Below are 110381 nucleotides of genomic sequence, written 5' to 3'. Positions count from 1 at the left end.
CGAGGTCGGCATCGATCCCCCGAGCGGCGTGCTCCTGTACGGCCCGCCGGGCACCGGCAAAACGATGCTCGCGAAAGCCGTCGCCCACGAGACCGACGCCACCTTCATCAAGATGGCCGGCTCGGAACTCGTCCGCAAGTTCATCGGCGAGGGTTCGAGGCTCGTCCGTGACCTCTTCGAGATGGCCCGCGAGCGCGAACCAGCCATCATCTTCATCGACGAGATCGACGCCATCGCGACCCGTCGGACCGAGTCCAAAACCTCCGGCGACGCCGAGGTCCAGCGAACGATGATGCAACTGCTCTCCGAGATGGACGGGTTCGAGGCCCGTGGCGAGATCCGCATCATCGCCGCGACCAACCGCTTCGACATGCTCGATCGGGCCATCCTCCGCCCCGGTCGGTTCGACCGCCTCATCGAAGTGCCCGAACCCGACGAGTCCGGGCGCGAACAGATCCTCGAGATCCACACACGCGACATGAACGTCGCCGACGATGTCGACTTCGCCGAATTGGCCGCCGACACCGACGGCTACTCCGGCGCCGAAATCGAGAGCCTCGCCACCGAAGCTGGCATGTTTGCCATCCGTAACGACCGCGACGAGGTCATTCATCAGGACTTCGTCGATGCCTTAGAGAAGATCGAAGAGGACGACTCGAGCGACGTGGTTTCGTCGGCAGGCTACTTCTACCAGTAACACCGCCGACGGCTGGCGGGGGTTCGATTTCGATAGGCGTTCGAAGTGGCGTTATCGAGACTGCGTTCGGTGGATCGGGTCGAACGCTGCCGATTTCATACAACTCGACGGTTCAGAGAGACCGTGTCGCAATCTGGCACTGACTCTCTCACAGCGCGACAGGGCTGCGCTGGCGAGTCGTGCGGGTGTCTGAAACCGGTTACAACCTCGAATCAGGCGAACTCGTCGGCGAAGATGAAGTTCTCAGACCCGTCATAAATGACGTGGAGACCGCCACCACTGTCGGGCGTCCAGGTCGCCTCTTCGGTGTACACGTTATCCAAGGACACTGACACCGTGTATTCCGAACCAAACCGCGTTTTGTTGTTGACTGTGTGCGTCTGTGCGGACTCGAGTGTTACCGTTTCGGCGATCGGAACCTCGTCTTCCTGATTCCTATTCTCTTCGATGTTCTCGGCGTGAATCGAGATCGTGACCGGCTCATCGTGGAGGTTATGGACGGAGACATCCGCAGCACCTGCACCTTGGCCACTTGCCTGCACTGAGTCAGGGTCGGTGCCCTGTTTTCCTTGGAAACGAACACACCCCGAGAGGGCTGGGATCGAGAGCGCAACGGCACTCCCAAGCAGGGATCGGCGGTCAAAGACCATAGTTTCCTAACACTTCGATCGTCTCGGTGATAACAATTGGTATTACTGTCGCTCGAATGAATCGCAACGCCTTACGCTGCCCGGCCCCGAGAACGAGTATGAGCACGATTCGAGTCGTCTGGGGAACCGCATCGGGCCCCACGGCGATGTCGTCCTACGACGCCGCGCTCGCCGACGCCGGCGTCGAGAACTACAACCTCGTTTCGGTGTCCTCGGTGATCCCCGCCGAGACCCACGTCGAAGCTGTCGGTACTGCCCCCGATCTCGGCCCTGCCGGCGAGCGCTTGACTGTCGTCGAAGCCCGGGCGACAACCGCTGGTCCCGGTCGCGCGAGCGCCGCGCTCGCGTGGTCTCAGTCAGTCGACGACGGTCCTGGACTATTCTACGAGACGTCCGGCGAGATGGACCGTGAGGACGTCGAGCGCCGGGTCCGCGAAGGGCTCGCCGCGGGCCAGAACCTGCGCGACTGGGTGTTTACCGAGCCACGCATCGCCGTCGAGAGCCACCAGGCCGATTCGGGCCGATACACGACCGCCGTCGTCCTCGCGGTGTACGGCGAAAGCGAGCCGATCCTGTAGACTGCTTGAAGGCGAACCCTTTTCACCCGGCAGTTCGTTGCTACGGGTACACACTTCTCATGAACGGAAATACGCCGTACGCAGGGCTACCGGGCGAGACTGGGGCTGGGCAGCGTGCCGCGGCGGACGTTCCGGACCTCTCGAGTGCGCAGAAACGACTGCTTCACCGCGACGTCTCGCGGATCGCTGCGCGCACACGCGAGTTCCTCCCCAACGAATACGTCGTCGACGCCGACGTCTCGAGTGGCATGACCGGCCCGCAGGTCACTGTCGCCGTTCGGCCGCCGGTCGGCCACCCCGTCAGCGCCGGCTTCACGCCTGACCTCGAGGACGCCGTGGCTGCCGAGGAGGTCATCACCGACGACGAACGCGACGAAGTCGCCCGCGGGCTGGCAGCCAGTGCCGCCCTGCAGGTGAAACAGGCCGTCAGCAATAGCGTGCGGCCGACGGGCAAGTAACTGCTAACAGGTACCTGGACTGCGCTCACTCTCGCGTCCCGTATCAGCGAGCGTCAGCGTCTCACGCTGGCGGTCTCTGTGTTGTTCGTACACGTCAGTTTAGTCCAGCAGCGCACAGCCGATACCGTCAGTAGAGCAGTTGCTCGAGCTGGTGGCGTCGCCGCTCGAGATCGATCGCCGGGTCGACCGATGGATCGGCGACCAGCCGGTCGAGCACCAGCAACGGATCAGTGCCGGCTCGTTCGACTTCTCTCAGCAACAGCTCGATTGCAGTGCGGTTCGTCGCGAGTGACGAACAGAGGCCGATTGCGAGCGCAAGCGGGACCGCACGTGCGGGCTGAGTCGGAAACCCATCGCTGACCCGGGTAAACTCGGGGTCTCCCTCGCTCGTCTGAGTTGCCTCACCGGTGGCTGGCTCGAGGGTCAGACAGTGCGGGCAGAACGAAACGACGCTGGCTGCCGACGGCGCGTCCGTACGGTACTCTTCCGGAACGGCAAACGAAATCGTGGCCGTACCGCAGTTGGAACAGGCCATCGGAATCAAATCGATCTGACGGCTCGACGTGACTTACTGGTTGGCTGCTGGGGATTGCGCGGCGGTATCCGGCTGGACGTCCTCGAGTTCGTCTGCCGTCTCGTCCGTCTCCGCCTCGGCTTCCTCGGCTTCTTCCTCGCGGGCCTCCTTCTCTTCTTGCTCCTTTTTCTCCTTGATCTTCTTCAGGCGGAACGTCTCCTCGCGCTCTTGCTCTTCGAGCTTCTGTTCGATGTACTCCTGATTCTCGTAGAGTTCCGGCAGGAGCTTGAACTCGAGGGCGTTGACGCGGCGCTTGGTGGTTTCGATCTCCCGGAGCATTTTCTTCATCGCCGTCTCGACCTCGGCGGCGAGAATAATGCTCTCTAAGAGATCTTCGTAGGCCTCGGCGGCCTCGTCGATGCGGGCAGAGGTGCCCATGATCCCGTAGCCACGCTGATCGAGACTCTTCGAAACCCGAGAGGACTCGATCTGTGGGACGACGACGCCCATGATGTTTTTGGACTCGGTCGTGATCTCGGGGTGTTCCTGCAGTGCCGCTGCGGCACCGCGGACGGCGACGTCACCCTCCATCGCACGAGCCATGTTGATCTTTTGCTGGGCTGCCTCGTAGTCGTCGGCGAGGTCGCCGCGGACGTCCTGGGCTTTGTCCAGAATGTCCATGAACTCCATGATGAGCCCGTCGCGTTTCTTCTCGAGCGTGCCGTGTCCCCGCTCGGAGAGCTCGATGCGATCCTCGATCGCCATCAAGTTCTTGCGGGTGGGCTTGACATCGTTGGCCATCTTGTGGGGGGATAGCAGTCCCAGTCGGATAACTGTTTACAGTTTCCGCGCGTGCTCGCGCCCGTGTACGGGATCGTGTGGTGATCGATGTCGGTCGGCTGGCCCCGACGGCGGTGGGAGTCGAACCGAGACGACCGCGTTACCCCTGTCCAACCATCCGTTCTTCGTCCTCCCACTCTTCCTGCCGGAGTTCGTACTTCTGGACTTTGCCCGTCGCCGTCGTCGGCAGTTGCTTGACGAACTCGACCCGGTGGATGGTCTTGTAGCCCGCGAGGTTCTCCCGGGTGAAGTCCTCGAGTTCCGCTTCGGTCACGCCTGGCTCGTTCGGATCGCCGCTTGCGGGAACGACGAACGCCTTCGGCGTTTCCCCCCACTCGTCGCTGGGTGCCGGGATCACCGCCACGTCAGACACTTCGGGGTGGTCGAACAGCGTGTCCTCGAGTTCGATACTCGAGATGTTCTCGCCACCGGAGATGATGATGTCTTTCTTGCGGTCCTGGATCGAGAGCATGCCGTTCTCGTCGATGGTGGCGAGATCGCCCATGTGGTAGTACCCCTCGATCCGGTCGCTGAAGGCCTCCTCAGTCGCCTCGGGCTTGCCCCAGTATTTCTCCATGATCTGGTTGCCGCGGACGACGACCTCGCCGATCGTCTCGTCGTCGCGGGGGACGTCGTTGCCGTCCTCGTCGACGACCCGGATTTCGGTACCGAGATAGGCCAGTCCTTGCCGTTTCTTGATCCGGAACCGGTCGTCACTGTCGTCGTCGAAGTGCCGACGAGCGTCGGAGGTGGTGATCAGCGGTCCGGTCTCGGTCGCGCCGTAGACGTGTTTCAGGTACCAGCCGAACTCGTCTTCGACGGTCCGGATGGTCGCCTCCGGCGGTGCGCTGCCGGCGGTTGCGAGCCGCACGTCTGCGCCGCCGGTCGTCTCGGGCTCGTTCTGTTCGTAGTAGTCGATGAGCATGTTCAGCACCGTCGGCGCACCACACATGTAGGAGACGTCCTCCGAGCGGACGGTCTCGAAGATCTCCCCGGCGTCGATCCCGCGCGTACAGACGTGCTTCGCGCCGATCCCTGTCACCGCGAAGATGTGCCCCCACCCGTTCGCGTGGAACATCGGCAGCGTCCACAGATAGATGTCGTCGTCGGTCAGGCTTTGATGGCCAACCGTCAGGTACGCGTGAATCGTCTCACAGCGATGGGTGCGACAGACGCCCTTTGGATCACCCGTCGTCCCCGAGGTGTAGTTGATCGTGATTATCTCGTCTTCGGCCATCTCGGGTCGATCGTAGTCGGTGCCCGCCTCGTCGAGTACGTCGTCGAAGCTTTCCCACTCTCCGCCCTCGACCGCGTCGACATCGTTCGTGATGAACGTCTCCGTCGGCACCTCGTCGCGGATTTCCTCGATCCTGTCGGCGTAGTCGTAATCGGCGTAGATCGCGTCGACGCCCGCATCCGACAGGATATATGCGAAGTCATCCGGTGTCAGCCGATAGTTCAGCGGCGTGTGGATCGCCCCCGTTTGCATGATCCCGTAGGCCGCCTCGAGGTGATAGTGGGTGTTCGGGTCCAGTACCGCGACGCGGTCGCCTTTCTCGATGCCTCGTTCCTGAAGCGCTGCAGAGAACCGATCGGCGCGCTCGCCGAGTTCGTTGTACGTAAACCGCTCCCCCGTGGTGGCGACGACTGCTTCGTCGTCACCGTAGTGCGTTCGTGCCCGGTCTAGGAACTCCGGGACAAGCAGTGGTTTGTGCATGCGTACCACGGATTGTCGGCGGCACATACGATAGTTTCGATTAGACACATTACTGATAATAACTGTCACCACCCGGTGGGGAGCCAGCCACTACTGGCGCTGTTGTGAGATGCGATCTGTAGACGAGAGACGTGACTTGGCGACGACGCCTGAAAGAAGGAAACGAAGCGAGCGGTCGCTTAGTCGGCCTGGACGGCTTCGGCCGTCTCGTCTTCGCGGTAGTGCTCGTCGATGAGCTCCTCGTCGATCCGGTTGAGTTCCGTCTTCGGCAGGTCCGAGAGCAGATCCCAGCCGAGCTCGAGCGTTTCGTCGATCGAGCGGTTGGTGTCGTACCCCTGCTGGACGAACTCTTCCTCGAAGCGGTCGGCGAAGTCGAGGAACTTGTTGTCACGCTCGGACAGCGCCTCGCGACCGACAATGTTCACGAGGTCGCGCAGGTCCTCACCTTCCGCGTACGCGGCGTACATCTGGTCGGAGACGTCGCCGTGATCCTCGCGCGTGAGGCCCTCGCCGATCCCGTCGTCCATCAGCCGCGAGAGGCTTGGCAGGACGTTGACCGGCGGTTCGATCCCCTGGCTGTTCAGGTCCCGGTCCATCATGATCTGGCCTTCGGTAATGTAGCCAGTCAGGTCCGGAATCGGGTGCGTGTCGTCGTCGCCGGGCATCGTCAGGATCGGGATCTGCGTGACCGATCCTTCCTTGCCCTCGATTCGACCGGCACGCTCGTAGAGCTGTGCCAGGTCGGTGTACATGTAGCCGGGGTAGCCACGTCGACCCGGAACCTCCTCACGTGCGGCACCGATCTCTCGCAGTGCCTCACAGTAGTTGGTCATGTCCGTCAGGATGACCAGCACGTGGTAGTCCTTCTCGAAGGCCAGGTACTCGGCTGTCGTCAAGGCGAGTCGCGGCGTGACCTGGCGCTCGACTGCCGGGTCGTCCGCGAGGTTCATGAAGACGACGGAGCGCTCGAGCGCACCGGTGCGCTCGAAGTCGTCCATGAACTCGTTTGCCTCTTCGGCGGTGATCCCCATCGCACCGAAGATGACTGCGAATTCGGAGCCGTCGCCGTCCTCGCCTTCTTCCTCTTCTGGCACGGTCGCCTGTCGGGCGATCTGGAGTGCGAGTTCGTTGTGGGGCAGCCCCGAGCCGGAGAAGATCGGCAGCTTCTGGCCACGGACCAGCGTGTTCATGCCGTCGATGGCCGACACACCGGTCTGGATGAACTCCTCGGGGTACTCCCGGGAGAAGGGGTTGATCGCTTCGCCGACGATGTCCTGTCGCTTGTCGGGGACGATCTCCGGGCCGCCGTCGATCGGGTTCCCGGAGCCGTCTAACACCCGCCCGAGCAGATCCTCGGTGACGGGCATCTTCATCGTCTCGCCCAGGAAGCGAACGGAGGCGTTGCGGTCGATCCCGCCCGTGCCTTCGAACACCTGGATCGAGACGATACCCTCGCTCGATTCCAGTACCTGTCCGCGAAGGGTGTCGCCCTGTGGGGTCTCGATTTCGACGATTTCGTCGTACCCGACCGGCTCGTCGACCTCGGCGAACACCAGCGGACCGCTGATTTCCGTGATTGTCTGGTACTCTTTCATTGTTAGTACAGTGCGCGGAGTTGTTCTTGGAGGTCGTTCTCGATCTCGTCGATGAACTCGTTCCACTCTTCGGCCGTGCCCATCCGGTTGAGCCGCGGCGCAGCGTCGACGTCCTGGATCTCCTCGACCGGGACGCCAGCCTCGAGCGCCTCGAAGGCCTCGTCGCTGAACGTGTTGATCGCCTGGAGCATCCGGTAGGTCTTCTCGGGTTCGCAGTAAGTGTCGACGTCGTGGAGCGCGTTCTGCTGGAGCCACGCCTCACGCAGGTAGCGTGCGACCTCGAGGGTCAGCTGCTGGTCTTCCGGCAGCGCGTCCTTACCGACGAGCTGGACGATCTCTTGAAGTTCGTCCTCCTCGTCTAACACGTCGACGGCCCACTGGCGAACCTCGGGCCAGTCGCTCTCGACGTTCGATTCCCACCACGGGTCGAGCTGGTCCTTGTACAGCGAGTAGGACTCGTTCCAGTTAATCGCCGGGAAGTGCCGACGCTCTGCGAGGTCGGCGTCAAGCGCCCAGAACGTCTTGACGATACGCAGGGTGTTCTGGGTAACTGGCTCGGAGAAGTCGCCGCCGGGCGGGGAGACCGCACCGACGACCGAAATCGAGCCTTCGCCGCCGTTGATCAGCTGGAACTTGCCGGCGCGCTCGTAGAACTCGGAAAGTGCAGCCGCCAGATATGCGGGGTAGCCCTCTTCGCCGGGCATCTCCTCGAGTCGGCTCGAGATCTCCCGCATGGCCTCTGCCCACCGCGAGGTGGAGTCGGCCATCAGCGCGACGTCGTAGCCCATGTCACGGTAGTACTCTGCGATCGTGATCCCAGTGTAGATACAGGACTCACGGGCTGCGACGGGCATATTCGACGTATTGGCGATGAGACAGGTCCGAGCCATCAGCGGGTTCCCGGTCTGCGGGTCCGGCAGTTCCGGGAAGTCCTCGATGACCTCGGTCATCTCGTTGCCACGCTCGCCACAGCCGATGTAGACGACGATGTCCGCGTCGGACCACTTGGCGAGTTGCTGCTGGGTGACGGTCTTCCCGGAGCCGAAGGGCCCGGGAATCGCCGCCGTCCCACCCTTCGCGAGCGGGAATAGGCCGTCCTGAATGCGCTGCCCGGTCACGAGGGGCTCGGTCGGCGTCTCTTTTTCACCGGCGGGCCGGGCTTCACGGACCGGCCACTCCTGGTGCATCTGGATCTCTTCGCCGCTGTCGAGTTCGACGACGGTCTCCTCGACCGTGAACTCGCCGGCCTCGATCGACGTGACCTCGCCGCCCTCGTAGTCCGGTGGCACCATGACCTTGTGGTCGATGGTAACGGTCTCTTCGACGATCCCGACGACGTCGCCGGGTTCGACCGTGTCGCCTTCCTCGACTTCGGGGTTGAAGTCCCACTTCTTCTCAAGGTCGATTCCGGGGGCGTCGACCCCACGGTCGAGGAACGCGGTCCCCATCTTCTCCTCGAGGACGTCGAGTGGCCGCTGGACGCCGTCGTAGATGGAGTCCAGCATGCCGGGTCCGAGGTCGACGGAAAGGGGCTCGCCCGTGTTCTGGACGGGTTCGCCCGGGCCGACGCCGGAGGTTTCCTCGTAGACCTGAATCGTGGTCAGGTTCCCTTCGATCTCGATGACCTCGCCCATCAGTCCTTCGTCGCCGACGTAGACGACGTCGTTCATCCGGGCGTCGAGGTCCGTGGCGGTCACGACGGGACCGCTCACGCTTTCGATTACACCGTCTTCGTCGACGGATTCGATGTCTTCTGCCTGGCTCATAGTTTAGCTGTCTTCGTCCTCTTCCATCAGGTCGATACCGATCGCGCGTTTGATCTGCTCGCGCAGGCCGCCGCCACCGGTGCCGCTCCCGATCGTGACGACGACTGGCTCGACGCTCGTCTCGACCTCCTGGCGAACGTTACGCGACAGGTGCTCGAGGTCGTCGTCGTGCATGACGACGATCCCGACGCCCTCGTCTTCGAGAGCGGCTGTCGCGGCGTCGTCTAGCTGTTCGTCTTTCTCGTCGTCTGGCACGTTCTCGAACCGGCTGACCCCCGCGAGGCGGAAGCCGGTCGTAAACTCCGGGCTGCCGACGACTGCGATTACCTGGCTCATAGCACCACCAGTTCCTCTTCGATCTTGTTTTCGTCGAGTCCGACCTCACGGCCCCGTGCGATGGCACGGATGTTCTCGACCTCGCGCTCTTTCGCGAGGATGTACGACAACACGGCCGAAATCGAGGTCGGGTAGATGCTCGAGAGCGTATCCGAGTACTCGAGCAACGCAGCGTCTAGTGCGTGCTCGAACTGGATAAGGCTGTCAGCACCGCGCAACTGATCGAGCGCCTCCGAGAGGCGGTCGCCGTAGTGGCGGTTCTCGGCGATGTGATCGACGAGCGCGTCGTAGTCGCCGACGAGCCGATTGAGGTCGGACTCGTCGAACAGGACGCCGCCGTCGATGTAGTAGGCTGCGGGATCGAGGTCGGCCCCGCTGCGGGCGAGGCGCAACGCGTTCCGGGCGTTCCGGAAGTCGATCTCGGCCTGTAGGAACTCGATGTAGTTCGCTATCGGGCCTTCCTGTGGCTCGTCACCCGGGCCACGGGAGACGTCTGCGAGCAAGTTCTCGTAGAACTCTCGATCTAGGGCGTTCTCGAGGGGGACGAGCGCGCCGGTCTCTTCGTATTCCTCGAAGGCCTCGGTCAGCGCCTCGTAGTACATCGTGCCGTAGAGCACTTCGATTGCGTCCTCGATCGTGTCGGCCTCGAGGAGGCGATCGACAGTCCGGTCTTCGAGTTCGCCGGCACGGATGAGATCCGTCCGGATGTCCTCGGGATCACTGTCGGTGTAGATCCCGCGGAAGATCGTCTTCAGGTTCCAGACGTCGAACTTCCGGAGGTACCGAGCGATGAGGTCGTAGAGTCGCCCCTGCGACCAGTCGATCAGATCGTCGAAGTGCTTTGCGAGATTGCGGTTGAGCGCGTACTCGATCAGGTCGACACCCGAAAAGCGCGTTCCGAGCTCGTTGATCTCGCGTTCGTACTCGGTCTCCTCCATGAACCGCGCGATCTCGCTCGGCCCCATCCGGATCAGCTTGCGATAGTCTTCGTCCGAGAACAGCGAGGCTCGGCGCGACCGAACGCGAGCGTTCACGTATTCCGGATTCGAGGCTCCTGCGCTCATTGCTCGAAGAGTCGGTTGCTGATCTCCTGGAGGTTGTCCTCCCACACGTCCTCGAGAACCGAGTCGAACGTGTTGTTGACCCGGACGCGGGACTGCTCGCTCTCGACGACGACGCCGCCGAGACAGTCGACGTCTCCGGCGTACTCGTAGCCGTCGTACTCGTCGACGATCGACTCGAGCAGTGCCTGGTCGTCGCTGCGACCATAGACGCTGACGTCGTCACCTGCGTCGAACTCGTCGCTTGCGGCCTCGAGCAGCTCGCGGGTCAGTTCCTCGCGAGTGTCGCCCTCGAGGGCGGCGAGTTCGGCCTCGACTGCTTCCCGGACCTCTCCGAGGACGTCACGGCGGGCCTCCAGACGCTTCTGTTTCGCCTCCAGCTTCGCACTGGAGAGACGCTGTTCGCGGAGTTGGTCGATTTCGCGGTCGACCGCAGCTTCCGCGTCGGCGAGGATATCCTCGGCGTCGGACTCGGCGGCCGATTCGATCTCCTCGGCGCGCGTTTCGCCCTCCGCGCGGATGTCCTCCGCACGCGCGTTGGCCTCGTCTCGAATGTCTTTGACGACTGTGTCCAAACTCATTGGTGAAGAAGGGGGGTTGCTTTTACACGATGAAGACGACGACCAGGGCCAGGATCACGAGCGTCTCTGGGAGGACGGTCATGATCAGGCCTGGAACGAACATGTCGTCGTCTTCAGCGATGGCGCCGACTGCAGCTGCGCCGATACCACGCTCGGCATAGCCCGCTGCGAGCGCCGCGAGGCCGACGGCGATCGCCGCCGCGCCAGCGTTTTCGAGAGTTGGTCCAGCCGCCTGTCCTGCCTGCAGTACAACGTCCGCGAGTTCAATTTCACTCATTGTTAGTAGTCCTCAGTGTGGTTTCGATCGGTTCCGAACGGTTCGTAGTTCTCCCCACCGCCTTCATAAAACTTGTTAAAGAATTCGACGTACTCGAGACGAACGGCCTGTAAGCCGGCGCTTGTCACGCCAAGTGCTAGCACGACCACGTGTCCGAGTACGAGAATCACAAGTCCGCCGAGTAGGGCAGCAGTGCCCGAGTGCATGAGGCCGTTGAAGACGACCTCGGCACCCTCGCCGTAGTGTTCGGCGACGTAGCTCGGCTCGTGCGTTCGAAGGAAGTGGAACTCCCCGTTGGGGTCCTCGTAGGCGCCGAAGAACAGCAGGTTGACCACGAACGCCATACCGGCCTTCGCGAGCAACACTGCGCCCATCCGGGTGTACGAGAAGACGTTCACGACGACGTCGAGCGCTTCGACGGCCTCGACGGGTTCGCTGACGATCAGCATCACGAGCCCGATCAAGAAGGCCAGCAGCGGGGCCGTCAACAGGAAATCGAGTCCTGGGATCGTGACGAGTCCCCACTCCGGGAACCCGGTGAAGCCGATCGGGAACGGCCCGTCGCTTGCGAACGTCGTGAACAGGAAGTTCGGCTTCGCACTCTCGCCCTGCGTCGAGAAGATCCAGACCCAGATGCCGTTGAGCATCAGGATCCAGGATCCACTGTGGAAGAGGGCGTCTTTGAAGCCGTGGCTGAGGTTCTCGTAGAAGTCCAGGATGTATCCAATGTTGAGGTGGAGAATCCCGGCCAGCACGCTAATGACCATCCAGCCAAGCGCGAAGTCGGCCGCTGCCGGCTCAAGTCCCTTGTTCAGCGGGAGCAGCTCGACGTTCAGCATGTCGTGCCAGACGACCTCTCCGAGGATGTGCAGTCCGAAGATCTCGCCGTAGATGAACCCGAAGATGGTCGTGAACAGACCAGCCCAGACGGCGACGCCGCCGAGACTGGATATCGCTTCGCTGTCGACCTGCGTTGCCATGTAGCCTCCGAGGGCCATGTAGATGATGCCGTAGCCGGCGTCACCGATCATGAACCCGAAGAACGCCGGGAACGTCAGGAACAGGAAGACCGTCGGATCCAGTTCGCTGTATTTCGGCCGGTTGACTGCCTGCACGAGCAGTTCGAACGGCTTCGCTGGACCCGGATTGTTCTGGATCGTCGGCGGCTCGTCGCCCATCGTGACCGTCGAGCCACCGTCGGTAACCGCTTTCTGCTGTTGGTCGTCCGCTTCGGCGGGCGATTCGTCCTCTTCGTCGGCTGCCGACGGCGCGCCCTCCTGTACGTCTTCAGTGTGGGCGTGTGCGCCGTGGCGGTCGTAATCGGCCCGCTCGAGTTCTTCGATCTCGACGCTGTCGCCGACTGCGTCGTTCAACGTAGCGACGAGTCGGTCGTAGTCGTCGGTCGGGATCCAGCCCTCCGCGATGAACGCGCGATCGGTCGTCGCGAACTGCAGCGGCGCTTCCGCCTGCTGGACCTCGATCGTCAGCCGCTCTTCGACGCGCAGGAGGAAGTCGGCTTCCGCCTGTTTGATCTCCTCGAGTTCCGCGTCGATCTCGTCACGTCGGGACTCGAGGGATTGCTTTTCGTCCTCGAGCTCTGCGACGTACGCGTCGGGACTCTGCTCGGTCTCGGGCACCTCGTGTCGGGTGACGTCGACACCGACCAGTGCGTCGTCGATCGGCGCCTCGTCGGTGTCCTCGGTAGGTGCGGCGACGATCGCCACGACATCGCCACCGGTGAACGTCTCGAAGGCCCGAATCTCGTCGGTCGCGGCGACGGCGTCCTCGATCGCGTCGACGTCACCTTCGACGACGACCACGTCGACCGTCTCGTACCCCGACAGCAGGTCGAGGTCGATGCCCAGTTCCGCAAAGGGCGCGACGCGGTTGATCTTCTCGTCGATCTGTCGCAGCTCGTTGGTGATTTCTCCGCGGCGATCGTCGAGTTCGTTGACCCGCGTGCGGATCTCCTCGAGTCGCGCTTCCCACTCCTCGTCGATGCTCCCCGGTTCGGCCTCGTCGGTCGACAGCTCCAGGGTGCTCTGGAGGGCGCGGACGGTCACCAACTTCTCGGATGCCTGATCGGCGCCGGCGATGGGATTGCCGTTGTCGAAGCCCTCCCACGAGCCGTCGTAGTCCGAGAGATGTACCAGGTTCAGTCCGTGGATCGTCTCGATGACCGTGGGCATAACGCCCCGGGAACCGGTCACCGAGACCTTGCTCATCCGTTCAGGTCTGAGCATGGACGTCCTCCTGGAACAGTTCGACGACGTGGTCGGTCACTTCGTCGACCCGGTCACGGGCGCGCTCGGCGAGTGCCTCGCGCTCCTGTTCTCCTTCTTCGAGGACCTGCTCGCATTCCGCATCGATCTCTTCGCGAGCTTCCTCCAGACGGCGCTCTTTTACCTCCTGCGCCTCCTGTTCCGCTTCTGTGCGAATTTCCTCGGCACGTTTCCGGGCCTCGGCTATTCGCTCGTCGCGGTCGTTTTCTGCCAATGCGACGATCTCGTCGGCCTCGTCTTCGACCGACTTAATTCGTTCGAGAACCTCTGGCCTCGGCATACTCTAAGCAATCAGACGTTTGCCAGAGCGTGTATATGGTAGTTGCGAAAGTGACTCAGTGTGTGTCCATCTCGAACAGCCAGTAATTTCGTGTTAGTTGCATCTCATAGCGCCGGGAACAGCAGACATATGTCGATCGGATCGAAATCAATCACTAATGGGACTTCTCGAGAACAAGGCCCGTGCCCGACTGTTTTATAAGTACCTCTCGCGGGTCTACGATCAGGTGAACCCCTTCATCTGGACCGAGGAGATGCGCAACGATGCGCTCTCCCTGCTCGATATCGAGGAGGAGATGACCGTCCTCGACGTCGGCTGTGGGACCGGCTTCGCGACCGAAGGCTTGCTCGAGCACGTCGACGAGGTTTATGCGCTCGACCAGAGTGAACACCAGCTCGAACAGGCCTACGAGAAGTTCGGCAAACGCGCACCGCCGGTTCACTTCCATCGGGGTGACGCCGAACGACTGCCGTTCGCGACGGATACGTTCGACGTCGTCTGGTCATCGGGTTCGATCGAGTACTGGCCGAATCCGATCCTCGCGCTTCGGGAGTTCCGCCGCGTCCTCAAACCCGGCGGACAGGTCCTCGTCGTCGGGCCGAACTATCCCGATAACGTCGTCAGCCAACTGCTGGCCGACTCGATCATGCTCTTTTACGACGAATACGAGGCCGATCAGATGTTCAAGACCGCCGGCTTCGAGGAGGTCAAACACGCCTTCATGGGCCCGTCGTACGACCCCGACGTCGCGATCACGACGATCGGTCGCGCGCCGAAATAACCGATCAGGACTCAGCTTGCCGTCGCCTCGAGGGTAGCCACTTCTCGCCCGTCGACGGCGAGCGTGACGCTGACCGAGTCGCCCGCTGCAAGCGTTGGACTGTTCGTCCCGGCGATCGACACGCCGGCACGCTCTCCTGCCGTCCACGTCGTGTCGCTTTTCGCGTTGAACGGGCCCTCAGGCGTCCCGTCGAACCCACTCGCACCGACAAACGGAACCGGTGGTTGTGCAGCCAGCGTCGTGCCGTTGATCGCGATCGTGACTGACAGCGTCTCGACATCGATGGGATCTCCCGTGACGTGCGTGATCACGATTGCAGAGTTGTTCCCATCGGCTGACAGTTCGAATGTCGTGGTTGGACTGGCCGGCTCGAGTGACCACGCCCCGACGCTGACTGCGATGACAGCTGCCAGGCAGACGGTGAGTGCAATCACCATGAGTACCCCGACGATCGGGCTCGTGGCACGCGTGTCGGTAGCCGTAGCGAAGTCCGTCTCCTCGGTCACAACACCTCTTGGCCGCGTGTTGTGATATAAAGACTCGGCCACACATCGGCGATCGTTCAGCCGACCATCGAGTAATAGCAGTCGATTTCTGGGCTTGTGTTTCCCCTTCGATTAGGAACTCGAGAGGGTGACGGTAGCGGTCGTCCCGGCTTCCGTTTCTGCCTGCAGTTCGTACTCGTCTCCGGGCGGCACGTACCAGAGACTGCCGTCGTCGGCTGTCGTTCCAACCGTGAACCCGTCGATCGTGATCGTTGCCGATTGGGGCTCTCCTGTCTCTTCGTCGGTTACCGTTACGGTAGCTAGCCCGTTCGCTTTTGTTTCCCTGATCGACAGCTCGAGTCCGCTCGTGACCGCAGTGTTGCCGTTTTCGCTTTCGGGTAGCGACTTGTAATCGAGAACCTGCATCTCTCGATAAATATCACCCGTTCCGCCGTCGAGATACGCCATGAGATGGCCCTGATCGTGGTTGTTGTCGATCCGGTACAGTTGTACCGTGGTGTATTCGTTGAACGACGGTGACTGAACCGTTTCGTATGCCCAGGGATACAGCTGGCGGCTGTGCTCGTACGCATCCAAGATGTCGTCGAATTGGGTCGGTCGCGACGTGTCTCGATTGTCAAACCGGACTGCTTCCCGGATGTAGCTCTCGCCGAGAGAAGCGATGACGTACCCATTCTCCGACGTTTCAATAGCAAGATAGTCCTTGCTGTCGTTCTCACCGTATGCAGCCGACTTCAATCGCGACCGAATCGTAGTGCGGTACAGCTCGAGTTGATCCTGCTGGTCTTCGACCGACAGTGAACTACCAGGAACGCGATCCGAACGCTCTTCGAGTTCACCGAACGCTTCGGAGAGGGCGGCTGCTTCCTGCTGGTTTCGAAGCAGTGTCTGCAAGAGCTGTGTGCTCGAGATCTCTCCGGCAGCATGTGCTCTTACAGCCTGCTCTTCACGCGTCCTGAGAGTGTCCGAGCGGTTTTTCAACTGATCGTATGCGGTTTGGAGTAACGCACGTCGTTCCTCCGCGGTCGCATCGTCAAACTGCCGATCGATAGTCGCATACTGGGCGTGATCGATCCGAAGCTCGTCGTCTGTACTTGCGAGTGCTACGCCAAGGTCGGGGCCGTATTCGGCGTACTCGCTTCTCGACTCTTCCTCGAGCGAGAGACGATTCGTCGTGTTCGACACCGTTAGCAGCTCGCTGTTGGTCGAGTCGGCCGTGGCGACCTGATTTTGAACCGACATCGATGCGGGCGCGCCTGCTGAGACTCCAGGTGTCGCCATCCCAGGGACGACAGTCAGGGATGAGACGAGCAGCAGTGCGAGGAGGGGCGTGATCGCGCGGTTCATCGTCCAGCCGTAAACACCCCTGATACAAAAACTGGTCGCACTGCTATCTGATCACGGTACTGATAAATAAAACGCTGCTAATACGGTCTTGACACCGAAAGCAGAACCGCTCTCCACCGTCGAGACGTTTCACTTCCGCCGGTAAGATTTTATTTTTCGATGGAAAGGGTTTTTTCCCCCGGGAAACCACCCGTTGGTACGAATGCGGGTATCCACCGCCATCACAGTTGCCCTCTCAGCCCTCCTGGCGGCGTCTTTCCTGGGAGCGGTGGTCGCTTTACCTGCTGCAGCCGCTTTACCCTCACCCGAACAGCCGGCTGCAGTCGCCGATCAGTCCCCGACATCGCTGGAGCGAATATCGTCCCCGATATCGAGTGACTCCCACGCACGATCGGTCGATCGGTCAGTGTCACCTCTCACTGCAGTGCAGTCGAGTAATCCCACAGCAGAAGCCGATCCAAAGCAGGTAATCCGGCTCACCGTTCGCGATAACGGTGACGTTCGCTGGACGATCGAAAGTCGGTTTCTCCTCACGAATGAGAGCGAGACTGCTGTCTTTCGAGAGTACGCCGATCAGGTCGAGGCCGGCGAGCGACCTATCAAATCCGACCCCGAACAGTTCGAGCACTTCCGCCGCATCGCTCAACAAGAAACCGGTCGTGAGATGTCGATCGAAGACGTTCAGTGGAACGAACCACGCATCATCGATTCGTCGACTGATGGTGACGACAGCAATGAAGTAGCGACCACAAACGAGGACGTCCAGATCGGTGTGGTCTCATATTCGTTCACCTGGACGAACTTCGCAACCGTCGACAGTGATCGAATCCACGTCGGTGACGCGTTCCAGTCGGAACACGGAACGTGGATGGGGTTGACTGCGGGGCAGCGTCTCGTCATCGAAGCGCCGTCCAAGTATGCCCTCGAGACACCGACGCAACTCTCCTGGGACGGTCCCTATGACTTTACTACCGACGAACTCGAGATCGTGTTCGTTCGGACCGGGACCGTTCCGCTGTCGATGTCGGGGTGGCTGATCGGGGGCGCCCTCGTAATCGTCGCTGCCATCGGGACCGGCGGCTACCTGTTGGCTCAACGTGACGGCAAGATCGAATCGCAGATACCGACCGATCGACTGCCATCGCTGAAGTGGATCGGGTTCGGCGACCGCGATCCCAACGACCATGCCACGCCGGCCACGGATACCGCCAACCGGTCCGAGCCCGCAACCGGTGTGAACTCGTCGTCTGGTTCGACGACAACTGGCAAGTCTGTCGCTGAGGATAGCGATGGTGAACGTGGGCACGGAACGAGCCTCGAGTTCGAAGAATCCGACCACCACGACATCGATCCCGAACTGTTGAGTGACGAGGAGCGCGTCCTCCGCCTGCTCAAACAAAACGGCGGTCGGATGAAACAGGCGTCTATCGTCTCTGAAACCGGCTGGTCGAACGCCAAGGTTTCGCAGTTGCTGTCGAAGATGGACGACGACGGCGAGATCGAGAAACTCCGCATCGGGCGGGAGAATCTCATCACGTTGCCGGGCGTCGACCTGACCAATTTCGACTGATCGATCGGACCGTCACCGCCCGGGGCCGACGCTTAGCTCTCAGTCGACTCCGAATCGGTGGTGGTCGAATTCGAGCTGTCAGTGCTCGTGTCCGGAGTGTACTGAATCTCCGTGCCAACCGAGGCGTAGATGTCGTCCCAGTCTTTGTCTTCGTCCATCAGGAAGACTTCGACGGTCAGTGAGCCCGCGCCGAATTCTTCGATCCCGGCTGGCCGAACGTCGATTGTGAACGTGCCGTTTTCCGTCATCCGGACTTCTTCTGTGCGCTCGATGATCTTCTGCTCGTCTTCGTTGATCTTGACGAAGAAGTACGGCTCGCCCTCCACGTCGCCGTGTTCCGGCGGATCGACGTTCTCCATACTGGTATTGGCGACGACCTCGAGGTTGAAGTTCGAGTATCCCTCACCGCTTTCCGCGGGCACTTTGTCGACGAATGTGACGGACTTGATCCGGTCCTCACGGTTATCCTCCATCGGTCGGTTCGGTTCTTCGGGTGGAGACCACGCTGCAGTTGCGGTGGCGTCACCACCATCCGTGCTCGTGTCTTCCTCGGTCGGTTCGACATCACTCGACGTGTTATCCGAGTCGTCGGATCCGTTCGCGTTCGACTCAGTCACTGACTTCGTGTCGGTCTCGTTTGTCGGCTCACCGGCTTGAGTGCCTCCGAGGGCACTACACCCGGAAAGAGCCACAAGCAGTGCAACGGCGATTACTGCGGCGTTTCGGAATTGCATCGTAGCCACGTCTTCCGAGACGGTCGCCATTACTACAGCCTCGATAAACGGCTACAACTCGATCGACGGCGAACGGATCGGAAACGAACTGGAACGACCGTTTTTGGGTGTTGTACGCTGCGGGACGATCGTTATACAGTGCAAAAGACGGCTCGCTCACACTGTTTGTTCGCGATCAGGCCGGCAGCGTCCGTTCGACAACTTGCCACGTGCATCGTTTTCCGCTCGGGTTCGTTCGACTCTCCCTCGCGCAAAAACCTGCACCAAAACAGCCCACGGTACCTACGCTAACGGCGTCCGCTCGACGACCTGGCCATCGTAGGTCGGATACTGCTCGACGATCTCGCCGTCTTCGAGATCGCCTTCCTCGATCATCTCTTCGAGGAGCCACCAGGCGACTTCGACGTGGTTCGTCTTGACGGTGTAGAATTCCTCGGGGACACCGAGGGCCTCGAGTCGTTCGGGGTCGGCGTAGGTCTTCCCGTAGACGAGGGTACCGTCGTCGGTGACGTCGTCGAATTCGCGGCGGACGTTGCGGGCCATGCGCTTCAGGCGGCGGCGGTGCTGGGCCGCGTCCTTGAACACGGAGGTACAGAAGTAGACTCGTTCGTGGTCGCCCATGGCCTCGAGGATGTCCTCGCGGGAGCCGTCGACGGCGCTCATGTGGTCTTCTTTGAGTTCGAACCCCTGTTCCTGCATCCGACGGTAGTTCCCGTCGCTCATCTCGAACTCGTTGACGTTACAGAACTCCGCTGCGCCTTCATCTAAGAACTCGAGGAACTCCTCTTCGGCGCGGATGCCGGGAATCTCGAAGGCGGGCGTGAGGCCTTCTTCGCGGGCGATATAGAGGATCTCCTCCCACTCGGAACCGTGGAGGTTACCCCACTGCTCGAGTGGTGGGTGGAAGCGAATCTCGTCCAAGCCCGCTTCGGAGAGCCGTCGCATGTTCTCGCGACCACCCGTAATTCCGGTGTAGAGGTGAGTATGGTGGTCCTCGCCGAACTCGTCTTTGAGCAACTCGAGGTAGTGACAGGTCCGTCCCAGTGCCTCCTGAGGTTCGCCGCCGGTGATCGACGTGCCGAGCGCGTCCATCCGGTGGGCTTCGGTGAGGACGTCCTCGTCGTCTTCGACGAGTCGCTCGTTGGCGTAGACGTCGGTGACGTTCTTGCGATTCTCGCCGAGCGGGCAGTAAAAGCAGTCGCGCTGGTCGCAGTAGCCGTAGACGAACAGCACCATCTTCCCACCTTTCGCGCACTGCTCACAGCCCTTCGAGATCATTCGAACAACCGTAGCCGTCCGAGCCTCAAAAGGGGTGCGGATTACGGCGTCGCTGTGCTTCGTTGATCCGTCCCGTGGGACGGATCGCTCGAACGGTGCATTCGACCGTCTCGAGACGATCCGATACTCGTCGGACGCGTGATGAGATAGGCTGTCCCAGAAGACGGAAATAGCGCGGCGTGCAACCACAACCCGATGCTGCTGGTCCTCTGTGTCGACCTCGACGACGATCTCGGCCGCAAGACCGGCTTCTCGACGCCGGTCATCGGTCGCGACCCGGTCGAGGAGGCAGCCGTCGCCCTCGCGACCGCGGATCCGGAGGACTCGGACGTCAACGTTATCTTCCAGGGGTTGCACATCTACGACGATCTCGCCGAGCGCGACGAGAGCGTCGAGGTCGCCGTCGTCACCGGTAACGATCAGGGCGACGTCAGCGCCAACCGCGAGGTCGGCGACGAGGTCGACACCGTCCTCGCGAGCCTCTCGACCGGCGAAGACGTCACCGCACTCGTGATCACCGACGGCGCACAGGACGAATCCGTCATCCCGATCATCCGCTCGCGGGTGCCCATCGACGGCGTTCGCCGGGTCGTCGTTCGGCAGGCTCAGAACTTAGAGTCGATGTACTACACGATCAAACAGGTGTTAGACGACCCCGAGACGCGCGGGACAGTCCTCATCCCGCTTGGCATTCTCCTGTTGATCTACCCGCTCGCACTGGTCGGAGCCGTCCTGAACCTCCCCGGGCTCGTGTTGGGAACGACGTCGACGCTGCTCGGCCTGTATCTCATCTCGCGCGGGCTCGGCCTCGGCGATCGACTCGACACAGCGGTCGAACGCGCTCGCCGATCGCTGTATGCCGGTCGGACGACCCTGTTTGCGTACGTCGTCGCCGCCGCTCTGTTCGTTCTCGGAGGCGTCAGCGGACACGACAGCCTCGAGGCCGTCCGGACATCGACCGGTGGCGACCTCGAGGCTCCCGTCATGCTCGCCGCGCTCGTCTACGGCTCGATTCACTGGTTTGCCGCTGCCGGACTGACGACCAGTCTCGGCCAGATTACCGACGAGTACATCGCTGGCTCGCTCGAGTGGCGCTATCTCAATGCGCCCTTTTACGTACTCTCGATCGCGGTCGTCCTCCACGCGGTGAGCGCGTTCTTCCTCGGCAAGGTCGAGATCGCTTATCTGGCGGCAGCGCTGACGGCAGGGACGGTACTCGGAATCGCAAGTACGCTTACGTTTGCCGTCGCGGAATCACGACTGTCCGACGCGGGGCGTGAGGAGGGAACGCGACAGGCCGATCGGGTCTGACGAGTTGCGTTACCGTTCGCGCTGAACGACGAACTCCGCGAGCTCGAGGAGATACTGTCGGGCGTCGGAATCAGCGACCTCAACGCGATCCAGGGCGTCGATCGCGCGGTCGGCTTCCCGCCGGGCAGCGGCGTTGGCCTCGTCCGGCGTGAGATCGGTCACTTGAACGACCGACGGTCGCTCGAGAGCAGCGTCGTGACCGGTCGGTTTGCCGAGCGCTTCGGGATCGGCGACGGCGTCTAACACGTCGTCTCTGATCTGGAAGGCAACGCCGACCCGTTCTGCGTATTCGCCCAGCGCATCGACCGTGACGGGATCGGAGTCGGCGGCGATGGCTCCCAGTTCGGCAGCAGCCCGGAACAGCGCGCCGGTCTTCCGGCGAGCGAGTGTCATGTACTCGTCTTCGTTGGCTGGCTGGGCTGCCAGTTCGGTCGCCTCGCCGACACCGAGTTCGACCATCGCGTCGGCGACGACGCGGGTCGCGTCCGGATCGGGCGAAAAGAGCGCGAACGCCTCGCCCAGTAAGCCGTCGCTGGTGATGATCGCCGGGCCGTGACCGAATTCAGCCCAGGCGCTGGTCGTCCCGCGTCGGAGTTCGGAGCGATCGATGATGTCGTCGATAACGAGCGACGCCGTATGGACGAGTTCGATTCCGACGCCGAACTCGACGGCGTCCTCTGCCCGTCCACCCACCGTTTCGCAGGCCAACAGCGTCACCATCGGTCGGACACGCTTCCCCCCGGAGAGCGCGATATGGCGAACTTCGTTGGAGAGCGTCTCGGGCTCGACCCCTTCGACCACCTCGACGAGGCGCTTTTCGATCAGTGCCCGTCGGCGCTCCAGCAGTTCCATCAACCGCGCTTAGGAGTGGGTAGAAAAGTAGCTGACGGATCCGAAACGAAATTTTTGCACGATTAGAGACTCCTACGAAAGATATCGACCAAAAACACCGGAAGGGCGCAGCTCTGCCGAGCCCTCGTTCACTGCGTTCACGAGGAAAGCCGCTCGCTCACGTCGTTCGCGGTGTGGTTACTGGAACTCGTCGATGAGTTCGGGGACGACGTGCGACCACCTTTTTTCGCTCGGGTCGCTCACGGGTTCGCGACCACTCGCGAAAAAATCTGGACCAAAAAGCCGCTCACTCGCGATGCTCGTTCGCGGTGTGGTTACTGGAACTCGTCGATGAGTTCGGGGACGACATCGAAGAGGTCGTCGACGATGGCGTAGTCGGCGATGTCCATGATCGGCGCGTTGGGGTCGGTGTTGATCGCGACGATCGTATCGGAGCCTTTCATGCCGGCGACGTGCTGGACCGCCCCGGAGATACCGATCGCGATGTAAACGTCGGGCGTGACGACCTTCCCGGACTGGCCGACCTGACGGTTCTTGGGCAGCCAGCCGTTGTCGACGATCGGGCGCGAGGACGACAGCGTCGCGTCCAAAGCGTCGGCCAGGTCGCGGATCATCTCGAGGTTCTCCTCTTCTTCGATCCCGCGACCGACCGAGACCAGCAACTCGGCCTCGCTGATATCGACGTCGCCACCGCCGACTTCCTCGAAGCCGGTGACGGTCGAGCCGATCGCGTCCTCGTCGATGTCGGCGTCGAAGGCCTCGATCGCGGCGTCGCCGGTGCCTTCGGCAGCGGGCCACTCGGCACCGCGGATCGTGACGACGGCGTCACCCTCGAGTTGGGTGGTCGTCTCGACCTTGCCGCCGTACATCTCGCGAGTAGCAATCAGGGTCTCGCCGTCGGCCTCGAGGTCGACGGTGTCGGTGACGATCGGCAGGTCGAGTTCGTTCGCGACGGCGGGCGCGTAATCGAGCCCGTTGACGCTGTTGGGTGTCACGATGAACTGGGGTGCGAGCTCGTCGTAGAGCTGCGTGACCGCCTGCGCGTAGACGTCGTGGTTGAACTCTTCGCCGTGGTCGACGGTGTGGATGGCGTCGACGCCCTCGCGGTTGAGCTTGTCGGCGAAGTCGTCGACGGTGCCGCTGATGACAGCCAGATGGAGGTCGCCACCGGTTTCGTCGGCGAGTTCGCGACCGGCGGTGATGATCTCGTAGCTGACGTCGCGGAGGTCACCGCGGCGGTGGTCCGCGACTGCGAGGACGTCCGTCATTGTGCCACCCCCTTGTCGCGAAGCAGCTCACCGAGCTCTCCAGCCGTCTCGTCGGCGCTGCCTTCCCAGACGGTCGCGTCACTTTCGCTTTCGGGCTCGTACATCTCCGTCAGCTCGAGTTCGGTTTCGATCGTGCTCTCGTCGACGCCGATATCATCGAGCGTCTGGACGTTGAGTTCCTTGCGCTGGGCCTGGCGAATGCCACGCAGGCTTGCATAGCGGGGCTCGTTAATCCCCGTCTGGATCGTCAACACGGCGGGCAGTTCGATGTCGGTCAGCTCCTCGACGCCACCCTCGAGTTCGCGGCGGACCGACGCGACGCCGTCCTCGAGATCGTGTTCTAAGTGGTTGACGACGGCACCCCACTGGAAGCCGATCTCTTCGGCGACCGAGACGCCGGTCGCGCCGAAGCTGTCGTCGCCGGCTTGCACACCCGAGAGCACGAGATCGGGCTCTTCGGCCTCGATAACGGCGCTGAGGATCTCCGTCTTGGCGTTGACGTCGAGCAGGTCGACGTCTTCGAGGGCGTCGTCCCAGACGCGGACGGCGCGGTCGGCCCCCTTCGCGAGCGCCTGGCGGATGGTCTGTTCACAGTCTTCCGGGCCGATGGTGACCGCGACGACCTCGTCGGCGATCCCGTCTTCCTGGAGCTGGACGGCCTCTTCGATCGCGTAGTCGTCCCATTCGTTCAAGTCGGCACCGAGGTACTGGCCTGCGATTTCGGTTCCCTCGATTTCGAACTCGTCTTCGACGGTCGCCACCTCTTTGACCGTAACGAGAATTTTCATCATGGGATACTGCAACGCCCACCCCGTAAACCTTTTCGAAATCGGAAGTAATTCACCCCCTGTTCAGCTACCATATTTTAATAATTATTCGAGCTAGGTTAGATCTGCTTTCAATATTTCTGTTGCTTGCTACCAGCGTTTCTTTCAGTGGTGTTCGCCATCTCGAAGACGGAAACGGTTTAACACCGCCGCTAGTAGTACTGTGCATGGCAGACTGTCCACTCGCTGACGACTGCCCGGAGTTCTCCGAACGGATCTCGGGGATGGGGTGCCAGCACTACGGCGACCGGGGTGGCAAGGAGTGGTGTAATCACTACAACCAGCCGATCGAGGATCTCAAAACCCAGCCAGTCAAGGCAGGCGAGGAGGTCGTCATCGACGTCGTCGACATGCACGAAAGCGGTGCCGGTGTCGGTCGAACCGAGGACGGGTTCATCGTGATGGTCGATGGTGTCCTGCCGGAAGCGCGCGCTCGCGTCGAGATTACGCGAGTCCACAGCAATCACGCGCGGGCGGAGGAACTCGAGCTCCTTCCCATGGAGGCCGACGAGGCCGACGAGGACGGCGACGGTGAGGACGACGAATCCGCAACGGCAGACGACATCGATGACGAACCCGATGACGGTCGCTCGCCCGATCGTGAGCGACTCGGTAGCCGCGAGAACTTCTGGGGCTCCTAGCGTCTCGAGTGGACAGTCGACGCGGGCCGTGGCGAGCCCGGACAGGCCCGAGAACACGATACAGCCGCCGAGACAACCGACGGCGTCGATATTTTGATTGCAGTCGTCCCCGATCCGATCGACTGCACGTTGACGGTTGTTTTCGTCTCGACCGCCGTGCTTGGCGTCAGAAAAATAGTTCTTTGCGCGCGAGAAGCCGACTGTTTGCAACAGTCAGTTTGATGCGGGCGCCTGCCAGTGGGTGCCGGCGGGTCCGCGACTCGCGATAGGTGTGTCGGGACCACGTGACAGCAGTCGGCCTGTGACTACGGGCCCGGTTCTCCCGTGCCGCTTCAGACAACGTTTTCTCAATGAGCGTGATATATGTGGTTCATGCAACGGCTCTCGCTGGCGAATGCTGCGTTCGAAGGTGATAACAACGCGTATCTGTTCGCCGATGGCTCGGAAGTGACGTTGATCGATACCGGCGACTGGATGGCGACGACTCGCCGGCAACTCGAGGCGGCACTTTCCGAACACGGTCTCGGACTGGCGGATATCGACCGAATCCTTCTGACCCACTGGCACCACGACCACTGCGGGCTAGCCGGCGAGATTCAGGCCGAAAGCGGTGCTGACGTGTACGTCCACGCCGCCGATGCGGCCCTGGTCGCAGACGATACAGACGCCTGGAACGCAATGTACGACCGTCAGCAGCGCTACTTCGACGAGTGGGGGATGCCCGAGGACAAGCAGGCGGTGCTCGTCGACCGGATGACCGACGACGAGACGACCGTCGAAACGCCGACCGTAACGTCCTTCGAGGACGGTGAGACGTTCACCGTCAACGAAATCGATCTCGAGGTCGTCCACACCTCCGGCCACGCGGCTGGGCTTTGTATGTTCGAGGCGACGATCGATGGCAAACGGCACGTCTTCTCCGGGGACGCGCTGTTGCCGGTCTACACACCCAATGTTGGCGGTGCGGACATCCGTGTCGAGCGCCCGCTCGAGACGTACCTCCGTGCGCTACAGGGAATCGTCGACGCCGACTACGACCGCGCGTGGCCGGGCCACCGCGCGCCGATCGACGACCCCACCGCTCGTGCCCAGTACATCATCGATCACCACGAAGAACGCTCCTGGCGGGTGCTCGACGCGCTGAATCGGCTCGGTCCCTGTGATACCTGGACCGTCAGCGCCGACCTATTCGGAGAGCTCGAGGACATTCACATCCTCCACGGGCCCGGCGAATCCTATGCCCACCTGGAACACCTAGAACGCGACGGAACCGTCGTTCGAGAGGGAACCGAGTATCGGCTGGCAGACGGTGTCGCTGAGACGCTCGCCGATCTCGACGAGGAGCGCTGGGAACTCGAGTACTGATCGGACTACTGTCAGTCAGTTTCGGTGCACCTGCGACCCGAGCTGCGGTTGCGCCGGTACATCGGTACAACAGACCGTATGTGCCAGTGTCGGTGTCCCGAGCGCAGCCCACGTCGTGTCTCCGGGTCCCCGTGACTCTCGATCGGTGTGTCGACCCCGTTTGATACCGAGAAGTATTTACTCACTACCGAGTTAGTGGTGGGTATGATGTGGCAAGATCTCGTCTTCCTGGCTGGCAGCGTCCTTTCGATCGCCTTTCTCGCCCCGACAGTGCGTGATGCGACGGCGAACGTGCCGCTTGGCTCGAGCGTGCCGTCGATGACGATCGGGGCGATCTACGCGGGAACGTACGCGACGATGGGGATGTCGTTTTCCGCGCTGGGGTCGCTCGGCGTCGCGACGATGTGGTCGCTGATCGTCTCCTATCGTTCGCCCAGCCCGCACGACGGTCCTGGGAACGTCGTCCGATTTGGCCGCTCGCTGGTCCGGCGCGCACGCCAGTCGCTGACCGGGACGCCGACCGAACACGACCAGTCCGTGTCCAGCCACTCCGCCGACTGACGACGATCGGTTTCGTTCTCGACACGCTGGTCCGACTTCTGTGTCGCCATCGCGGTCGTCCGATGCCGGGACCGTGGAAGCTTTGATGCCGCCGACGGCTAGAGGCTACTATGGCCACGCGAGCCTGCAGCGTCGGCGGAGGCGGGTCGCCGTGATCGACGATATCGAGGAACTCCTAGCGGAGATCGGCTTCGATCCCGAGACCAGCGTGCTGACCTATCGACAGGCACAGGTGCTCGCGTTACGCGAACGCGACGTCTCGCAGGCTGATATCGCCGATGCGCTTGGTACCTCGCGAGCGAACGTCTCTTCGATCGAGTCAAGCGCCCGCGAGAACGTCGCGAAAGCCCGCGAGACGGTCGCGTTCGCGGAGGCGCTTCGCGCGCCGGTCCGAGTTCGCGTTCCCGCCGGAACCGACCTCTACGACGTGCCCGAGCTGGTCTACGACGCCTGCGACGAGGCCGGCGTCAAGGTCGATTACACCGCCCCAGATCTGATGAAAGTCGTCAGCGACGCCGCCGGCAACGCGGTTACGGGCCGGCAGGTGTCGACACCGCTGATCGTTGGCGTCACGTCGGAAGGGATGGTTCGGGTTCGCCATCAGGACTGAGCAGCCCACATTTACCGCGGTCAGTGCCCGCTCGAGACGACGTTGAGACCGACGACCCCGACGACGATACAGAAGATGAACGCGAGCCGAACGAGCGTTGCTGGTTCGTCGAACAGCATGATGCCGAGCGTTGCCGTCCCGACCGCGCCGATCCCCGTCCAGACCGCGTACGCGGTGCCGATCGGGAGGTTCTGCACCGCTTGCGCGAGCAATACCATGCTTACAACGAGCGCGACCGCTGTTCCAACCGTCGGCACCGGTTTCGAGAGCCCGTCGGAGTAGTGGAGCCCGATCGCCCATGCGATTTCGAACAGTCCCGCAACGAACAGCAGCGGCCATGACATCGGTGATATCCAGTCCGTTCTCGTCGACCGATAGTGTCGCGGTTCTCGACGGCCACGGCGGGACCACCTGCCGGCTCCCCGAGTGATTTGTACACCGCTCCCGTCGGTTCGGACATGGATCTCGAACTCGACGGCAATTCGGCGTTGGTGACCGCCGCCTCGAGCGGCCTCGGCTTTGCGAGCGCACAGGCACTCGCCGAAGACGGTGCGAACGTTGCGATCTGTGGCCGCGACGAGGAACGGCTCAAAGGCGCCCGCGATGAACTTGACGCGATGGGGACGGGCGACGTGCTCGCGGTGCAGGCCGATCTGACCGATCCCGACGACGTCTCCCACCTCGTCCGCGAGACCGTCGACGCCTTCGGCGGCCTCGACCACCTCGTCACGTCCTCGGGTGGACCGCCGAGTACGACCTTCCTCGAGACCGACGAACAGGACTGGTACCAGGCCTACGACCTGCTGGTGATGAGCGTCGTCTGGACGATCGAGGAGAGCTACGAGCACCTGCTCGAGTCCGACCACGGGACGATCACCTGTATCACCTCCAGAACCGTCCGGGAAGTCGTCGACGGCCTGCTGCTGTCGAACTCGGTGCGCCGCGGCGTGATCGGCCTCGTCAAGACTATTTCCCGGGAGTTCGCCCCCGAGATCCGGGCCAACGCAGTGCTGCCAGGGACGATCGAGACGGCCCGAATCGAGGAACTCATCGATGCCAGGGTCGAACGGGGCACCTACGACGACTACGAGGAGGGGCTGGCGGCGATGGCCAGCGACATCCCGATGAATCGCATCGGCGAGCCCCGCGAGCTCGGTGACGTGGTCGCCTTCCTCTCGAGTCCCCGTGCGAGTTTCGTCAACGGGGCAGAGATCCCGATCGACGGCGGCCTGCTGCGGAGCTAGACCAGCAGGCGTCCGTAGCGCTGTCGCGCACGATCGCGGTTCCGATCCGAACGTCGGGGTTCGATTTCAGAATCGTAACCAATTCGGATCTCCTCGCTCGAGAAGCGGCGTGTGTACGGTCCGGTTCGACTCGTTGGCTACGTCGCGTTGCTCGTCACGCCTGCGGTGTTACTCCTCGGTGCCGTTCGCGCGCCGCCTGACCTCTCGATCGGGCTCCTGAGCGTTCCGTTCGGCGTCGCGCTCACGGGCACCGTCGTCGCCGAGACGGAACGTCAGCGTCTCTCGAGCGCCGACGCGATCGGTCTCGATCGAACGGATACCGTCGACGCGCTCGCGGTTGCCACGGCGGCAGTCCTGACGTACGGGCTGAACGTTCACGCCGGTCTCGGGCCGGTTCGTGCCTCTGCGCTCGTCGGACTGGCCGTCGGCCTTGTCCTGCCGCAGGTCGGCGGCGCGGCCTACTGTGGGTCGTTCGTCGGGATGGTCTCCTCGACCGTCCTCCCATCGCTCGAGGGGGTCGCGATCGCGGGAACGGTCGCCGGGCTCGCGTTCGTCGCGACGGCGGACGTCTTCGGCGGCTTCGGTGGCAAATACGGCACGCTCGCACTCTTTGGTTGTCTCACGAGCGTGACCCTGCTCGGTGCCGACTACGCCGCCGGTAGCACACTCGTCTGGGGCGTCGTGCCTGCGATCGTCGTCGTCGCCGTCGTCACAGCAGTCGCAACTGTCATCTTGCGCACGCACGCCGGCGCGAGTGCGGTCGTCGCGTCCGCAGCGGTCGGGTTGGCTGCCGGCCTCGCGTTCCCGATCGTCCTGCCCGCGCTGGGGTCGACGCTGGCTTCCGTCGCCTTCTGTGCCTCGTTCGTCGGCATGTCGAGTGCCGACCGGCTCGAGACCCTCGGCCAGGTCGCGGGGGCCGGCCTCGTCTGTGGGCTCGTCTACGTCGTGGTCGCGCCCGCCCTCGCCGGTGCGGGTGGCAAACTTGGAACGACCGCATTCGTCTCCTGTCTCGCCGTCGCCGGCGGGTTGGAGTTGCCGACCCTCGTGCGCTCGCGCGTCGGTCAGTCCCCGCTGGGTCGGTAACGGTCTTGAGACACGGCTTGCCGGTCAGTCCGCCGAAATCTCGCAGGTTCCCTCGTAGGCGACGTCCTCGACGGACTCGATCTCGGGGTCGTCTCCACAGACCGGACACGCCGGGTTCGACTGTACCGGCACTTCCTCGAAGGTCATGCCCATCGCGTCGTACATCAGGAGGCGGCCCTCGAGTAGGTCGCCCTTCCCGATGAGATACTTGACGACCTCGGTGGCCTGGATACAGCCGACGGTGCCGGGGAGAACGCCGAGAACGCCCGTGGTCGCACAGTCGGGGACGGTCCCTGGCTCGGGTGCTTCGGGGAAGATACACCGGTAACACGGCGGGTCGTCGTCCCCGCCGCGGTCGTTGGTAAACGACGTGAGTTGGCCTTCGAAGCGGTAGATCGCGCCGTGGAACAGCGGCGTCTCGGTGAGCACACAGTGGTCGTTGAGCAGGTACCGGGTGGCGAAGTTGTCGCTGGCATCGAGGACGACATCGTAGTCGGCGACCAGTTCGTCGACGTTCGCCGCGGTGATGCGGGTTTCGTGGGTCTCGACGTCGATGTCGGGATTCAGCGTCGCGACGTAGTCGGCCGCGCTTTCGACTTTCGGTCGGTCGACGTCGTCGTCGCCGTGGACGATCTGGCGTTGTAAGTTCGAGCGTTCGACGACATCGTCGTCGACGATCCCCAGTCGACCGACGCCGGCTGCCGCGAGGTACTGGATCGCCGGCGAGCCGAGCCCGCCTGCGCCGACGATCAGGACGGACCCCTCGAGCAGCCGCTGCTGGCCTTCGGGGCCGATCTCGTCCATGATGACGTGTCTCGAGTAGCGGTCGAGTTGGGTCGCATTGAGGCGCAGATCGCTCATATCGTAGTGTTCGGACGAGAGCGAGAAAAGGACGTGGGTCGTTCGACCCGCCGGTCTGCGGTGGGTCGGGACGATCTGCTGACACTGTGTCTCGACCAGCTACAACCCGCCAGACGGGTGCGCTGGCACCCATTGATAGGGGTCGTGATGTTTCGACGACGTGTGTGGGTTTGTGGAGGGGGCAGCATCTTCACCGACCCAACGATTTATTATTGTGCTGTGCGTTCACACACCTATGGCAACCTCACCCAGTGATGCCGGTGACGACGTCATCGATCAATTCCTCGCCGATCGCGGTCACTCGGTCGAACCAGTAGGGTGGGAACAAGAGTATAACAAAAAGCAGTGCCCGGAGTGTGGCGGCCTTCACGATCCGTCCGCCAGCGCCTGTACCGTTTGCGGCTGGGAACCAGCGTCGTAAGCCGCCTTTTGCACCGGGGACACGGCACACGTTGCTGTCGTGATCCGTCCCCGACCATTGCGTTGCACTCGGTGTAAACGATCGTAGCCACCGATAGGTGTCTGCCACACCGTCACTGCATACCCGATCGCACAGGGGACTGTGCGACTGATTTGTTAACTGTTACCGTTGATTCTATAGTGTGCTCGCCGCCGTTTCTATCATGTAGTATTCAATACAGTTATAGTTCAGCACTCGTGACGATCAATTGAAGTAAATATGCCGGAATGCCAGAACTGTGGTGCGTTCGTTACTAAACGATACGCACGAGTGTTCACCCCACGTGGTGTCGACGAACCACGCGTGTGCCCAGACTGTCAGGACAAGATCCGTGATGGCGCTGACGTCCGCGAGGCCCGCTCTTCGCGCGATCCGTGAGCGCTCGTTTCTGTCGACGAAAACCCACGTCACTTATGCGTGTCGCGCTCTTGTACAGCTACAATGGCTACGACGGACACGACGGTTACCCGCCTGTTCGGCGGTCCGGGAAGCGGGAAGACGACCGCGCTTCTCGACCACGTCGAAGATATTCTCGATCAGGACGGCGTTACCTTCCGAGACATTCTCGTTGTCTCGTACACGCGAGCGGCAGCGCAAGAGGTCCGAGAACGACTCGCCGAACGCCTCGGCGAGAGCCCACGTGCGCTGCAGGGCAACGTCTGTACGATGCACGCGAAGGCCTACGAGCTCCTTGATCTCTCTCGAAGCGACGTCATCGGCGAATCCGACAAAGAGGACTTCTGTGACGAGTACGGTATCGAGTACGAAGACGAGTACTCGGGTGCTGGCCGCCGAACCGCCCGGTCGACGACGATCGGCAACAAAGTCATCGCGACCAGTCAGTGGCTCCAGCGAACCAGCCGCGACGTCTCCGACTGGTACGACGTCCCCTTCCAGTGGGACGAAGAGGAAGTCCGACTCCCACCGGAGATCGACCCCAACGCCCAGGAGGGGAACAAATACACCCCGACCTGGCCCAGCGACGACGACCGGATCGACGTCCCCGAAGCGATCCGTGCCTGGCGCTCCTACAAGGGCGAACAGGGCAAGATCGGCTTCGCCGATATGTTAGAGCGCGTCGAACAGCGCTCGCTGCTGCCCAACGTCGACTACCTCGTGATCGACGAGTTCCAGGACATCACGACCCTGCAGTACGACGTCTACGAGGAGTGGAAACCCCACATGAAGCAGGTGCTGATCGCCGGCGACGACGACCAGGTCGTCTACTCCTGGCAGGGTGCCGATCCCGCGCTCTTGCTCGAGGAAGAGGTTGACGACGACATTATTCTCCCGAACTCCTACCGGCTGCCCTCGAACGTCCTCAACGCGGTCAACAAGGAAATCCGCCACATCGACCAGCGCCAGGACAAAGACCTCAAGCCCCGAAAGGAAGGCGGAGCCGTCGAGGCACGCACCAATGCGTCGATGCTCGACGTCGTCCGGATGGTGCGGCGCACGCTCGTCGAGGGCGACGGCACCATCATGGTGTTGTTCCGCGCCCGCTACCAGATGTTCCAGTTCATCGACGAGTTCATCACCGAAGGGGTGCCGTTCACCTCGCTGACCGATCAGCGGATGTGGACCGACCGGCTCACCCAGTACGTCCGCGCGGTCGAAGCGATCGACGCCGGCGAGGACGTCACCGGCCTGCAGGCCCGCCGACTCGCCGACATGCTCCAGGAGTCGGCCTTTGGCACCAACGACCGCGACGACCTCTTCGACGAGATCGACGAGCGCCAGGAGGACGCCGGCATCGACGACCTCGAGAACCTCATGATTCCGACCGAGGTCATCTCCGACCACGTGCCGTTCATGCCCGGCCCAGCCTCTGCCTCGGATATGCTCCGGAAGGTCACCAACTTCCAGAAAAAGAGCGTCCGCGCCTACTTCGCGATCGGCGAGTACCAGGGGATGGACACCGACCGGGTCCGCGTCGGCACGATCCACTCCGCGAAGGGTCGTGAGGCCGACCACGTCCTCGTCGGCACCGACCTCACCGAGAAGGTCGTCGAGCAGATGGTCGCCACCGTCGACGACCCCGAAGCCATTCCGGGCTGCGAGGAATTCACCAAGACGACCTCGCCAGTGCCCGTCCTGACGGACAACGAACGGCGCGTCTTCTACGTCGGCATGTCTCGAGCCCGCGAGCGGCTCGTCCTCCTCGAGAACCTCGTCGACGGCGCGCCCACGCTGCCGGTCGACGTCCTGCTGAAAAACGAACTGACGGAGCTGACCCTCGAGGAACTCGTCGAGGAGGCCCAGCAGCCGGTCGACGACGGGGACGCCGACGGGCTCGAGGCCGAAGCCGAAGCGCCGTGACCGGAGCGGACGATCGCGGGATCGAGCACGGTCTGCCAGCCGATGGTCCGTCACCGTCGGCGCTCGCCCGCGAGCGGCGTGAGAATGCAGCCGACGTGCTGGCTTCCACACTCGAGACCCGAGACGCGACCGCATTCGTCCACGCCGGTCGCGGACGCGAGCCGTCGATCCGCTATTGCTGCGAGTCGATGCCACACGGACGTACTGCCGTCGCGTACGACGGCACCACCGACGAGTGGCTCGTCCGCTCGGCTGACGCAAGCGACGGCCATCCCGCTGCTGACCTCGCGGCGACGCTTGCGGATCGCGGTCCCGAGGGGACGATCCTGACCCCACCACACGTCCCACACGATGCGGCGCTCTACCTCGAGAACGCGGGCTTCGAGGTGGCCTCGACGGAGGCCATCGCACGGGCGCGGGCGACGAAAACCACCGGCGAGTGCGACCGGATTGCGGTCGCACAACGCGCAGCGAGCGCTGGGATTCGACGGGCCGCGTCGGTCCTGGCCGACGCGGCGATCGTCGACGGTCGGCTCGCGGTTGAAGATGGGAACGGCGACACCGTCCCGCTGACGCCCGCCCGCTTGCGGATCGCCATCGACGAGGCGATCGTCGGCGCGGGTGCGTTCCCAGCTGGCAACACCGCCGTCAATCCCGAGACTGTCTCTCATCCAGACACCGACGCCGACAGAGAGGCACTCCGACCCGACGAGTCGATCGTACTCGCAGCCACACCCCGCGGGCCGTCCGGCTACTACGGCGGACTCGTCCGTACACTCGTCGTCGACAGCGACGGCGGTCGGGAACGGCGCGTCCACGTCGCCGTCACCCAGTCGTTTCGCTCCGCGCGGTCGCTGCTGACGGCCGGCTCGGCGTCCGTCCACACCGTCGCAGCCGATCTCGAGGCAGAAGTGCGCTCGTTCGGACTCGACGACAGCGACGAGGTCGAGGCCACCGTCTCCGGCGTCGGCCTCGAGTCCTGCGAAGGGCCGATCGACGGCAGCGACGAAATCGAACCCGGGGCCGTGGTCCGACTCGATGTGGCCGCCCGCGTCGACGAGACGAGTCGGCTCCGGATCGCCGACGTGGTAGTCGTCACTGACGAGGGCGAACGACCCGACCGACTCGCGGCCCCTGCACATTCGCTGTCGCCGGCGGCGCTGCTCGAGCGGTAGCGTGATAGCAGTCCGGCTCGCCAGGGACGCCGTCGCGTTAGCGTTCGTCCTCGGAGTCGGGGTCAGGGTCTTTCGTGATGGCGCCGACGAACCGTTTTGCGAGCAGTTCCGGGATGTCAGTCGGAAGCGTCAGCCAGTGTTGGATAGCGACGAGTCCGACCGCGAGCCCGATGAGGGCGACGCCGAACGTCGTCTGCCCGCGAATCAACACGAGCTCGAGCCCGGCGATCGCAGCGGGAAGGGCAAGAACGAGCGTGCCTGCGAGTTTGATCGTGTCGATGATGCCGGCCATTGGCGGTACATCGCGTCTGAACTGTAAAAACGCGACGGCAGCGGTTTCGGTCGCTCGCGGTGGCGCTGTCGCTGTCCGGCTTGGTGGATTTGATTTCGTTATATGGGATTGACTATTCACTAAAACTTTGAAATAGATGGCGCCCGGGGTATCAGTATCGGCTCCGAGCCCGACGAGCGTCATGTCACACCAATCGAGACAGCGATACGAAGCGATCTGTGAAGCCTCTCCCGATGCTATCCTCCTCGTCGATACCGATGGCCGGATTACCTACGCGAATGCACGTGTGACTGACCTGTTCGGGTACGAGCCGCCCGAACTCGTCGGTGAGCCGATCGAAATTCTCGTTCCGGAGGCTGTCCGAGACGAGCACGTCGCCCAACGCGACGCGTACATCACTGCCCCCGAAACTCGTCCGATGGGCGTCAATCTCGAGCTCTCAGGCCGACAAAAGGACGGTTCGAAGCTTCCAGTCGACATCAGCCTGAGTCCGATCGAGACGAACGGGCGACGCGAATTCATGGCCGTCGTCCGGGACATCAGCGAGCAGAAAGCGCTGCGGACGAAATATCAGACTATCCTCGAGGCAGTGCCGGATGCGGTCTTTGTCGCGGACGCGGAAACGGGCGAAATCATCGAGGTGAACCAGCAGGTGACAGAACTCACCGGATACGAGCCGAATGAGCTCGTCGGCGAGCCGCAATCGGCCCTCCATCCGTCGGGTGAGGAAGCGTCCTACCGTGAGCTCTTCGAAACGCACGTCGGTTCCGGCCAGTCGATCTTCACACAGTTTCCGGACGGCTCCGACATCTACGTCGAAACGAAAGACGGCAACCGGGTCTCGGTTGAGATCAACGCTCACGTCTTCGAACTGCAGGAGCGACAGCACGTCGTGGGTGTCTTCCGGAACGTGACGGCCCGCAAGGAGTACGAGCGACAGCTCCAGGCACTTCACACGGCGACGCGCTGGCTGATGGAGGCAGACGACCGAACGGAGATCGCACAACTCATCGCCGATGCTGCGAGTAAGATTCTCGGCTACAAGCACAACGTCGTTCGACTCGTCGTCGACGACGCGTATCTGCATCCGGTCGCCGTCACCGAGCAAGCGGAATCGGAGATGGGTGACCGGCCCGATTATCCGCTCGATGGAGATGCTCCCGTCAGCCGCGCGTTCCAACGTGGCGAGCCGATTCGATACGAGAACCTCCAGTCGCTCGAGGACGATCACGACCGCGGCGAGGCACACTCCGCGATGTATCTCCCGCTCGGCGACCATGGCGTTATCAGTATCGTCGATTCCGACATCGACGCGTTCGACCAGTCGGACGTAGAACTCGCGTTCGTGTTGTCGCTGAACGCCGAAATTGCGCTCAACCGACTCGCGTACGAACAGGAACTCGAGCGTCAGAACGACCGCTTAGACGAGTTCGCACGCGTCGTCGCCCACGACCTTCGCAACCCCCTCAACGTCGCCCAGGGGCTTGTCGCGACCGCACAAACGGACGCCGACCTCGAACAGCCCGACGACCTCGAAACCGTCCTCGATCGGATGGCGGGAATCATCGACGACGTGTTGACGATGGTTCGGTGTGGGTACGACCTCGAGTCGGTCGACGCACTCTCGTTCGGTGACGTCGTTACGACCTGCTGGGACACTGTGGCGACAGCCGACGCCTCGCTGCAGATCGACTCCGATGGGCAGTTTTTCGCCGACGAGAGTCGTATCCGGAACCTGTTCGAGAACCTGTTTCGAAACTCCGTCGAGCACGGCTCGACGAGCCCTGCCTCGAACACTCGGCAGGACGCCACCGAGCACGATGGCGACGGCGTCACCGTCACCGTCGGACTCGGCGACGACGGGTTTTACGTCGCGGACGACGGCCCGGGTATCCCGCCGGACGAGCGCGACCGCGTCCTCGAGCCCGGCTGGACCACGAACCCCGACGGAACCGGGCTCGGCCTGAATATCGTCCGCGAAATCGCACAGGCCCACGAGTGGGACGTCACCGTCACCGAAAGCGCAGCCGGCGGCGCGCGATTCGAGTTCTCCGGCGTGCGCACCGCCGTCGGTGACGAGTCGGTCACACCACAATCCTGAGGCTGCCCCGACCGTAGGCATGCCGGACGCGACGCCGCTGTGAGTTGGACCCGGAACGGCTTTCCCCCACCGCCTGCCAGTTGTGAATATGTTTACGGGGATCGTCGAAGAGACCGGCGAGATCGTCGCCCGAGAGCGAACCGACGACGGCCTCCGACTGCGGATCGGGGCCGACGAGGTCGCGACGGAACTCGAGCACGGCCAGAGCATCAGCGTCAGCGGCGCGTGTCTCACCGTCGAGCGATACGAGGAGGGAACGTGGTTCGAGGTCTTCCTGGCGACCGAGACCATCGAGCGGACGTATCTGGGCGACCTCGAGACGGGCGACACGGTCAACCTCGAGCGGGCGATGCCGGCCGACGGTCGGTTCGACGGCCACGTCGTGCAGGGTCACGTCGACGCGGTCGCGACAGTACGGAACGTTGAATCGGTCGAGGAAGACTGGTTCTTCGAGTTCGAGCTGCCGGAGGGGTACGACCGCTACGTCGTCGAGAAGGGGTCGATCACGCTCGATGGGATCAGCCTGACCGTCGCCGACCTCGACGCGGAGGCCGGACGTGTCACCGTCGCGATCATCCCGACGACCTACGAGCTGACGACACTCTCCGAGAAGGAGCCCGGCGATCCGGTTCACCTCGAGGTCGACGTGCTCGCGAAGTACGTCGAACGGCTGCTCGAGGCACGATTTGAAGACCGCTGATACGGTCTGCTGTCCCAAGTGACCGGTGCACCCGCAGTGCGGGTCGTGGGTGCATCGGAACTGACTGACAGGTGTCCGTATGAGTCACGATTCGGTCGGGAAGACCGGCGAGTCAGCGCTGTGGCGGCTCGAATTCCGTCAGCTCCGGACGCGGCGTGTCGGCGCCGTCGTCACTGAGCGTCAGATAGGCGTCTCGATAGCGGGCGAGTTTTCGATAGAGGTAGTATCCGACGGTGACGTCGTAGCCGATCACGTAGCCCACGAATGCGACGCCGTAGCCGACGGGCAGGAGACCCGCGAGGAACTGTGGAACGATGCCGACCGTGACGTTGTACGTGCCGTGGACGAACGCGGCGACGAGGAGTCCTTTGAGAACGATCGGGCCGGCGTACTCCCGGTTGAACTTCGCTAAGCCAAGGTAGTAGCCCGCGATCGCCGAGTAGATGACGTGGCCGGGTCCGGCTAGCGCACGGACCGTCGCGATCCCGCTTGCGGTGACGAAGAGGTTTACTTCGGGACTCGCTTCACCGATAACCCGGCTGATGTAGATGGCGTTTTCGATGGCTGCAAAGCCAAGCCCGGCGACGGCCCCGTAGACCGCCCCGTCGATGACGGCGGTGAAGCTACTGCTCCGATAGGCAAACACGTAGACGGCGAGGAGTTTGACCGTCTCTTCGACGGGGCCGACGATCAGGTAGAAAAAGAGTACACCGCTGCCGAAGCCGAGGGCAACCTGACTGAGCGAGTTGATGAGGGCCGCGAACGTCGCGAACAGGACCGCAAGGAGAAAGGTCACGACGAGCAATCCAAGCGGTTCGCTCGTCGTGATATCTGCATACCAAATATATGTTGCGAGCAACCCCGCGGGCACGACCGAGAGCCCGAAGAAGATTGCGACGAACGGATCCTCGAGGACGATCGCGGCCGGCGAGATCAGCAACGAGACGGTGATCGCGATGGCGGTCAGCAAGACGAGCGCACGGAGTCCGTAGCGAACCGTACTGTAGAGTGTGTACGCGAGCAAATCGACGGCTGACCGTGGCTCCCACGTCGAGATGTCGTAGAGATCGACCGTTCCGTCGCCGCGTCGATCCTCGGCCTGCTCGACCGGATCGCGACTGCGCTGCATGACCGGACATACTGTCGCCGGCCCGGTATAGGTTCGGCAACCGGCGACGCAAGCGTTGCATTGCCAGTCCCCACACAGTAGGTCGCGAGCGACGCTACCTGAGTGAACGGTCTACTCGCTGTCGAGGAGTCGCTGGATCGCGACGGCAGCGTCCTCGAACGCGTTGACGTCCATGCTGTCGATCGTCAGCAGGATGCCGACCTCTCGCTGGAGCACCCTGACGACGAACCCGTTTTCGTGGAAGCGGACGGTAAACTCGTAGTCGCCGATGTCCGAGTCGCTCTCTCTGCGGGCGATCGCCGTCCGGACAGGGACCTCGGAGAAGCCGGCCTGTTCGAACTCGACCAGTTGGGATTTGGCGTCACGGGCGTCGGCCCGCGAGCCGTAGAGGTCCTGCCGGAGATACAGGATATCGAACGCTGACGGCGTGAAGTAGATCACGCTTCGAAGCGTGTCGCCGAGACTGGTCCGTGCTGCGCTGATGATACCGGTTGCCTGTTCGTCGTTGAGGTTTGTTCTGTGTAGTTCGCCACTCATGTGCATCGTCGGCAACCACCAGTATCAAACGTTTCGCCTACAGTAATAGCGAACGGAACGACAGGCGGACTGACGCGTGCCGGCGGACACGGTGGGCTGAGTCACCGCACCGTAGCGACCGACGCGAACTCGGAATGATCAAAGGTCTCCCGGCCCAACCGGCGGCTATGCATTTCGACCAGCGAACCCAGCAGGCGCTTCGCGATGTCGGCCTCGAGACCGATGACCTCCGGGCCGCCTCCGAGGCCGTCGTCGACGCCGTCGCCGAGGACGCGGCGGCGCTGGAGGACTTCTTCGACGAGCACGACGCCGTCTACTCCGATATGGATATGGCACACTCGAGTGCCGACTATCCGGAACACGCCGTTGAGTACGCCGACATCACGACTCACGCCGACGAAATGCGCGGCTGGTTGCGGTTCGACACCTGGGGCGTCTCCATCGAGAACGGTCGGTTGCTCGATGACGGGTCCGTCGAACTCACCCTCGGGCCGACGATCGACGACCGGGTGCGGTTCGCGCCCGACCGCGAGATCTTGCGGTGATCACCGTGTTCGAGGCAACGATTGGATCGCGCTCGAGCGATCCACGACGGACGACGGAGGAAAACCGATGACGACGGCTCGCGTCCGCGGGATCTATACGACCGCGGTCACGCAATTATTGAGCGAGGCCGGCTACGAGGTCGTCCAGGCCTCCGACCCGATTCAGGAGCGGTTCGACCAGTCGTTCGACACCGTCCCGGCAGATGTTTCGATCGAAACCACCCGCGACCGGCAGGGTGTCGAGGTGTCGGGCGACGTCGATGCGGTCACGACAGCCGCAGGCAAACTCGAGAGCCTCGCCATCGATACCTTCCGCTGGGACGACGAGGTTGCTCGTGGCGCGGTCTTCGACGCCGAGGTGCTCGAGGCCGATGGCGGCAGCGGTGCCGTCGTCGATCTCGGCGACGGTCGGCGCGGCTATCTCAGCTACGACGACGTCGACGGCTACGTCGACGCCGGCAACCGCTACCGGGTGCAAGTCACCGAGCCCACGCCGCCGTGGGACGACGATCGGCCGCGAGTACAGCCGATCCTCGAGGTGCAGGGTGGGCTCTGTGCCCTTTCGCGTGACCGAACCGGCGTCTCGGCGGCGATGCGCGGCGAGCGTGCGGACGAACTCGTCGGCATGACCGATCTGCTCTCGGTCGAGATTCCTGACGGGTGGGGAGTCCGCTGGCAACACGCCGCGGTCGATGCGGACCTCGAGGCAATGGGGACCGCCCTTGAGGACGCGGCCGGTCGCGCACGTCTGCTCGAGGATGCCCTCGCCGACGCGTCCGACCAGCCGGGCGAGCCGGCGCTTCTCGCTGCCCCCCAGCGAACCGCGTGGGTCCGGTTTGGCCGCCAGTCCCGGTTCGCGCTCGATGGGGTGCGCCGGCGCGTGGAGACGACGATGCCCGGCCATCACCGGACGAAGGCAGCCGACCAGGCTGCGAGCGCAGCGGTGGATTTCGCAGAGGCGGTCTGTGAGCCGACCGACGATGCCGCAGATGGCGATGACTTCCCGTTTGCAGCCGTCACGCGCCAGTTCGGCCCTACAACTGGCGATCGCCTCGAGATCGGTCACGGCAAACCCGACGGGCGACGTATCTCGCTCGGCCGCGGCGAGGTCACCCACTGGGATCCCGAGGGCAAGATCACCCTCGAGCGCTCGATGCGCGGCGGCGGCAGCTACGACGCGCTCGGGACTCCCAAGGACGACGGCGATGTGGCAGTGACGAAGTTCCGCGAAGGACGGTGGTGGTATCCGACGACCTACAAGGCCGCCGACGGCACGTCGAAGGGAACCTACGTCAACGTCTGTACCCCGGTCGAACTCTTCCCGGATTGTGTGCGGTACGTCGACCTCTACGTCGACGTGATCCGCCGGCCCGACGGGGCGGTCGAAATCGTCGACGCGGACGAACTCGAGGCCGCCGTCGCAGACGGGTTAGTGTCCGACGAGCTGGCCGAAAAAGCGATGGACGTCGCGAACGCCGTCGAGCGTGCACTCTCGTAGGACGGTAACTCTCATACGGTCTGCTGTCACTGGTTACCGGCGCACCCGCATGGCGGGTCGTGGGTGCGTCGGCACTGACTGACAGCCGTCTGTATCAGTCCGATGCACTCGAGACCTCGTCGGTTCGGGACACGGTCGGCAGCAGGTCGACGTACGCGTCGAGCTCGAGCGCGAACGGCTGGGCGGTCGTCGGTCGGACCCAGCGGAACGAAAACATCGCGCCGTGTTCGGCCCCGCCGTCGCTGACAGTGTGGGTCCACCGGTCGCGAGGCTCGTACACCGTCGCATGGAAGAAGTGGCGGACGTACCGTCTGCCCGCGCGCCGTGTCCAGACGTCGGTCGTCAGATGGCGGGTGTCACTCAGCGTGCCGAGTCCGCTCTCCTCGCGGACCTCTCTGAACAGCGCCTCCCGGGGTGACTCGCCGGGCTCGAGGGTTCCTTTCGGAATCTGCAGGCCGTCGTGGCCCGGCCCTTCGAAGACCAGGAGTTCGCCCGGTCTGCGGGTGATGTAGGCACACGCCTTCTGGACGTACGTGGCGTCAGTCATGCTACCAACTACCACGATAGTCCGTCGTAAAAACCTATCATGAGGGATGTTAAAGGAAGGTAAGGGTCCTATGTTCTGTGTCGTGGGTTCCGAAATGGACGTCCGTCGAACCGCTGATACGGTATGCTGTACCGATTGACCGGTGCACCCGCAGGGCGGTCGCGGTTGCGCCGACAGTGACTGACAGTAGTCCGTATGAGAGGTCGATCCTGTGGTTTGCCGCGCGAATCCTCAGAGTGCGAAATTGCTTTCTGTCACTGATCGGCCACAGACCGGGCAGCCGTTGGCCAGCGTCGCCGCTCGCATCGGGTCGGTCACCGTAATCGACCGTTGGCAGTCCGGGCAGGTAAACTCGTATGCTGTCATAAGTCTGGTGTGCCGGTAGCTAGAATGACGGTACCGTTCGGATTAGGCGGGGTGCCCAGATATGGAGGGGCATATATAAGTCATCGAACGTGACGCTCACCGTTCGAAGGGTGAGATCGGGCCCGGCAGTCGCATCGATCCCGTCGTGGTCGAGCCTTCACTGTCTGCTGTCGGAGGCGTGCTTACAGGAGATTCGCCGCGACGAACAGGACTTGGACGACCACGAGCGTCAACAGCGTCACCAGCGCACACAGTTCGTAGACGGATCGGACGAGGTCGTCGGTTGCGTCGAACGCACCGGTGCGCTCGAGGCCGACACGCACCGCCCAGAAGCCGACGTAGATCACCGCGATGATGGCCGGAAACGCGGCCAGCGCGAGCGGCGTCGGGGCGTATTCGGGCCCGTAGTAGGTGCCGATACTCCAGCGGATCCGGACGCTGTCACCGAGTGCGGGAGCGGCGGCGAGGCTCACCGCGACGCTTGCGAGCACGACGAGCAGTCCGCCACCCGCAGTCGGTCGAAGCCGGTCGCCAGCGGGACCGGCCACCGAGGCTGCGAGCCGCGTCGCGACGCGGCGAGTCAGTTCGACGAGTCGCTCGAGCGCTCCCGACGAGCGGGTCGATGGCGTCATATCTCGACCAACGAGGCGAGACGGGAAAACTCGGCTCGCACGACTGCAGCGGCTGCAGTGGCGATAACCCCTTTATATCTCTTCTCTGTACACTCTCCAACCGTGAGTGAGGAGGTCGACGTCGAGACGATCGGGACCTTGCTCGAGGACCCGACAGTGCGTACGATCCTCACCAAGACAAGCCAGGAACCCATGTCAGCGACCACGTTGAGCGAGCACTGTGAGGCGTCGAAACCCACGGTGTACCGGCGGTTAGAGGACCTCCGCGAGTGTGGTCTCCTCGTCGAACGGACCAAACCAGATCCCGACCGGGGCCACCACCGAACCGTCTACGCGACGAATCTCGAGCGGATCACGGTCGAACTCGAGGGCGGCGGACTGACGCTGCACATCGACCGCCGCGAAGACATCGCCGACCGCTTTACGAGACTCATCGAGGGGATGTAACGTGCAGGGACCGATACAGCTCTGGGACCCCGCGCTGCCGCCGGAGTGGGTCACAACGTTCGTGCAGGCGACCGACGTGCTGAGCGCGCTCATCGGGCTGTTCATCGCCTATCAGGCCTATCGGGGCTATCGGCGAAACGACAGTCGACCGATGTTGTTCATCGCCGTCGGGTTCGCGCTGGCGCTCGCGGTGCCGTTCGTCCTGTTGTTGCTCTACGTGGCGCTGCCGTTTCTGTCGGAGTCACTCGCCGCCGTCCTCAGCCAGTGCAGCCAGCTCTGTGGACTGGTCGCGATCCTGTATGCGCTGCGTATGCCGGCGTGAACGCACCGGACCGGCTCGCGAGGTTCGTTGCGAAACCGCCCGAGCAGGCTAAACCGTTACGGGTTGGTAGCACTTATCACTATCTATGGGATCGCTCAACGATGAGATGGCCGACGTCCGGTCGGACATCGACGACGTCAGAACACAACTCCGAGCGGACATCCCGGAGCTCTTCGAGTTCGACGTGACGGTCGGCAACATCTCGTACAACGCCAACAGCAACAGCGTCTCCGTCACCGTCGAGCCGAGCGCTCGAGCCCGAGATCAGCTCTCAGAGCAGTTCGGTGGCGTCGACGTGCGGACGGACGGCCAACTCGAACTCGAGTTCCGGCTCACAGAGTCGTCGACCAACGAAGCATAGGTACACCGAGGGATATGGCCGCTCGAGCCAGTCGTGGCTGATCAGTCAGCCGCGAGCTTGTCCAGTCCGGCGGACTCGATGTCCTCGCCGTCGACCGACGAGCGCAGCGCGTCCATCCCGTCGTCGCGGTCGATGCCGAAGTCGTTCTCGTAGAGCTCCGCGACGCGATCCATTTCTTCGTCGGAGAGCTTTGGCACGTCGCTCGCGGCCGCCCACTCGTCGATGTCCGCTTTCGTGCGGAACGTCGGGGTCACGCTCGCGACGGGGTCGTGGGAGAGCAGCCACGCGATCGAGGCCTGTCCCATCGTGCGTTCGCCGTCACGTTCGAGGAAGCGCAGTTTCTCGATCTTCTCCCAGCCGGTCTCGTACCACTCGTCGGGACGGAAGCCGCGGTGGTCGCCCTCGCCGAGTTCGGTATCGGGCGTGACCTGCTCGTTCAGGATGCCCGAAGAGTGGGGCACGCGGGGGATCAGGCTGGTCGACGAGCCGGTTCGCTCGATCGTCTCGAGGAAGTGGTTGCCGACCTCCTGCTCTAAGACGTTCCAGACGAGTTGCACGGAGTCGAACTCCTCTTCGATCGCGAGGTCGCCCTCGGCGAGCCAGCCGATCGAGGGACCCAGCGCGAGGCCGGTAGCGTCGATCTTGCCCTCTTCTTCGAGTTCGTCGAACACCTCGAGGACGTCGGGCGTGATCTCGTCCGTGTCGGCGTTGTGCAGTTGGAGCACGTCGACGGAGTCCATCTCGAGGCGCTCGAGGCTCTTCTCGACGGCCTCTCGGAGATACTCGGGGCCCATCTCCTTGGGGAGTTCGCCGTGGCCGGCCTGTGGGTTGTTGTAGAAGTCGTAGCCGACCTTGGTTGCGACGGTGACCTCGTCGCGGACCTCCGCGAGGGCCTGCCCGAGCAGTTCCTCGCTGCGACCGTGACCGTAGACGTCACCCGTGTCGAAGTAGGTAATGCCCTGATCGACGGCGTACTGAACCATCTCGATGGCGTCGTCTTCCGAACGGTCGCCCCACCAGTCAGTACCGACGACCCACGCGCCGAAGCCAACCTCGCTGACCTCGACTCCGGACTCACCGAGTTCGCTGTGTTGCATACTCGCCTCTTTGGAGTGGGAGAACTTAGGGTGACCGGAACGCTCGAATGACTCCTCTTTTGGGAGTCGAATCGCTCTTGGGTGTCGGCTGACACGCATTCGTATGCCCAGTTCCCGCCGCGGCTCGCGCGATCCCAGACGACAACTGCTTGCCGTCCTTGTCGTCAGCGTGTCGCTTGCTGTCCTCGCTGTGAGCCGACTCGAGATTCCGAGAGACCGCATCTCGGTTGGCGCTGTCGTCGTTGGGACGTTGCTGGTCGTCGGGGCGCTTGCAGTGCCCGCGTTACTCTTTGCCGGGTGGCAGTCCGAGCAGGAGTGAGTCCTGTCGGAACGGCCCGGTAACACGCGCGTCAGTTGGTCCGGCAACCCTGAACGCACAACCGAACCCCTATGAACTCGGCGGGCAATACGTCGGGGTATGACAAAGCGGTACGTGTCGCTCCCCGAGGAGGCAGAAACGGGGATGCGCGAGTTCATCGATGAGGTCGATCGACGGCTCTCGAGCGACGAAGACACCTGCTCGGTCGTCGAGGACGTCCTGATCGACCTCTCGGGCGACCGCGAGGCCTACGAGCGCTGGCAGGACGGCGAGTCGGTGCCGCCTGCCGAGCGCATTCGCCTGCAAAGCTACGATCCCTGTAACACGACCTTAGAGAGCGAGTACTACGCCGAGAAAGACGAGGAGGCGTTCCGGGAGTCGAAACACCTCCAGTGGCTCTGGCGGCAGTTCGACAGCCTCCCGATCGCGGACAACGTCGAGTTCGCGCTCCGATTCCGGCGGATGCTCGCGGACCACCTCTTCGAGGAGTGTGGCGAGAACTGCCGCTTTTTCAAGGGCATTACGTTCACATACGGGCACAATATCACGATCGGCGACAACACCGTCGTTCACGACGATGTCCACCTGGATGACCGCGGGAAACTCACCATCGGCGACCGCGTTTCGATCTCCGATGGCGTACACATCTACAGTCACGACCACGACGTCGTCGACCAGACCGAGGTCCGCAACTACCACACCACTATCGAGGACGACGTTCGGCTGACCTACGACGCAATGGTTCGTGCGGGCTGTAAGGTCGGCGAGAACGCCGTCGTCGGCGCACGCGGCATCGTCCAGAACGATATCCCTGCCCACCACATCGCCATCGGAATGCCCGCCAAAAGCGTCAAAATCAAACCCGGCTGGGAAGACGTCGCGACGCCCATTGACGACGCCGGCGTCAATCGCCAAGAAGAACGCCACCTCGAGTACGACCTGCCCGACGACCTCGAGGTCTTCGATGAGTTTGGTCGTGACTTACAGCCACCCCAGTAGTTCTCGTCGGCCTGACTGTCGTCAGCCCCGACAGCGGGGAATAGCCAAGTGCCTCGAGACCGTATCACACACCGATGGCGCTCTGGGGCTGGCTCATCGGTTACATCGCGCTGTTTGCCCTGCTTCACTTGTTACTGTACTACCTGTACGTCCGGCGGAGCGACGACGAGAACGAACGAACACCGTCGTTTGCCGATCCCAACCACGCAAGTCTTCGATCGTCGCCCGGCCCTGACCGCTATCCGCGGGCCACAGACGAGGTGCACGATGCCAACCGAGACGATGACCGCGATCGCGAGTTCGATGGGGAGACGATGCGCTGTCCCCACTGTGGTGCGACCAACGAGGCCGATCAGACGTTTACGTACTGCTGGAACTGCACGTCGGGCTTGCGCCGGTGAGCGCAGGTGATGCCGCGACTGCTGCGTGGTGCCTGTTATTCCGTCAGCGCCGCTGCAATTCGATCGAGGTGATCGACACCGACGACCGCGACGGCATCGCCCGGCTCCGAGCGAAGCTCCTCGAGTCGCTCGATCATACAGCGCTCGCGCGTCTCGTCTCGGTACGCCAGGGTGGTTCCGTCCGTATCGACGCTACCAAGCAACGCTTGGATGCTGGCGACGTGGGCGCGCTCGTGGGCGGCCTGTCGGGCCGGCTGATCTTCGTGATCAACGTCGTACTCGACTGTGTCGCCGGGCACGACGGTCATCGACGTCGCGTGGGTCAGCGTCGCGGCGATCCGATAGGTGAGTGCGTCGCGGGTCGCGTTGCCGACACTCGAGAGGACACGTCGTGCCCTCGCGGGCGAGACGCGGTCGGCGACCAGCCGCGTGACCAGCCGCCGGAGGAACGACCAGTTCGGAGCGTCGATGCCGACGGCTTCGGCGTCGGGTGCGGCACGGATCGCCGCGCTCATCTCGCCGCCGAACCGCGGCGGCGTCGGATCGTCCTTCTTACCTTTGCGGCCGTAGACGCGATATAGCGGCAGCGCGATCGGTGGCAACTCGAGAGCGAGCGTCACCGGCTCGACGCGTTCCAGGACGCGTTCGACGCGTGCGACGCTGGCGGGGTGGTCGTGGACGACGCCGATCAATACGAGGTCACCACTCGAGTCTGGCAGTCGGCGGTAAAACTGAGGGGTGATTCGGGGGTCGTCGAACGAGTCGGCCAACGGGGAAGGCTCGGCCATTGCTCGTAGAGTAATACGTGACTACCGGTATAACGCTTCCGCCATGTTAACTCAATTTCGAGTTGTGGTTGCAGACTGTGGTGGAACCGACAGCGTCGTGGCCAGTGCTCGAGCGACCTAATAAAAACACCTTGTCACTGACTGATTGAGAACGAGTAACGATCGACTTCAGCAGAGAGAAACCGTCGACATCGTCCCGCACTGCCACGGTTTTCCTCGATCCGCGATTGCACGGACTGCGATCGAAGCGCGAGACGATAGGGAAATGCTTATATAGAATCACAATCAATCACTCGACCGACTATGAGTCAGCGAATGCAGCAGGGTCAGCCGATGATCGTAATGAGCGAGGACTCCCAGCGCGTCAAGGACAAGGACGCGCAGGACTACAACATCAGCGCCGCCCGTGCGGTCGCTGAAGCAGTCCGTTCGACACTCGGCCCGAAAGGGATGGACAAGATGCTCGTCGACTCCATGGGATCGGTGACGATCACCAACGACGGCGTCACTATCCTCAAGGAGATGGACATCGACAACCCGACGGCCGAGATGATCATCGAAGTCGCCGAAACGCAGGAAGACGAGGCCGGCGACGGCACCACGACGGCCGTCGCGATCGCCGGTGAACTCCTCAAGAACGCTGAGGACCTGCTCGAGCAGGACATCCACCCGACGGCGATCATCAAGGGCTTCCACCTCGCCAGCGAGCAGGCCCGCGAGGAGATCGACGACATCGCGACCGACATCGACACCAGCGACGAGGAAGTCCTCCGCAAGACCGCCGAAACCTCGATGACCGGCAAGGGCACCGAGGTCAACAAGGAGTATCTCGCCGAGCTTATCGTCGAGGCCGTCCGGCAGGTCACCGTCGAGAACGAAGACGGCGAGAACGTCGTCGACCTCGAGTTCTTAAACATCGAGACCCAGACCGGTCGTAGCGCCGGCGAGTCCGATCTGCTCGAGGGCGGCATCGTCGACAAGGACCCCGTCCACGACAACATGCCCACGTCGGCCGAGGACGCCGACATCCTGCTGCTCAACGAGGCCATCGAGGTCGAGGAAACCGACATCGATACCGAGGTCTCCGTCACCGACCCCGACCAGCTCCAGCAGTTCCTCGACCGCGAGGAGAAACAGCTTCAGGCAAAAGTCGACCACATCGCCGACCTCGGTGCTGACGTCGTCTTCTGCCAGAAGGGCATCGACGACCTCGCCCAGCACTACCTCGCCAAGGAAGGCATCCTCGCCGTCCGCCGCGCGAAGAAGTCCGACCTCGAGTTCCTCAAGGAAGTCGTCGAGGCAAACATCGTCTCCGACCTCGAGAGCGCCGAGGAAGCCGACCTCGGCTTCGGTGACGTGACCCGCGACGACGAGGACGAACTGTTCTACGTCGAGGGCGAGGACGCCCACGGCGTTACCCTCCTGCTGCGTGGTTCGACCGACCACGTCGTCGACGAACTCGAGCGTGGCGTCAACGACGCGCTCGACGTCGTCGCCCAGACCGTCTCCGACGGTCGCGTCCTCGCCGGCGGCGGTGCCATCGAGGTCGAACTCGCCTCGCGACTCCGTGACTACGCTGACTCGGTCTCCGGTCGCGAGCAGCTCGCCGTCGAAGCCTTCGCCGACTCGCTCGAGCTCGTCCCACGCGTGCTCGCCGAGAACGCGGGTCTCGACTCGATCGACACGCTGGTCGACCTGCGCTCGGCCCACGACGACGGCGACGTCGAAGCCGGCCTGAACGTCTTCACGGGCGACGTCGAGGACACCTTCGAGGCTGGCGTCGTCGAACCGGCCCACGCCAAGGAACAGGCTGTCACCTCCGCTGCCGAAGCGGCCAACCTCGTGCTCAAAATCGACGACATCATCTCCGCCGGTGACCTGTCGACCGACAAGGGCGACGACGAGGAAGGCGCACCCGGTGCCGGCGGCATGGGCGGCATGGGTGGCGGCATGGGCGGCATGATGTAAGAGAGGTCAAGCGAAGCGAAGACCTCTGAAAAGCGAGCGGGGAGCGAACGCGCCCCGCGAGCCAAAACTAAATTTTGATCTGCGGGCCGCCTTCGGCGGCCCTCGGCAAAATTTAGTATAAAAGCACTCCTCCTTCCGTTCCGACCCACTACGCGGGTCTCCACATCAGTCGTCGGCCCGCTCGCTCACCCTTCGGGTTCGCTCGCGGTGAACTGATTAACGACGCCGCTGTTCGGCGATGGGTTCTGCTGAAAAGGACTGTCCGATTACGCTTCCTCGTCGACCTCGAGTTCGAACTGTTCGTTCTCGCTCACGGCGTTCAACACGACGCTGGTGTTCGAGGCTTTGATGTCGGGGTCGGTCAGCAGCTCTTTGATCTGATCGTTCATGCCGTCGGTGTCTTCGAACTTGCCGATGGCGATCACGTCGTAGTCGCCGGTGACCTCGTAGACGCTGGTCATCTGGCGGTGGTCGCGCAGCGTGTCGGTGACGTCGGGCAGCGCGTTCCCCTCGACTTGGAGTTGAATGACGGCGGTTACGTCGTAGCCAACCGCATCGTAATCGACGCGGGGCGTGTAGCCCTCGATGACACCGTCGTCCTCGAGATCGGAGAGGTGATTCGAGACGGTCGTCACGGAGACGTCGAGCTCCTCGGCGAGGCTGCGCAGGCTCGCCCGACCGTCGCCGAGAAGTGCATTCACTAGTTTTGCATCGAGATTTTCGTACGTCATCACATCGACCCACTCATTGTAGCCTTTAGAACTTTACGAATATGCAGTTTGGAGCGGGAGAGAGAAGATTTGCTCGGAACAGTAGTGTTTTAGTAAGCGGGTTACGAGAATACGACGACGAGAAAGATGACAAGCGGAAACCTCACAGACACAGAACAGGCGGTGCTGGACGAGATCGAGGAGAAAGACGTTGACTTCCTCCGACTACAGTTTACCGACATTCTCGGAACGGTCAAGAACGTCTCCGTGCCAGCCCGTCAGGCCGAGAAGGCCTTTGAGGAGGGAATCTATTTCGACGGTTCTTCTATCGAAGGCTTCGTGCGCATTCAGGAGTCGGACATGCGGCTCAAGCCCGACCCGGAGACCTTCGCGATTCTCCCGTGGCGCCAGAAGGAGGGCAGCGCTGCCGCCCGGATGATCTGTGACGTCTACGACACCTATACCGGCGAACCCTTCGAGGGCGACCCGCGTCGTGTTCTCAAGAACGCCCTCGACCGCGCCAACGAGATGGGCTATACGGTCAACGCCGCGCCCGAACCGGAGTTCTTCCTCTTCGAAGAAGACGAAGAGGGCCGTGCGACGACCAAGACCAACGACGCTGGCGGCTACTTCGACCTCGCGCCGAAGGACCTCGCCTCCGACGTTCGCCGTGACATCATCTACGGCCTCGAGAGCATGGGCTTCGAGGTCGAGGCCAGCCACCACGAGGTCGCCGAGGGCCAACACGAGATCAACTTCACCTACGACGACGCCCTGACGACCGCGGACAACGTCGGCACCTTCCGCACGGTCGTCCGTGCGATCGCCGCCCAGCACGACCTGCACGCGACGTTCATGCCCAAGCCGATCCCGCGCATCAACGGCTCGGGGATGCACACCCACATCTCGCTGTTCACCGAGGACGGCGAGAACGCGTTCCACGACGACGACGACGAGTTCAACCTGAGCGAGGAGGCCCACGCCTTCACCGCCGGTGTTCTCGAGCACGCACCGGCGATCACGGCGATCGCGAACCCCACCGTCAACAGCTACAAGCGTCTGGTGCCCGGCTACGAGGCGCCCGTCTACGTCGCGTGGTCCGACCGCAACCGCTCGGCGCTGATCCGCCGGCCCGCCGCACGCACCCCAGCGGCGTCGCGCATCGAACTGCGGTCGCCCGACCCGTCGTGTAACCCCTACCTCGCGCTCGCGGTCATGATCCACGCCGGTCTCGACGGCATCGAGCAGGGCCTCGAGTGTCCCGACCCGGTCCGCGAGAACATCTACGACTTCGACGAGGAGAAACGCGAGGAGTACGGCATTGACACGCTACCGGCCAACCTCGGCGAAGCCGTCGACGCCCTCGAGGAAGACGAAGCGATGTACAGCGCACTCGGCGACCACGTCGCCTCCAAGTTCGTCGAAGCCAAGCGCCAGGAGTTCGAGGAGTACCTCGTCGACGTCTCCGAGTGGGAACTCGACCGCTACCTCGAGACGTTCTAAGTCGGACCTGCTGTCCCCTTACTCGGTTCATTTCTTTTCTGATCGAAGGAGAGTAGCTGATCGCTCGTGATCGTGTGCCTCGAGCGCCAGCGTCCTGACGAGGCACATTCAAGCCCGGCCCTTAGACACAGTGGCACCGGACCATCGGATATGGCCGACAGCCCTGACATCAACACCGTCGAGACGGAAGACAACTACACCCACGTCCGGTTCCGCGATCCCGATCGGTACGACGAGATACGGACTCCAGATTGGGCGGAGCAACCGGCACGGTCGGTTTCGGAGGGCAGCGAGGTCCGTACCGGGAAACTCGAGGGTGAAGACGACTGGGAGATAACGAGCGTCTTGCTCGACAAACACGTCGGCGAGGAGACGGCGAAAAACCAGGCCCGCGAGATCGTCGACAAGATCGAGTCCTGAGACTGTCGACACCGGTTTCGCGACCACTTGCTCGTGTTTTGAGAGCGGTCGATGATCCAACCGGTGGTCCGCCGGTCTGTGCTCGGTGGACCTCACCCGACTCGAGAAGTGGTATTGCTACGCACGGTCGAACTCGCTGTATCGACCCTCACGAGTACAACCGACGTAAGACTGTCATGTCTTCCAGACTGCAGAATTATACGTCCGATCGTTGATGGTGTGGATATGGTCGACAGGCGAACCTACGCGTTCGAGGGGACCCAACCGACGATCGACGAGACGGCACGAGTAAGCCGAGAAGCGACGCTCGTGGGCGACGTCGACATCGGCGCCGACGCGAGCGTCTGGCCCGGCGTCGTGTTGCGCGGTGACGTCGGCCCCGTCCGCATCGGGCAGGCAACGCACGTCGGGGACAACGCGACGATTCACGCCTCACAGCTCGGGGACGAAGTCATGGTAGGCCACGGGGCTATCCTTAACGAGACGACCGTCGAGGACCGGGCGCTGGTCGGGTTCAACGCGACGACTAACTCCGACGTCACGATCGGCAGCGGCAGCATCGTCGCCGCGGGCACCGTCGTTCCCGACGGCTACGACATTCCGCCGGAGTCGTTCGTCCGCGGCGTGCCAGCAGAGATTACGCCACTCGAGAAAACGGGGATCGACGCCGAAGTAATTCTCGAGGAGTACTCGTCGGGCGAGTACACCGATCTGGCCAAGCGCCACGAGGAACTGTTCGAGTAATCCGCTTCAGGCCTGCTGGGTCGCCGAGCCGAGCTCGAAGATCTCTCGGTAGAGGCTCTCGGCGAGGCGATCGATGTTCGCTTCGGCCTCGTTGGCGTCCATCGTGTCGCCGATGCCCTGCCACTCGACGGACAGTCGGGTGATCGGAACCAGTGCGACCCCACCGATGACGATCTCGCCGTCGGGCGTGTGGACGTGCCACGCTGTCTCCATCCCGGTCGACGAGCGAGTGACGCCATCGATCTCGCCGCCCGCAGCAACCCACCGCTCGACGAGCTCGTCAGTGAGCCTGCGGAGCTTCCGTTCACCGAGCAGGTGGAGGGCGCCGCCGCCACTCGCCAACAGCGCGAACGCGACGGCTGCCATCGGCAGGCCGCCGTAGGGGACGTTGATCGACGCTGCAAGGCCGGCCGTCACGACGACCAGGCCGAGCACCCGCGCGTCGACTGCGCTCGGCACTGTGCCGCTCCAGGCCGCGCTCGGTTCCCCGGACGGCTGCTCGAGTTGCATATCGACCGCATCTCGATGCGACGATCGGATAGCCGTTTGCCTGTCCCATTGCGGGCTTTATCCGACCGTCAGATGACTTACTCGTCTTCGAGTAGTGCGTCGTCTCCGTGGGTCTCTCGCAGGTCCGCGAGGTACTCACGCTGTGCCTCGAGGCGTGGCGTCGGCTCCGCGTAGGCGTACTCGAACATCTCGCTGGGATCCCCGTCGACGCCCTCGGCGCGGTCGACCAGCGTCGCCAGCGTCTCCTCGATCTCGGACTCGATCGCGTCGATCCGGTCGTCGTCTATGACACCCTCGCCCCGCAGGTACGCCTCGAATCGATCGATCGGGTCCCGCTCGCGCCATCGTTGGACCTCCTCGTCGTCCCGGTAGACGCTGGGGTCGTCCGCCGTCGTATGGGCACCGTATCGGTACTGAACCGCCTCGATCAGCGTCGGGCGCAACCGGTCGCCGTCGGGCTCGAGGGCCTTTTCCCGTGCGGCCGCCGTCACGACGTAGGTCGCGAGCGGGTCCATGCCGTCGACCTGCACGCCAGCAAAGCCGTAGGCGTGGGCCTTCTGTGCGATGGTTGCGCTCGCGGTTTGCGCTTCGCGCGGGATCGAAATGGCCCACTGGTTGTTGTTACAGATGAAGACCGTCGGCGTATCGAACACGCCTGCAAAATTCATCGCCTCGTGGAAGTCCCCCTCCGATGTCGATCCGTCGCCGAAGTGGGCGACGCCGACGCGCTCGTCACCGTCTAGCTTCGCCGCCCACGACCAGCCCACTATGTGTGGCAGGTGGCCGGCGATCGAGATATTCAGCGGAAAGACGTCGATCTCCGCCAGCGCGGCGTTGCCGTCCTCGTGACCCATCCAGTAGAGCAGATACTCCCACGGCATCCCCCGCGCCGCAAGCGCGCCGTGTTCCCGGTACTGAAAGGAGAGGGTGTCGTCGTCCGCGAGCGCGTACGTCGAGCCGATCTGGGACCCCTCCTGGCCGGCCAGCGAAGAGTACGTTCCCAGCCGCCCCTGTCGCTGGAGGCTGATCATCCGCTCGTCGAACCGTCTGGAAAACCGCATATCCCGGTACATTGACCGCAACGTCTCCGCCTCGAGATCCGGCTCCAGTTCGGGTGCGACGACGGTCCCATCGGCGTCAAGCACCTGAATCCGATCGTCCGGTGCCCGCTCGAGGAGGTCGCGCTCGCGGACGTCTCCTGCCATGGATTGTCACTCGATTTCGGCCTATATAACAGTGGTTCCGAACGCGGATGGTGCGGTTCCGATTCCGATTACTCGTACGTTGGGAGTCGATCCGACTGATCGGACCCCTCGACGAACGGCAGTTCCGTCCGGCTCGCGGCCACCTCGTCACCTTCGACCCGGACCGTCAGCTCGTCGCTCTCGAGGCCGTAGTCGACGACCGCGAGCGCGATGACCTCCTCGAGCAGCGGGCTCTCGCCCGCGCGGGTAATTTCGCCGACTGACGCGTCACCGTCGAAAACGGCCGCGCCGGACTCGGGAACGGTCTCACCCTCGAGTGTCAGGCCGACGAGTTGGCGGCTCGGCTGGCCACGGTTCTCGACGCGGGAGACGACCTCCTGGCCGACGTAACAGCCCTTCTCGAAGTCCAAGGCGTTGTGGAGGCCGAGGACGTTCGGGAGCGTCCCTTCGAGTTCGGTGTGAAACAGTGGCGAGCCGGCCTCGAGTGCGAGACTCTCGAAGGTCCGGTAGCCGAAGGGGGCGGCGTTCAATCCCTGATTGAGCAGCGTGTCGTAGACGGCCTCGGCGTCATCGGCAGCACAGATCACCTCGTAGCTCTCCTCGCCGGTGAGTGCATCGGTCCGGATGACGGAGACGCCTTCGTCGCCCATCGTGCCGCGGACGAACGAGTAGCGCCGCTCGGGCGAGCCGGCCCCGTTGAGGACGCTGGCGATTTTTTCGGTGGCCTGCGGGCCGTGGATCCCGAAAACCGCGTACTCGTCGCTTGCGACGCGGATCTCGACGTCCTGAATGAACACCTTCTCGGACCACTCTTCGGCCAGCGGCTCGGCGGTCTCGGGCTGGGTAAAGAGCAGCAGCCGTTCGCCCGCGTTGTAGATATAGAGTTCGACCTCGATCCCGCCCTGTGGATCGAGCACGAGCGCGTAACAGCCCTGTCCGTCTTCTGCTGGGACGCGGTTCGACACCACGTTGTCGACGTACTCGAGGCGGTCGTCGCCCTCGACGACGAGCACGCCGTAGGCTAGCTCGAGTAAGCCGACGCCGTTGCGGACCGCCAGATGTGTGCGCTCCGGTCGCCCGTAGTGTTCGACGATCCGCTGGTCTGCGCGCTCGCCGAACGTGGCCCCGTGATCCGCGTGGATGGACTCGATGACGCTCATGGGTACCCTCTGGGCGCTGCGCGTATCAGGCGTTTCGATTCAAAAAGGCATCCGATCGCGTAGCCACTCGCCGATCGATTGCTCGTCGTCCTCGTTGGCCGGCCCGTCGGGAACGACGCGGTCAGCGGGCTTGATCACCGTCTCCGAGTTCGACTCGACGACGATCAGATCGTCTGCTTTGAGCATTGACAGGGCTTCCTCGAGTTCGTCAATGTCGACCTCGACGGCCGCCCGGAGTTCGAAGACCGTCATCCCGTCATCGGCGCGATCGACCAGGGCATCGAGTATCGCCACCTCCGTCCCCTCCCGGTTCCGGTACTCCCGCTTTGCTCTCATCCATGTTCCCATTCGACGACCCGGGATTTGACGTTTGTCGTTCTGACGATGTGGCGATCGACTCGGTTCACGCTGCTCGGCCACAGTTCAGGACCGGACCACGAACTGACACTCTTTCTTTTTTCGACAGGATGGAAGTACTATACAGTTCGAATTACTTTCACGAATAGCAGACATACAGGCAGTACGTTTTTTATGGACTGGATCGGTACGATTGGACAATGGTCCTGCGATGTTCGCTGCTCGGACACGACTTCGGCGACGCCGAGGTCGAACGCGAGCGCGAAGAACGGGGCAGTGAGGTCGTCGTCACCCTCCAAGAGTTCGAAGAGTGTTCCCGCTGTGGCGAGCGCAACGTCATCAGCGAGAACACCGAGGTGACCAGCCTCGCCGCCGGAACGGGTGCCGACTCACTCCCCGACGATCACGACCCCGAGCCGACTGCACCGCCTCTCGAGCCAGACGCAACTGACGAGTTCACATCCGAAACGGACGCCGCGTTCATCGACACTGACGAACCTGCCACCGAGACGGATGCCGAGTTCATCGACGCCGATGAACCCGATTCCGGAACGGACGCTGCGTTCGTTGACGCTGACGAGCCTGCCACTGAGTCGGATGCCGAGTTCATCGACGCCGACGAATCCGGTTCCGAGACTGACGCCGAAGATATCGACGACACCACTGAGTCGACCCCTAAAAGCACATCCACTGACTCGGACGCTGTGACCGCCTCCGCGGAGACCGCAGCTACCGACGACATCGACCTCCCGACCGACGAAAACGGCGATCCCGTCGTCGATGACGGCGAGATCCTCGAGGACGACGACCCTGCTCTCGACCGGGACCGCGAACACGGCGAGTGGCCGGACTCGAGTGACGTCGGGCCGCCAGTCGATGCCGACTCCACCCCGGCGGCGTGGCCCGACGATGACGACGATGCAGACACCGAGGCCGACACCGACACCGGCGACGCGGCGTCCGACCCGACTTCGACCGACGACGCGGTCGTGCTTGAAAACGACGTGCCAGCAGATACCACGAACGACGCTCGGTCGGTGACCGCAACGCCCCCGACCGATGTCACTGACGACGCGACCGACGAGACCTCGTCGGAGCCGGCAAGCGGCATCGAGTGGGCTGATTCGGTTCCGACGCCGACCGAACGCGAGGGCGGTCCTGCAGACGACGTTCCGACCGAGTTCTACTGTCCACGATGTGAGTACGTCGCCGCTGGCGACCGCGGCTCGTTGCGTGCCGGCGACATCTGCCCCGACTGTCGCAAAGGCTATCTCAGCGAACGCGAGCGTCGGTAGCCGTCATTTTCGACAGTGGTCGTCCGCACACCCACACCGCTGTTCGGCGGTCGATCGGTCGACGAACCATCCGGACAGTGGTCGAACACTCACTCCCCGTCGCCAGACGAGTGCGTTCAGTAACGGTGACCGATCAGGAGACCGAAACGTCGGCTATGAAAAGAGGTAAACGCTCCGCCGTGTTTCTCCCAATCCATGAAGGAGTACAAGATGCGCCGCGGTGAATATCTCGAGGAGCGAATTCCGGATCTGGAGTCGACCGTCGAGGACTACTTCGGTCCGATCACGGGCACCCAGGAGTACAAGGGCAGCGACCTCTTTTGCATCGAGGAGCCTGACAACCCCGTCTTCGAGAAGATCGTCGTCGGTGCCGTCGAGTACTCCGGCAAGAAGGACAAACTCGGCGTCGAGTTCCACGAACGCGACCCCACCGAACTCGGCCCCGACGAACTCGAGGCCGCCGGTGAGGCCGTCGACGCCAAAAACGACTTCCTGCTCGAGGCGACCGGCCGCGACGCCAAGTCCCGTCGCGAGTCGATGAAGCGGAAAGTCGAAGACGACCCGGATCACGACTTCTAACAACCTTTTACACTGCGGTCTGTCGCGAGCGAGGCACACAGCGCCTCGCTCGCGCCGTCCCTCGGTAAAATCTCGAGAGAGCGAAGCTCTCTCGGACCTCGCGGGAGCTTCGCTCCCGCTTAGGGTTGATCAAAAGCACTCCTCCCTCCGTTTCGGCCCCTTTGGGGCCTTCACATCGGTCGTCGGTATCGGGTAACTGCCTGCCCTCCCCCGGGTCACGGGCTCCTCGCAGTGCTCGGAGCCCGTTCCCGGCCACAGTCCACTGTATTCGTTGTGGCCCCAATCACCTTCGTAACGGCTTTCATCGCCGCGTCGAACCCTCGAGTCATGGACCCACAGGCGTTTGTCGTTGCAACGCTCGTCGCCCACCTCGGGCTCGCGATGTTCGTGACCGGCCACGCGCGCCTGACTGAGACCGAGGCTGGCAAGTGGCCGTTCGTGACGCTCGCGTTCGGGTTAGCCGGAGTCGCCGCTTACTTCTTCTACGACGAGTCGTCGGACGCAGGCGGAATCTAAGGTCGAGTCTTGGCCTCGAGCCGGCAGAAAAAAGCGCCCAGTTCTCAGGCGAGGAAGACGTGCCGCGGTCGGTCGGCGAGCACGTCGCGACCGAACTCGACGGCCTCGGAGAAGGCGTCGCTGCGGAAGAACGCCATGGCGTCCTCGCGGGAGTCCCAGCGGCTGGCGATGAACATGTCGTTTTCGTCCTCGCGGTTGACAAGTAGGTCGGTCTTGCGGTGGCCGCCCATGTCCGCGAGCATGTCAGCGGCGTCCGCGAAGACGCCGGTGAAGTCGCTGCGATGCTCGGGCTTGACCGTATAGAACATCCCCATCGTGCCCCACGAGTCGTCGTCATCGTCGCCCGCCTGTCGGACGATTTCGGGGAGCTCTGCGAGGAACCCGGCGGCTGTGTTCGCGGCGCGGTCGGTGTCCCAGAGGCTGACGACCGCGGTCTCCGCGTCGTCGTCTCGCGGCTCGTAGACTGCCGTCTTCACGTGCGTATCGTAGTGGTCGAAGTTCTGGCGTAGCCCGTCGACCTCTTCGAAGAGTTCGTCGGCGTCAGCCTCGGAGTAGAGCACGACTGCGTGGACGTCCTCGCCGTGTGGTTGGCCCGCATAGACGCCCTGCTCCTCGAGTTCGCTTCGGACGTCCTCGTCGTCGCCGTGTGGGCCGCTGGAGCCACCGTGATGGCCGCCCGATTCCGAACCACCGTGGTGGTGACCCTCGGCGTCGCCGCCTGCGTGGGGATGGCCGTCCTCTTCCTGTGGCACCGGTTCGCCGGCGAGGTACGCGCCGAGATCGGTGGGCTCCATCCGGCGGGCCGAGAAGAACTGTCCGAACTCGGCGAAGCGCGAACTCGAGGGGTCGAATCGCATCTCGTAGAGCAGTTCCTTGACGTCGGTCGGATCGTCGCCAAAGAGCGTGATGCCCCATTCGAAGTCGTCGAGACCGACACTACCGGCGATGATCTGCGTGACCCGACCGGCGTAGTCCTTGCCAATCTCGCCGTGATTCGAGAGATAGTCGGCGCGCTCGTCGAAGGGCAGCTCGTACCAGTTGTGGTCGGGCCCGCGGCGCTTGCTCATCGGGTAGAAACTCAGGAAGTCACTGTCGGGAAGCTCGGGCTTGAGTCGGGACTCGATGTAGTTTGCGATTCCGGGGTCGGCGGTTTCGCCCTCTTCGAAGTAGTCCTGGGACATGTAGCCCGAGACCTCCGTCACCGAGAGATAGGAGTCGGCCCGCTCGGTGAACTCGGCGAGTGCCGTGTGTTCGAACCGTCGCTCGAGCGCGTCGATGTCGGCGAGCGTCGGTCGCAGGTGCAAGACGAGCAAGTCGGCCTTGTGGCCGAGCACTGCGAACGTCGCCGACTCGCCCTCGTCGGCGTCGTCGACGCGCTCACTGGACGTGAGGTACTCCATGCCTTCTTCGATCGCTTGTTCGCGCCGTCGCTCGGGCGCGTCTCGCCAGGCGTCCCAGTTGATCGACCGGAAGTCGTGCAGGACGTACCAGCCCTCTTCGGTCTGTGGTGGTTGCCGTCGTTCCATAGACGCGGGTTAGGACGGCGACGCTAAGAAGGGCCGGGTTTCTCCCCACTATCGTGTGATGATACCCCTGCATGTGACTGGTCGCGTCCACTGTGCGGTATCTGGCTCGTCGATCGAACGGCCCCTCCCCGGTGTCAGCCCGCGATTAGTTGGGGACCGAACAGCAACATGAGGAAGCTGACGAGCATCGTCACGCCGATCGTGGTCGTCACCACGCGGACCATGCCGCGGGTGGCGTTGATGGGAAGCCGCGAGACGATCGCTTCGGTGCTCGTCCGGAGGATGTGTCCCCCGTCGAGCGGGAACGCCGGGATGCAGTTGAAAAAGCCGAGTTGGACGTTGATCCAGCCGGTCCAGAACAACAGGTTCGCCAGCAGGAAGACCCCCCCGTCGCCGAACGCGCCGAGTGCGCCCTGGACCTCGTAGAAGTTCTGAATCCCGCCGGTGAAGCCGGCGAAATTGAAGGGAAGCACGCCGCTGACGCCGATAACCGGCAACAGAAGCGCCACGCCGATCTTGCCGAGGAAGGTGTCGGCGATCGGTCCGAACTGCGTCTCGCCGTTGCCACCGAGCAGGCCGAGATACTCGCCTGCGGGATAGAGCTGGACGCCGATGTCGCTCATCGAGACGCCGGACGTTCCTGGCTGGGGCTGAATGCCGAGGAAGCCACTGTCGGCGCGCGGATGCTCGTCGAGGGTGACGGTGTAGGTCTCACGCACATCGCCGAAATAGCCCTCGACGGTGACTTCCTGGCCGGGCTCGGTGTCCTCGAGCAGCCCGGCGAGATCGCCGTAGTTGTACACGCGCTCGCCGTCGAAGCCGGTGATGACGAACGTCTCGTCGGTCGGTCCGGTCTGGGACTCGAGTGGCTCGTCTTCGACGATCGAGACCGCAGCGCCGATCGTCACCTCGCGCTCGACCCGGTCCCCATCGTTTTCGGGTTCGATCGTCAGATTGACGCGCTCGTTGTCGCCGACGGCGTCGGTGAAGCCGCGTTCAGTTGCCACCGACTGCCCGTCGACCGCGCGGATCTTGTCGCCAGCAGACAGCTCTGTCGGAGTGTCGTCGGTCGCTGCGGTCACGAGCAGCGCGCGATCGACCGGCACCGTCTCCTCGCCGTTGAGTTCGACAGTCACCTGATCACCGTCGGTTGCCTCGAGTCGGTTCGCGAGGTCGTCGTTGCCATCGACCGCAGTGCCGTTGATCGACGTGATGCGGTCGTTGGGTTCGATTCCCGCGTCGGCGGCGGGGGAACTGTCCGCGACACCACCGACGGAAGCACCCGGTGCGACGGCGATCGAGCCGGCGACGGGGCCAAAGAGGAGAGCAAAGGCGAGGATCGTCACTGCGAAGTTGTTCGTGACACCGGCGGCGAACATCCGCGTCTGGCCGCCACGGGAGGCTGCTTTGCTGCTCTCCTGGTCGGGTTCGACGAACGCACCGACGGGGAGGACGGCGAGCATCGCGACTCCCATCGAGTCGATGTCGATGTCCTCGACGCGACAGAGCAGGCCGTGGCCGCCCTCGTGGACGACGAGCCCGACGAGCAGGCCGAAGACGATGCCCGGTGTGGCCGCAAGCGGCAGGAAGTCGTTGACGCCGGGGATGACGAGGACGTTGCGTGGCTGTCGAACCGCCGAGGACGACACCTGTGGCGACGAGAGCGTGACCATCGCCGCGCGAATGAGGAACACGAACATGCTCACCATCACGACGATCGCGATGCCGACGCCGAGGTTCGACCACGCGCGCCAGAACCGCTTGGGCTGTGCGAGCCGGTCGAGCAGGGCGCGACCACGCTTTGTGTGGAACGTGAGAATCGGCCCCTGTGTGCCGATGTAGTCGGGCAGATAGCCGCTGTTTCGCAGGCCGAGGACAGCGACCCAGTAGAGGAGGAGGCCGACAAGAACCCACGTCAGAACCTCCGACCCGTAGATCTCGGGGGGTGAGACGACAGCGAGGGAACCGTGATCCATTAGTAGTGGTTCGGGCCGGCAGTCTCAAATGGCTTTTGTCTATCCCATCGATCGGAAACGAGACTGGTAGCTACCTCGAATTACGTCTCGAGCGCAGACGACTGCCCGTTGCGTCCGGACCCTGCGAGCGGATCGGGCTGTCGCTGATTGCTGTCCGTCAGTCTCGAACGGACCGTCGTCGGGACCGGCTCAGCGTTCACGCCGGAGCCGGTCGATGACGAACTCCTGGTCGACTTTCGCGAGGAAGGGACCGAGTTTCGGGCCCTGATCTTCGTCGAAGAACAGCCGGTAGCCAGCCCCGAAGAAGTCGCCGACGTCGACGTCGTTTCGCTTCGCGGCTTCGTAGATCTCGCCCTGAATCTCGTCGGGCTCGTGGCCTTCCTCGATGAAGTCGGCCAGTTCTGCGAGCGCGGCTTCGGTGTCCGCATCGAAGTCGTGGGCCGGAATCTCGCTGCGCTTGAGTTCGTAATCGAACTCGTTGCCGGTCCGTCGCGCCCAGTTGCGGGCCTGCTCGACGCGCTCGAGCGCCTTGTCGACGGCCCACTCGGGTGCGTCGTCGGGAATGTGGCCCTCGCGGCGGGCGATCTCCTCGCGCAGGTCGGGATCGTCGGTCATTCCGAGCACCGCAGCGAAGGTGTAGGGCAGCCGGATTCGCGCTTTGCGTGGCTCCTCGACCACGAAGGGATAGACACGCTCTGCGAAGGCCTGCTCGTCCTCGTCGGCGTCGATCTCGCCGAAGTAAATCGCCTCGAGCCGGTCGAACTCGTCGACGAGCTGATCTAAGCGTTCAATGCTGAAGTCCCGGGCTTTCGAGGGGTCTTTCGCGAAGAAATAACGCAGCACTTCGGGCTCTAGAAGTTCGAGCACGTCCGAGACGAGGATGACGTTGCCAGCCGACGAGGAGAAGGGCTCGCCCTCGAGGGTGAACCACTCGTAGACCATCGGCACCGGCGGCTCGATCTCGAGGACGTTGCGGGCAACGTCCTGTCCGCTGGGCCAGGAGCCTTCGGCGTGGTCCTTCCCGAAGGGCTCGAAGTCGACGCCGAGCAGTTGCCACTGGGCGGGCCATTCGAAGCGCCACGGGAGTTTGCCCTCGCGCAACGTGGCCGTCCCCTCGTGGCCACAGCCGTCGATCGTCTGATCGCCGGCGTCCATGTCGGTACAGCGGTAGTCGACGGTTCCGGCGTCGGCGTCGACGCTCGTGACCGTCTCCGTTATCTTGCCACACTCCTCGCAGATCGGGTTGAAGGGAACGTAGTCCTCGTCGACCTTGTCCTGATACTGCGAGAGGACTTCGCGGGCTCGATCTTGGTGCTCGAGGACGAAGCGGGTGATGTCCTCTAAGTCGCCGGACTCATACAGTTCGGTGTTCGAGACCAGCTCGATCGGCACGTCAACGGCGTCGGCGCTGTCCTGAATGATCGTCGCGAAGTGGTCGCCGTAGGAGTCACAGCAGCCGAAGGGGTCCGGAATGTCGGTGTAGGGTGCTCCGAGGTTCCGGCCGAGTGCACCGGCATCAACCTCGCCGAGATCGACGAGGTTCCCCTCTAAGTCACAGAGGGTCCGGGGTAGCCCCCGGAGCGGGTCACGGTCGTCGGCGGTGAAGACCTGCCGAACCTCGTAGCCGCGGTCGCGCAGGACTTCGGCGACGTAGTAGCCGCGCATAATCTCGTTGACGTTTCCGAGGTGGGGGACGCCAGACGGCGAGATGCCGCCTTTGATGACGATCGGTTCCTCCGGATCTCGAGCCTCGACACGGTCAGCGACCGTATCGGCCCAGAACGCATGACGCGTCTCGCTTGCCTCCTTACGCTGGAGGGTGTAGGGGCTGATCGCCTCCGATTCCGGCGTGTCGCTCGCAGTTTCGTCCGTGTCGCCGTCGGTACTCATTGCTCGTCGCTCGCCCAGTAGGTCGGTTCCGCACCGACGCCCTCGGGGACGATGTCGGTGCCGCCGTGTTCGCCGTGTCGGACCGCACGGGCGATTCGGTCGGGGTCGGTGCCGTCGAGGACGATCGTCCGCATCCCCGAGCGCTCGATGATCTTCGCTGCCAGCAGGTCGACGGGTGCGGAGGCTCCGGCGTTCATCTCGAGGCCGGCGATGACGTCGACCAGGTCCGTCGCGGAGAGTTCGTCGTACTTGGTTGCGTCCGCGTCCTCGTTCGGGTCGGCGCTGTAGACGCCGGGAACGCTCGTCGCGTAGACGAGCAGGTCGGCATCGATGTATTCTGCCAGCGCGGCCCCGACGGCGTCGGTGGTCTGTGCCGGTGCGACGCCGCCCATGATGCAGATATCGTCCCGGCGGAGCGCCTCGCTGGCCTCCTCGTAATCGAGCGCGGGCGCGGTCACGGACTCCTCGCTCAGTGCAGCGATGAGCAGCCGCGCGTTGAGCCGCGTGACGTCGATCCCCAATTGATCGAGTTCGATTTCGTTTGCGTCGAGATTCCGTGCAGCCGAGATGTATTCCCGGGCGACACCGCCACCTCCGACGACGGCACCAATCCGACAGCCCTCGTCGATGAGGTCTTCGATGACGGCTGCGTGCTCGGCCACCCGATCAGCGCCGGGTTCGGGCACGAGGACGCTGCCACCGATAGAGACGACCACTTTCATACTATCGCGGTGTAGCGGAGTTGCTATCTTAAGGGTTGCCAACTGCCCGGACGATACGGTGACACACCGCTCGAGCGTCGAATCGAGATCGTGGTTCGCGGACTGTACGGTTACCTGTCAGTTTTCGAGCGACAGGACGAGCGCGTCGCCGTCCCGATCGAATTCGGTCCCGAACGAGGACGAGAGATTTCGCATCCGCTTGCGAGCCCACTCGGCTGCCTCCGGACTCGCCTCGCCGACCGCACAGTCCTCGACCTCCGTCGGGTGCAATCGGAACTCGAGCGGGTCGCCGTCGGGCGTCACCGAGAGGACGAACAGGAAACTCCGGTCGTTTCGTAACTCGGGATCGACCCGGTAGTCATCGACGAAATCCCCGGCGTCGTAGATGATCGGACGGCCCTCGTGGACCTCGATCGCCTGAAAGACGTGGGCGCTGTGGCCGTGCACGACGTCGACGCCTTCTTCGATCAGCCAGTGGCCGAACTCTTGGAACGACTTGGGTGGCTCCGTGACCATGTTCGGTCCCCAGTGCAGCGAGGCGACCAGCAGGTCTGGATTCGTCTCGCGTGCGCGCTCGAGCGCTTCCCGAACGCGCCGTCGCGTCTCTGCATCGCTGGCGTCAATCTCGATCCAGGCCGTCCCGGGGGTGTCCTCGTCGGCAGCGTACTCCGGCGTGTTATCAGTCAGCGCGATCACTGCGACCTCGAGTGCGTTGTTCGCGATCGAGTCGTCGCTGTCACCGTTCGAGGGTCCGATCGTCCGAACCGCTGGCCCGAGCGCCTCGTCGATGGTCTCCCCGGCACCGGCACGCGCGATGCCGGCCCCATCAAGTTCCGTGAGGGTATCCCGCAGCGCCACTTCCTCGTAGTCGAGGATGTGGTTGTTCGCCAGCGTACAGACGTCGACCCCGGCGCGCTCGAGTGCGGGAATCGCCCAGTCGGGGTCGGCCCGGAAATGGAACGGTCGATAGGTGCGTTGCCACTGCTGGCCTCGCGTCGAGAGACAACACTCGAGGTTGATCACCAGCCCGTCGAGGCCGCGCAGGCGCTCGAGGACGGATCCCCACACCGCATCGACGGAGCGGCGGCGCTGGCGGTCGTCGACGACTCGCCCGAGCATGACGTCGCCCGTGAAGCCGAGTTGCAGGGGCATAGGCGAGTCTTCGGGCAGCACGTGTAAAGTTCACTCACTCGGCTCTGGTTCTGATAGTAGCCACTGAACGTCATTGCACACCTGCCCGCGACTCGGCGTCCAGTACCGGCGGAATCTAGCCAGTACTGGCCGCCCCGCTGCGGGCAGTGTGTAAATCGTTTCAGTTGTTACTAGAGCTCGTTCAGTCGGCGACAGCTACAAAGACCGAGCCGACCATACCTCAGACATGCACGTACTCGGTGTTCGGGACGAGGGGGCCAACGGCGACACGCTCGAGGCGGTCGTCGATCGGATCGTCGATCGACTCTCCGAACGCGGGCGAGTCGGCGTCGTCAGATACGATGCGACGATCGCCGACGGAACCGATGCACGCGAATCGCTCACGTTCGGCGAGGACATCACCACGGTTGGCGGCGACGTGACCTACGATCTCGGCGTCGACGGTGACTGGACCGCCTCGGGAACGGGGATGTCCGTCGGCGACGCACTCGATAGCCTCGCGACTGACTGTGACTACGCCGTCGTCGTCGGTGTGCCGACGCTGCAGCATCCCGCCGTCGTCGTCGGACCGGCCGCCACTGACGGCGAAGACGACGACCAGCGCATCGCGACCGTCGATGGCCCTAGCGACCTCTCGCTCGAGGACCTCGTGACCGCCCTCGAGTCCGCCGACCCTCACGAGACCCTCGAGTCGCTGGTGACGCGTCTCAAACGATCGCCGCGAGCCGACCGAGCTGGTGCGATCGCGACGTTCACCGGTCGGGTCCGCGCGAAAGACAGCGCCGACGACGCGCGCACACAGTATCTCGAGTTCGAGAAGTACGACGGCGTCGCCGACGAGCGGCTGGCGGCCCTCGAAACCAACCTCGAGGCGCGAGACGGTGTCTTCGATGTCGAACTCTACCACCGAACAGGAGTCGTCAAGGACGGTGAGGGCATCGTCTTCGTGGTCGTGCTGGCCGGCCACCGCGAGGAGGCGTTTCGGACCGTCGAAGACGGAATCAACCGTCTGAAAGACGAAGTACCGCTGTTCAAAAAGGAGGTCACCGTCGAGGACGAGTTCTGGGTCCACGAACGATCCTGACCGTTACGTTCGTTTGCCGAGATGGCTGAAATATCGAAACGGTATCGAAATGGAATATTATCTAACTCATGACGATCACAACCGAGATAATATATTAGCAGCGGCTTTAAAACGTCTCGAGCGATCTCGTCCGTTTATTAATAGTTCCGTATCGAGGGCTGAAGAATCGCTTACCCCCCGGATAACTGAACACAATCGAAACGTCGCGAATCATCCTTCCTTTATAACAGTTATCGGCCACAAGTAGTGAACGTCGATGAGCACAACTGCCCACCCCTCCACGGAAAGCAAGGAAAGCCGCCTGAAACGCTATCTGCGCGAACGTGCCGAAGACGATGGCGAGCTGTACTTCAAAGGCAAGTTCATCGCAGATGATGTCGGACTGTCGCCCAAAGAGATCGGCGCGCTGATGGCCAAGCTCTCCGGCTCCGTCTCCGACCTCGAGATCGAAAAGTGGTCGTACACGAGCGCGACGACGTGGCGCGTCGCACTCGCCTAACACGCGTTTGACTGCAAGATCGGATCGTTCGACTGACCGTCCCCGCTCGTTCTCCATTTTCCTCGGGCTGAGCGATGCAACCCGTGCGTATCGCGACCGGGCTCGCAGTGAGGTGGGCTGTGCCCACTCGGGATCTCATCCATTGCTACCTGATCGCACGTCAGACCACCACTCACAGAAACGGATACCCCTGCCGACGGCAGTCGATTTATACCCGACGAGGATGAACCACGTGTGATGGACGACGTCGACCGGCCCGGATTTGACACGGCAGGGCGGGGCACTCGCTCGCCCGAGGACGGGCCGCCGATCGACCGGATCGAGTCGGTGTTTGCGGTCTACGAGGTCCGCCGCGAGGACGGACAGGTCGTCTACTACGGTGATCCACTGGCTCATCCCGAACGGGTGATACGAGAGCTCTGGCCGGCGTTTCGCGAGCGCGGCTACGACGCCACACTCGAGCGCCGCCACGGCGAGTACGCGCTCGTCGCCGAGCCGACAACCATCGGCGTCGACGGGATTCCGTGGACGAACATCGTGTTGCTCCTGTTGACGGTGTGTTCGACGCTGTTTGCGGGCTCGTTCTGGTACCAGCTCGATCCGTTCGCCGACCCGACCGTGATCTGGCAGGCGTGGCCGTTTACCGCGGCTATTCTGGGCGTACTCGGCATCCACGAGATGGGTCACTACGTCATGAGCCGCTATCATCAGGTCGACGCCTCGCTGCCCTACTTCATCCCGGTGCCGACGCTCATCGGGACGATGGGGGCAGTCATCACGCTGAAAGGCCGGATGCCTGACCGGAAGGCGCTGTTCGACATCGGCGTCGCCGGGCCGCTGGCCGGACTCATCGCGACGGTCGTCGTGACAGTGATCGGTCTGCATCTGCCGCCCGTGACCGTCCCCGAAGCGGTCGTACAGGATCCCAATGCAATCCGGATCGAACTCGGCTATCCACCCTTACTCGAGTTGCTCGCCGCAGGGTTCGACCAGCCGCTGTACCGGAACGATCCGGCGACCGGGGTGAACCCGGTCGTCATCGGCGCGTGGGTCGGGATGTTCGTTACCTTCCTCAACCTGATCCCGGTGGGCCAACTCGACGGCGGTCACATCCTCCGGGCGATGGCTGGCGAGTTCCAGGAGACGATCGCGGCGCTGGTGCCTGGCGTGTTGTTCGCACTCGCTGCGTACCTCTTTTACATCGACGGCTACAGCGTGAACACGGTGTTCGTCTGGATTCTCTGGGGGCTGTTGACGGCGTTTCTCGCCTCGAAAGGGCCGGCCACACCAGTCCAAGACGAGCGACTCGGGCGGAGTCGGTTCGTCCTCGGGGCCGTCACGTTCGGCCTCGGATTGCTCTGTTTCATGCCGGTTCCAGTCATGATAATCGGCTGACGGCTCGCCGGTCTAGCCGTGCGTGTAGCCGCGATCCGCGAGCGCTTCGCCGTCGATGGTAAGGCCGTCGTCGGCCTCGCAGACCGAGCCGATCACCGACAGTGAGACGTCGGTCGCTGCTCGGACCGCAGATAGTGCATCCTCGGGAAGCGTCGCAACGAGTTCGAAGTCCTCGCCGAAGGTCGTCGCGAGCTCGAGCGCCTCGTCGTTGCCGTCGGTGACCTCGTAGACAGCGTCGTCGATCGGGATTCGATCGGCTTCGATCACGAACCCACAGTCGCTGGCCTCGGCGAGCTGGTGGAGCGAGCGAGCGAGGCCGTCGCTCGAGTCCATCATCGCGGTCGCATGGGGGGCAAGCGCCCGCCCGGCTGCGATCCGTGGCGGAAACCGAAACAGGTCGTTCGCCCGCTCGAGGTGGGCATCGTCGTCAGAGGTATTTGCCCGCTCGAAGTGCTCGAGGGCGGCTGCGCTCCGACCGAGCGTGCCGGTGACACAGACGACATCGCCGGGCTGTGCACCGCGTCTGCGAACGGGGTCGTCGGTCCGACCGATCACGGTCGTCGCCACGGTGAACTCGTCGTGGCCGTCTAAATCGCCGCCGACGTACTCGGTTCCGACCAGTTCACAGACGTCGCTCGCGCCACGAACGAACGCCAGCAGTTCGTCGCGGTCGAATTCGGGGGCGGCGTAGGCAGCGACCGCAGCAGTCGGCTTGGCACCCATCGCGGCGATATCCGACAGGGACGCGCCGACGGCGCGCCAGCCGGCCGTGTAGCGTGTCGTTCCGTCCGGAAAATCCGTCCGCTCGTGGAGCATGTCCGTCGTGACGACCAGCCCGTCGACGACGGCGGCGTCGTCCCCGGCGGCCTCGAGTTCCCCATCGAGCAGTGCCAGGGCGGCTCGTTCGTCCATACCACCCGTTTCGACTCGAGCGCGAAAAACGGTCCGGGCCGGCGCGGCGCTGCCGAGATACGATGCGCTTAAATGCCGCCGACGGGAACCACACGCCAATGGCTACGATGTACGACGTTCCGGCGGACGACCTCATCGAGGCGCTCGCCGACGATCTCGCGGATCGACTCGAGGAACCGGACTGGGCCAAGTTCGCCAAGACCGGCGTCGACAATGAACTCCCACCGGAACAGGAGGACTTCTGGGCAACCCGCGCCGCAAGCCTCCTGCGCAAGGTCGCCGACCGCGGCCCCATCGGCGTCGAGCGACTCTCGACGGAGTACGGCGGCGCGAAAGGCGGCTCCAACCGCTATCAGGTCGCCCCCGACAAACGTGCCGACGGCTCGAAGAACCTCATTCGGACCATCCTCCAGCAACTCGAAGAGGAAGACCTCGTCGAGACCGCCGAGGGTGAGGGTCGCCGCGTCACCGCCGACGGACAGAGCCTGCTCGACGACACCGCCGGCGCAGTCCTCGAAGACCTCGACCGTCCGGAACTCGAGCGCTACGCGTAATTCGGGAACTCGTTTTCGTGTCGATTGCATCGAGCAGCACCGCCGCTATCCCACTCGTCCGTAATCATTTTCCCGTCTGCGGGCCAACCGTAACACAGCTATGAGTGGCTCACCCGACGACGAAAAACTCGAGGAACTCCGACAGAAGAAAATGGAGCAGCTTCAGGACCGTGCCGAGTCCCAGGGCGAGGGCAGTCAGGAGGCGGCCAAACAGCAGGCTGAAGCCCAGAAGAAGGCGGTTCTGCGCCAGCACCTGACCGACGAGGCCCGCAAGCGGCTCAACACGGTCAAGATGAGTAAACCCCAGTTCGGCGAGCAGGTCGAACGACAGGTCGTCAGCCTCGCCCGCAGCGGCCGTATTCAGGGCAAAATCGACGACGACAAGATGAAACAGCTCCTCAAGGAGCTGCAACCCGACTCCAAGAGCTTCGACATCCAGCGCCGGTGATGGAGCTCGGACTGCTCTACAGCGGCGGCAAGGACTCGACGCTCGCGGCGCTCTTGCTCGAGGAGTTCTACGACGTCACACTGGTGACGGCCCACTTCGGGATCAGCGACGATTGGCAACACGCCCGCGAGACGGCCGAGACGGTCGGCTTCGCGTTCGACCGCCTCGAGTGCGATCCCGACGTCGCCCGCGAGGCCGTCGATCTGATCCGCGAGGACGGCTTTCCCCGTAACGGCATTCAACTGGTCCATACACACGCTTTAGAGCAACTTGCAGCCCGTGAGTTCGATGCGATCGCCGACGGCACCCGCCGTGACGACCGCGTCCCGACGATCTCACGAGCCCAGGCCCAGAGTCTCGAGGATCGCCACGACATCGATTACATCGCGCCGTTGTCGGGATTTGGCCGGTCGGCCGTCGACCGGCTGGTCGAGGCACGACTGGACGTGATTGCCGGACCGAGCGAGGAGATCGACAGAGCCGACTACGAGGCCGAACTGCGGGCACTCATCGTCGACGAAGAGGGAGAGGGTGCGATCGCGGAGTACTTCCCCGATCACCAGCAGACGTTCGTGACGAACGTTCGGTGATCACTGCTCTGGCCGTCGCCGCCGAACGAAAGAATAGAAGTTCGCTGTCGCCCAAACGATGGTCATGTACGACCGGATCAAGGGCTTTCGTGACTTCTATCCCGGCGAGATGGCCGCCAGGCGGGCGACCATCGATGTCTTGGAGGACACTGCCCGCACGTACGGCTTCCGTGAGATCGCGACCCCGGCGTTAGAACGCGCTGAGATGTGGACGGACAAAAGCGGCGACGACATCGTCGACGAACTCTACTCCTTCGAGGATCAGGGCGGTCGTCACGTCGCGATGACACCCGAGTTGACGCCGACGGTCGCCCGGATGGTCGTCGCGAAACAACAGGAGCTGTCGAAGCCGATCAAGTGGTTCTCGACGCGACCGTTCTGGCGCTACGAACAGGTCCAGCAGGGTCGCCAGCGCGAGTTCTACCAGACCAACGTCGACATCTTCGGCTCGTCGGAACCCGAAGCCGACGCCGAAATCCTCGCGTGGGCTGCCGACACGATGACCGGTCTCGGCCTCACCGGCGAGCACTTCGAGTTCCGCATCTCCCACCGCGACATCCTCGGCGGCGTCCTCGAGAGCTACGACGCCGATGTCGACACCGAGGCGGCGATCCGCGCAGTCGACAAATCCGACAAGCTCTCGCAAGTCGAGTACCACGACCTGCTGATCGACGCCGGCCTCTCAGCCGACCAGGCCGCCGAGTTCGCCGACCTCATCGCCGAGGGCGACCTCGAGGCGGTCGAGGCCTTCGCCGACACCGAGCGCGTGACGGCGGCCGTCGAGAACCTCCAGAACGTGCTCGCCGCCGCCGAGGACTTCGGTGCACGCGAGTACTGTACGATCTCGCTCGAGACGGCCCGCGGGCTGGACTACTACACGGGCGTCGTCTTCGAGTGTTTCGACTCCGCAGGCGAGGTCTCCCGGTCGATCTTCGGTGGCGGTCGCTACGACGACTTGATCGAGAGTTTCGGCGGACAGCCGACGCCTGCGGTCGGCGTCGCCCCCGGCCACGCGACGCTGTCGCTGTTGCTCCAGCGGGCCGGCGTCTGGCCCGAGGAGGAAGTGACGACCGACTACTACGTCCTCCAGATCGGCGACACACGATCGGAAGCGGCCCGGATCGTCCGCGAACTTCGCAACCGTGGCCACGTCGTCGAGACCGACGTCGCCGGTCGCTCCTTCGGCGCGCAACTGAACTACGCCGACTCGATCAACGCTGAAACGGTCGTCATCGCCGGCGAACAGGACCTCGAAAACGACGAGGTGACGATCAAAGACATGGCCTCTGGCGACCAGATTCAGGTGCCCGTCGACGCGTTCCCGGGCGATCTCGAGCGACCGACGCTCGCGGACTTCGAGTGAGCGATTCGGCTCGATCGGCGCTCGAGCGCTGTCGCCGACGGGCCCTCGAGAACAGTACGTTTTTGAAATCCGTTTGCCAAGGACCACCGGTCGATGAATCGGTCGGACTGGCGGACGGTGGCACTCGTCACGGCGTGGCAGATCGCCGCGAGCATCTGCTATTACACGATCTTCGCCGCGACGCCGTTTTTCCGCGACGAGTTCGGCCTCTCTCGATTTGCGGTCGGGCTCGTGGTCACGATGCTCACGCTGGGCTATGCCGTCTTTCTGTTGCCACTCGGCGCGCTGACGGACCGATTCGGCGAGCGGCTGACGCTGACGCTTGGCCTCCTCGGGCTCGCTGCAGGAGTCGCACTGGTTGCGGGCGCGCCGACGTACGCGCTGTTGCTCGCGACAGTGTTCGTCCTGGGGTCGATGTACGGGACCGCGATGCCCGGGACCAACAAGGCGGTCTTCGACAACGTTGACCCGGCCCGCCAGAACCTCGCGATGGGAATCAAGCAGGTCGGCGTCACCGGCGGCAGCGGCATCAGCGCGCTCTTGATCACCGGTCTCGCTGGCGTCCTGTTCTGGCAGGCCGGGTTTCTCGTCGCCGCTGGTGTCGGCTCGGTCGTCGCTGTCGGTTTCTATCACAGCTACGCGAGCGAGAGCGATGGCAGTGCGGACGGCTATCCCGACTTTCGAGCGCTGCTTGCGAACCGGTCGTACGTCGTGCTGACGGTCGCCGGTCTCTTTCTCGGCGCGGCCCTGTTTACGACCACCGGCTATACGGTCCTGTACGTCGAGGAATCGATCGGTGCGTCCGTCGCCTTTGGCGGGGTCGTCCTCGCGCTCGTTCAGGTGTTCGGCAGCGTCGGTCGCGTACTGACCGGCTGGCTGAGCGACGCGCTGCCGGGTGAGCCCCGTGTCAAGATCGGGCTGGTACTCATTATCCAGTCACTCGGCAGCGCCGTCATGTTCGTCGTGGTCGCAGCGACGACGACCGAACGCAGTGTCGCGATCGCGTTTTCGGCTCTCGGCTTTTTCGTCCTCGGGTACACCGGCGTCTATTACTCCCTCATGGCGACGCTCGTGCGGGCCGACGAGATGGGCGGTGCGACCGCGGGCGGCCAGCTCGCACTCACGAGCGGTGCACTCGTCGCGCCGCCCGCGTTCGGCTCGCTCGCCGACACAGTTGGGTATCGAACCGGCTGGCTGTTCCTGGCCGCCGTCGTGACGATCGCCACCGTGTTCCTCGTCTACGTCCTCCGGACGCCGCCGCCGATCGCGACCCCTGCTGCGGTCGATACGTCCAAGTAGTCGTCCTCGAGCGTCGCTGACCGCCGACTGACCGTCGATGCTCTTACTCGAGGGCTTCGACGAGTTCGACGACGTAGCCGTCGGGATCTTCGACGAACGCGACGCGGAGGCCAAGGTCGTCCATCGTCGTCGGTGCCCGCTGGATTGGGGGATCGACGCGCTCGACCAGTCGTTCGACGGTCTCGTCGGTGCTGTCGACGCTGACGGCGACGTGTGCCATCGTTCCTGAATCGATGTCGGGTCCACCCTCTGGGTCGTACTTGAACTGAAACTCCGCGTTGTCGCCGCCGATATAGACGTTTTCGACATCGTCGTCGCCGGTGAACGACCAGTTTTCGGTCAGGCCGAGCGCGTCGACGTAGAACTCGCGTGTTCGGTCGATATCCGAGACCCACAGCGCCGTGTGAATAACGTCCATATCCGCGAGAAAACGGTCGACGGTCAAAGCGTTACTGGCGTGTGAGCGTCACTGCTGGGACCGATCTGCGTCGAGAATCGCGTCCATGAGCTTCGTCTGGGCTGCTGCCAGATGTTCGGTGAACGTCGAGCGGGCGACGCCGAGTTCCTCTGCGACATCGGTCGCGTTCGCCCCTTTTGGGTACTCGAAATACCCCATCTCGTGGGCCGTCTCGATAATCTCCCGCTGGCGGCCCGTGAGTTGATTTCGATCGACGACGACCGAATCGTCGGAGATATCCTTGTGATCCTGCGAGAGTTCTTCGACGACGACCCCATCGAAGTGTGCACGCAGTTCGTCGACGATGTCGGTGATCGTCTCGAGCTCAAGCGTCCGGAAGGACAGGTACAACGAGCCGTTCTGGGCGCGGACGGACGAAACCGGCGTGCCAGTCGCTTCGATGAGTTCACACGCACAGTTGGTGGCGCTGTCGCGTTCGAATCGGTATATCGTTTCGCGGTTGTTCGATTGGACCGGCGTCACCTCGACGCCATGGTCGCCGGCGACTGACGCGTCTGCTGCGACGCCGAACTCCTCGACGATCGCACCCTCGGTTGTCGGCTGCGACGATCGGGAGACGCCGTCGACTCGCTGGCTGACAGACGCCGAGACATCGGCGAGCGGACAGTCCATTGGCTCGTTGACCACGACCGTTGCGCGAAAGCCCGTCATACCGGTTCGAACGGACGCACACAGCATAATCAAGACCGGCAATTCCCGCAGGGTGAAAATTCAGCGCCTCGCCCGAGGGCGGCACAGCCGTTGTCAGATCGGTGTGTAAACCGCTGTGATCGGTAGCGACTACAGTTTTTCGCGGCTGATTCGGATGCCAGTCGGCGTGATGATCATCTGGTCGTCGCCCTTCCGGACGATGTCGCCGTCGACCTCCTGGGCGACCTGTCGGAGTTCGTCCACGATGTGTTCGACGGTGCTGTCTTCGGTTCGTAAGCGGGTGATATCCGCGATCACGATGTCGCCGTCGTAGACAGCGTCTTTGATATCGATCGCATCGGCCTGTCCGCTGACCTCCGCGATATGGACCTGCATCGTCGCCTCGGCCGATTCCGCAGCGACGTCCTCGAGATTCAGTTCGGCGTAGTCCTCGACAGTTCGCGACTGGTTCCCGCCGAGAATTTTGCTCATCAATCCCATAAACGAGAGAGACCGTCGCTGTGTCCATAGTTCTTACGTCAGACGTGACTGTTCATACGGACTGACTGACAACGACTCGTCTCACCCATCCACCACGAGTTCGTGGCTATCAGCCGAATCGACGCGCATCGATTCGTCGCGTGGCTCGATCTCGAGGTGGTGTCGCGAGAGGTATGGTGCCAGCGTCCGGACCGAAAGCAGGCCACGGTAGGTGCCGTCGTCGACGACGGGGAGGTGTTTGACGCCTGCCGCCTGCATCGTTTTGGCGGCTTCGGATAGCGTCGCGGTCGGCGAGATCGTGGTCACTGGCGACGACATAATCATCCGCACGGCTGGCCTGTCGTCAGTTGTCGCGACCAGCGAGACGATATCCGACTGAGTGACGATACCGACGACCGTCCCATCGACGAGAACGGGCAGCGCGGACACATCTGACCGTCGGAGAGATCTGGCTGCCTCAGACACGGGTGTGCCGGTGGTGATCGTCCGCGGCGAGTGGAGGCGAACGGCGTCGACTGTCAGTTCGATCATCGTTGGTATGTGCTACCACATGACAACACTTAAACGCGGTGGTCATATGTCTTCTAGGAGCTAGTATTACTAGACATATCTACAGCAAACTGTCTAATATGGTTCCATCTGTCTTTCGGTAGTATCACGGCAGCGACGTTCGAAAACGGACCGGCAGTCTCTACACGGGACTCGAGCCGATGGTCGATCGGTGGCAACCGTCCAGTTAGCCAGTGAATTCGTAGAGTTCGTCGCCGACGTGGTGCAGCGAGTCGACGACTTTTCCGTCGTCGCCGACCATGTCCGACCCATCGACGCGGGCGCGACCGACTGCGAGCACCTTTCCGTGGGACTCCTCGGCGATGACGACCAGATCGTCCGGAGAGATGTCGTCGGTGGCCTCCGTGATCCCGGGACGCATCACGTCCGCCCCGTCGCTGACGAACGAGACGGCTCCCGCGTCGACGGTAACCAGCCGTTTGTCGGGTTCGTAGGCGTTGGCCCCGCGGACCGTTGGGAACGGTTCCTCGTCGAAGTATGCGACTCGCGGTTCGCCGTCGATCAGGACGACCTCCCAGTCGGTGTCCTCGAACTCGACGAGTTCGTAGGTGTCACCCTCGGGTGAGACGCCGAGATGGTCCTCGAGTGCGGTCTCGAGTTCGGAGACGGCGTCGCTGCGGAGGTGGTGTCGTGATTTGACCTGCATACCCGTGCTACCGCCTGTATGCATTTAATAGATAAGATTCGACGCTGTCTGCCGGCGACGGAAACGACCACACGCGCCGATTCCGACGACCATCGCGACTCTCACCCAGATACGCTATAGTAACAACTGAAACGATTTACACACCGATCGCACAGCCGTCGTGCGATCGGGTGTGCAGTGACGTTCAGTGGCTACTATAGGGACGCGGTCGCTCGCCCGGCCTGACCGTCACAGCGACCGTGGGATGTGCCAATCGCTAAGTGTTCGCAGACCGTTGGCCCTGCGTATGTGGCCCTCCCGGAACCGGGTGGAAACGGTCACGTGTGTCGCCTGTGGCACCGAGCGACCGCGCGATGAGGCCCGCGAGTACGACAAACACGGCGATCGCTGGGATCGCGAGGACAAGACCTTCGAGTATCTCTGTAAGTCCTGTCACCGCGAGCTGTGTCACCACCCCCGCAACGAACTCGAGGCGCTGTTAGTCGAGCTCGAAGCCGCCGACCGCAGTCAGGAGGCGTTTCTCGCGTGCTATCTCGCAGCGGTCGAGGAGCGATACGGCACGCTCGAGGAACACGAGCGGTAGCGTCTGGGCTGTCCCGTCATGTGGGCCGGCGAGCACACACGGGCTGGCCCGCGTCCCGACACGACTTTCACCCTCACGTCCGTAGCCGTCTCCATGAGTGACGACGCACAGGCCGAGGCCGGCACAGTCGAAGGCCAAGGCCCCGTGGAGGTCTCGGAGGACCTCGCGCGCCATCTCGAGAACAAGCGCGAGGAGCTGTTCGAGAAGTTCGAGATTCCCTACGAGTTCCCGCCGGAAGTCCTCGAGGAAGCTGAAGCCCGGACGGAGGGCGTAACACAGGAAATTACCGACGAGATCGACGAGCGCAAAGACCTGCGCGAGCTGACGACGTGGACGACCGACCCGATCGACGCCCAGGACTTCGACGACGCGCTCTCGATCGAGGAACGCGACGACGAGTACGTCCTCTGGGTGCACATCGCTGACGTAACCCATTACGTCAATCCCGAGACGGCGATGTGGGACGAAGCCGTCGAGCGCAGTAACACGGTCTATCTGCCCGGCTATACGGTCCACATGCTGCCGCCGGTGCTTGCCGAGACGGTCTGTTCGCTGGTGCCAAACGAGGAGCGACTGGCCCACACCGTCGAGATGCACCTCGACAAGGAGAACCTGACCTACGAGAACATCGAGATTTACAAGTCCGTCATCGAGTCCGACGAGCGACTTACGTACGCGCAAGCCGAAAAGCGCCTCGACGACCCCGACGCGCCGCTCCACGAGGAGAACAAGTTGGTCTACGACCTCGCCGAGCGGATGCACGAACAGCGCAAGGAGGACGGCTCGCTCGTCCTCAACCCGAGCCGCGACCGTGCCCACACCATCATCGAGGAGTGCATGCTAAAGGCCAACAAGGCCGTCACGCACGAACTGATGTGGAATCGTGGCGTCTCGGCCATGTACCGAGTCCACCCACAGCCAAGCCCCGACGAGTGGTCCGAGGCCCTCCAGGAGATCCAGGACTTAGACGGCGTCTCGATCCCCGGCAGCACCTGGGACGATCCCCGGAAGGCCGTCAACGCGACGCTCGAGGAGGCGCCCGACCGCCAACTCGACAAGATCCAGTGGGCCGTGATGAAGGTGATGCCCCGGGCCCGCTACATGAACGACCCGTTCGGCGGCCACCACGCGCTGAACTTCGAGATCTACGGCCACTTCACGAGTCCTATCCGCCGTCTGTCTGACCTGATCAACCACTGGATTGTCTACAAAAACGACGTACCGGAGAACCTTGTGCAACTCTGTGATCGGGCCAGCGACAAACAAAAAGACGCCGAGCAGTGCGAACGCGAGTACAAGACCTTCCTCCAGGAGGTCGGTCTCGATCCGATGGCGGTCAACAACCGCGGGATCGAGGTCGTCGATGAGGAAGAAGCAGAGAAGACGCTGTAACGACGCGTCACAACTCCTTCTCGTAGACGTGTTCCTCGAGCCCAGCCGCCAGCCCCGACGGGCGCGTCTCGACGCGATCGAAGCCCCGTGATTCGTAAAACGAGATGCCGATTTCGTTGTCAGCGAGGACGGCCAGCCGAACGCGATCGAAGCCAGCCGACCAGCCGGTCTCAACGGTCTCGAGCAACGCCGTTCCGGACCCCTCGTTCCAGACGGCAGGCCGGACGTATAGGCGCGCGAGAAACGCGACTGCCGTGTTTTCGGGCCACGGAACGACGTGGGCGAAACCATCGAGTTCGGGAGCCGATCGGCAGCCGGCCTCGTCGGCAGCTGCGGCGTTCGATGCCGTCTCGGCGACGATGAACGCGGCGTCGTTGCGGCGTTCGGTGTCGGTAATCGCTGACTCGAGGTCGCCGATCGTATACCAGTCGTCGACGACATCGTCGACCGTGTCGGGGCCGAGTACGTCGTCGTAGGCGGCGTGCCAGCTCTCGCGTGCAATCTCGTGGACGGCCCAGATGTCGTCGACCGTCGCCTGCCGGACGACTCGAGTCACGGGGGAGGCTATCACGGCCGCCGTCAAAAAGCGGCAGGCGACTGCTATTGATCCGTTACCGTCGCGGCAAGCGAGGAATCCGTCTGCGGACGCGCTCCGTTACTGGCGGCTCCGAGCGACGACACCGATCAGCAGGGCGATCAGTGCAGCGCCGGCTCCGAAGCCGGGCGTGCTGTCCCCGGCTCCGTCGTCCGTGTCGTCTTCGGTGGTGTCGTCGTCGCTCGTTTCGGTTTCGGTGCCGTCGTTTCCATCAGTACTGTCACCGGTCCCGTCACCGGCGATCGTCATCGTTCGCTCGGAGAAGTGATTGACCGCGACGTAGACCGTCGCCTGTCCCTCGGCCTCTGCATCCTGAACGACCATGTATCGGGACTCGTCGCTGCCGATCGCACCCTCGAGTTCGCTCTTCGAGGACGCTTCGACGGCGGCTTCACCGTCGACGTGCACCGAGAGGTTCTCGAGGTTGCCGACGGCTTCCTCGGAGACGGTGGTCATCACGACCGTCCCCTCGTGGACGGCCCGGTCGATGGTCACGTTGACCTGATTCGTTGCGGTCTGGCTCGTGGTTGCCGAGGTCTCATGACCATACGAGACGGCGTCGGACACGACCTCGCCGTTGCGCTCAGTCGCGGTCACCTCGACGGCGGCGTTGCCCTCAGCGATCAGCGACTCCTCGTACTGGGCGCGCTCGTCGCGCTCACCATCGGCGTAGGAGCGGAACGCGAGCGTCGCGTTCTCGCTGAGGTCGGCGGTCACGTTGCCGTCAGTGACGCCGACCTCGCCGTCGCCGATTACGAGGAAGACGCCCTCACGACCGTCCGTTTCGACGCGGACCCGATCGCCGTCCTCGCGGGCCTCGGCGCTGGCCCCGAGTTCAGCCTCGACGTACTGGGCCTCGCCGCCGCTCTCGACGACCAGCGTACCACGCGGGGTGTCGTGGGCCGACAGGGTCGCCCCGCTCTCGGCTTCGAGTTCGGTGCTCGCCTGCGTCTCGCTCGCCAGCGACAGGCTCGCGCCGCTCAGGTTCAGTGCCGCCTCGAGCCCGAGATCGGCGTCGAGACCGGTCCCGGCCCCGCTCTCGGCGGCGCTTTGAGACTGGACGGCGACCGACGAGAACGTCTGCTCGCCGTCGATACGGTAGTCAGTGATCGCATCGCCCTGGACGTCGAAAGCGACGTGTGCGCCTGCGCTGGCGTCGCTCTCGGCGGTCGTACTCGATACGCGCTCGGTCGTTGCCGGTGTCGCACCGGCGACCGCGGCCATCGGTACGGAGCTGACGGCCACGAGCAGTGCAACCAGCAATGCGCTTTTCCGGGTCATTCTACCCATGGGTTGAGACTATCCGATAAAATCCCTTCTGACAAATCCGTCCAATCGTCGGGCCGTCGATCCGCTACCGTGAAATGCCCTCGCTGCCGTCTTTGACGACGGCCTCGACCTCGTCGGCGGTGACGAGGGCTGCGTCGCCTGGAATCGTCCGCTTGAGCGCCGCCGTCGCGGCGGCGTACTCGAGGGCGGTTGATACGTCGTCGCCGTCGAGTCGCCGGGCGATGAACGCACCGGTGAAGGCGTCGCCAGTGCCGATCGGATCGACGGTGTCGGTCTCGTAGGCCGCATGATCGTGGACGACACTGTCGTGCCAGCCGACTGCGCCCTCCTCGCCGCGGGTGACGACGACGGTCGTGAAGTCGTACTGGGAGCCGAGTTTGTGGGCGAGTTGGCGCGGATCGCCCTCGAAGCCGAGGACGGTTCGGGCATCGCGGGCGGCGATTACGAGGATGTCGATACCCGGAAACAGTTTCGTGAGCGTCTCTCTGGCCTCGTCGGGTGACCAGAGCTTGTTCCGATAGTTGAAATCGAAGGCGGTCGAGGTGCCGCCCTTGCGGGCTGCCTTGAGCAGGTTTAGCGTCGTGTCCCGCAGCGTCGTCGAGAGCGCGGGCGTGATCCCGGTGGTAAAGAACACCTGTGCGTTCTGGATCCGGTCGATGTCGAACTCGCGGGCTTCCGCGGTCGAGATGGCGGTGTTCTCCCGGTCGTAGATCACGTTCGTGCCGCGTGGCTCGCCCGCGTGCTCGAGATAGTAGGTTCCCTGCCGTCCGCGGTGGCTCCAGACGACGTCCGTCTCGATGCCGTGACCCCGAAGTTCGCCGACGACGCGCCGACCAAGCGGCGTCTCGGGGACTTTCGACAGCCAGGTCGCCGACGCGCCCAGTCGACTCGCCGCGATGGCCACGTTGCTCTCAGCACCGCCGGCACGGACCTCGAGTTCCTCGGCGTTCTCGAGGCGCTCGGCACCCGGTGGCGACAGCCGAAGCATCGTCTCGCCGAAGGTGACGATATCGCTCACGGATCGACCACCCGGCTCGCGAGGCCGCAAACGGCGGTGTGTCCACCAGTCATATTTCCATCAACGGACGGAGGCAATATAAGTCATGGCGGTCGTTCGACCGCCGAACCACCGGACCGCCCGCTGGCGGTCGGCTGCGGACTGGAGGTGCAGAGCCGAAGGCGCTGTAATATAGTAACAACTGAAACGATTGACACACCGATCGCACAGCCGTCGTGCGATCGGGTGTGCATTGACTTTCAGTGGCTACTATAGGCCTCGAGCTACCGCTTCTCGGTCAGCGGCGACGGCACCGACACGATCGTCGTCTCGTCGTCGGACTCGAGTCGAACGTCGACCCCAACGTCCTCGAGTAACGCACACCCCGTCTCGACGTGGTCGGTTACGGCTGGCACCCGAACCCGCCCGCCAGCGAGCGCGAGGATGACCAGCAACTGATCGGCCATGTGGCGGTCGACGGGGGCGCTGCCCTCGAGAAACCGGTTTGCGGCGTCGGCGGCGTCCTCGCCGACACGCTCGGCTGGGGTGGCGCGCTCGCCGAGTGCGGAGACGCCGGCGAGACCGGTCCCGTGATCGAGTCGGAGTACCATCGCGGAACCGGGCGAGCGACTCACTGCGGTCGTCTCACAGCGCTCTACGACTTCGACCGTGTCCGTCAGCCGCTCAAGCGCGCCCTCGATCTGTCGGTGGGCCACGTCTCGCTCGGCCAGCGATGCCGATTCTGTCGCGTAGAGCCGTGCCTCTTCGAGCGAGCCGCGTTCGACGAGGTCGACTCGCTCGAGATCAGAGGGTGCGAGTCGGAGCGTCGCCCGACCGCCGCCGGCAGGGTAGAATCCGCGACGGTCGAGTTCGCAGGCGGCTACGAGGCCGAACCGGCGGACCATGGGTAGTTTCACGTACCGAAAGTAATCCAGCGGCGGCGACCACGCCACGTCCGTCCCGCCGGTCACGGTCACCGACAGCGGCGACTCGAGCACCGTCGCGAGCGGCAGGAGCGCATCGAACAGCAGCGTCACGCTCCCGGCAGTGCCGATATCGACATCGTACGTCCCGCCCGCCAGTCGCCCGCGATACGGGTCTGTCTCCGCGAGTCCCGGCTCGAATTCGACCGTCTCCGCGCCGACCTCGTCGCCCGAGACGTCGGCATCACAGAGGTCAACCATCATCTCGAGGACGGTCAAATGCTGGTGGCGCAAGCCGGGTGTGGACCGATCGCCGCGAACGTGCTCGAGGCGGACGGGTTCGTTCTCGAGGATCGACAGCGCGAGCGCGCTTCGGAGAAACTGGCCGCCGGCGCTCGAGCCATCGAGGACGCGTGGGGGCGTCATAGGCCGCCGTACGTCCTCGAGAACCCTATACTGTCGGTCGAGACGTATGCAAAAGCAGTTATCAACACGATATCCGTCACCGCTGGGGGCCGTCAATAGCTTGAGCCTGACGGGTCTTCGAGCGGCAAACGCATCGACTGATGGCTCGTCTGTGTAGTGCCGATCAGTCGTCGGCGACGTTCATCGAGTCGCGAGTGGTCGGCTTCGACTTGAGCGGCTGGCCGCCCAGCGGGAGGACTTCGGCGTCGAAGCTCCAGTTGGTCACTTCCGCGATGCTGATGTAGAGCGCACCCGCGCCGGTGACGAGTCCGAGGTAGCCACCGAAGGTGACCAGCGACGCGATTCCGAGGATGTCGCCAAAGGCGAGCAGGAAGAACGTGATCGAGAGCATCAGGAAGACGCTCCAGAGCGCCCAGTTGAGCTTGAACGTGCTGATCCACATGCCAACGGTGAACAGGCCCCAGACGAGGAGCACCACACCGATCGCCTGTGCACCAACCGACGGGAGAATCCCGTTGTGGGTCATCGTGATGAGGAGGCCAAACCAGATCCAGAACGCGCCGTAGCTGGTAAAGGCGGTCAGTCCGAAGGTGTTGCCCTCGTTGTACTCCAGCATCCCGACGAGCAACTGGACGAAGCCGCCAAAGCCGAGTGCCATCGGAATCAGCGCCATTTCGAGTTCGAGACCGAAGAGTCCGGAATTAACGAGGCTCAGCAAAATCGTCGTGAGGCTGAACGCAGCCAGGCCAAGAGGGCCTGGGTTTCCGGTGTTGGTATTTGCAGGCATCAAAACACCATAGAGAATCCCGGGTTATAAAGCATGATGTTTGGACAAAAATGGTGACAAACTACAGTAGTATGATGCGCTAGCTAGACACACAGATCGCTATCGAATATGTACGATTGTAACATATAACACAGACATCTTCTGCCGTGGCATCAAATATCACGAACAGAATTCGCATGCAGGGACTATGATCACTGACCCCATCTCTGCCGCGAACCTAATAAAATAATAATGATAAATCTGTCGAACTGTGGCTCGCTGCTCGCTCGAGAAATATATAAGGAATACTATGAATAGTATCAAAACTAGCTGATAATATGGTATTGTTGAGAGGACAGACAGCCAGTTGATCGGGACGGCGCGGACGTTCACAGACCCTGTGAACACGACCGAACTTGTCATACTGGTGCAACGAATCGCTCCGCGGATGTCCGATTGGTGAATCTTTTCGGGGGTTCGGGACAGAACTCTGGAGGTATGCGACGCTGGCGCGGTCCTCGCCGATGGCGGTGGATTCTCTGGGCGACGATGGGCATCGCCTTTCTGCTCGTCAACGCCAATCGGCTCTCGACTGCGGTGCTTGCGGCGGATCTCATGGCCGCGTTTGAAACGACGGGCACACAACTGGGGACGCTTCACGCAGTCTTCTTCTGGGTGTACGCGGCGATGCAGATCCCGACCGGTCTGCTGGCCGACCGCGTCGGCCCGCGGCGAACGGCGACGATCGGCGCGGCGGTAATGGGCGTCGGGACGATCGGATTCGCCACGGCGGACTCGTATCTCGTGGCTGTGCTCGCCCGTGGGTTCGTTGGCCTCGGCGGCAGCGTCATCTTCGTTTGTCTCCTCCGGTTCTGTGCGACCTGGTTTCGCGCTGATGAGTTCGCGACGATGAGCGGTCTGACGTTTACCCTCTCCGGGTTCGGCGGCGTCCTCGCGACGACCCCGCTGGCGATCGCCGTCGGTGCCGTCGGCTGGCGTGTCTCGATCGGGTCACTGGGTGTGGCCGGCCTCGTCGCCGCCGTGGCTGTGTTCGCACTCGTCCGAGATACGCCCGCCCAGGCAGGGTTCGAGCCGCTCGAGGGCGTCCCCCAACGCGAGACACTCACCAACGCGCAACTTCGCTCGTCGCTCGCAGCCGTGCTCCGGGATCCGCTGGTCTGGGTCGTCTCGATCATGCTCTTCTGTATAACCGGCGTGAATCTCACCCTGTTCGGGCTCTGGGGCGTTCCGTACGTCGTCCAGGTGTACGGTGTCTCCGTTACCACGGCGTCGACGATCACCTTGCTCGGCAGCGTCGGGATCATGACCGGGCCGCCGGCGATCGGCTGGCTCTCGGACCGCCTCGAGCGTCGGATGGAACTGATCGTCGCCGGAGCGGGCTGTTTTACGGCCTGTCTCGCCGTGATCGCGACCGCCGGATCGTCGCCGCTCGTCGTCGTGGGTGCGGTCTTTTTCCTGACTGGCTTCCTGCAGGGCGCGTTCTTGCTCGGCTACGCTGTGGTCAAGGATCGCTACCCGAGTAATGCGAGCGGCATCTCGACCGGGACGGTCAACTTCGGTGCGTTCGTCGGGGCGGCGATCTTGCCGACGGTGATGGGCTGGGCGCTCGATACCTACTGGACCGGCGATCTCACCGGTGGCGTGCGTGTCTACACGCCGTTTGGCTATCGGATCGCGTTCGCTATCGCCACCGCCGTCGGCGCGATCTCGTTTTGCTGTGCGATCTGGCTCTACCGACACGAGCACACGGCCCGCCGCACATCTCGAGCAACCTAGCTGCCGTGCCCCGGATAATCCCGTTCGAACCGCGCTTCGAGTTCGGCTTCGTCGAACTTGACGAGCACCGGTCGCCCGTGCGGACAGGAATAGGGGTTCTCACAGTCGTCTAACGCCTCGAGCAGACCGATCACCGACCCCTCGGTCAACGACGTGTTCCCCGTGATCGAGGGATAACAGGCCAGATCGCCGAGGAACTGATCGGCCAGCGCATCGACCGTCTCGGCCCCCGCCTCGTCATCGCCGTCGACAAAGGAGGTGAGCACGTCTCGCAGTCGGTCCGGCTCGAGCGTCTCCTCGAGCACCGCAGGGACGGTCGTCACGGCGACCGTCCGGTCGTCGACCCGATCGGCGTAGAACCCAAGCCGCGAAAGCGCCTCGCGATAGTGCTCGAAGGCCTCGGCCTCCGCGGCGGTCAACTCGAGTTCGACGGGCTCGGCGAGTGCTTGTGCGGTCGGATCGTCGGCGAACGCCTCTTGCAGGCGTTCGTAGTTGACCCGCTCGTCGGCGGCGTGCTGGTCGATCAGGACGAGTCCGTCGGGCGTCTCACAGACCAGATAGGTGTCGTGAAGCTGGCCCAGCACGCGCAGCGACGGCAGCGAGTCGAACTCGGTTTCCTCGCCCGTCGCGGCCTCGCCGGTCAGCGTCCGCTGTTCAGTGGCGGCACTAAACGTGCGTTCCGCGCGGCTATCCGAGTCGCGAGTGCCCCGTGAGTCGTCGTCTCGAGTCGACGCGGACCGATTCGTGTCAGTCTCGGTCGCCGTCGCATCGACCGCGGACTCGCTGTTCGTCTCGGAGACCGGCTCGGTACTTGGCTCCGCTGTAGCCGTCGACGCATCGCCCGTCTCGCGCGCGTTCAATTCCGGGCGTGAGGCGCTGTCGGTGTCGGCATCGGCCTCTGTCTCGGCGCTCCCGCTCGCGGGAGCGTCGGCCAACGGCGTCTCGTCGCTGCTGGCGCCGGATGCCGTCGTCACAGGGTCGCTCGCGTCTGCGTCCGTTCCATCGGACGACGTGGCCGCGTCAGTGCTTTCCTCGAGCGTCGTCGGCTCGTGGTCGACCGTCTCAGTCCCGGTTCGACGGGGCCCTCCGGGCTCGACCCGCGCCTCGCCCGGTGCCGATTGGCCGCGGGGGGCACGGGAACGGAGCAGGCCATGCTCGAGCAGCGCCGACTCGACGGAGGCGTCGACCTGCCGGCGGACCGCATCGTCGTCGTCGAAGCGCACCTCTCGCTTGCGCGGGTGGACGTTCACGTCGACTGCGTCGCCGGGAACCGACAGAAAGAGCGTCACGAAGGGGTAGCGGTCGCCGCCCAGTTGGGTGCCGTACGCGCCCATGATCCCCTCGCGGACGGCGTCGGCGGTCACGGCCCGCCCGTTGACGTACGTCGCGAGGTAGTCTCGACTCGAGCGATTCGTTTCGGGATGGGAGACGAGCCCCGAGACGGACTCGAGCGGGCCCGGCGGAAGTTCGTCGCCGGCGGCCTCAACGGGGATCATCGCAGAAGCGACCTCGCGGCCGTAGACAGACAGCACGGCGGCCTGCAGATCGCCCTGGCCGGTCGTCGCGAACACCTCGCGACCGTCGTGGGTGAGCGAGACCGCAACATCGGGATTTGCAAGTGCGTAGCGCGTGACGACGCGGTTGACGTGAGCGAACTCCGTCGCCGTCGTCTTCAGGAACTTCCGGCGGGCGGGCGTGTTGTAAAACAGGTCCGAGACCTCGACGATCGTCCCCGCGGGACAGCCGGTCGGCTCGACGCTCGTTACGTCACCGCCCTCGTAGACGAGTTCCGTCCCCGCACCGTCGGCGTCGCGGGGGCGCGACTGGATCGTGAGCCGCGACACCGAGCCGATCGTGTGCAGGGCTTCGCCGCGAAAGCCGAGGGTGGCGACGCCCGATTCTAAGTCCTCGAGGCCGTCGATCTTGCTGGTCGTGTGCTCGCGGACGGCCGCCCGGAGGTCCGCCTCGCTCATCCCGTGGCCGTCGTCGGCGACCCGAATCAGTTCGGTGCCGCCGTCCTCGACGGTGATGTCGACGCTCGAGGCATCGGCATCTAAGCTGTTCTCGACGAGTTCCTTAACGGCGCTGGCGGGCCGTTCGACGACTTCGCCGGCAGCGATTCGGGCGACAGTATCTTCGTCTAGCTGGTGGATCTCGGTTTCGGCGTCCGATGGAGTACGCTCGTCACTCATGATAGACAGCGTCGGCACGCAACGGGGAACGACGTGCCTGATGTGCTACTTCCGTCTACCGATGGCGGCTGGTTAGGTCTTACGTCCCTGCTTGGATCGCCTGCAGCGTCTCGTTTCAGTCGTCTTCGAGACGCTCCTGTAACTCCTGGACCTTCGAGACGAGTTCGATCGGTGGCGTCGTGTTGACATCGATCGACTCGAGGTCCTCGAGGACGGTCTCGGTGTCGGGATCGAGCGCCATCTCATCGTCGGTATCCATCGGACCACCGTCGGTCGACGCAGCCTGTGCCTGTGTTTGCATCGTTCCGCTGCCGAGATCGAAGACGGCCTGAACGGGTTCGCTCGAGGCCCCACCTTTGGCCTCGATGGCTTTCTCCTCGCGCAGGCGCGCCAAGACGTCTCGAGCGCGGTCGACGACGGGATCGGGAACGCCTGCGAGGTCGGCGACGTGAATCCCGTAACTGCGATCCGTCGGGCCATCTCGTACCGTCCGGAGGAACGTCACGTCGCCGTCGCGTTCGTCGGCCGCGATGTGGACGTTGGCGACGCGAGGGAGGTTCTCGGCGAGCCCGGTCAGCTCGTGGTAGTGGGTCGCAAAGAGGGTCTTGGCCTGGACTTCGTTGTGGAGATACTCCGTCGCGGCCCACGCGATCGAGATTCCGTCGTAGGTCGCGGTCCCGCGGCCGACCTCGTCGAGGATGACCAGCGACTCCTTGGTCGCTGTGTGGAGGATGTTCGAGAGTTCGCTCATCTCGACCATGAACGTCGAGCGCCCCTGTGCCAGTTCGTCCAACGCGCCGACACGGGTGAAGATGCCGTCGACCAGCCCGACCTCTGCGTCCTTCGCGGGAACGAAACTACCGATCTGGGCCAGCAGGACGATACACGCGACCTGGCGCATGTACGTCGACTTCCCCGACATGTTGGGCCCCGTCACGACGAGAAAGCCCCGCTGCTCGTCGAGTCGCACGTCGTTGGGAACGAACTCCGTCGTCTGCTCGACGACTGGATGGCGACCCTGATCGATCTCGAGGCGATCGCCCTGCTGCAGATCCGGCTTGACCCACCGGTTTTCAGCGGCGTGGGTCGCCAGACTCGCGAGCGCGTCGACGGTCGCCAGCGCTCGCCCGACATCCTGTAGGAGCTCGGCCCGCTCGGCCACCGCCTCGCGGAGTTCACAGAAGAGGTCGTACTCGAGTTCGCCACGTTGTTCCTCGAGTCGGAGGATTTCGCGTTCTTTCGTCTCGAGTTCGTCGGTCGTAAAGCGTTTGGAGTTTTTGAGCGTCTTGATCTGCTCGTAGCCCTCGGGGACGCCGTCGGCGGCGGACTTGCCGACCTGGATGTAGTAGCCGTCGGTTTTGTTCCGGTCGACGGTGACGTGTGAGAGCCCGTGCTGGGCTTTCTCGCGCTCGGCGAGGCTGTCGAGCCACTCCTTGACCGCCTCGTGGCGTTCGATGACCTCGTCGAGGTCGTCGTCGTATCCCCGCTGGAGGAGTTCGCCCTGCCTGACCGTCGACGGCGGGTCGTCGGCGATGGCTTCCTCGAGAGTCTCCTGCAGCTCGGCGGCAGCCTCACGGTCCGGTCGGTCGACGATCTCCGAAAGGGGTGAGCCGGCAAGCTCCGGGTTCGACGCGACGAGTTCGGCGACCGCTGGCAGGACCGACAGCGTTTCGCGGACGGCGACCAGATCCCGCGCGTCGGCGCTTCCGTGGGTCGCCTTCGAGGCCAGTCGCGCCAGATCGTAGGCCTCGCCGAGCGTCTCCTGCAGTTCGTCACGAGCCAGCGCCGCCGTCGACAGCGCAGCGACGGACTCCTGGCGTTGCTCGAGCGTCGCGAGCGACCGGCGGGGTCGCTGGAGCCACTCTTTGAGCAGTCGACCGCCAGCGCTGGTTTCGGTGTGATCAATCGTCTCAAATAGCGACCCGTCGCGTTCCCCCTGCATCGTTTCGGTCAACTCGAGGTTGCGCTGGGTGGTCGCGTCCAGCGTGACGTGGTCGTCGCCGTGATGGGCCTGAATCCGTGTCATCGAGGCGAGGACGCCTGCGCCGGTCTCCTCGACGTACGAGAGGACGGCCCCGGCAGCGGCGATCGCCGGCTCCTCGACGGACAGCCGGTCGACGGTCTCCGTGCCGAACTGTTCGCGCACCTCGTGAGCTGCACGCTTGGGCGCGAACGCCTCCGTCTCGTGAAGCGTCAGGGTTGCATCGCTGCGTTCGCGCACCCGACCCAAGAGGTCGTCGTTGGTTCGCACGTCCGGCCCCGGCAGGACCTCGACCGGATCGAACCGGTAGAGTTCCGTCAGCGCGGTGTCGGCGTCTGGGGCTTCCGCGACGAGAAAGCGGCCAGTCGTCACGTCCGCAAAGGCGAGGCCGTACCCGTCTCCGCTCCCGCTCGAGCCACTGGAACCGTTGCCGTCGACGACCGCCGCCAGATACTGGGCGTCGGCGTCGCTGGTCTCGAGCAAGGTGCCGGGCGTCACGACGCGAACGATCTCGCGGGCGTGGCCGGAGTCGGTCTCGTACTGGTCGGCGACGGCGACCCGGTAGCCGCGTTCGACGAGGGCCTTGAGGTAGGGCGTCAGATCGTCGATCGGCACGCCGGCCATCGGATACGACGAGCCGTGTGAGGACTTTTCGGAGACTTTGAGATCGAGTTCCTCGCTGACGCGTTCGGCGTCCTCGCCGAAGAACTCGTAGAAGTCGCCACACTGCATCGCCAGTAGATCGGCGTCGGTCCCCTCTTTGAGGGCGAAAAACTCGCCGACGATCCCCGTCGCCTCGGTCATACTGAGTGCGTATCGTTCCACCTCAAAAACCCTGCGGGATCCGTAGTGAAAGTGGTCGTGGCGATACCAGATCGTGATCGATTACGGTGCCGTCCGCAGGCGGACTTCCTCGAGTCGAAACCCACGTCCGCAACCAGTGGCCGAAACCGACACGGACCCGAACACCCCTGAGTCGGGTCCGTGTGCGGTGGATGGACGATCGGAGCAGAAGGTGGCGGTAGACGTCGGGACGTGCTCCGATCGGTGGCGAGGATTCGGTGATGTCTCGGATGATCGGACGGGTTCGGTGGGGGGATGGGGATGACCGAATCCAGCCCGCCTCGCCACATCGTTCGTTCGCGCCTTCTCAGTATACTTATTAGGTCGTTAACCCGCGACAACGGACGCCGAGAGGGAAAAATTAGTACAGCGTTCCGCCCAGCGGCACGTCGTCGTCGGGCGAGACCAACACGGGATACCCCTCCTCGCTGGGGACGCCGACGGTCAGCGCTTCGGATTTGAATCCCGCGATCCGCACTGACCCGAGATTCGTCGCACAGAGCACCTGGCGACCGACGAGTTCCGCGGCGTCGTAGTGGTGGTTCAGTTGGGCGGCGGACTGGAGCTCGGCGTCACCGAGATCGATCCAGAGTTTCGTCATCTTCGGCTTCTCCGCATCAGGGAACGGTTCGGCGTCGATCACGTCGCCGACTTCGATCTCCACGCCGAACGGACTCTCGACCATGTGCCGCAGTATCGGAACCACTGAAAACTAGCTGTTGACACACGATCTGATAGATTCGGGAGGGGTATATTACGCTCACCGTGGTAGAGTAATGGAACTCGTCTCATGTCACCGCCTCGCGATCATCGCGTATTGATTCCGGTCGACGTTCTCGAGGGCGAGGCCGTTCCGGAACCGATCGTCGACGCGTTCGCGTCGATCCCGGTCGTCCTGCTTGGCTATCACGAAATCCCCGACCAGACCGCCCCCGAGCAGGCACGCGACAAGTACGGCGATCGCACACGAGCCGACCTCGAGGAACTGCGGACGGTCTTCGAGGACGCCGGCTGTGATGTCTCCTCACGGCTGGCGTTTACCCACGATCGGCTGAAAACGTTCGAGCGCGTCGCCGTCGAAGACGCCTGTGACGCCGTGTTGATACTCAATCCGGCACCCGTCCTCGAGACGGTCCTCGTCGCGCTCCGGAGCGATGTCAACGTCGAGTACATCGCCCGCCTGCTCGCGACGATTCTCACCGACACGGAGCTCGAGCTTACTCTCTTTCACGTCGCAGCTGACGAATCGGATCGTGCGGCGGGAACGGAACTGCTCGAGACGGCGCGTTCGGAACTGATCGACGTGGGCGTCGACGACGATCGGATCGACAGCACGGTCGTCGTCGACGACTCGCCGACGGCGGCGATCGTCGAGGCGTCTGCCGACCACGACTTGCTGGTCGCCGGCGAAAGTCGTCCCTCGATCCAGCGAGCTATCTTCCGGGATCGAGCGAAACGGCTGGCGCGACGGACGGTCGATCCGGTGGTGGTGATTCGCGGCGAGTACCTCGAGTCCGACGCCGACGAGCCGACGGCACCCGACGAGGACCAGTAACGGATCGATCGAACCACCAGCCGGCGGCCAGCCGAGACGCACAACGGTTAACTCGAGTGCGTTCATGGCACTTGGCATGCCGCTGTCGGCATCGGCCTACGAGACGGTATTTGACGACGCCCCTGACGGTCTCTTGGTGCTCGATCCGGACACGAATCGGATCCACGAGTGTAACGAACGGGCCTGCGAGATCGTCGGCCACGAGTACGAGGCACTACTCGAGCGCGATGTAACGGCGCTCATAGACGGGGTCCGCAGAGGGGGTGGCGATCCGGTGCCACCGCTCGAGCCAGACGACGACGCCACGCTGACGTGGCTGCTCCGAACCGGGCAGGAGACGGTCGAACCGTTTGCTGTCCGGCTGTCGCCGATGTCGACCGACGGCGAGCGATACGTCCTCGCGCGGCTCACGGCGGCCACGGACGACGGTGCCCGGACGGGCGCTCCCGACCTCGCGTTGAAATCGCGGGCGATCGACACCGCACCGATCGGGATCACGATCAGCGATCCCGAACAGCCGGACAATCCGCTGCTCTACGTCAACGAGGGGTTCGAGGAGGTCACCGGCTACTCGGCAGCCGAGGCCGTCGGACGGAACTGTCGGTTCCTGCAGGGGCCGGAGACGCGAACTGAGCCAGTCGACGAAATGCGTGCGGCGATCGGAGCCGACGAGCCGATTACAGTCGAACTCAAAAACTACCGCGCAGACGGCACCGTGTTCTGGAATCGTGTGACGATCGCACCGATTCGCGACGACGAGGGGACGGTGACGAACTACGTCGGCTTTCAGGAAGACGTGACCGAACGGGTCGAGAGTCGACAGGCGCTCGAACTCGCCGACCACCTCCTGAAGACCGTCCCCAGCGGCGTGTTTCGAACCGAACCGTCTCCAGAAGGGACCTTCGAGTACGCAAATCCGGCCCTCGCGTCACTGTTGGGTGTCGATTCCGCCGACCAGTTACAAGACCGGCGTGTCGCTGACTTCTATGCGGACCCAGACGCGCGGGCGGCCCTCGTCGAGGCGCTTCGAGACACCGATGCCGAGTCCGTGACACACGAAGTGACACTCGAGCCCCTCGCTGGCGATCCCATCGACGTGATGATCACGGCCTCGCTCGCGGAAGACGAGGCGGGAACCGAACACGTCCACAAGGTCGTTCAGGACATCACCGAGCGCAAGGAACGCGAACGACAACTCGAGCGCTACGAACGCCTCGTCGAGAACCTCCCGATCGGCGTCTATCAGAACACGCCCGGGGAGACGGGCCAGTTTCGGCTCGTCAACGATGCGATGGCCGAGATTTTCGATGCGGATTCGGCGGCCACGCTCTGTGAGCACTCCGTCCGGGAGCTGTATGCCGACCCCGACGAACGCGCGGCCTTTAGCGAGCGCCTGCGCGAGCAGGGTGTCGTGACGGAGGCGGAACTCGAGCTAACGACGCTTTGTGGCGAGCCACTCTGGGGCGCTGTCACGGCAATCACCAGGGATGTCGACGGCACGACCGTCTTCGATGGTGTGATCCAGGACATCACGGAGCGAAAGCGCTACGAACAGCGCCTGAAAGAACAGCGCGACAACCTCGACGTGTTGAACCAGATGCTGCGCCACGACATCCGCAACGACCTCCAGCTCGTGACCGCCTATGCGGACTTCCTCCGTGACCACGTCGACGACGCGGGTCGCGAGTACCTCGAGACGATTCACGAGAGCGCCACTCACGCCGTCGAGTTGACACAGACGGCACGCGACATGTCCGAGGTGATGCTCTCGACGGACGAAAACCGAACCCGTGTCGACCTTCGACATACCCTCGAGAGCGAACTCGAACGGGTGCGCTCGGAGCATGCGACCGCCGCGATCACCGTCGACGGAACGATTCCGCGAACGACGGTCCTCGCCGACGACATGCTCCACTCGATCTTTCGGAACCTGTTGACCAACGCGATCCAGCACAACGACCGAGGGGTTCCCACCGTGACGGTCGACGTAACCGAGCGTGACGAGACCGTCGTCGTTCGTGTCGCCGATAACGGGCCCGGTATCTCCGACGAGCAGAAAGACGAAATCTTTGCCAAAGGAACGAAAGGCGCGGAGAGCGCCGGGACGGGACTGGGCCTCTATCTCGTCGCGACGCTCGTCGACATCTACGGCGGTCACGTCCGCGTCGAGGACAACGAGCCCCGTGGTGCCGTGTTCGTCGTCGAACTCCCAACCGACTAACGCTCGAGCGATCACGACAGCCCGCTGCTCTCACTCGGCTGCTGTCTCGTCGCGGTGCTCGCGGACGACGAGGACCGGCCCAACCGACTCGGCTGCGACCCGCTCGGCGTCCTCACCGAGGAGGAACGACCGCAGCGACGGTGCCTGCTCGCCCATGACGATCGCGTCGTGGCCGACTGCAGCCGCAAGCAGCGCCTCGAGCGGTGGCTCGCCGACGACGAGTTCGGTTGCGACGTCGATACCGTGTCCGGCGAGTGAGTCGGCAGCCGCCTCGAGCGAGTCCCGGCCACTGGGTTCGTCGTCGGTCGCAAGGACGAGCGTGACGCCGATTTCGCGGTCGCCGACCAGTTCCGTGACGAACGCGGTGATCCGGTCGACGGCCACGTCACCGGAAAGCGTCACGAGGAAGCGATCGACCGGCCCGGTCGTACCGGTGATGGCGTAGGCGTCGGCGGCTGTGTCGTCGGCGATCCGATCGATCGTTTGCTCCCGGTCGTGAGTGAACACGAGACGGTGGTCGGCGCTGCCGCCGGCGGCTTCGAACGCCGCCTCGAGATCGACGAGCGCGTCGGTCGCTCTGTCCTCGTACTGCAGCCGCGCCTGATCGGGTGGCGTCTGCTCTGGCAGGACGTGATAGCCCAGCACGGTCACGTCCATCGTCGCGAGCAGCGTCGGCAGGCCGGTCGAGACCGATTCGCTCTCGAGGATCGCCAGCGGAACGAGGACGCGGCTCATTCGACCACCCCCTTCAGCGTCACGTCACGACCGTAGTAGGCGTACCAGCCGGCGGTCGCGACCATAATGGCGATGCCGACGAGCTGTGACGCCGGCTGCATGAAGCCAAGCAGGACGAAACTGGCGAGCGCGCCGAGTATCGGAACGACGGGATAGCCGGGGACCCGGAAGTCGGGATCGTACCACGCCGGTTCGTTTCGCCGCAGTGCGAGCAACGCCACACAGAGCAGTCCGTACGCGATCAGATGGAGAAACGAAGCGACCTCCGCGAGCAGTTCCACACGACCGGTCGCAACCAGTGCGAGGATCGGTCCGCCGGCCATTCCCAGCGCGACGTGTGGGGTGCCGTATCGCAGGTTGATGTGGCTCGCCCGCCGCGGCAACAGGGCGTCTTTCGAGACCGCGTAGATGGCTCGCGACGTGCTGAGGACCGACGCGTTGGCACTGGACATCGTCGCGAGCAGGCCGCCGACGACGATCGCGACCGCGCCGATCGAGCCGAAGTAGTGGCGACCGACCTCGACCATTGCCGTCTCACCGAATCCCGCGAGTCGCTCGCTGCCGAAGGCGCTGGTCGCGACGAAGATCGCTGCGACGTAAAGGACGCCGACGACGAGCACGGATCCGACCATCGCCAGCGGCAGGTTGCGCCCGGGATCGCGCATCTCGCCGGCGACGGTCGCCACCTGCGCGAAGCCGAGATACGAGGTGAACACGAGCGCTGCGGTCGTCAACACTGGCATCGTCCCGAACGGGGCGAACTGTTCGGGTGCGGACGGCTCGCCGACGAGTCCGACCGCATCGAGTCCGCCGTAGCCGAGGAACACGATCAGGATCGACAGCAACAGTGCGACGATCCCGTTTTGCAGCTTCGCCGCGTTTTCCGTCCCCGTCACGTTCAGGACGGTCACGCTCGCGCCGAACAGCAGCGCCAGCGGAATAACGAGGCCATCACCGACCGTGACGCCGAGTTCCGCGAGCGTGTCGACGGCGTAGTAGCCGAAGCCAACGAGATAGAACGCCGTCGCGAACACCAGTCCGAACCACAGCGAGAGCCCGACGACGGCACCGGGTAGCGTTCCCAGCCCGCGCGAGATGTAGTAGTAGCCACCGCCGCTTTTGGGCATCGCCGTCGCGAGTTCGGATGCCGGCAGCGCGACTAGCAGGGCAACGAGCGCACCGATCGCGAACGAGCCCGCCGCGGCGGGGCCGGCTCGACCGGCCGCCAGCCCCGGGAACACGAAGATCCCCGCGCCGATCATCGTCCCGATCCCGATGGCGAGGCCGCCGGTCAGCCCGAGCGTCCGCTCGAGTTCGGCGTCGTCGGTGATCGTCGCCTCGTCGGTCTCGACCGTCGGCTCGATCTGTGGTGACTCTCCCTCGACGTTGGTCCCACCGACCGACGACGGATCGCTCATACCGGAAGTGTCTCACGCCTGCCGTATAGCTCTGCTGTCGATTGCGCGGCACTGAACATGTCGCCGCCATCCGCGAGCGATCCGATCCCGTCCGACTGCCGGTCGTCAGGCGTCGAGTTCGTCGGCCAGCAACGACAGACTCTCGTCTTCGGCGTCGGCTGCGTCCGGAATCGCGAGCATAACCTCCTCGATGCCGACATCGGCGTAGTCCGCGAGTCGGTCGCGGACCTCCGCGGGCGTCCCGGTGGGTGCCGTTTCCAGATAGCCCGCGAGGAAGAACTCGCGGGGCTCGCTCGGCTCGTCGGGGAGGAACTCCTGTTGGAACCCCTCGCGCTTTCGTTCGGCTGCGGCGGTCGTCTCGCCGACGAAGACGAACAGCTCGGCGGATTTGCGGATTTCGTCGTATCGGTCCTCGCTTTCGCAGTGGTCCCGGAGTACGTCGAGTTTCTCGGCGAAGCCCTCGGGCTCGAGCGTGCCGAAGTTCCAGCCGTCGGCCAGCTCGGCGGTGTAGCGCAGTGTGAACTGCTCGCCGCCGCCACCGATCCAGATCGGCGGATGTGGGTCCTGGACGGGCTGGGGCTCACAGAAGGCGTCCTCGAGGTCGACCTCGAGATGCGTGCCCTCGTGACTGTAGGTGTCGTTGGTCCACAGCCCCTGCAGGATCTCGACGGTTTCGGCGAGCCGGCGCAGGCGTTCGGCCGGTGGCTCGCGGAACTCGTAGCCAAAGCGGTCGTACTCGGCTTCGTACCAGCCCCCGCCCAGGCCGAGCTCGAGCCGACCGTCACTGATCTGATCGACCGTCGCTGCCATCTTCGCGAGCAGGGCCGGATGGCGGTAGGACTGGCTCGTCACGAGGGTTCCCAGCCGGATCCGGTCGGTCGCCTCGGCGACGGCACTCAGCGTCGTCCAACACTCCTGAGTCGCCCGCCGCGGGTCGCCGATCCACGACTGGAAGTGATCCTCGAGCCAGACCGCGTCGTAGTCCAGCTGCTCGGCCTCGAGTGCCGTGTCTCGAACCGTTCCGCTGTCGGTACCGTATTGGGGAAGGATGACACCAACGTCGAGGTCGGTCGCGCTCATTCGGAGACCTCCCGCTCGAGCGCCAGCGCTCGCTCGGCGAGCGTCTCGGGGTCGGCGGCGACGAGTTTCACGATCGCCTCTTTCCCGACTTCGCCGCGGTCGATGATAGCAGCAGGCGGCTCGTCACGGTCGTCAAAGGCCTGTCGGGCACCCCAGCCCATCGTGCTGTCCTCGATCTCCGCGACTTCGTCGGGCTGTTGGCTCCGATCGTACTCGGTGACCGGCCACGCGAGGGCCTCGAGGGCCGCCTCGACATCGGCGTCGAACCGGCAGTTGACTGCAAAGCGCAACTCGGGGAAGAATTCCCGCCCGGAGAGGAGGAAACGAGCGACGTGACTCGAGGCACCGAAGCGGACGCCGCGGTTGGGCTGGATCCCCGACAGGGTGCGGGTGATCCGTCCCTCGACCGCAGCCGTCTCGGCGACGGAGTCGGCATACGGTGTCGCGCCGACGACGTTCATCCCGACTTCGGGGACCAGTGCCGACACGTCGGCGTCGACGAACCGATCGACGACCGCCTGAACCATCTCGGCGGTGGGCTCTCGGGCCGCTTCGTTTCGCAGCGGAGCCATGTGGTTGACCGCGCCGTGGCCCTCGCCCACGTCGTAGTAGTAGCGTACCGCGCGCGCGAGGACGTCGGTCGCACCGCCCACGGCGGGCTCGAGGGCCTCGCCTTTCGCGAGGCGGGCCGCGATCGCCGCAGCGAGCGTACAGCCGGAGCCGTGAGTGGCGTCCGTGCCGACGCGCGGGTGTTCGAACGTCCGGACGGTGTCGTCGGTAACGAGCGTGTCCCGCACCCGCTCGCCAGGGACGTGGCCGCCCTTGATCAGGACCGCGTCGACGCCCGTCTCGAGGATCGCCTCGCCGGCCTCGCGGGCAGTCGCTTCGTCGGTGACGGCGATGTCGGTCAGGACCTCGGCCTCGTCGGCGTTGGGCGTCGCCACTGTTGCCGCGCCCAGCAGCTCCTCGTATGCGCGTTCGGCCTCGGGCTCGAGCAACCGATCGCCGGAGGTCGCGACCATGACGGGATCGACCACCAGCGGGAAGTCGAAGTCTTGCGCGTGCTCGGCGACGGTCTCGATGACCTCGGTCGTCGCGAGCATTCCCGTCTTCGCCGCGCCGACCGCGAAGTCGTCGGTCACCGCCTCGAGTTGTGCGTCGACTTCCGCGACCGGCAGGACGTGCGAGGACTCGACGCCACGGGTGTTCTGGGCCGTGACGGCGGTGATCGCCGACGTCCCGAAGACGCCGTGGGCGGCCATCGTCGCGAGATCGGCCTGAATGCCCGCGCCGCCACCGGAGTCACTGCCGGCGATCGTCAGCGCGACCGGTCGGCTCTCGGGTGCTGGTGTTCGCATACGATATCGTATTCCGCGGTTGTACTAAGCGATGATGGTCCTCGTATCCGTGAAGACGGAGGCTTTTGGCCATCGCGGTGTACGTATCCGTATGGCGCGGCGCTCGCGGTCTCGAACGCAGTCTCCGTCCACCCGGCGATCCGCTGGCGGCGCTGGCGAGCAACCGCCCGCTGAGGCGACGAATCCGAGTCCGATCCTCGAGCTCCTCGTCGTCTTCGCGCTCGTCTTTGTCGTCCAGGGAGTCACGGCATTCGCGGGCGTGATGGGGATGTTGTTCGTCCTCGCGCCGCCGCTGTCGACCAACCCGTGGACGATCGTCACGAGCGTCTACGCCCACAGCGGCCTCGGCCACCTGCTCTCGAACAGCCTCGCCCTGCTCGTCTTCGGCTGGCCTGTCGCCCGGGCGACCACTCGGCTTCGCTTTCACGTCTTCTTCGCGATCGCCGGCGCGATCGCTGGCGTCGCCCAGCTCGTCCTCACGGGTGCGCTTGCGGCGCTGCCGCTCGCCCCCATCGCGCCGACGACCGGCGTCCTCGGTGCCAGCGGTGCCGTCTTCGCCCTCCTGGGCTATCTCGTCGCGTCGAACCGGCTCTCGAACGGCCTCGCCTCGCTCGTCGATGTCCCGGGCTGGCTGTCGGCGCTCGTGTTCGTCGGACTCGCGATCGGGGTGACGCTTGCGACCGCCTCGCCCGGCGTTGCCGTGCTCGCTCACTTCGCCGGCTTTCTGGTCGGCGCGCTCGCTGGCCGCGCTCGCCTGCTCGCGGTTCGCCCGTGATCGGTCGTGGCTTTCACGGACTCGAGTCTCGCCCATGAGTCGGTGTCCCGATACAGCGTCGAAACACAAGCCTCAAATAGAAACCGCCGGTAGGAACGTGCGAGGGCTCGTAGATCAGTGGCAGATCGCTTCCTTCGCAAGGAAGAGGCCCCGGGTTCAAATCCCGGCGAGTCCATGCGGCTGACGCCCCAACCGCAATTATCACACGGCGTCGGCATCCACGCTTTTGTTTAAGTCCTACACGGGGTCAATCAGGAACGAGCCGGCAAGGCTTGCCGTTCCCAATTGCACCCGTCGTGGTAGCGGCTCCATCACCGTCTGTTGGTGGCTACAATTAATGTCGGAATGTCGTGACTTAGGTGTTCCGGCGATAGAGACATATGACTTGCGCGAGGGACAGCGAAAAGCCGGGGTTCCGGTTAGAACATCAATCAATTAAGACCGTCACTGTCAAGCGTTACCTCCTGCGAGAATTTTTAGTGGTTTTACAACACACGATATCTGATGCTTGTTAGTTATTTATCGAGGATAGTAAATTCACCGAATGCATAAGCTTACATGGCTGGGTCACATCTACTCTCGTGGAGAGCCTTTCTGACGGTATATAGTAAGGCAACGAACCGCGAGAGGGATCGCCACAATCCGTCAGTGAGGCCGAGACTGTTACTATGACTGCCAGCACAACTGAGAGCCATGCGTACGAAGAACTGGCGAAACCGGACACGAACAACGCGACCTACCTCGGCTGGGCGAACTGGGATAATCAAGATGAGTGGCCTGCGGACTTCTATATCGAGAACAAGAAGAAGTTCTTCGAGCATCTTGACCGAATGAATCAGGGACTACAGAATGGGTATCGCGCCAACCGTCCGTACCAAACATACCGGATGAACCGAGATCTCGTTGCGACGTTGGCTGATAAATTGGGGATGACCACGCAACAGCGAGGACGAGCCATTAATTGGTTCACAATACTCGATCTCCAAACGTTAGGACTGCCTGCTCAGACAGTTGCCTACTGTGTTTGTACCTACGTTGTCCACTCGGATGAATCGAACCGAGAATGTCATCCTCAGACCTCTGAGGACGAATTTGATGACCTTTTTAGAGATATCCAGGCTCAGTTAGGTATTCGTCAGGAACGATTCGAGAGCGTCTATGGCAAGGTAGCCCATCGAATTCGGACCAAGGATTTTGAGCCGACAATCCATGATAAGTACCAACTGGATGAGGCATTGCAGTTCCAGTGGCGAACGTTCAATGCCGAGAAAGATGATGGGTGGTTGTAAGAGCGGAGGGGGGAGGGGTATATAAACCGTTTACCATTACATTGGGTAGACAGGAACGGAAAGCAGGGACGATTACAAGAACGTATGCAGTCACGGTTGATGGCCGTGTGCCTTCTGGAACCAAGAACGGTTTCCGTCGGGAACGGCGGCCACCGTCCGAGCCGAAGGCGAGGGGTGGCCAGACACGAATTTGGTGACCTTCAACCTCGAAGCCCCCTCCCTGCCGTGCTTCCCGATTTTACCCGTAGTGGAATTCAGATAGCATGGATGGTAGAATTCATCAAACCGTACTAATATAGTCCTTGAATTCTGGCCATAGTTCGTTGTAGAATATCTCGCTCATCTCTTTGCTCGGATTAACGACGGCTACCTCTGCAGATGTAGCGAGAGCGTCGATGCAGAGGTCATATAAGTTTTCGTCCATGGTATGCGCAAATTGGAACACGGAAAGCATGAACAGAGGAACGTGACCCCCGAGGACGTAGTCGTTCCACAGCCAGACAGCGAGTAGGTCACCGGTGGTGCCTTCGGGTACCTTATCATAAGCAAGGGCATCAATGAGGGCAATTCGGACGCCAACCGCGACAATGAGTAGAAGAGTAACAACTGCAAGAGTGTAGGCCCATAGCTTCCCCCATGATTGATGAGTGGTGATGATTGCAAATCCCGTGATTAGCCAACTTGCTCCAAATTCACCTGCTTCAAACTCCTGCTGGTTATCTGTCGTGGCCTCACTCGCTCGTTTATGGATATCGTCCAAAACAAGCCGTTTAGGATAGCCTTCAATTTCGTGTTGTTCAATCGCTGCTGCTCCAGCATCACTAAAGGCAGCAGTTACATCATCACGGATTTCTCGAAGGTCAGTAACAGAAATAGCGAGATGGAGTAGGAACGAGGGCATCTTGGCGAAGATGCTGAAACGTCCGAGGATACCGACGGCAAGAGAGAAGAGTGATAGAATGACAAGAAACACGCGGAGGAATCCTCGAAGAGAAATACCGCCGATTTTCAGCAGGCGCTGAATCATATCAAATCTGAGGAAGGGTTATGATAAGAAAGGTGGTGGAATAGACACGTCCGGACTATATGGCCGCCCCTTCTACTCCAGAGAGAAACTGCCTCGATTCACCATGATTTGGATCTTTTCATCGATATGGTGGCGCATATGTTTGTAAAACACTATATTAAAATCAACAACATTTAAACTGTGCGGGAAAAACAATGAACACTATGAGTGAGAGATACACACTGACTAATCTCCTCCGAGTTCTGAAGAACCCGTCAACTATTCTTGGAGAACTTTCCTTACTGGCGCTTAGGATTAATAGGCATGCTTCAGCGACGGATGGTGAATTGTTTATGAGCCGGGATTGGGACGTTCTCGTACTTTTGGACGGTTGTCGGTTTGATTCATTCAAAGACCGTAACTATATGGATGGTGAACTTACTTCTGTGACTTCCCTCGGGAGTCATAGCACTGAATTCATCCAGCGGAACTTCGTAGGCAAGCAATATCACGACACCGTATATGTGTCTGCAAATCCTCATGTTGAGTTATTAAAAGGCAAAGAAGTATTCCACGATATTATCGATGTGTTCGATTGGGGATGGAACGAAGAACTCCGAACCGTTCTTCCAGAGACGATGGCGGAAGCAACCATCGAAGCGGCAGAAAAATATCCAAATAAACGCATTATCAGTCACTTCATGCAACCTCATACGCCTTTTATCGGTAAGACTGGTAGACAAATCTCTCACGCGGGTATCACAGGTGAGGGTGCCGGTCGAGCCGATGCTAATTCTTCCTCGCAATTGTCCCTATGGATGCGACTCCGTTACCGTCTGGCCTCCGAAAACATGCAAACGATACGTAAAGCATACGAAGAAAATCTCGACCTCGCTCTTCCTCACGTACAGGAGATACGGGACTCGGTCACCGGAAAAGTGGTTGTCTCAGCAGACCATGGGAATATGTTAGGTGAGCGAATGCATCCACTTCCTGTGAAGATGTGGGGTCATCCGCCAGGAATAGACCATCCCGTCCTCAGGGAGGTTCCATGGCTGGAAATGCCCTACAAAAGCCGTCGGGAGACGGTATCCGACTCGCCTGCCGAACGAACTAAAAAGATGGATGACTCTGACGTAGAAGAGCGGCTTCGAGCCTTGGGTTATACGTAATCGATCAAATCCTCTTGAGTATCGTTCTCCGTATTGACCAGCAAGGTGTTGGAGAAAATTTTTGAAGAAGGTAGCCGCCGTGCTACCAACCTAAAGTCCGTTGAGGTACTTCCGTCGGGTTTCCATCTGCTCGTCCTTCGACTGTTTATTGTAGTGTTTATCAAGCACTTCTCTACTTACGTCCATACGGTCGCTGATTACGTCCTTGGGCGTATCTTTGTTGAGTGTGTGGGTGATTGCACCCTTCCGAAGGGGATGCGGTGAGAGCGACGAGGGACACTTACAGGCGAGGTTGTAGGAGTTGGCTTCACAGGTGTCCGGTTCCCGGTCGTGCGGACACTCCTTCCCGATATAACACGGACTTGTGGCCGTATAGATCAGTCGTTGAACGGTAGTGCGAGAGACGCGCGTATCCGTCGTTGCGAACAGTGGTCGGCGTCCGTGTTCGTCCAGCACGTCGGCGCGATTCTCGTTAATGAAGTTGCGTAGAACCGCCACCAATTCGTCCTTGATGAACACGTTACGCTCGCCGCGCTCTTTGTTCTTGAGAGTGGTTCCAGTTGTTGGCCGGTGTCGGATACACAGTTTGTTCTCCTCGGGATAGAAGTCCTTGAGATCGAGAGCGAGAAGTGAACTACTTCGTATCCCTGTATGCCATAGTGTGTAGAATACAGCATGACGAATAGAGGCGTACTCGAATTTCTCAAGGTACTCGAGGATATCCTCGGCGTCGCTCGCTCGAATGAACGAATCGTTGACCTCGTCGGCGTCGGTCGTCTCTGGAATGACCACCTTCTCGCTGGTGCCCTCTGGTACGGCGTCCACCTGCTCACAGAAGCGGACGTACTTCTTGATAGTCCACAGGTTGTGCTTGAGCGTGATTAGTTTCACCTGCTCACCACGCCACGTTCGGAAGTCGGCCAACGCTCGACCGTCTACGTCATTCATATCCGTGATATCGCGTTCGTCACACCACTGCATGAACACCTTAAGATCGGACTTGATATTTTGGAGTGACTTCTTCGTCACTTCGTCCTCACGGCTGGTCAGGTACATTTCAACTGCCTTCTCCGGTCGGAGAGGTTCGAGATTCGTCATGGTTGGCTGTCTTACGCCACCAACCAGACGGAACGGAATCGAGTATGGCACCGGGCATTGGCACCGCCCGCCCTTCAGTATGCGGTGAGGCCCAACGGGTGAGACTCCCGGCGAGTCCATTTCCTTCCGCTCACTTCGTTCGCTTCAGTCAATGGACTCGCCATACATCGCAAACGCTTCGCGTTTGCTCAGTCCCGGCGAGTCCACCCCCTCCGGCTGCCATTTCGAACTCTCCGCTCAGTCACATCGCCCTCGCGAAGGCGATCGTGAGGAGACTCCGGTCGTTGCTCAGATGGGACTCTCGAGCGAATGATGGCGGTCGGGAATATCATAGTCTCGTACTGGTGAGACCAATGTTTAAACAGATTCAGCACCAGTTGAAAACGTAGCAATGCCGATCTATCAGTTGGTACAAGTTGGTCGTACCGTGAATTCGGTGTCCGAGAAATCGGAGAGGGTTGGACGGACGAGCTCGAGTCACCAGTAAGTACAGGGATCTCACTGACTGGTCAGGTCGTTACGTCCACGGAGGATCGTGTTCTTGAGGCGAGGCAGATAGTGTGTGAGGTCAGTCGTTGTGAGGACGCCGACGAGGTCGCCATCGTCGGTGACCGGAAGTCGCCGAATCGAGTGCTCTTTCATCAGCGTGGCCGCGGTATGGATGTCCTCTGTGCTGTCGATCGTGACGAGTGGCGTACTCAGAAACGTAGCGACGCGAACGGATTCGATATCAGCCCCCGCTGCCACCTGTTGCATGATATCGGACTGAGTGACGATACCGCTGTACTCACCTGTCTCGGGATCGACCACGACTGCCGATCCAATATCCTGTTCCGCGAACAGTGTCGCCACATCACAGGCCGTCGTCTCCGGCGGAATCGTTCGAACTGACTGTGTCATCACATCACCGACGATCTGGTCAATCATACTACTCATACCTCCTGTAGAGGGTTAACTCTGCGGAGTAAGCATCTGTAGTTACGACATCTCTACGTCTTCGAGAACTGTCGAATCGTTGCTAAGAATACGAAGATCGCCGTCGCCACATGTACAAGTGCCATCCCTCCCGCTTCCAATAGGCCGGATTTCGCCGTCAGGGCCGAGCCGGACTGCGTGAGCGGTCCCACAATTCTCACATACGGCTGCTGCCCGCTGGTTCTCGCTGTCTTCGGTCATCTCTACTAAACCTATCGCGTGTGTCTGTGTTAACTGTTATCTAGGGGCGGAAAGAGCGAATGGAGAGCTGATCAGTACGCACGTACTTAGCGTGAACTCGGTGTCCGAGAAATCGGAGAGGGTCGGATAGGAGAGCGTGAACCAGCGGTAAGTACAGAGAGGCCAGTAAACAGATGAGAACGTAGGTGCTCTATTTCAGTTCTTTCGGAAGATCGTCTACACCCCACACCTGTAGTACTTGTCGAATATGGAAATCCTTCTCTGATGGATCATTGTTCTGTAACGCTTCTTCTAAGTGTTGTCTGCCTTCAGCACTCAGCTCCCCCATTTCGTTCTACGGTACCCCCACCAAAGGATTTAAAATATTTGATTACTTTTCGCATATGGACTATAGAGATTACCAATAATGAGATGAGAGTGATCTACTACAGCTCGTTCTGTTCGCACACGTCGTTACCGCGAGAGTTGTGTCCGTGAATACTCTACTTCTCGGACACAACGTTCGCGGTAACTACAGATGCGAACTGAACAGTCGGTTCCCTGAAAGCACTTATAGAGCGTGTTAGTAAGGGAGAATATGAAGCGACGAGTACTCCTTGGTGCTGTCACGACAGGAATAGCTGCAGTGGCTGGTTGTCTTTCCGATAGCGGCAGCGATAATCCTAATGACCACACAGAGAATGAGCCAACGAACGATGAGGAATATAATCAGCCAGCAGAGGATGATGAATATAATCAGCCAGCAGAGTATGATGAAGTGAAGAATTTCACAGTAGAAAACGACCTGAATGAGACGCTGAACGGGTCAGTAACGGTCATAGATAACGATGAGGACGCTACTCTATCTGAGACGAATATAACTATTCAAGCAGGAGAGCAGGTCCCTGATAGAATACCTACTGCTGATGAGAGCGGGAACTATACGGTGGAGGTAACGGTTGAAGGTCGAGGAACTGTAGCAAATGATTTCAATCTCAGAACGCCAGTTACTGAGCCTCACTTGTACATTAGCGAAAGCCGAGATGATGATGAACCATTCTCGGTGGGTGTAGATGGAGCTCCTGAGGTCTGACCTACACCAACCGTGAGCAATATCGAGTCTTTTCATTCTATACCTGTTACTGGCTAGCTGTGAATGCTCTCGAGAAAACTAACGCACTCTATCGTCATACCACTGATTCACGATCTCCTGTCCGACTCTACGATAATCTCGGACAGAGTCAGCCCGATCTCCCCCTCGAGCACCACCGAAAACATAGATTGCTGGCGATAGTTATCAGATATGCAGGCAGTCCGGACAGCATGAACCCCCAACAGCACGAGAACCGCGACGACATGCTGGTCGGACTCAGCCAGAACGAAGTAGACCAGTTCCTTGAGCCCACTTCCCCCACACTCGAGCAGCGTCGCACGCTGTGAACAGTGGATTCGACTCGATATCACTGTCGCTCTTGCGTGACTATCTGCGTCGAGAAACGCCGGCCAGAGGCCAGCGTCGGAGCCCCATCCGTATGCGGTGGTGTGTCAATCGGATTCGGGTGAGATCGGGTGCCGATGTGGCCAGTGGCGTCACGTCGGGCGATCCCAGGGGCTACGGCGAGGGTCCGTCTGCCTCACAATCGGACAGATACTGTCGAATCGAATCGTCGCCCCGCCATCTGGGGCTTCGAATCGGGCCGAAATAACGTTGTCGAATGCATGATACTTACCGGAACAACCATTAGTGATATCGGAAAATAATAGGATGCCTCCGGCCTTCCCCCCATCACCTCCCCCCCTCCGGAGGCAGTTTCTCTATCCCATCCGGTCACAGAGACAGCCGATCGACATCGTTTGTCTGCTCGAATCCGCAGTGATCGCCGCCGCAATCCCGGCCTACTGGACTCTCTGCGATCCGAGTTGCAGGGCGAAGCTACCATCCGCCATTGATTTCCGGCCACCAGTCTATTTACCGCCACCGTGTGACTGTGTCACTATGGAAACGGTTAGCCTCACCGACGTCGACCGATGGATGAGCCCAGCACGGAACAAACGCTCGCTCTCGAACGCACTCGGAGCCGAACACCTCGCAGTAAATCACTACATCCTCGAGCCGGGCGACACGTTCGGGTTCGGCTATCACCGCCACGCCGACCAGGAAGAGATCTTCTACGTGCTCGAGGGGACGGCAACGTTCGAGACGGAGGAGGGTGACGTGACCGTCGGCGCGGCGGAGGCGATCCGCTTTGCGCCCGGCGAATGGCAACTCGGTCGCAACGAGACTGACGACCGGGTCGTAGCGCTCGCACTTGGTGCACCCGCCGAGGCCGGTGAGACGGACATTCGTCGGCAGTGTCCCGACTGTGGCGAGCGCCAGCTGGTCCGTATCGAATCGACCGACGACCGCGACGCTCTCATGGCCATCTGTGAGGAATGCGGTGCGGAAACGGTGCGCCACTCCTGAGACGTCCGGACACCGGTCAGTACAGACAGGGTCCCGTCCTACCGACTGTCACCGCTGGTGTGGTGACAGCGTCTCGAGTGCGATCGATGGCTGTCCCGATTCGTCCGGTAGTATGTGCCTTCCGTTGCAACGTTGTGGCTGTGGAACGCGGTTTTCCAGCACGTGTCTCGACTATAGACGATCAGGACGTGAGAGTATATCACGACAAGACGATAGTTTGCTCCGATGAGAGCATCCCTGCGTGTTTATCTCGGTCCTCGATGTGTCGACGCACATGGGTGAACTCGAGACCGAGGAGCAGACGACCCGATCGGAGGTTGCAGCGCAGTTGCGCGAGGTGGCCGATCAACTCGACGGTGGCGGCGACGTGACCCTCGAGCTCGGTGGCACGACTGTCGTAATGACCCCGTCAGCGCCGATCACGTTCAAACTGGAAGGCGAGTCGGATTGGTCAGAGGGTGACACGGACGCAAAGCAGAGTCTGGAATTCGAACTCGTCTGGTGGCGTGAGGCACAGACCGCTGCCGACGCCGCACTGGAGATCCGCGAGTGACCACTGCCACCCCACACGATGTACTCTCAGATCCTGTTTCCGACTGACGGCAGCGAGGGGTCCGCGGTCGCGTTCGGCCACGTTCTCGAAATCGCCGACACCCACGGAGCGACAGTCCATGTCCTCCACGTGGCGGACACGACGCGAGATAGCGTCTTCCGACGGCAAGGCGAGGTCGTCGACACGCTCGAGCAGGAAGGTGAAACGATCGTTCGCGATGCTAGCGACCGCGCACGACAGCGTGGGATCGAGACGGTCACCGAGGTCCGACAGGGCGAACCCTACAGCACGGTCGCCGACTACGCGGCGTCACACGACATCGATCTCACCGTCATGCCAACCCACGGGCGACAGGGACTCAAGCGATTCCTCCTCGGCAGTACGACCGAGCGCGTTATCAGGCAGGCCGAGACGCCCGTGTTGACGCTTCGACCGGATACAGACACGATCGACTACCCGTACCGGAACGTACTCGTTCCGACGGACGGCAGCGAAAGCGCACAGGATGCACTCGCGATCGGGGTCGACATCGCGTCCACCGAGGGGGCAGCGCTGCATCTCCTGTCGGTCGTCGCGACCACGACGCTTGGCGTCGATATCCAAAACGAGATCCAGCAGACAATGCTCGAAGAGAGCGCGACACAGATCATAGAGGACGCATCGGCGTTTGCGACCGACGCCGGTGTCGAGCCGACCGCCGAAGCGATCGAGTTCGGCCCGTCGACCCCCCAGACGATCCGGACGTACATCGACGACCACGACATCGACCTCGTCGTCGTCGGCACACACGGTCGCACTGGCTTCGATCGGTACCTGCTTGGCAGTGTCACTGAACACCTCGTCCGAACGTCGCCGGCGCCGGTGCTGACGGTTCGCGGGGAGCGTACCGAGACGTAACGGTGGTCCCCGATCGTCGACCCGTGTCACCGTGGGACGGGACACGACTCATGTGTCCTGCTCCCGTTCGAACGATTATGATAACCGTACTCGTGGCAGTTCGAGATCGGCTGCTCGTCTGTACGAGCGATGGACTCGAGCCGGACGGCTGGACGGCCACGTCGCGACTCGAGGACCGTGATCTCGAGTGTGTCGGTGCCCACTCGAGCGCGCCCGATCGGGTGTTCGTCGGCACCCGGAACGGACTGATCCGTACCGTCGACGGCGGGCAGTCGTTCGACCGCCGCGAGACGCAGTTCGTGGCCGCGGACACAGCGAACGGACGGGCGATTGCGCGGACCGACGCAGCAGCGACCGCCCGCGAGGGCGACCGCGTGATGGCCGTGACGGTCAGCCCACACGACCCGGACGTGGTCTACGCCGGCACCGAGCCAAGCCGACTCTACCGCTCGCGCGACGGCGGCGACTCCTGGACGCACCTCGAGGGACTGGCTGCGCTCCCCTCGGCAGACGAGTGGTCGTTCCCGCCGCGGCCACAAACCCACCACGTCCGCACGATCGCGGTCGATCCGTTCGATCCCGACCGGCTCGCCGTGGGGATCGAGGCTGGCGCACTCGTTATCACGTCCGACGGCGGCGAGACGTGGCACGACCGACCGCCGGGCTCGCGCCGGGACAATCACACCCTCGTGGCCCATCCCGACCGCAAGGGACGGCTCTATGCTGCGGCTGGCGATGGCTACGCCGAGAGCGACGACGGCGGCGACACGTGGCACCACCCACAGGACGGTCTCGCACACCGATATTGCTGGTCGGTCGTCCCCGATCCCGGTGATCCGAGCCGCGTCATGATCTCGAGTGCACGCGGTGCGAGGACGGGACACACCCCGAGCAGAGCAAACTCGTTCGTCTACCGGCGCACGGGTGAGGGAGAGTCGTGGGAACGGCTCGAGGGACGTGGTATGCCGACTGGCGAGGGCGTCGTCCGCACGGTGCTCGCGACGGTCGGCGAACCGGGCGTAGTCGTCGCGGTCAACAACCGCGGGCTGTTTCTGACGCGGGACTTCGGCGACTCGTGGACACGAATCGACGTCGACTGGCCGACGGGCCTG

General features: G+C 62.9%; 113 protein-coding genes and 1 tRNA gene (2 of these 114 cut by a window edge). 54 read left to right on the top strand and 60 right to left on the bottom strand.

Annotated features, from left to right (window positions below; all coding sequences use genetic code 11):
* Nucleotides 1-697, top strand: partial view of a proteasome-activating nucleotidase gene (locus ACERI1_RS12160; RefSeq protein ID WP_373618442.1) — the 3' portion only. It extends 536 nt beyond the left edge of the window; the window shows 697 of its 1233 coding nt (coding positions 537-1233); its start codon lies off the left edge, out of view; its stop codon occupies nt 695-697.
* A 212-nt stretch (nt 698-909) separates the two neighbouring features.
* Here the strand turns inward: ACERI1_RS12160 and ACERI1_RS12155 are convergent, their stop codons facing one another.
* Nucleotides 910-1347, bottom strand: a complete 438-nt coding sequence (locus ACERI1_RS12155; protein ID WP_373618441.1) for a hypothetical protein — start codon at nt 1345-1347, stop codon at nt 910-912.
* A gap of 98 nt (nt 1348-1445) precedes the next feature.
* Between ACERI1_RS12155 and ACERI1_RS12150 the strand changes: the two genes are divergently transcribed.
* Entirely contained in the window at nt 1446-1925 is a 480-nt protein-coding gene (locus tag ACERI1_RS12150; protein ID WP_373618440.1) for a pyruvoyl-dependent arginine decarboxylase, read from the top strand.
* 59 nt (nt 1926-1984) lie between these two features.
* Nucleotides 1985-2383, top strand: coding sequence for a DUF5811 family protein (locus ACERI1_RS12145; RefSeq protein ID WP_373618439.1), 399 nt, complete (start codon nt 1985-1987; stop codon nt 2381-2383).
* 127 nt (nt 2384-2510) lie between these two features.
* Here the strand turns inward: ACERI1_RS12145 and ACERI1_RS12140 are convergent, their stop codons facing one another.
* From ACERI1_RS12140 to ahaH, 11 genes are all read right to left on the bottom strand, one after another.
* Complete coding sequence (locus ACERI1_RS12140; RefSeq protein ID WP_373618438.1) at nt 2511-2918, bottom strand: DUF6276 family protein; 408 nt, start codon at nt 2916-2918, stop codon at nt 2511-2513.
* Nucleotides 2919-2951: 33 nt separating this feature from the next.
* Nucleotides 2952-3698: a V-type ATP synthase subunit D gene (locus tag ACERI1_RS12135; protein WP_373618437.1), complete on the bottom strand. Its 747-nt coding sequence runs from the start codon at nt 3696-3698 to the stop codon at nt 2952-2954.
* Nucleotides 3699-3837: 139 nt separating this feature from the next.
* Nucleotides 3838-5454 carry a long-chain-fatty-acid--CoA ligase gene (locus ACERI1_RS12130; RefSeq protein ID WP_373618436.1) on the bottom strand — a complete coding sequence of 539 codons (1617 nt, stop codon included), beginning with the start codon at nt 5452-5454 and terminating at the stop codon, nt 3838-3840.
* A 179-nt stretch (nt 5455-5633) separates the two neighbouring features.
* The gene (locus ACERI1_RS12125) at nt 5634-7049 is read right to left on the bottom strand and encodes an ATP synthase subunit B (RefSeq protein WP_373618435.1); all 1416 of its coding nucleotides are present in this window, start codon (nt 7047-7049) and stop codon (nt 5634-5636) included.
* A gap of 2 nt (nt 7050-7051) precedes the next feature.
* Nucleotides 7052-8815, bottom strand: coding sequence for an ATP synthase subunit A (locus ACERI1_RS12120; RefSeq protein ID WP_373618434.1), 1764 nt, complete (start codon nt 8813-8815; stop codon nt 7052-7054).
* Nucleotides 8816-8818: 3 nt separating this feature from the next.
* Nucleotides 8819-9151 (bottom strand): V-type ATP synthase subunit F, encoded by a 333-nt coding sequence (locus ACERI1_RS12115; protein WP_373618433.1) that lies wholly within the window; start codon nt 9149-9151, stop codon nt 8819-8821.
* Complete coding sequence (locus tag ACERI1_RS12110; protein WP_373618432.1) at nt 9148-10215, bottom strand: V-type ATP synthase subunit C; 1068 nt, start codon at nt 10213-10215, stop codon at nt 9148-9150. Before ACERI1_RS12110 ends, ACERI1_RS12115 begins: the two co-directional genes overlap by 4 nt.
* The gene (locus tag ACERI1_RS12105; protein WP_373618431.1) at nt 10212-10793 is read right to left on the bottom strand and encodes a V-type ATP synthase subunit E; all 582 of its coding nucleotides are present in this window, start codon (nt 10791-10793) and stop codon (nt 10212-10214) included. The genes ACERI1_RS12110 and ACERI1_RS12105 overlap by 4 nt, the downstream gene beginning before the upstream one ends.
* Before the next feature lie 22 nt (nt 10794-10815).
* Nucleotides 10816-11070: a hypothetical protein gene (locus ACERI1_RS12100; RefSeq protein WP_373618430.1), complete on the bottom strand. Its 255-nt coding sequence runs from the start codon at nt 11068-11070 to the stop codon at nt 10816-10818.
* 2 nt (nt 11071-11072) lie between these two features.
* Complete coding sequence (locus ACERI1_RS12095; protein ID WP_373618429.1) at nt 11073-13313, bottom strand: V-type ATP synthase subunit I; 2241 nt, start codon at nt 13311-13313, stop codon at nt 11073-11075.
* Complete coding sequence (gene ahaH, locus ACERI1_RS12090; RefSeq protein WP_373618428.1) at nt 13300-13632, bottom strand: ATP synthase archaeal subunit H; 333 nt, start codon at nt 13630-13632, stop codon at nt 13300-13302. Before ahaH ends, ACERI1_RS12095 begins: the two co-directional genes overlap by 14 nt.
* A 157-nt stretch (nt 13633-13789) precedes the next feature.
* Here ahaH and ACERI1_RS12085 point away from each other — a divergent pair, with 157 nt between their 5' ends.
* On the top strand, nt 13790-14413 hold the full coding sequence (locus tag ACERI1_RS12085; protein ID WP_373618427.1) for a methyltransferase domain-containing protein: 624 nt from the start codon (nt 13790-13792) through the stop codon (nt 14411-14413).
* Nucleotides 14414-14424: 11 nt separating this feature from the next.
* Here the strand turns inward: ACERI1_RS12085 and ACERI1_RS12080 are convergent, their stop codons facing one another.
* Nucleotides 14425-14919 (bottom strand): type IV pilin N-terminal domain-containing protein, encoded by a 495-nt coding sequence (locus ACERI1_RS12080; RefSeq protein ID WP_373618426.1) that lies wholly within the window; start codon nt 14917-14919, stop codon nt 14425-14427.
* Between the two features lie 111 nt (nt 14920-15030).
* Nucleotides 15031-16266: a hypothetical protein gene (locus tag ACERI1_RS12075; RefSeq protein WP_373618425.1), complete on the bottom strand. Its 1236-nt coding sequence runs from the start codon at nt 16264-16266 to the stop codon at nt 15031-15033.
* 424 nt (nt 16267-16690) lie between these two features.
* On the opposite strand from ACERI1_RS12075, the gene ACERI1_RS12070 reads away from it, so the two are divergent.
* On the top strand, nt 16691-17836 hold the full coding sequence (locus ACERI1_RS12070; protein ID WP_373618424.1) for a helix-turn-helix transcriptional regulator: 1146 nt from the start codon (nt 16691-16693) through the stop codon (nt 17834-17836).
* Nucleotides 17837-17868: 32 nt separating this feature from the next.
* Here the strand turns inward: ACERI1_RS12070 and ACERI1_RS12065 are convergent, their stop codons facing one another.
* The gene (locus ACERI1_RS12065) at nt 17869-18570 is read right to left on the bottom strand and encodes a hypothetical protein (protein ID WP_373618554.1); all 702 of its coding nucleotides are present in this window, start codon (nt 18568-18570) and stop codon (nt 17869-17871) included.
* Nucleotides 18571-18852: 282 nt separating this feature from the next.
* Complete coding sequence (locus tag ACERI1_RS12060) at nt 18853-19848, bottom strand: radical SAM protein (protein WP_373618422.1); 996 nt, start codon at nt 19846-19848, stop codon at nt 18853-18855.
* A gap of 195 nt (nt 19849-20043) precedes the next feature.
* Between ACERI1_RS12060 and ACERI1_RS12055 the strand changes: the two genes are divergently transcribed.
* Nucleotides 20044-21159, top strand: coding sequence for a DUF373 family protein (locus ACERI1_RS12055; protein WP_373618421.1), 1116 nt, complete (start codon nt 20044-20046; stop codon nt 21157-21159).
* Nucleotides 21160-21168: 9 nt separating this feature from the next.
* Here the strand turns inward: ACERI1_RS12055 and ACERI1_RS12050 are convergent, their stop codons facing one another.
* The 3 genes from ACERI1_RS12050 to ACERI1_RS12040 form a co-directional block, all read right to left on the bottom strand.
* Nucleotides 21169-22011 carry a polyprenyl synthetase family protein gene (locus ACERI1_RS12050; protein ID WP_373618420.1) on the bottom strand — a complete coding sequence of 281 codons (843 nt, stop codon included), beginning with the start codon at nt 22009-22011 and terminating at the stop codon, nt 21169-21171.
* Nucleotides 22012-22325: 314 nt separating this feature from the next.
* On the bottom strand, nt 22326-23279 hold the full coding sequence (locus ACERI1_RS12045) for an electron transfer flavoprotein subunit alpha/FixB family protein (protein ID WP_373618418.1): 954 nt from the start codon (nt 23277-23279) through the stop codon (nt 22326-22328).
* On the bottom strand, nt 23276-24067 hold the full coding sequence (locus ACERI1_RS12040; RefSeq protein ID WP_373618417.1) for an electron transfer flavoprotein subunit beta/FixA family protein: 792 nt from the start codon (nt 24065-24067) through the stop codon (nt 23276-23278). The genes ACERI1_RS12045 and ACERI1_RS12040 overlap by 4 nt, the downstream gene beginning before the upstream one ends.
* Nucleotides 24068-24273: 206 nt before the next feature.
* On the opposite strand from ACERI1_RS12040, the gene ACERI1_RS12035 reads away from it, so the two are divergent.
* From ACERI1_RS12035 to ACERI1_RS12020, 4 genes are all read left to right on the top strand, one after another.
* Nucleotides 24274-24747, top strand: coding sequence for a TRAM domain-containing protein (locus ACERI1_RS12035; RefSeq protein WP_373618416.1), 474 nt, complete (start codon nt 24274-24276; stop codon nt 24745-24747).
* Nucleotides 24748-25119: 372 nt separating this feature from the next.
* On the top strand, nt 25120-26112 hold the full coding sequence (locus ACERI1_RS12030) for an MBL fold metallo-hydrolase (RefSeq protein WP_373618415.1): 993 nt from the start codon (nt 25120-25122) through the stop codon (nt 26110-26112).
* A gap of 204 nt (nt 26113-26316) precedes the next feature.
* Nucleotides 26317-26673: a hypothetical protein gene (locus ACERI1_RS12025; RefSeq protein ID WP_373618414.1), complete on the top strand. Its 357-nt coding sequence runs from the start codon at nt 26317-26319 to the stop codon at nt 26671-26673.
* 151 nt (nt 26674-26824) lie between these two features.
* Nucleotides 26825-27283: a Tfx family DNA-binding protein gene (locus ACERI1_RS12020; RefSeq protein WP_249361438.1), complete on the top strand. Its 459-nt coding sequence runs from the start codon at nt 26825-26827 to the stop codon at nt 27281-27283.
* Between the two features lie 20 nt (nt 27284-27303).
* On the opposite strand, the gene ACERI1_RS12015 is transcribed toward ACERI1_RS12020, so the two are convergent.
* The gene (locus ACERI1_RS12015) at nt 27304-27627 is read right to left on the bottom strand and encodes a multidrug efflux SMR transporter (protein ID WP_373618413.1); all 324 of its coding nucleotides are present in this window, start codon (nt 27625-27627) and stop codon (nt 27304-27306) included.
* Nucleotides 27628-27741: 114 nt separating this feature from the next.
* On the opposite strand from ACERI1_RS12015, the gene ACERI1_RS12010 reads away from it, so the two are divergent.
* Complete coding sequence (locus ACERI1_RS12010; protein ID WP_373618411.1) at nt 27742-28527, top strand: SDR family oxidoreductase; 786 nt, start codon at nt 27742-27744, stop codon at nt 28525-28527.
* A 111-nt stretch (nt 28528-28638) separates the two neighbouring features.
* On the top strand, nt 28639-29610 hold the full coding sequence (locus ACERI1_RS12005) for a hypothetical protein (RefSeq protein WP_373618410.1): 972 nt from the start codon (nt 28639-28641) through the stop codon (nt 29608-29610).
* Nucleotides 29611-29634: 24 nt separating this feature from the next.
* On the opposite strand, the gene ACERI1_RS12000 is transcribed toward ACERI1_RS12005, so the two are convergent.
* Complete coding sequence (locus ACERI1_RS12000; RefSeq protein ID WP_373618409.1) at nt 29635-30471, bottom strand: ThiF family adenylyltransferase; 837 nt, start codon at nt 30469-30471, stop codon at nt 29635-29637.
* A gap of 235 nt (nt 30472-30706) precedes the next feature.
* Here ACERI1_RS12000 and ACERI1_RS11995 point away from each other — a divergent pair, with 235 nt between their 5' ends.
* The 3 genes from ACERI1_RS11995 to ACERI1_RS11985 all read left to right on the top strand — a co-directional run bounded on the left by ACERI1_RS11995 (nt 30707) and on the right by ACERI1_RS11985 (nt 34425).
* Nucleotides 30707-30892 carry an HVO_0416 family zinc finger protein gene (locus ACERI1_RS11995; protein WP_373618408.1) on the top strand — a complete coding sequence of 62 codons (186 nt, stop codon included), beginning with the start codon at nt 30707-30709 and terminating at the stop codon, nt 30890-30892.
* Between the two features lie 480 nt (nt 30893-31372).
* A complete protein-coding gene (locus tag ACERI1_RS11990) occupies nt 31373-33250 on the top strand; it encodes a UvrD-helicase domain-containing protein (RefSeq protein WP_373618407.1) in 1878 nt (625 codons plus the stop codon).
* Nucleotides 33247-34425: a M24 family metallopeptidase gene (locus ACERI1_RS11985; protein ID WP_373618406.1), complete on the top strand. Its 1179-nt coding sequence runs from the start codon at nt 33247-33249 to the stop codon at nt 34423-34425. Before ACERI1_RS11990 ends, ACERI1_RS11985 begins: the two co-directional genes overlap by 4 nt.
* A gap of 37 nt (nt 34426-34462) precedes the next feature.
* Here the strand turns inward: ACERI1_RS11985 and ACERI1_RS11980 are convergent, their stop codons facing one another.
* Nucleotides 34463-34717 (bottom strand): hypothetical protein, encoded by a 255-nt coding sequence (locus tag ACERI1_RS11980; protein WP_373618405.1) that lies wholly within the window; start codon nt 34715-34717, stop codon nt 34463-34465.
* Nucleotides 34718-34898: 181 nt separating this feature from the next.
* On the opposite strand from ACERI1_RS11980, the gene ACERI1_RS11975 reads away from it, so the two are divergent.
* Together ACERI1_RS11975 and ACERI1_RS11970 are read left to right on the top strand one after the other, a co-directional pair.
* Complete coding sequence (locus ACERI1_RS11975; RefSeq protein WP_373618404.1) at nt 34899-36818, top strand: PAS domain-containing sensor histidine kinase; 1920 nt, start codon at nt 34899-34901, stop codon at nt 36816-36818.
* An 88-nt stretch (nt 36819-36906) separates the two neighbouring features.
* Nucleotides 36907-37518, top strand: coding sequence for a riboflavin synthase (locus ACERI1_RS11970; RefSeq protein WP_373618403.1), 612 nt, complete (start codon nt 36907-36909; stop codon nt 37516-37518).
* Between the two features lie 112 nt (nt 37519-37630).
* Here the strand turns inward: ACERI1_RS11970 and ACERI1_RS11965 are convergent, their stop codons facing one another.
* Together ACERI1_RS11965 and ACERI1_RS11960 are read right to left on the bottom strand one after the other, a co-directional pair.
* Nucleotides 37631-38647: a PrsW family intramembrane metalloprotease gene (locus tag ACERI1_RS11965; protein ID WP_373618402.1), complete on the bottom strand. Its 1017-nt coding sequence runs from the start codon at nt 38645-38647 to the stop codon at nt 37631-37633.
* Nucleotides 38648-38758: 111 nt separating this feature from the next.
* On the bottom strand, nt 38759-39184 hold the full coding sequence (locus ACERI1_RS11960) for a hypothetical protein (protein ID WP_373618401.1): 426 nt from the start codon (nt 39182-39184) through the stop codon (nt 38759-38761).
* Between the two features lie 167 nt (nt 39185-39351).
* On the opposite strand from ACERI1_RS11960, the gene ACERI1_RS11955 reads away from it, so the two are divergent.
* Both ACERI1_RS11955 and ACERI1_RS11950 read left to right on the top strand, forming a co-directional pair.
* Nucleotides 39352-39729, top strand: a complete 378-nt coding sequence (locus tag ACERI1_RS11955; protein ID WP_373618400.1) for a hypothetical protein — start codon at nt 39352-39354, stop codon at nt 39727-39729.
* Nucleotides 39730-39796: 67 nt separating this feature from the next.
* Nucleotides 39797-41227: a DUF402 domain-containing protein gene (locus tag ACERI1_RS11950; RefSeq protein ID WP_373618399.1), complete on the top strand. Its 1431-nt coding sequence runs from the start codon at nt 39797-39799 to the stop codon at nt 41225-41227.
* 94 nt (nt 41228-41321) lie between these two features.
* Here the strand turns inward: ACERI1_RS11950 and ACERI1_RS11945 are convergent, their stop codons facing one another.
* From ACERI1_RS11945 to ACERI1_RS11935, 3 genes are all read right to left on the bottom strand, one after another.
* Nucleotides 41322-41774, bottom strand: a complete 453-nt coding sequence (locus ACERI1_RS11945) for an NUDIX domain-containing protein (protein ID WP_373618398.1) — start codon at nt 41772-41774, stop codon at nt 41322-41324.
* Between the two features lie 231 nt (nt 41775-42005).
* Entirely contained in the window at nt 42006-42140 is a 135-nt protein-coding gene (locus ACERI1_RS11940) for a zinc ribbon domain-containing protein (protein WP_138782338.1), read from the bottom strand.
* Between the two features lie 182 nt (nt 42141-42322).
* Nucleotides 42323-42772: a hypothetical protein gene (locus tag ACERI1_RS11935; RefSeq protein WP_373618397.1), complete on the bottom strand. Its 450-nt coding sequence runs from the start codon at nt 42770-42772 to the stop codon at nt 42323-42325.
* Nucleotides 42773-42874: 102 nt separating this feature from the next.
* On the opposite strand from ACERI1_RS11935, the gene ACERI1_RS11930 reads away from it, so the two are divergent.
* The 3 genes from ACERI1_RS11930 to ACERI1_RS11920 all read left to right on the top strand — a co-directional run bounded on the left by ACERI1_RS11930 (nt 42875) and on the right by ACERI1_RS11920 (nt 43902).
* The gene (locus ACERI1_RS11930) at nt 42875-43219 is read left to right on the top strand and encodes a helix-turn-helix domain-containing protein (protein WP_373618396.1); all 345 of its coding nucleotides are present in this window, start codon (nt 42875-42877) and stop codon (nt 43217-43219) included.
* Between the two features lies 1 nt (nt 43220).
* Entirely contained in the window at nt 43221-43541 is a 321-nt protein-coding gene (locus ACERI1_RS11925) for a hypothetical protein (protein WP_373618395.1), read from the top strand.
* Between the two features lie 85 nt (nt 43542-43626).
* Entirely contained in the window at nt 43627-43902 is a 276-nt protein-coding gene (locus ACERI1_RS11920) for a hypothetical protein (protein WP_373618394.1), read from the top strand.
* 41 nt (nt 43903-43943) lie between these two features.
* Here ACERI1_RS11920 and ACERI1_RS11915 read toward each other — a convergent pair whose 3' ends face one another.
* Entirely contained in the window at nt 43944-44999 is a 1056-nt protein-coding gene (locus tag ACERI1_RS11915; protein ID WP_373618393.1) for an aldo/keto reductase, read from the bottom strand.
* A gap of 103 nt (nt 45000-45102) precedes the next feature.
* On the opposite strand from ACERI1_RS11915, the gene ACERI1_RS11910 reads away from it, so the two are divergent.
* The 3 genes from ACERI1_RS11910 to ACERI1_RS11900 all read left to right on the top strand — a co-directional run bounded on the left by ACERI1_RS11910 (nt 45103) and on the right by ACERI1_RS11900 (nt 46718).
* Entirely contained in the window at nt 45103-45318 is a 216-nt protein-coding gene (locus ACERI1_RS11910) for a hypothetical protein (RefSeq protein ID WP_373618392.1), read from the top strand.
* 99 nt (nt 45319-45417) lie between these two features.
* Nucleotides 45418-46317 (top strand): acyltransferase, encoded by a 900-nt coding sequence (locus ACERI1_RS11905; protein ID WP_373618391.1) that lies wholly within the window; start codon nt 45418-45420, stop codon nt 46315-46317.
* A 74-nt stretch (nt 46318-46391) separates the two neighbouring features.
* A complete protein-coding gene (locus tag ACERI1_RS11900; protein ID WP_373618389.1) occupies nt 46392-46718 on the top strand; it encodes a hypothetical protein in 327 nt (108 codons plus the stop codon).
* 35 nt (nt 46719-46753) lie between these two features.
* On the opposite strand, the gene ACERI1_RS11895 is transcribed toward ACERI1_RS11900, so the two are convergent.
* Nucleotides 46754-47506, bottom strand: a complete 753-nt coding sequence (locus ACERI1_RS11895) for a hypothetical protein (RefSeq protein WP_373618388.1) — start codon at nt 47504-47506, stop codon at nt 46754-46756.
* 315 nt (nt 47507-47821) lie between these two features.
* Here ACERI1_RS11895 and thsB point away from each other — a divergent pair, with 315 nt between their 5' ends.
* A complete protein-coding gene (gene thsB, locus ACERI1_RS11890; RefSeq protein ID WP_373618553.1) occupies nt 47822-49474 on the top strand; it encodes a thermosome subunit beta in 1653 nt (550 codons plus the stop codon).
* 266 nt (nt 49475-49740) lie between these two features.
* Here the strand turns inward: thsB and lrp are convergent, their stop codons facing one another.
* On the bottom strand, nt 49741-50205 hold the full coding sequence (lrp, locus tag ACERI1_RS11885; protein ID WP_373618387.1) for an HTH-type transcriptional regulator Lrp: 465 nt from the start codon (nt 50203-50205) through the stop codon (nt 49741-49743).
* Nucleotides 50206-50331: 126 nt separating this feature from the next.
* Here lrp and glnA point away from each other — a divergent pair, with 126 nt between their 5' ends.
* The 3 genes from glnA (at nt 50332) to ACERI1_RS11870 (ending at nt 52851) form a co-directional block, all read left to right on the top strand.
* On the top strand, nt 50332-51687 hold the full coding sequence (gene glnA, locus ACERI1_RS11880; RefSeq protein WP_373618385.1) for a type I glutamate--ammonia ligase: 1356 nt from the start codon (nt 50332-50334) through the stop codon (nt 51685-51687).
* A gap of 150 nt (nt 51688-51837) precedes the next feature.
* A complete protein-coding gene (locus ACERI1_RS11875) occupies nt 51838-52107 on the top strand; it encodes a hypothetical protein (protein WP_373618383.1) in 270 nt (89 codons plus the stop codon).
* Between the two features lie 225 nt (nt 52108-52332).
* Nucleotides 52333-52851, top strand: a complete 519-nt coding sequence (locus ACERI1_RS11870; RefSeq protein ID WP_373618381.1) for a gamma carbonic anhydrase family protein — start codon at nt 52333-52335, stop codon at nt 52849-52851.
* A gap of 6 nt (nt 52852-52857) precedes the next feature.
* Here the strand turns inward: ACERI1_RS11870 and ACERI1_RS11865 are convergent, their stop codons facing one another.
* The 4 genes from ACERI1_RS11865 to ACERI1_RS11850 form a co-directional block, all read right to left on the bottom strand.
* Nucleotides 52858-53361: a hypothetical protein gene (locus tag ACERI1_RS11865; protein WP_373618380.1), complete on the bottom strand. Its 504-nt coding sequence runs from the start codon at nt 53359-53361 to the stop codon at nt 52858-52860.
* Nucleotides 53362-53438: 77 nt separating this feature from the next.
* Nucleotides 53439-54566, bottom strand: a complete 1128-nt coding sequence (gene pdhA, locus ACERI1_RS11860; protein WP_373618378.1) for a pyruvate dehydrogenase (acetyl-transferring) E1 component subunit alpha — start codon at nt 54564-54566, stop codon at nt 53439-53441.
* A gap of 68 nt (nt 54567-54634) precedes the next feature.
* Nucleotides 54635-55726, bottom strand: a complete 1092-nt coding sequence (locus ACERI1_RS11855) for an aminomethyltransferase family protein (RefSeq protein ID WP_373618376.1) — start codon at nt 55724-55726, stop codon at nt 54635-54637.
* A 39-nt stretch (nt 55727-55765) separates the two neighbouring features.
* Nucleotides 55766-56062 carry a DUF6432 family protein gene (locus tag ACERI1_RS11850; protein WP_373618374.1) on the bottom strand — a complete coding sequence of 99 codons (297 nt, stop codon included), beginning with the start codon at nt 56060-56062 and terminating at the stop codon, nt 55766-55768.
* A 221-nt stretch (nt 56063-56283) separates the two neighbouring features.
* On the opposite strand from ACERI1_RS11850, the gene ACERI1_RS11845 reads away from it, so the two are divergent.
* From ACERI1_RS11845 to ACERI1_RS11835, 3 genes are all read left to right on the top strand, one after another.
* Nucleotides 56284-57378: a hypothetical protein gene (locus ACERI1_RS11845; protein ID WP_373618372.1), complete on the top strand. Its 1095-nt coding sequence runs from the start codon at nt 56284-56286 to the stop codon at nt 57376-57378.
* Between the two features lie 195 nt (nt 57379-57573).
* Nucleotides 57574-57957 (top strand): DUF5611 family protein, encoded by a 384-nt coding sequence (locus tag ACERI1_RS11840; RefSeq protein ID WP_373618371.1) that lies wholly within the window; start codon nt 57574-57576, stop codon nt 57955-57957.
* Between the two features lie 327 nt (nt 57958-58284).
* Nucleotides 58285-58473, top strand: a complete 189-nt coding sequence (locus ACERI1_RS11835; RefSeq protein WP_373618370.1) for a hypothetical protein — start codon at nt 58285-58287, stop codon at nt 58471-58473.
* 44 nt (nt 58474-58517) lie between these two features.
* On the opposite strand, the gene ACERI1_RS11830 is transcribed toward ACERI1_RS11835, so the two are convergent.
* The 5 genes from ACERI1_RS11830 to ACERI1_RS11810 all read right to left on the bottom strand — a co-directional run bounded on the left by ACERI1_RS11830 (nt 58518) and on the right by ACERI1_RS11810 (nt 65739).
* Nucleotides 58518-59999, bottom strand: coding sequence for a heme-binding protein (locus ACERI1_RS11830; protein ID WP_373618369.1), 1482 nt, complete (start codon nt 59997-59999; stop codon nt 58518-58520).
* A gap of 134 nt (nt 60000-60133) precedes the next feature.
* Nucleotides 60134-61975 carry a site-2 protease family protein gene (locus tag ACERI1_RS11825; protein WP_373618367.1) on the bottom strand — a complete coding sequence of 614 codons (1842 nt, stop codon included), beginning with the start codon at nt 61973-61975 and terminating at the stop codon, nt 60134-60136.
* A gap of 189 nt (nt 61976-62164) precedes the next feature.
* A complete protein-coding gene (gene lysS, locus ACERI1_RS11820) occupies nt 62165-63865 on the bottom strand; it encodes a lysine--tRNA ligase (protein ID WP_373618366.1) in 1701 nt (566 codons plus the stop codon).
* Nucleotides 63862-64587 (bottom strand): UMP kinase, encoded by a 726-nt coding sequence (pyrH, locus tag ACERI1_RS11815; RefSeq protein ID WP_373618365.1) that lies wholly within the window; start codon nt 64585-64587, stop codon nt 63862-63864. Before pyrH ends, lysS begins: the two co-directional genes overlap by 4 nt.
* A gap of 117 nt (nt 64588-64704) precedes the next feature.
* Nucleotides 64705-65739 (bottom strand): CapA family protein, encoded by a 1035-nt coding sequence (locus tag ACERI1_RS11810; protein WP_373618364.1) that lies wholly within the window; start codon nt 65737-65739, stop codon nt 64705-64707.
* Between the two features lie 226 nt (nt 65740-65965).
* Here ACERI1_RS11810 and ACERI1_RS11805 point away from each other — a divergent pair, with 226 nt between their 5' ends.
* The 3 genes from ACERI1_RS11805 (at nt 65966) to ACERI1_RS11795 (ending at nt 68717) form a co-directional block, all read left to right on the top strand.
* On the top strand, nt 65966-66823 hold the full coding sequence (locus ACERI1_RS11805; protein WP_373618363.1) for a molybdopterin synthase: 858 nt from the start codon (nt 65966-65968) through the stop codon (nt 66821-66823).
* Between the two features lie 256 nt (nt 66824-67079).
* Nucleotides 67080-67322, top strand: coding sequence for a hypothetical protein (locus tag ACERI1_RS11800; RefSeq protein WP_373618362.1), 243 nt, complete (start codon nt 67080-67082; stop codon nt 67320-67322).
* Between the two features lie 237 nt (nt 67323-67559).
* Nucleotides 67560-68717, top strand: coding sequence for a site-2 protease family protein (locus ACERI1_RS11795; RefSeq protein ID WP_373618361.1), 1158 nt, complete (start codon nt 67560-67562; stop codon nt 68715-68717).
* A gap of 12 nt (nt 68718-68729) precedes the next feature.
* On the opposite strand, the gene thiL is transcribed toward ACERI1_RS11795, so the two are convergent.
* Nucleotides 68730-69629: a thiamine-phosphate kinase gene (thiL, locus tag ACERI1_RS11790; protein ID WP_373618360.1), complete on the bottom strand. Its 900-nt coding sequence runs from the start codon at nt 69627-69629 to the stop codon at nt 68730-68732.
* Between the two features lie 98 nt (nt 69630-69727).
* Here thiL and ACERI1_RS11785 point away from each other — a divergent pair, with 98 nt between their 5' ends.
* The 5 genes from ACERI1_RS11785 (at nt 69728) to ACERI1_RS11765 (ending at nt 73883) form a co-directional block, all read left to right on the top strand.
* Nucleotides 69728-70183, top strand: coding sequence for a 30S ribosomal protein S19e (locus tag ACERI1_RS11785; RefSeq protein WP_373618359.1), 456 nt, complete (start codon nt 69728-69730; stop codon nt 70181-70183).
* Nucleotides 70184-70283: 100 nt separating this feature from the next.
* Entirely contained in the window at nt 70284-70631 is a 348-nt protein-coding gene (locus tag ACERI1_RS11780) for a DNA-binding protein (protein WP_373618357.1), read from the top strand.
* The gene (locus ACERI1_RS11775) at nt 70631-71221 is read left to right on the top strand and encodes an asparagine synthase-related protein (protein WP_373618356.1); all 591 of its coding nucleotides are present in this window, start codon (nt 70631-70633) and stop codon (nt 71219-71221) included. The genes ACERI1_RS11780 and ACERI1_RS11775 overlap by 1 nt, the downstream gene beginning before the upstream one ends.
* A 64-nt stretch (nt 71222-71285) precedes the next feature.
* Nucleotides 71286-72584 (top strand): histidine--tRNA ligase, encoded by a 1299-nt coding sequence (hisS, locus tag ACERI1_RS11770; RefSeq protein WP_373618552.1) that lies wholly within the window; start codon nt 71286-71288, stop codon nt 72582-72584.
* 93 nt (nt 72585-72677) lie between these two features.
* Nucleotides 72678-73883 carry an MFS transporter gene (locus ACERI1_RS11765; protein ID WP_373618355.1) on the top strand — a complete coding sequence of 402 codons (1206 nt, stop codon included), beginning with the start codon at nt 72678-72680 and terminating at the stop codon, nt 73881-73883.
* Nucleotides 73884-73926: 43 nt separating this feature from the next.
* Here the strand turns inward: ACERI1_RS11765 and ACERI1_RS11760 are convergent, their stop codons facing one another.
* The 5 genes from ACERI1_RS11760 to ACERI1_RS11740 form a co-directional block, all read right to left on the bottom strand.
* Complete coding sequence (locus ACERI1_RS11760; RefSeq protein WP_373618354.1) at nt 73927-74301, bottom strand: VOC family protein; 375 nt, start codon at nt 74299-74301, stop codon at nt 73927-73929.
* 48 nt (nt 74302-74349) lie between these two features.
* On the bottom strand, nt 74350-75012 hold the full coding sequence (locus ACERI1_RS11755) for a helix-turn-helix domain-containing protein (RefSeq protein ID WP_373618353.1): 663 nt from the start codon (nt 75010-75012) through the stop codon (nt 74350-74352).
* 129 nt (nt 75013-75141) lie between these two features.
* A complete protein-coding gene (sepF, locus tag ACERI1_RS11750) occupies nt 75142-75492 on the bottom strand; it encodes a cell division protein SepF (protein ID WP_373618352.1) in 351 nt (116 codons plus the stop codon).
* 81 nt (nt 75493-75573) lie between these two features.
* Nucleotides 75574-76023 (bottom strand): cyclic nucleotide-binding/CBS domain-containing protein, encoded by a 450-nt coding sequence (locus tag ACERI1_RS11745; RefSeq protein ID WP_373618351.1) that lies wholly within the window; start codon nt 76021-76023, stop codon nt 75574-75576.
* 205 nt (nt 76024-76228) lie between these two features.
* The gene (locus ACERI1_RS11740; RefSeq protein WP_373618350.1) at nt 76229-76708 is read right to left on the bottom strand and encodes an RNA-binding protein; all 480 of its coding nucleotides are present in this window, start codon (nt 76706-76708) and stop codon (nt 76229-76231) included.
* Between the two features lie 286 nt (nt 76709-76994).
* On the opposite strand from ACERI1_RS11740, the gene ACERI1_RS11735 reads away from it, so the two are divergent.
* Nucleotides 76995-77291, top strand: a complete 297-nt coding sequence (locus ACERI1_RS11735; RefSeq protein WP_373618349.1) for a hypothetical protein — start codon at nt 76995-76997, stop codon at nt 77289-77291.
* 93 nt (nt 77292-77384) lie between these two features.
* Entirely contained in the window at nt 77385-78683 is a 1299-nt protein-coding gene (locus ACERI1_RS11730) for an RNB domain-containing ribonuclease (protein ID WP_373618348.1), read from the top strand.
* 7 nt (nt 78684-78690) lie between these two features.
* On the opposite strand, the gene ACERI1_RS11725 is transcribed toward ACERI1_RS11730, so the two are convergent.
* The 5 genes from ACERI1_RS11725 to ACERI1_RS11705 form a co-directional block, all read right to left on the bottom strand.
* Nucleotides 78691-79239, bottom strand: a complete 549-nt coding sequence (locus ACERI1_RS11725) for a GNAT family N-acetyltransferase (protein ID WP_373618347.1) — start codon at nt 79237-79239, stop codon at nt 78691-78693.
* Nucleotides 79240-79338: 99 nt separating this feature from the next.
* On the bottom strand, nt 79339-80559 hold the full coding sequence (locus ACERI1_RS11720; protein WP_373618346.1) for a PGF-CTERM sorting domain-containing protein: 1221 nt from the start codon (nt 80557-80559) through the stop codon (nt 79339-79341).
* 73 nt (nt 80560-80632) lie between these two features.
* Nucleotides 80633-81586, bottom strand: a complete 954-nt coding sequence (kdgK1, locus tag ACERI1_RS11715; RefSeq protein ID WP_373618345.1) for a bifunctional 2-dehydro-3-deoxygluconokinase/2-dehydro-3-deoxygalactonokinase — start codon at nt 81584-81586, stop codon at nt 80633-80635.
* Between the two features lie 263 nt (nt 81587-81849).
* Nucleotides 81850-82914, bottom strand: a complete 1065-nt coding sequence (rtcA, locus tag ACERI1_RS11710) for an RNA 3'-terminal phosphate cyclase (protein WP_373618344.1) — start codon at nt 82912-82914, stop codon at nt 81850-81852.
* A gap of 163 nt (nt 82915-83077) precedes the next feature.
* Nucleotides 83078-83701: an acetate uptake transporter gene (locus ACERI1_RS11705; RefSeq protein WP_373618343.1), complete on the bottom strand. Its 624-nt coding sequence runs from the start codon at nt 83699-83701 to the stop codon at nt 83078-83080.
* Nucleotides 83702-84178: 477 nt separating this feature from the next.
* Here ACERI1_RS11705 and ACERI1_RS11700 point away from each other — a divergent pair, with 477 nt between their 5' ends.
* Entirely contained in the window at nt 84179-85477 is a 1299-nt protein-coding gene (locus ACERI1_RS11700; RefSeq protein WP_373618342.1) for an MFS transporter, read from the top strand.
* Here the strand turns inward: ACERI1_RS11700 and mutL are convergent.
* From mutL to ACERI1_RS11685, 3 genes are all read right to left on the bottom strand, one after another.
* Complete coding sequence (mutL, locus tag ACERI1_RS11695; protein WP_373618341.1) at nt 85474-87669, bottom strand: DNA mismatch repair endonuclease MutL; 2196 nt, start codon at nt 87667-87669, stop codon at nt 85474-85476. The genes ACERI1_RS11700 and mutL overlap by 4 nt on opposite strands.
* Before the next feature lie 115 nt (nt 87670-87784).
* Nucleotides 87785-90454, bottom strand: a complete 2670-nt coding sequence (mutS, locus tag ACERI1_RS11690) for a DNA mismatch repair protein MutS (protein ID WP_373618340.1) — start codon at nt 90452-90454, stop codon at nt 87785-87787.
* Between the two features lie 400 nt (nt 90455-90854).
* Complete coding sequence (locus ACERI1_RS11685; RefSeq protein ID WP_373618339.1) at nt 90855-91178, bottom strand: tRNA-binding protein; 324 nt, start codon at nt 91176-91178, stop codon at nt 90855-90857.
* Nucleotides 91179-91283: 105 nt separating this feature from the next.
* On the opposite strand from ACERI1_RS11685, the gene ACERI1_RS11680 reads away from it, so the two are divergent.
* Both ACERI1_RS11680 and ACERI1_RS11675 read left to right on the top strand, forming a co-directional pair.
* Nucleotides 91284-92048 (top strand): universal stress protein, encoded by a 765-nt coding sequence (locus ACERI1_RS11680; RefSeq protein ID WP_373618338.1) that lies wholly within the window; start codon nt 91284-91286, stop codon nt 92046-92048.
* Nucleotides 92049-92112: 64 nt separating this feature from the next.
* Entirely contained in the window at nt 92113-94269 is a 2157-nt protein-coding gene (locus tag ACERI1_RS11675) for a PAS domain S-box protein (RefSeq protein WP_373618337.1), read from the top strand.
* Nucleotides 94270-94299: 30 nt separating this feature from the next.
* Here the strand turns inward: ACERI1_RS11675 and ACERI1_RS11670 are convergent, their stop codons facing one another.
* From ACERI1_RS11670 to thiD, 4 genes are all read right to left on the bottom strand, one after another.
* Nucleotides 94300-95004 (bottom strand): universal stress protein, encoded by a 705-nt coding sequence (locus ACERI1_RS11670; RefSeq protein WP_373618336.1) that lies wholly within the window; start codon nt 95002-95004, stop codon nt 94300-94302.
* Nucleotides 95001-96422 (bottom strand): APC family permease, encoded by a 1422-nt coding sequence (locus ACERI1_RS11665; protein WP_373618335.1) that lies wholly within the window; start codon nt 96420-96422, stop codon nt 95001-95003. The genes ACERI1_RS11670 and ACERI1_RS11665 overlap by 4 nt, the downstream gene beginning before the upstream one ends.
* A gap of 105 nt (nt 96423-96527) precedes the next feature.
* The gene (locus ACERI1_RS11660; RefSeq protein ID WP_373618334.1) at nt 96528-97502 is read right to left on the bottom strand and encodes a TIGR03560 family F420-dependent LLM class oxidoreductase; all 975 of its coding nucleotides are present in this window, start codon (nt 97500-97502) and stop codon (nt 96528-96530) included.
* The gene (thiD, locus tag ACERI1_RS11655) at nt 97499-98860 is read right to left on the bottom strand and encodes a bifunctional hydroxymethylpyrimidine kinase/phosphomethylpyrimidine kinase (protein ID WP_373618333.1); all 1362 of its coding nucleotides are present in this window, start codon (nt 98858-98860) and stop codon (nt 97499-97501) included. Before thiD ends, ACERI1_RS11660 begins: the two co-directional genes overlap by 4 nt.
* A 91-nt stretch (nt 98861-98951) precedes the next feature.
* Between thiD and ACERI1_RS11650 the strand changes: the two genes are divergently transcribed.
* From ACERI1_RS11650 to ACERI1_RS11640, 3 genes are all read left to right on the top strand, one after another.
* On the top strand, nt 98952-99635 hold the full coding sequence (locus tag ACERI1_RS11650) for a rhomboid family intramembrane serine protease (RefSeq protein ID WP_373618332.1): 684 nt from the start codon (nt 98952-98954) through the stop codon (nt 99633-99635).
* A 103-nt stretch (nt 99636-99738) separates the two neighbouring features.
* Nucleotides 99739-99810, top strand: a tRNA-Ala gene (locus ACERI1_RS11645).
* A gap of 493 nt (nt 99811-100303) precedes the next feature.
* A complete protein-coding gene (locus tag ACERI1_RS11640) occupies nt 100304-100924 on the top strand; it encodes a hypothetical protein (protein ID WP_373618331.1) in 621 nt (206 codons plus the stop codon).
* Nucleotides 100925-101204: 280 nt separating this feature from the next.
* On the opposite strand, the gene ACERI1_RS11635 is transcribed toward ACERI1_RS11640, so the two are convergent.
* Nucleotides 101205-101951: a hypothetical protein gene (locus ACERI1_RS11635; RefSeq protein WP_373618330.1), complete on the bottom strand. Its 747-nt coding sequence runs from the start codon at nt 101949-101951 to the stop codon at nt 101205-101207.
* A gap of 203 nt (nt 101952-102154) precedes the next feature.
* On the opposite strand from ACERI1_RS11635, the gene ACERI1_RS11630 reads away from it, so the two are divergent.
* Entirely contained in the window at nt 102155-103102 is a 948-nt protein-coding gene (locus ACERI1_RS11630) for a hypothetical protein (RefSeq protein WP_373618329.1), read from the top strand.
* A gap of 90 nt (nt 103103-103192) precedes the next feature.
* Here the strand turns inward: ACERI1_RS11630 and ACERI1_RS11625 are convergent, their stop codons facing one another.
* Entirely contained in the window at nt 103193-104200 is a 1008-nt protein-coding gene (locus ACERI1_RS11625; RefSeq protein WP_373618328.1) for a tyrosine-type recombinase/integrase, read from the bottom strand.
* A gap of 498 nt (nt 104201-104698) precedes the next feature.
* Complete coding sequence (locus ACERI1_RS11620) at nt 104699-105127, bottom strand: cyclic nucleotide-binding/CBS domain-containing protein (RefSeq protein WP_373618327.1); 429 nt, start codon at nt 105125-105127, stop codon at nt 104699-104701.
* Between the two features lie 826 nt (nt 105128-105953).
* Here ACERI1_RS11620 and ACERI1_RS11615 point away from each other — a divergent pair.
* The 5 genes from ACERI1_RS11615 to ACERI1_RS11595 form a co-directional block, all read left to right on the top strand.
* The gene (locus ACERI1_RS11615) at nt 105954-106448 is read left to right on the top strand and encodes a hypothetical protein (protein WP_373618326.1); all 495 of its coding nucleotides are present in this window, start codon (nt 105954-105956) and stop codon (nt 106446-106448) included.
* Nucleotides 106449-107351: 903 nt separating this feature from the next.
* Entirely contained in the window at nt 107352-107819 is a 468-nt protein-coding gene (locus tag ACERI1_RS11610) for a cupin domain-containing protein (RefSeq protein ID WP_373618325.1), read from the top strand.
* A 274-nt stretch (nt 107820-108093) separates the two neighbouring features.
* Nucleotides 108094-108372, top strand: coding sequence for an amphi-Trp domain-containing protein (locus ACERI1_RS11605; RefSeq protein ID WP_373618324.1), 279 nt, complete (start codon nt 108094-108096; stop codon nt 108370-108372).
* 18 nt (nt 108373-108390) lie between these two features.
* The gene (locus ACERI1_RS11600; protein ID WP_373618323.1) at nt 108391-109269 is read left to right on the top strand and encodes a universal stress protein; all 879 of its coding nucleotides are present in this window, start codon (nt 108391-108393) and stop codon (nt 109267-109269) included.
* 77 nt (nt 109270-109346) lie between these two features.
* On the top strand, nt 109347-110381 hold the 5' portion of the coding sequence (locus ACERI1_RS11595) for a WD40/YVTN/BNR-like repeat-containing protein (protein ID WP_373618322.1). 42 nt of this gene lie beyond the right edge of the window; 1035 of the gene's 1077 nt are visible here — the first part of the coding sequence; it begins with the start codon at nt 109347-109349; its stop codon lies off the right edge, out of view.

Origin of the sequence: Natrinema sp. HArc-T2, assembly GCF_041821085.1 — an archaeon.
Taxonomy (GTDB): Archaea; Halobacteriota; Halobacteria; order Halobacteriales; family Natrialbaceae; genus Natrinema.
Note: the sequence above shows the minus strand (reverse complement) of the source record. Positions and strands in the feature narration are given on the sequence as shown.

Excerpts from the sequence above, each read along its gene's own strand:
- ACERI1_RS12155 (WP_373618441.1), bottom strand. The coding sequence starts at position 1,347 with ATGGTCTTTGACCGCCGATCCCTGCTTGGGAGTGCCGTTGCGCTCTCG.
- ACERI1_RS12150 (WP_373618440.1), top strand. The coding sequence starts at position 1,446 with ATGAGCACGATTCGAGTCGTCTGGGGAACCGCATCGGGCCCCACGGCG.
- ACERI1_RS12145 (WP_373618439.1), top strand. The coding sequence starts at position 1,985 with ATGAACGGAAATACGCCGTACGCAGGGCTACCGGGCGAGACTGGGGCT.
- ACERI1_RS12140 (WP_373618438.1), bottom strand. The coding sequence starts at position 2,918 with ATGGCCTGTTCCAACTGCGGTACGGCCACGATTTCGTTTGCCGTTCCG.
- ACERI1_RS12135 (WP_373618437.1), bottom strand. The coding sequence starts at position 3,698 with ATGGCCAACGATGTCAAGCCCACCCGCAAGAACTTGATGGCGATCGAG.
- ACERI1_RS12130 (WP_373618436.1), bottom strand. The coding sequence starts at position 5,454 with ATGCACAAACCACTGCTTGTCCCGGAGTTCCTAGACCGGGCACGAACG.
- ACERI1_RS12125 (WP_373618435.1), bottom strand. The coding sequence starts at position 7,049 with ATGAAAGAGTACCAGACAATCACGGAAATCAGCGGTCCGCTGGTGTTC.
- ACERI1_RS12120 (WP_373618434.1), bottom strand. The coding sequence starts at position 8,815 with ATGAGCCAGGCAGAAGACATCGAATCCGTCGACGAAGACGGTGTAATC.
- ACERI1_RS12115 (WP_373618433.1), bottom strand. The coding sequence starts at position 9,151 with ATGAGCCAGGTAATCGCAGTCGTCGGCAGCCCGGAGTTTACGACCGGC.
- ACERI1_RS12110 (WP_373618432.1), bottom strand. The coding sequence starts at position 10,215 with ATGAGCGCAGGAGCCTCGAATCCGGAATACGTGAACGCTCGCGTTCGG.
- ACERI1_RS12105 (WP_373618431.1), bottom strand. The coding sequence starts at position 10,793 with ATGAGTTTGGACACAGTCGTCAAAGACATTCGAGACGAGGCCAACGCG.
- ACERI1_RS12100 (WP_373618430.1), bottom strand. The coding sequence starts at position 11,070 with ATGAGTGAAATTGAACTCGCGGACGTTGTACTGCAGGCAGGACAGGCG.
- ACERI1_RS12095 (WP_373618429.1), bottom strand. The coding sequence starts at position 13,313 with ATGCTCAGACCTGAACGGATGAGCAAGGTCTCGGTGACCGGTTCCCGG.
- ahaH (WP_373618428.1), bottom strand. The coding sequence starts at position 13,632 with ATGCCGAGGCCAGAGGTTCTCGAACGAATTAAGTCGGTCGAAGACGAG.
- ACERI1_RS12085 (WP_373618427.1), top strand. The coding sequence starts at position 13,790 with ATGGGACTTCTCGAGAACAAGGCCCGTGCCCGACTGTTTTATAAGTAC.
- ACERI1_RS12075 (WP_373618425.1), bottom strand. The coding sequence starts at position 16,266 with ATGAACCGCGCGATCACGCCCCTCCTCGCACTGCTGCTCGTCTCATCC.
- ACERI1_RS12065 (WP_373618554.1), bottom strand. The coding sequence starts at position 18,570 with ATGCAATTCCGAAACGCCGCAGTAATCGCCGTTGCACTGCTTGTGGCT.
- ACERI1_RS12060 (WP_373618422.1), bottom strand. The coding sequence starts at position 19,848 with ATGATCTCGAAGGGCTGTGAGCAGTGCGCGAAAGGTGGGAAGATGGTG.
- ACERI1_RS12055 (WP_373618421.1), top strand. The coding sequence starts at position 20,044 with ATGCTGCTGGTCCTCTGTGTCGACCTCGACGACGATCTCGGCCGCAAG.
- ACERI1_RS12050 (WP_373618420.1), bottom strand. The coding sequence starts at position 22,011 with ATGGAACTGCTGGAGCGCCGACGGGCACTGATCGAAAAGCGCCTCGTC.
- ACERI1_RS12045 (WP_373618418.1), bottom strand. The coding sequence starts at position 23,279 with ATGACGGACGTCCTCGCAGTCGCGGACCACCGCCGCGGTGACCTCCGC.
- ACERI1_RS12040 (WP_373618417.1), bottom strand. The coding sequence starts at position 24,067 with ATGAAAATTCTCGTTACGGTCAAAGAGGTGGCGACCGTCGAAGACGAG.
- ACERI1_RS12035 (WP_373618416.1), top strand. The coding sequence starts at position 24,274 with ATGGCAGACTGTCCACTCGCTGACGACTGCCCGGAGTTCTCCGAACGG.
- ACERI1_RS12030 (WP_373618415.1), top strand. The coding sequence starts at position 25,120 with ATGCAACGGCTCTCGCTGGCGAATGCTGCGTTCGAAGGTGATAACAAC.
- ACERI1_RS12025 (WP_373618414.1), top strand. The coding sequence starts at position 26,317 with ATGATGTGGCAAGATCTCGTCTTCCTGGCTGGCAGCGTCCTTTCGATC.
- ACERI1_RS12015 (WP_373618413.1), bottom strand. The coding sequence starts at position 27,627 with ATGTCATGGCCGCTGCTGTTCGTTGCGGGACTGTTCGAAATCGCATGG.
- ACERI1_RS12010 (WP_373618411.1), top strand. The coding sequence starts at position 27,742 with ATGGATCTCGAACTCGACGGCAATTCGGCGTTGGTGACCGCCGCCTCG.
- ACERI1_RS12000 (WP_373618409.1), bottom strand. The coding sequence starts at position 30,471 with ATGAGCGATCTGCGCCTCAATGCGACCCAACTCGACCGCTACTCGAGA.
- ACERI1_RS11995 (WP_373618408.1), top strand. The coding sequence starts at position 30,707 with ATGGCAACCTCACCCAGTGATGCCGGTGACGACGTCATCGATCAATTC.
- ACERI1_RS11990 (WP_373618407.1), top strand. The coding sequence starts at position 31,373 with ATGGCTACGACGGACACGACGGTTACCCGCCTGTTCGGCGGTCCGGGA.
- ACERI1_RS11980 (WP_373618405.1), bottom strand. The coding sequence starts at position 34,717 with ATGGCCGGCATCATCGACACGATCAAACTCGCAGGCACGCTCGTTCTT.
- ACERI1_RS11975 (WP_373618404.1), top strand. The coding sequence starts at position 34,899 with ATGTCACACCAATCGAGACAGCGATACGAAGCGATCTGTGAAGCCTCT.
- ACERI1_RS11970 (WP_373618403.1), top strand. The coding sequence starts at position 36,907 with ATGTTTACGGGGATCGTCGAAGAGACCGGCGAGATCGTCGCCCGAGAG.
- ACERI1_RS11965 (WP_373618402.1), bottom strand. The coding sequence starts at position 38,647 with ATGCAGCGCAGTCGCGATCCGGTCGAGCAGGCCGAGGATCGACGCGGC.
- ACERI1_RS11960 (WP_373618401.1), bottom strand. The coding sequence starts at position 39,184 with ATGAGTGGCGAACTACACAGAACAAACCTCAACGACGAACAGGCAACC.
- ACERI1_RS11955 (WP_373618400.1), top strand. The coding sequence starts at position 39,352 with ATGCATTTCGACCAGCGAACCCAGCAGGCGCTTCGCGATGTCGGCCTC.
- ACERI1_RS11950 (WP_373618399.1), top strand. The coding sequence starts at position 39,797 with ATGACGACGGCTCGCGTCCGCGGGATCTATACGACCGCGGTCACGCAA.
- ACERI1_RS11945 (WP_373618398.1), bottom strand. The coding sequence starts at position 41,774 with ATGACTGACGCCACGTACGTCCAGAAGGCGTGTGCCTACATCACCCGC.
- ACERI1_RS11940 (WP_138782338.1), bottom strand. The coding sequence starts at position 42,140 with ATGACAGCATACGAGTTTACCTGCCCGGACTGCCAACGGTCGATTACG.
- ACERI1_RS11935 (WP_373618397.1), bottom strand. The coding sequence starts at position 42,772 with ATGACGCCATCGACCCGCTCGTCGGGAGCGCTCGAGCGACTCGTCGAA.
- ACERI1_RS11920 (WP_373618394.1), top strand. The coding sequence starts at position 43,627 with ATGGGATCGCTCAACGATGAGATGGCCGACGTCCGGTCGGACATCGAC.
- ACERI1_RS11915 (WP_373618393.1), bottom strand. The coding sequence starts at position 44,999 with ATGCAACACAGCGAACTCGGTGAGTCCGGAGTCGAGGTCAGCGAGGTT.
- ACERI1_RS11910 (WP_373618392.1), top strand. The coding sequence starts at position 45,103 with ATGCCCAGTTCCCGCCGCGGCTCGCGCGATCCCAGACGACAACTGCTT.
- ACERI1_RS11905 (WP_373618391.1), top strand. The coding sequence starts at position 45,418 with ATGACAAAGCGGTACGTGTCGCTCCCCGAGGAGGCAGAAACGGGGATG.
- ACERI1_RS11900 (WP_373618389.1), top strand. The coding sequence starts at position 46,392 with ATGGCGCTCTGGGGCTGGCTCATCGGTTACATCGCGCTGTTTGCCCTG.
- ACERI1_RS11895 (WP_373618388.1), bottom strand. The coding sequence starts at position 47,506 with ATGGCCGAGCCTTCCCCGTTGGCCGACTCGTTCGACGACCCCCGAATC.
- thsB (WP_373618553.1), top strand. The coding sequence starts at position 47,822 with ATGCAGCAGGGTCAGCCGATGATCGTAATGAGCGAGGACTCCCAGCGC.
- lrp (WP_373618387.1), bottom strand. The coding sequence starts at position 50,205 with ATGACGTACGAAAATCTCGATGCAAAACTAGTGAATGCACTTCTCGGC.
- glnA (WP_373618385.1), top strand. The coding sequence starts at position 50,332 with ATGACAAGCGGAAACCTCACAGACACAGAACAGGCGGTGCTGGACGAG.
- ACERI1_RS11875 (WP_373618383.1), top strand. The coding sequence starts at position 51,838 with ATGGCCGACAGCCCTGACATCAACACCGTCGAGACGGAAGACAACTAC.
- ACERI1_RS11870 (WP_373618381.1), top strand. The coding sequence starts at position 52,333 with ATGGTCGACAGGCGAACCTACGCGTTCGAGGGGACCCAACCGACGATC.
- ACERI1_RS11865 (WP_373618380.1), bottom strand. The coding sequence starts at position 53,361 with ATGCAACTCGAGCAGCCGTCCGGGGAACCGAGCGCGGCCTGGAGCGGC.
- pdhA (WP_373618378.1), bottom strand. The coding sequence starts at position 54,566 with ATGGCAGGAGACGTCCGCGAGCGCGACCTCCTCGAGCGGGCACCGGAC.
- ACERI1_RS11855 (WP_373618376.1), bottom strand. The coding sequence starts at position 55,726 with ATGAGCGTCATCGAGTCCATCCACGCGGATCACGGGGCCACGTTCGGC.
- ACERI1_RS11850 (WP_373618374.1), bottom strand. The coding sequence starts at position 56,062 with ATGAGAGCAAAGCGGGAGTACCGGAACCGGGAGGGGACGGAGGTGGCG.
- ACERI1_RS11845 (WP_373618372.1), top strand. The coding sequence starts at position 56,284 with ATGGTCCTGCGATGTTCGCTGCTCGGACACGACTTCGGCGACGCCGAG.
- ACERI1_RS11840 (WP_373618371.1), top strand. The coding sequence starts at position 57,574 with ATGAAGGAGTACAAGATGCGCCGCGGTGAATATCTCGAGGAGCGAATT.
- ACERI1_RS11835 (WP_373618370.1), top strand. The coding sequence starts at position 58,285 with ATGGACCCACAGGCGTTTGTCGTTGCAACGCTCGTCGCCCACCTCGGG.
- ACERI1_RS11830 (WP_373618369.1), bottom strand. The coding sequence starts at position 59,999 with ATGGAACGACGGCAACCACCACAGACCGAAGAGGGCTGGTACGTCCTG.
- ACERI1_RS11825 (WP_373618367.1), bottom strand. The coding sequence starts at position 61,975 with ATGGATCACGGTTCCCTCGCTGTCGTCTCACCCCCCGAGATCTACGGG.
- lysS (WP_373618366.1), bottom strand. The coding sequence starts at position 63,865 with ATGAGTACCGACGGCGACACGGACGAAACTGCGAGCGACACGCCGGAA.
- pyrH (WP_373618365.1), bottom strand. The coding sequence starts at position 64,587 with ATGAAAGTGGTCGTCTCTATCGGTGGCAGCGTCCTCGTGCCCGAACCC.
- ACERI1_RS11810 (WP_373618364.1), bottom strand. The coding sequence starts at position 65,739 with ATGCCCCTGCAACTCGGCTTCACGGGCGACGTCATGCTCGGGCGAGTC.
- ACERI1_RS11805 (WP_373618363.1), top strand. The coding sequence starts at position 65,966 with ATGCACGTACTCGGTGTTCGGGACGAGGGGGCCAACGGCGACACGCTC.
- ACERI1_RS11800 (WP_373618362.1), top strand. The coding sequence starts at position 67,080 with ATGAGCACAACTGCCCACCCCTCCACGGAAAGCAAGGAAAGCCGCCTG.
- ACERI1_RS11795 (WP_373618361.1), top strand. The coding sequence starts at position 67,560 with ATGGACGACGTCGACCGGCCCGGATTTGACACGGCAGGGCGGGGCACT.
- thiL (WP_373618360.1), bottom strand. The coding sequence starts at position 69,629 with ATGGACGAACGAGCCGCCCTGGCACTGCTCGATGGGGAACTCGAGGCC.
- ACERI1_RS11785 (WP_373618359.1), top strand. The coding sequence starts at position 69,728 with ATGGCTACGATGTACGACGTTCCGGCGGACGACCTCATCGAGGCGCTC.
- ACERI1_RS11780 (WP_373618357.1), top strand. The coding sequence starts at position 70,284 with ATGAGTGGCTCACCCGACGACGAAAAACTCGAGGAACTCCGACAGAAG.
- ACERI1_RS11775 (WP_373618356.1), top strand. The coding sequence starts at position 70,631 with ATGGAGCTCGGACTGCTCTACAGCGGCGGCAAGGACTCGACGCTCGCG.
- hisS (WP_373618552.1), top strand. The coding sequence starts at position 71,286 with ATGTACGACCGGATCAAGGGCTTTCGTGACTTCTATCCCGGCGAGATG.
- ACERI1_RS11765 (WP_373618355.1), top strand. The coding sequence starts at position 72,678 with ATGAATCGGTCGGACTGGCGGACGGTGGCACTCGTCACGGCGTGGCAG.
- ACERI1_RS11760 (WP_373618354.1), bottom strand. The coding sequence starts at position 74,301 with ATGGACGTTATTCACACGGCGCTGTGGGTCTCGGATATCGACCGAACA.
- ACERI1_RS11755 (WP_373618353.1), bottom strand. The coding sequence starts at position 75,012 with ATGACGGGCTTTCGCGCAACGGTCGTGGTCAACGAGCCAATGGACTGT.
- sepF (WP_373618352.1), bottom strand. The coding sequence starts at position 75,492 with ATGGGATTGATGAGCAAAATTCTCGGCGGGAACCAGTCGCGAACTGTC.
- ACERI1_RS11745 (WP_373618351.1), bottom strand. The coding sequence starts at position 76,023 with ATGATCGAACTGACAGTCGACGCCGTTCGCCTCCACTCGCCGCGGACG.
- ACERI1_RS11740 (WP_373618350.1), bottom strand. The coding sequence starts at position 76,708 with ATGCAGGTCAAATCACGACACCACCTCCGCAGCGACGCCGTCTCCGAA.
- ACERI1_RS11735 (WP_373618349.1), top strand. The coding sequence starts at position 76,995 with ATGTGGCCCTCCCGGAACCGGGTGGAAACGGTCACGTGTGTCGCCTGT.
- ACERI1_RS11730 (WP_373618348.1), top strand. The coding sequence starts at position 77,385 with ATGAGTGACGACGCACAGGCCGAGGCCGGCACAGTCGAAGGCCAAGGC.
- ACERI1_RS11720 (WP_373618346.1), bottom strand. The coding sequence starts at position 80,559 with ATGACCCGGAAAAGCGCATTGCTGGTTGCACTGCTCGTGGCCGTCAGC.
- rtcA (WP_373618344.1), bottom strand. The coding sequence starts at position 82,914 with ATGACGCCCCCACGCGTCCTCGATGGCTCGAGCGCCGGCGGCCAGTTT.
- ACERI1_RS11705 (WP_373618343.1), bottom strand. The coding sequence starts at position 83,701 with ATGCCTGCAAATACCAACACCGGAAACCCAGGCCCTCTTGGCCTGGCT.
- ACERI1_RS11700 (WP_373618342.1), top strand. The coding sequence starts at position 84,179 with ATGCGACGCTGGCGCGGTCCTCGCCGATGGCGGTGGATTCTCTGGGCG.
- mutL (WP_373618341.1), bottom strand. The coding sequence starts at position 87,669 with ATGAGTGACGAGCGTACTCCATCGGACGCCGAAACCGAGATCCACCAG.
- mutS (WP_373618340.1), bottom strand. The coding sequence starts at position 90,454 with ATGACCGAGGCGACGGGGATCGTCGGCGAGTTTTTCGCCCTCAAAGAG.
- ACERI1_RS11685 (WP_373618339.1), bottom strand. The coding sequence starts at position 91,178 with ATGGTCGAGAGTCCGTTCGGCGTGGAGATCGAAGTCGGCGACGTGATC.
- ACERI1_RS11680 (WP_373618338.1), top strand. The coding sequence starts at position 91,284 with ATGTCACCGCCTCGCGATCATCGCGTATTGATTCCGGTCGACGTTCTC.
- ACERI1_RS11675 (WP_373618337.1), top strand. The coding sequence starts at position 92,113 with ATGGCACTTGGCATGCCGCTGTCGGCATCGGCCTACGAGACGGTATTT.
- ACERI1_RS11670 (WP_373618336.1), bottom strand. The coding sequence starts at position 95,004 with ATGAGCCGCGTCCTCGTTCCGCTGGCGATCCTCGAGAGCGAATCGGTC.
- ACERI1_RS11665 (WP_373618335.1), bottom strand. The coding sequence starts at position 96,422 with ATGAGCGATCCGTCGTCGGTCGGTGGGACCAACGTCGAGGGAGAGTCA.
- ACERI1_RS11660 (WP_373618334.1), bottom strand. The coding sequence starts at position 97,502 with ATGAGCGCGACCGACCTCGACGTTGGTGTCATCCTTCCCCAATACGGT.
- thiD (WP_373618333.1), bottom strand. The coding sequence starts at position 98,860 with ATGCGAACACCAGCACCCGAGAGCCGACCGGTCGCGCTGACGATCGCC.
- ACERI1_RS11650 (WP_373618332.1), top strand. The coding sequence starts at position 98,952 with ATGGCGCGGCGCTCGCGGTCTCGAACGCAGTCTCCGTCCACCCGGCGA.
- ACERI1_RS11640 (WP_373618331.1), top strand. The coding sequence starts at position 100,304 with ATGACTGCCAGCACAACTGAGAGCCATGCGTACGAAGAACTGGCGAAA.
- ACERI1_RS11635 (WP_373618330.1), bottom strand. The coding sequence starts at position 101,951 with ATGATTCAGCGCCTGCTGAAAATCGGCGGTATTTCTCTTCGAGGATTC.
- ACERI1_RS11630 (WP_373618329.1), top strand. The coding sequence starts at position 102,155 with ATGAGTGAGAGATACACACTGACTAATCTCCTCCGAGTTCTGAAGAAC.
- ACERI1_RS11625 (WP_373618328.1), bottom strand. The coding sequence starts at position 104,200 with ATGACGAATCTCGAACCTCTCCGACCGGAGAAGGCAGTTGAAATGTAC.
- ACERI1_RS11620 (WP_373618327.1), bottom strand. The coding sequence starts at position 105,127 with ATGATTGACCAGATCGTCGGTGATGTGATGACACAGTCAGTTCGAACG.
- ACERI1_RS11615 (WP_373618326.1), top strand. The coding sequence starts at position 105,954 with ATGAAGCGACGAGTACTCCTTGGTGCTGTCACGACAGGAATAGCTGCA.
- ACERI1_RS11610 (WP_373618325.1), top strand. The coding sequence starts at position 107,352 with ATGGAAACGGTTAGCCTCACCGACGTCGACCGATGGATGAGCCCAGCA.
- ACERI1_RS11605 (WP_373618324.1), top strand. The coding sequence starts at position 108,094 with ATGGGTGAACTCGAGACCGAGGAGCAGACGACCCGATCGGAGGTTGCA.
- ACERI1_RS11600 (WP_373618323.1), top strand. The coding sequence starts at position 108,391 with ATGTACTCTCAGATCCTGTTTCCGACTGACGGCAGCGAGGGGTCCGCG.